Origin of the sequence: Arthrobacter sp. SDTb3-6, assembly GCF_013376095.1 — a bacterium.
GTDB lineage: Bacteria > Actinomycetota > Actinomycetes > Actinomycetales > Micrococcaceae > Specibacter.
Genome location: NZ_JAAMFN010000016.1, coordinates 1 through 91,643 on the forward strand (window position 1 = coordinate 1; position 91,643 = coordinate 91,643).

Annotated in this window: 70 protein-coding genes, 5 tRNA genes, 1 pseudogene and 1 riboswitch; of the genes and pseudogenes, 36 read left to right on the forward strand and 40 right to left on the reverse strand. The window is 68.7% G+C overall.

Features of this window, described 5'->3' with window-relative positions; genetic code table 11:
• Positions 1-194: 194 nt before the first annotated feature.
• Together glgB and G6035_RS09505 are read right to left on the reverse strand one after the other, a co-directional pair.
• The gene (glgB, locus tag G6035_RS09500; protein WP_176616849.1) at positions 195-3,845 is read right to left on the reverse strand and encodes a 1,4-alpha-glucan branching protein GlgB; all 3,651 of its coding nucleotides are present in this window, start codon (positions 3,843-3,845) and stop codon (positions 195-197) included.
• Between the two features lie 58 nt (positions 3,846-3,903).
• The gene (locus G6035_RS09505) at positions 3,904-5,964 is read right to left on the reverse strand and encodes an alpha-1,4-glucan--maltose-1-phosphate maltosyltransferase (protein WP_305144524.1); all 2,061 of its coding nucleotides are present in this window, start codon (positions 5,962-5,964) and stop codon (positions 3,904-3,906) included.
• A 183-nt stretch (positions 5,965-6,147) separates the two neighbouring features.
• On the opposite strand from G6035_RS09505, the gene glgP reads away from it, so the two are divergent.
• Entirely contained in the window at positions 6,148-8,763 is a 2,616-nt protein-coding gene (gene glgP / locus G6035_RS09510) for an alpha-glucan family phosphorylase (RefSeq protein ID WP_176616850.1), read from the forward strand.
• Positions 8,764-8,836: 73 nt separating this feature from the next.
• On the opposite strand, the gene glgX is transcribed toward glgP, so the two are convergent.
• The 6 genes from glgX to G6035_RS09540 all read right to left on the reverse strand — a co-directional run bounded on the left by glgX (position 8,837) and on the right by G6035_RS09540 (position 15,696).
• The gene (gene glgX, locus G6035_RS09515) at positions 8,837-10,984 is read right to left on the reverse strand and encodes a glycogen debranching protein GlgX (RefSeq protein WP_176616851.1); all 2,148 of its coding nucleotides are present in this window, start codon (positions 10,982-10,984) and stop codon (positions 8,837-8,839) included.
• 1 nt (position 10,985) lies between these two features.
• A complete protein-coding gene (gene rlmB / locus G6035_RS09520; protein WP_176616852.1) occupies positions 10,986-11,984 on the reverse strand; it encodes a 23S rRNA (guanosine(2251)-2'-O)-methyltransferase RlmB in 999 nt (332 codons plus the stop codon).
• A 355-nt stretch (positions 11,985-12,339) separates the two neighbouring features.
• Positions 12,340-13,758 carry a cysteine--tRNA ligase gene (cysS, locus tag G6035_RS09525; protein WP_176616853.1) on the reverse strand — a complete coding sequence of 473 codons (1,419 nt, stop codon included), beginning with the start codon at positions 13,756-13,758 and terminating at the stop codon, positions 12,340-12,342.
• Positions 13,755-14,321 carry a 2-C-methyl-D-erythritol 2,4-cyclodiphosphate synthase gene (ispF, locus tag G6035_RS09530; protein WP_176616854.1) on the reverse strand — a complete coding sequence of 189 codons (567 nt, stop codon included), beginning with the start codon at positions 14,319-14,321 and terminating at the stop codon, positions 13,755-13,757. The genes cysS and ispF overlap by 4 nt, the downstream gene beginning before the upstream one ends.
• 2 nt (positions 14,322-14,323) lie before the next feature.
• On the reverse strand, positions 14,324-15,106 hold the full coding sequence (ispD, locus tag G6035_RS09535) for a 2-C-methyl-D-erythritol 4-phosphate cytidylyltransferase (protein ID WP_176616855.1): 783 nt from the start codon (positions 15,104-15,106) through the stop codon (positions 14,324-14,326).
• A gap of 107 nt (positions 15,107-15,213) precedes the next feature.
• The gene (locus G6035_RS09540; protein ID WP_176616856.1) at positions 15,214-15,696 is read right to left on the reverse strand and encodes a CarD family transcriptional regulator; all 483 of its coding nucleotides are present in this window, start codon (positions 15,694-15,696) and stop codon (positions 15,214-15,216) included.
• A gap of 274 nt (positions 15,697-15,970) precedes the next feature.
• Between G6035_RS09540 and G6035_RS09545 the strand changes: the two genes are divergently transcribed.
• The gene (locus G6035_RS09545; RefSeq protein ID WP_176616857.1) at positions 15,971-16,483 is read left to right on the forward strand and encodes a hypothetical protein; all 513 of its coding nucleotides are present in this window, start codon (positions 15,971-15,973) and stop codon (positions 16,481-16,483) included.
• Between the two features lie 125 nt (positions 16,484-16,608).
• On the opposite strand, the gene G6035_RS09550 is transcribed toward G6035_RS09545, so the two are convergent.
• Both G6035_RS09550 and G6035_RS09555 read right to left on the reverse strand, forming a co-directional pair.
• Positions 16,609-17,289 carry a response regulator transcription factor gene (locus G6035_RS09550; RefSeq protein WP_176616858.1) on the reverse strand — a complete coding sequence of 227 codons (681 nt, stop codon included), beginning with the start codon at positions 17,287-17,289 and terminating at the stop codon, positions 16,609-16,611.
• Between the two features lie 52 nt (positions 17,290-17,341).
• Positions 17,342-18,586: a sensor histidine kinase gene (locus tag G6035_RS09555; RefSeq protein WP_371130943.1), complete on the reverse strand. Its 1,245-nt coding sequence runs from the start codon at positions 18,584-18,586 to the stop codon at positions 17,342-17,344.
• A gap of 169 nt (positions 18,587-18,755) precedes the next feature.
• Here G6035_RS09555 and phoU point away from each other — a divergent pair, with 169 nt between their 5' ends.
• A complete protein-coding gene (gene phoU, locus G6035_RS09560) occupies positions 18,756-19,418 on the forward strand; it encodes a phosphate signaling complex protein PhoU (RefSeq protein WP_176616859.1) in 663 nt (220 codons plus the stop codon).
• An 82-nt stretch (positions 19,419-19,500) separates the two neighbouring features.
• Here phoU and G6035_RS09565 read toward each other — a convergent pair whose 3' ends face one another.
• Positions 19,501-20,247: a phosphoglyceromutase gene (locus tag G6035_RS09565; protein ID WP_176616860.1), complete on the reverse strand. Its 747-nt coding sequence runs from the start codon at positions 20,245-20,247 to the stop codon at positions 19,501-19,503.
• 414 nt (positions 20,248-20,661) lie between these two features.
• Between G6035_RS09565 and G6035_RS09570 the strand changes: the two genes are divergently transcribed.
• The gene (locus tag G6035_RS09570; protein WP_176616861.1) at positions 20,662-21,471 is read left to right on the forward strand and encodes a class I SAM-dependent methyltransferase; all 810 of its coding nucleotides are present in this window, start codon (positions 20,662-20,664) and stop codon (positions 21,469-21,471) included.
• A gap of 19 nt (positions 21,472-21,490) precedes the next feature.
• On the opposite strand, the gene G6035_RS09575 is transcribed toward G6035_RS09570, so the two are convergent.
• Both G6035_RS09575 and G6035_RS09580 read right to left on the reverse strand, forming a co-directional pair.
• Positions 21,491-21,850: a DUF2516 family protein gene (locus G6035_RS09575; RefSeq protein WP_176616862.1), complete on the reverse strand. Its 360-nt coding sequence runs from the start codon at positions 21,848-21,850 to the stop codon at positions 21,491-21,493.
• Positions 21,851-21,927: 77 nt separating this feature from the next.
• Positions 21,928-23,100, reverse strand: coding sequence for a PLP-dependent aspartate aminotransferase family protein (locus G6035_RS09580; protein ID WP_176616863.1), 1,173 nt, complete (start codon positions 23,098-23,100; stop codon positions 21,928-21,930).
• Positions 23,101-23,220: 120 nt separating this feature from the next.
• Between G6035_RS09580 and tmk the strand changes: the two genes are divergently transcribed.
• The 4 genes from tmk to G6035_RS09600 all read left to right on the forward strand — a co-directional run bounded on the left by tmk (position 23,221) and on the right by G6035_RS09600 (position 26,811).
• Entirely contained in the window at positions 23,221-23,886 is a 666-nt protein-coding gene (tmk, locus tag G6035_RS09585; RefSeq protein ID WP_176616864.1) for a dTMP kinase, read from the forward strand.
• Positions 23,883-25,058: a DNA polymerase III subunit delta' gene (locus tag G6035_RS09590; protein ID WP_176616865.1), complete on the forward strand. Its 1,176-nt coding sequence runs from the start codon at positions 23,883-23,885 to the stop codon at positions 25,056-25,058. Before tmk ends, G6035_RS09590 begins: the two co-directional genes overlap by 4 nt.
• Before the next feature lie 17 nt (positions 25,059-25,075).
• Positions 25,076-26,638: an alpha/beta hydrolase gene (locus tag G6035_RS09595; protein ID WP_176616866.1), complete on the forward strand. Its 1,563-nt coding sequence runs from the start codon at positions 25,076-25,078 to the stop codon at positions 26,636-26,638.
• 97 nt (positions 26,639-26,735) lie between these two features.
• Positions 26,736-26,811, forward strand: a tRNA-Thr gene (locus G6035_RS09600).
• Positions 26,812-26,955: 144 nt separating this feature from the next.
• On the opposite strand, the gene G6035_RS09605 is transcribed toward G6035_RS09600, so the two are convergent.
• On the reverse strand, positions 26,956-28,965 hold the full coding sequence (locus G6035_RS09605) for an MDR family MFS transporter (protein WP_256127876.1): 2,010 nt from the start codon (positions 28,963-28,965) through the stop codon (positions 26,956-26,958).
• A gap of 190 nt (positions 28,966-29,155) precedes the next feature.
• Here G6035_RS09605 and G6035_RS09610 point away from each other — a divergent pair, with 190 nt between their 5' ends.
• Positions 29,156-30,334 (forward strand): low temperature requirement protein A, encoded by a 1,179-nt coding sequence (locus G6035_RS09610; RefSeq protein WP_176616867.1) that lies wholly within the window; start codon positions 29,156-29,158, stop codon positions 30,332-30,334.
• 4 nt (positions 30,335-30,338) lie between these two features.
• Here G6035_RS09610 and G6035_RS20590 read toward each other — a convergent pair whose 3' ends face one another.
• The 8 genes and pseudogenes from G6035_RS20590 to G6035_RS09645 form a co-directional block, all read right to left on the reverse strand.
• The gene (locus G6035_RS20590; protein WP_371130951.1) at positions 30,339-30,950 is read right to left on the reverse strand and encodes a TOBE domain-containing protein; all 612 of its coding nucleotides are present in this window, start codon (positions 30,948-30,950) and stop codon (positions 30,339-30,341) included.
• 39 nt (positions 30,951-30,989) lie between these two features.
• Positions 30,990-31,334: pseudogene (locus tag G6035_RS20595) on the reverse strand (ATP-binding cassette domain-containing protein); the annotation flags it as partial.
• Between the two features lie 152 nt (positions 31,335-31,486).
• Positions 31,487-33,085 carry an iron ABC transporter permease gene (locus G6035_RS09620; RefSeq protein ID WP_176616869.1) on the reverse strand — a complete coding sequence of 533 codons (1,599 nt, stop codon included), beginning with the start codon at positions 33,083-33,085 and terminating at the stop codon, positions 31,487-31,489.
• A gap of 5 nt (positions 33,086-33,090) precedes the next feature.
• A complete protein-coding gene (locus G6035_RS09625; RefSeq protein ID WP_176616870.1) occupies positions 33,091-34,155 on the reverse strand; it encodes an iron ABC transporter substrate-binding protein in 1,065 nt (354 codons plus the stop codon).
• A gap of 143 nt (positions 34,156-34,298) precedes the next feature.
• A complete protein-coding gene (locus G6035_RS09630; protein ID WP_176616906.1) occupies positions 34,299-34,784 on the reverse strand; it encodes a hypothetical protein in 486 nt (161 codons plus the stop codon).
• 34 nt (positions 34,785-34,818) lie between these two features.
• Entirely contained in the window at positions 34,819-35,478 is a 660-nt protein-coding gene (locus tag G6035_RS09635) for a bacterial proteasome activator family protein (protein WP_305144522.1), read from the reverse strand.
• Between the two features lie 254 nt (positions 35,479-35,732).
• Positions 35,733-35,933, reverse strand: a complete 201-nt coding sequence (locus G6035_RS09640; protein ID WP_371130945.1) for a YbdD/YjiX family protein — start codon at positions 35,931-35,933, stop codon at positions 35,733-35,735.
• Positions 35,934-36,418: 485 nt separating this feature from the next.
• Positions 36,419-37,402, reverse strand: coding sequence for an NAD(P)H-quinone oxidoreductase (locus G6035_RS09645; protein WP_176616871.1), 984 nt, complete (start codon positions 37,400-37,402; stop codon positions 36,419-36,421).
• 83 nt (positions 37,403-37,485) lie between these two features.
• Between G6035_RS09645 and G6035_RS09650 the strand changes: the two genes are divergently transcribed.
• A tRNA-Ser gene (locus G6035_RS09650) sits at positions 37,486-37,573 on the forward strand.
• 321 nt (positions 37,574-37,894) lie between these two features.
• Here G6035_RS09650 and G6035_RS09655 read toward each other — a convergent pair.
• On the reverse strand, positions 37,895-39,871 hold the full coding sequence (locus G6035_RS09655) for an FAD/NAD(P)-binding protein (RefSeq protein ID WP_256883805.1): 1,977 nt from the start codon (positions 39,869-39,871) through the stop codon (positions 37,895-37,897).
• Positions 39,872-39,932: 61 nt separating this feature from the next.
• Here G6035_RS09655 and G6035_RS09660 point away from each other — a divergent pair, with 61 nt between their 5' ends.
• Both G6035_RS09660 and G6035_RS09665 read left to right on the forward strand, forming a co-directional pair.
• The gene (locus G6035_RS09660; RefSeq protein ID WP_176616872.1) at positions 39,933-42,065 is read left to right on the forward strand and encodes a prolyl oligopeptidase family protein; all 2,133 of its coding nucleotides are present in this window, start codon (positions 39,933-39,935) and stop codon (positions 42,063-42,065) included.
• A gap of 112 nt (positions 42,066-42,177) precedes the next feature.
• Positions 42,178-42,265 (forward strand) — tRNA-Ser (locus G6035_RS09665).
• Between the two features lie 113 nt (positions 42,266-42,378).
• Here the strand turns inward: G6035_RS09665 and G6035_RS09670 are convergent.
• The gene (locus G6035_RS09670) at positions 42,379-44,529 is read right to left on the reverse strand and encodes an ATP-dependent DNA helicase RecQ (RefSeq protein WP_176616910.1); all 2,151 of its coding nucleotides are present in this window, start codon (positions 44,527-44,529) and stop codon (positions 42,379-42,381) included.
• A gap of 236 nt (positions 44,530-44,765) precedes the next feature.
• On the opposite strand from G6035_RS09670, the gene G6035_RS09675 reads away from it, so the two are divergent.
• From G6035_RS09675 to G6035_RS09690, 4 genes are all read left to right on the forward strand, one after another.
• Positions 44,766-46,178 (forward strand): phosphomannomutase/phosphoglucomutase, encoded by a 1,413-nt coding sequence (locus G6035_RS09675; RefSeq protein WP_176616873.1) that lies wholly within the window; start codon positions 44,766-44,768, stop codon positions 46,176-46,178.
• A gap of 34 nt (positions 46,179-46,212) precedes the next feature.
• Complete coding sequence (locus G6035_RS09680; RefSeq protein WP_176616874.1) at positions 46,213-46,653, forward strand: hypothetical protein; 441 nt, start codon at positions 46,213-46,215, stop codon at positions 46,651-46,653.
• A 3-nt stretch (positions 46,654-46,656) separates the two neighbouring features.
• Positions 46,657-47,100: an Rrf2 family transcriptional regulator gene (locus G6035_RS09685; RefSeq protein WP_176616875.1), complete on the forward strand. Its 444-nt coding sequence runs from the start codon at positions 46,657-46,659 to the stop codon at positions 47,098-47,100.
• A 121-nt stretch (positions 47,101-47,221) separates the two neighbouring features.
• Positions 47,222-48,394 carry a globin domain-containing protein gene (locus G6035_RS09690; RefSeq protein WP_176616876.1) on the forward strand — a complete coding sequence of 391 codons (1,173 nt, stop codon included), beginning with the start codon at positions 47,222-47,224 and terminating at the stop codon, positions 48,392-48,394.
• 58 nt (positions 48,395-48,452) lie between these two features.
• Here the strand turns inward: G6035_RS09690 and G6035_RS09695 are convergent, their stop codons facing one another.
• Positions 48,453-50,297, reverse strand: coding sequence for a phosphoenolpyruvate carboxykinase (GTP) (locus G6035_RS09695; RefSeq protein WP_256127877.1), 1,845 nt, complete (start codon positions 50,295-50,297; stop codon positions 48,453-48,455).
• Positions 50,298-50,558: 261 nt separating this feature from the next.
• Here G6035_RS09695 and G6035_RS09700 point away from each other — a divergent pair.
• Positions 50,559-50,634 (forward strand) — tRNA-Arg (locus G6035_RS09700).
• A gap of 133 nt (positions 50,635-50,767) precedes the next feature.
• On the opposite strand, the gene G6035_RS09705 is transcribed toward G6035_RS09700, so the two are convergent.
• The gene (locus G6035_RS09705) at positions 50,768-51,499 is read right to left on the reverse strand and encodes a FadR/GntR family transcriptional regulator (RefSeq protein ID WP_176616877.1); all 732 of its coding nucleotides are present in this window, start codon (positions 51,497-51,499) and stop codon (positions 50,768-50,770) included.
• Between the two features lie 381 nt (positions 51,500-51,880).
• Here G6035_RS09705 and G6035_RS09710 point away from each other — a divergent pair, with 381 nt between their 5' ends.
• The 8 genes from G6035_RS09710 to G6035_RS09745 all read left to right on the forward strand — a co-directional run bounded on the left by G6035_RS09710 (position 51,881) and on the right by G6035_RS09745 (position 61,150).
• A complete protein-coding gene (locus G6035_RS09710) occupies positions 51,881-53,515 on the forward strand; it encodes an ABC transporter substrate-binding protein (protein WP_176616878.1) in 1,635 nt (544 codons plus the stop codon).
• A gap of 80 nt (positions 53,516-53,595) precedes the next feature.
• Positions 53,596-54,549, forward strand: a complete 954-nt coding sequence (locus G6035_RS09715; RefSeq protein ID WP_176616879.1) for an ABC transporter permease — start codon at positions 53,596-53,598, stop codon at positions 54,547-54,549.
• Between the two features lie 3 nt (positions 54,550-54,552).
• Positions 54,553-56,583, forward strand: a complete 2,031-nt coding sequence (locus G6035_RS09720) for a dipeptide/oligopeptide/nickel ABC transporter permease/ATP-binding protein (RefSeq protein WP_176616880.1) — start codon at positions 54,553-54,555, stop codon at positions 56,581-56,583.
• Positions 56,580-57,392 (forward strand): ATP-binding cassette domain-containing protein, encoded by an 813-nt coding sequence (locus tag G6035_RS09725; RefSeq protein ID WP_176616881.1) that lies wholly within the window; start codon positions 56,580-56,582, stop codon positions 57,390-57,392. Before G6035_RS09720 ends, G6035_RS09725 begins: the two co-directional genes overlap by 4 nt.
• Before the next feature lie 58 nt (positions 57,393-57,450).
• A complete protein-coding gene (locus G6035_RS09730; RefSeq protein ID WP_176616882.1) occupies positions 57,451-58,380 on the forward strand; it encodes a dihydrodipicolinate synthase family protein in 930 nt (309 codons plus the stop codon).
• Positions 58,381-58,506: 126 nt separating this feature from the next.
• The gene (locus tag G6035_RS09735; protein WP_176616883.1) at positions 58,507-59,436 is read left to right on the forward strand and encodes an ROK family protein; all 930 of its coding nucleotides are present in this window, start codon (positions 58,507-58,509) and stop codon (positions 59,434-59,436) included.
• 43 nt (positions 59,437-59,479) lie between these two features.
• A complete protein-coding gene (locus G6035_RS09740) occupies positions 59,480-60,166 on the forward strand; it encodes an N-acetylmannosamine-6-phosphate 2-epimerase (protein WP_176616884.1) in 687 nt (228 codons plus the stop codon).
• 27 nt (positions 60,167-60,193) lie between these two features.
• A complete protein-coding gene (locus tag G6035_RS09745) occupies positions 60,194-61,150 on the forward strand; it encodes an alpha/beta hydrolase (protein ID WP_176616885.1) in 957 nt (318 codons plus the stop codon).
• A 3-nt stretch (positions 61,151-61,153) separates the two neighbouring features.
• On the opposite strand, the gene G6035_RS09750 is transcribed toward G6035_RS09745, so the two are convergent.
• The 4 genes from G6035_RS09750 to G6035_RS09765 all read right to left on the reverse strand — a co-directional run bounded on the left by G6035_RS09750 (position 61,154) and on the right by G6035_RS09765 (position 64,863).
• A complete protein-coding gene (locus G6035_RS09750) occupies positions 61,154-61,684 on the reverse strand; it encodes a histidine phosphatase family protein (RefSeq protein ID WP_176616886.1) in 531 nt (176 codons plus the stop codon).
• Between the two features lie 94 nt (positions 61,685-61,778).
• Entirely contained in the window at positions 61,779-62,615 is an 837-nt protein-coding gene (locus G6035_RS09755; protein ID WP_176616887.1) for a winged helix-turn-helix domain-containing protein, read from the reverse strand.
• Positions 62,616-63,139: 524 nt separating this feature from the next.
• Positions 63,140-64,396: an MFS transporter gene (locus G6035_RS09760; protein ID WP_176616912.1), complete on the reverse strand. Its 1,257-nt coding sequence runs from the start codon at positions 64,394-64,396 to the stop codon at positions 63,140-63,142.
• A gap of 5 nt (positions 64,397-64,401) precedes the next feature.
• Positions 64,402-64,863: a MarR family winged helix-turn-helix transcriptional regulator gene (locus tag G6035_RS09765; protein ID WP_176616888.1), complete on the reverse strand. Its 462-nt coding sequence runs from the start codon at positions 64,861-64,863 to the stop codon at positions 64,402-64,404.
• Positions 64,864-65,054: 191 nt separating this feature from the next.
• Positions 65,055-65,240: riboswitch (cyclic di-AMP (ydaO/yuaA leader) on the forward strand.
• A gap of 6 nt (positions 65,241-65,246) precedes the next feature.
• Between G6035_RS09765 and G6035_RS09770 the strand changes: the two genes are divergently transcribed.
• Positions 65,247-66,047, forward strand: coding sequence for a hypothetical protein (locus tag G6035_RS09770; protein ID WP_176616889.1), 801 nt, complete (start codon positions 65,247-65,249; stop codon positions 66,045-66,047).
• Between the two features lie 94 nt (positions 66,048-66,141).
• On the opposite strand, the gene upp is transcribed toward G6035_RS09770, so the two are convergent.
• Positions 66,142-66,780, reverse strand: a complete 639-nt coding sequence (gene upp / locus G6035_RS09775) for a uracil phosphoribosyltransferase (RefSeq protein WP_176616890.1) — start codon at positions 66,778-66,780, stop codon at positions 66,142-66,144.
• 22 nt (positions 66,781-66,802) lie between these two features.
• Here upp and tadA point away from each other — a divergent pair, with 22 nt between their 5' ends.
• Positions 66,803-67,297 (forward strand): tRNA adenosine(34) deaminase TadA, encoded by a 495-nt coding sequence (gene tadA, locus G6035_RS09780; protein ID WP_371130946.1) that lies wholly within the window; start codon positions 66,803-66,805, stop codon positions 67,295-67,297.
• A 9-nt stretch (positions 67,298-67,306) separates the two neighbouring features.
• Here tadA and G6035_RS09785 read toward each other — a convergent pair whose 3' ends face one another.
• Complete coding sequence (locus G6035_RS09785; RefSeq protein WP_176616891.1) at positions 67,307-68,491, reverse strand: DNA glycosylase AlkZ-like family protein; 1,185 nt, start codon at positions 68,489-68,491, stop codon at positions 67,307-67,309.
• Positions 68,492-68,574: 83 nt separating this feature from the next.
• Between G6035_RS09785 and G6035_RS09790 the strand changes: the two genes are divergently transcribed.
• Positions 68,575-68,664 (forward strand) — tRNA-Ser (locus tag G6035_RS09790).
• Positions 68,665-68,946: 282 nt separating this feature from the next.
• On the opposite strand, the gene G6035_RS09795 is transcribed toward G6035_RS09790, so the two are convergent.
• Positions 68,947-71,292, reverse strand: coding sequence for a chromosome segregation ATPase (locus tag G6035_RS09795; RefSeq protein ID WP_371130947.1), 2,346 nt, complete (start codon positions 71,290-71,292; stop codon positions 68,947-68,949).
• 239 nt (positions 71,293-71,531) lie between these two features.
• Between G6035_RS09795 and G6035_RS09800 the strand changes: the two genes are divergently transcribed.
• From G6035_RS09800 to G6035_RS09810, 3 genes are all read left to right on the forward strand, one after another.
• Complete coding sequence (locus G6035_RS09800) at positions 71,532-72,269, forward strand: response regulator transcription factor (RefSeq protein ID WP_305144523.1); 738 nt, start codon at positions 71,532-71,534, stop codon at positions 72,267-72,269.
• The gene (locus G6035_RS09805) at positions 72,260-73,927 is read left to right on the forward strand and encodes a cell wall metabolism sensor histidine kinase WalK (RefSeq protein WP_176616892.1); all 1,668 of its coding nucleotides are present in this window, start codon (positions 72,260-72,262) and stop codon (positions 73,925-73,927) included. The genes G6035_RS09800 and G6035_RS09805 overlap by 10 nt, the downstream gene beginning before the upstream one ends.
• Positions 73,928-74,128: 201 nt before the next feature.
• Positions 74,129-74,833: a DUF4232 domain-containing protein gene (locus G6035_RS09810; RefSeq protein ID WP_176616893.1), complete on the forward strand. Its 705-nt coding sequence runs from the start codon at positions 74,129-74,131 to the stop codon at positions 74,831-74,833.
• Here G6035_RS09810 and G6035_RS09815 read toward each other — a convergent pair.
• Complete coding sequence (locus tag G6035_RS09815) at positions 74,830-75,411, reverse strand: hypothetical protein (protein WP_176616894.1); 582 nt, start codon at positions 75,409-75,411, stop codon at positions 74,830-74,832. The genes G6035_RS09810 and G6035_RS09815 overlap by 4 nt on opposite strands.
• A 234-nt stretch (positions 75,412-75,645) precedes the next feature.
• Between G6035_RS09815 and G6035_RS09820 the strand changes: the two genes are divergently transcribed.
• Entirely contained in the window at positions 75,646-80,448 is a 4,803-nt protein-coding gene (locus G6035_RS09820) for an ATP-dependent helicase (RefSeq protein ID WP_176616916.1), read from the forward strand.
• Positions 80,441-81,295 (forward strand): Fpg/Nei family DNA glycosylase, encoded by an 855-nt coding sequence (locus G6035_RS09825; RefSeq protein WP_176616895.1) that lies wholly within the window; start codon positions 80,441-80,443, stop codon positions 81,293-81,295. Before G6035_RS09820 ends, G6035_RS09825 begins: the two co-directional genes overlap by 8 nt.
• A gap of 100 nt (positions 81,296-81,395) precedes the next feature.
• Here the strand turns inward: G6035_RS09825 and G6035_RS09830 are convergent, their stop codons facing one another.
• Positions 81,396-82,565, reverse strand: coding sequence for an MFS transporter (locus G6035_RS09830; RefSeq protein WP_218063080.1), 1,170 nt, complete (start codon positions 82,563-82,565; stop codon positions 81,396-81,398).
• 167 nt (positions 82,566-82,732) lie between these two features.
• On the opposite strand from G6035_RS09830, the gene G6035_RS09835 reads away from it, so the two are divergent.
• Complete coding sequence (locus tag G6035_RS09835) at positions 82,733-83,662, forward strand: pseudouridine synthase (protein WP_176616917.1); 930 nt, start codon at positions 82,733-82,735, stop codon at positions 83,660-83,662.
• Here G6035_RS09835 and G6035_RS09840 read toward each other — a convergent pair.
• The 3 genes from G6035_RS09840 to G6035_RS09850 form a co-directional block, all read right to left on the reverse strand.
• Positions 83,659-83,964 (reverse strand): hypothetical protein, encoded by a 306-nt coding sequence (locus tag G6035_RS09840; protein ID WP_176616897.1) that lies wholly within the window; start codon positions 83,962-83,964, stop codon positions 83,659-83,661. The genes G6035_RS09835 and G6035_RS09840 overlap by 4 nt on opposite strands.
• A gap of 52 nt (positions 83,965-84,016) precedes the next feature.
• Positions 84,017-86,824, reverse strand: a complete 2,808-nt coding sequence (ppc, locus tag G6035_RS09845; protein WP_256127878.1) for a phosphoenolpyruvate carboxylase — start codon at positions 86,822-86,824, stop codon at positions 84,017-84,019.
• A 106-nt stretch (positions 86,825-86,930) separates the two neighbouring features.
• On the reverse strand, positions 86,931-87,488 hold the full coding sequence (locus G6035_RS09850; protein ID WP_176616898.1) for an SRPBCC domain-containing protein: 558 nt from the start codon (positions 87,486-87,488) through the stop codon (positions 86,931-86,933).
• Between the two features lie 92 nt (positions 87,489-87,580).
• Between G6035_RS09850 and G6035_RS09855 the strand changes: the two genes are divergently transcribed.
• Positions 87,581-88,384, forward strand: a complete 804-nt coding sequence (locus tag G6035_RS09855; protein WP_176616899.1) for a DUF1684 domain-containing protein — start codon at positions 87,581-87,583, stop codon at positions 88,382-88,384.
• 43 nt (positions 88,385-88,427) lie between these two features.
• Here G6035_RS09855 and G6035_RS09860 read toward each other — a convergent pair whose 3' ends face one another.
• On the reverse strand, positions 88,428-89,612 hold the full coding sequence (locus G6035_RS09860) for an acyl-CoA dehydrogenase family protein (RefSeq protein WP_176616900.1): 1,185 nt from the start codon (positions 89,610-89,612) through the stop codon (positions 88,428-88,430).
• Complete coding sequence (locus G6035_RS09865) at positions 89,609-90,388, reverse strand: SDR family NAD(P)-dependent oxidoreductase (RefSeq protein ID WP_176616901.1); 780 nt, start codon at positions 90,386-90,388, stop codon at positions 89,609-89,611. Before G6035_RS09865 ends, G6035_RS09860 begins: the two co-directional genes overlap by 4 nt.
• Before the next feature lie 106 nt (positions 90,389-90,494).
• On the opposite strand from G6035_RS09865, the gene G6035_RS09870 reads away from it, so the two are divergent.
• Positions 90,495-91,595: a glycoside hydrolase family 76 protein gene (locus G6035_RS09870; RefSeq protein ID WP_176616902.1), complete on the forward strand. Its 1,101-nt coding sequence runs from the start codon at positions 90,495-90,497 to the stop codon at positions 91,593-91,595.
• Positions 91,596-91,643: the final 48 nt, after the last annotated feature.

A 91,643-nucleotide genomic window follows, 5' to 3' on the forward strand; every position in this document is an offset into this window, starting at 1 on the left:
TTGATTCTTTCCCATGTCCGCATTCAGACGATTCACATCGCTGAAATTGAACACATGCCATCGGGCCAATTTTCATGGCTTGATGAACGAGTCTGATCCAAGGCCGGACTGTATGTCCGGCGGGGTACTAACTCTAACACCATGCTGCCGGGTTCGCCAAACAGCAGGAAGATGTCCATCAGGACATGCGCGTGTCAGTCGCCGGACGGCCGCAGGTAGACGGCGCCGAGCGCTGGAAGCCGCAGGGCGACCGAGTGTGGCTGCCCGTCCCAGGCCTGCGTTCCGGCGGGAAGCGGGCCATCGTTGAGGACGTTCGATCCACCGTATTCGGCCCGGTCCGTATTCAGCAGTTCCCGCCACTGCCCGCCCTGGGGCAGCCCCACCCGGAAGCCCTCGTAGGCGACACCGGCAAAGTTGATGATGCACACCAGCGGGTTTCCGCCGTTGTCCCACCGGATGAAGGACACCACGTTGTGGGCCGTGTCCCCACCGTTGATCCACGTGAAGCCTTCAGGCTTGTTGTCCAGTTCAGAGAGCGCGGGAGTGCCGGCGTAGACCTGGTTCAGCTCCCGGACCAGGAGCTGGATCCCCTGGTGCGGCGGGTTTTCCGTCAGCCACCAGTCCAGTCCGTGTTGTTCGCTCCACTCCGCTTCCTGCCCAAACTCGGTGCCCATGAAAATCAGCTGCTTGCCCGGGTGAGCCCATTGGAAGGCGAGGTAGGCGCGAAGGTTGGCCAGCTGCTGCCACCGGTCCCCCGGCATTTTCCGCAACAGCGAGCCCTTGCCGTGGACCACCTCGTCGTGGCTGATGGGGAGCAGGAAGTTTTCCGTGAATGCGTAGACCAAGGAGAACGTGATCTGGTTGTGGTGCCAGCCTCGGTTCACCGGGTCCTCTGCCATGTAGGTCAGGGAGTCGTGCATCCAGCCCATGTTCCACTTGATGCCGAAGCCAAGGCCGTTCGCACCCGTCGGGGCCGTGACCCCGGGAAATGCCGTGGACTCCTCAGCGATCGTGACGATCCCCGGATTGCGGCGGTAGGCGGTGGCATTCATTTCCTGCAGGAAGCTGATGGCCTCCAGGTTTTCCCGCCCGCCAAAGCGGTTTGGGCTCCACTGGCCGTCTTCCCGGGAGTAGTCGAGGTAAAGCATGGACGCGACGGCGTCCACGCGCAGTCCGTCGATGTGGAATTCCTCAAGCCAGTACAGTGCGTTGGCCACCAGGAAGTTGCGCACCTCATTCCGGCCGAAGTCGAAAATGAGCGTGCCCCAGTCGGGGTGCTCGCCCAGCCGCGGATCGGAGTGCTCGTACTGTGCCCCGCCATTGAACCGGGCCAAGGCCCATTCGTCCTTGGGGAAGTGTGCCGGGACCCAGTCCATGATGACCCCGATCCCGGCCTGGTGCAGGGAGTCGACGAGGAAGCGGAACTCGTCCGGGTGGCCAAAGCGGGAGGTGGGCGCATAGTAGGAGGTGACCTGGTACCCCCAGGAACCGCCAAAGGGGTGTTCGGAGACAGGCATGAATTCGACGTGCGTGAAGCCGAGCCACTGGACGTACTCAACCAGTTCCGAAGCCAGCTCGCGATACGAAAGGCCTTGGCGCCACGAACCCAGGTGGACCTCGTAGACGCTCATCGGCGAGTTGTGCGGGTCCCGTGCCGCCCGGGCTGCCATCCATTCTGAATCCTGGAAGGAATACGCGGATTCCACCACGCGGGACGCGGTGAGCGGCGGTACCTCGGTGCCGTACGCCATGGGGTCGGCCTTTTCCAGCCAGCGCCCGTCCTCGGTCAGGATCTGGAATTTGTAGCGGTCGCCCGCCGCCGCGTCCGGAATGAAGAGTTCCCACACGCCGCTGGCGCCCAGGGTGCGCATGGCGTGGGACCGGCCGTCCCAGTTGTTGAATTCGCCGATGACACGCACGGCCCGCACGGCGGGAACCCAGACCGCAAAGCTGACGCCGTGGACGTCGCCGAGGCTTGAATGGTAGCGCTGCACGTGCGCGCCGAGGACGGTCCACAGGGCCTCGTGCCGCCCTTCAGCCATCAGGTGGAGGTCAAGTTCGCCCACGGTCGGCAGGTAGCGGTAGGGATCATCCACCTCGTGAACGCCGTCGCCATAACGGACTTCCAGGCGGTAGTCCGGCACGTGCCCGGCTTCCTCCACAGGCACCACCGCAACCCAGATTCCGCCGTATTCGTGCGTCATCGCGTGCGTGCGGCCACCGGTCAGGACCTTCACGGACTCCGCCAGGTGGCGCAAGGTGCGGATGGTTGCAAAACCCTCCGAATCCAGGTGCGCCCCGAGCACCGAGTGCGGCGCGTAGTAGGTCCCCTCGGAAACACTGGCCAAGACCCCGTCAGCAACAGCCAGCGGCAATGTCTTCTTCAGTCCCATGTCCACACTACTTTCCCTTGATTCAAACAAATCCCGAACAGCCTTCACCGGCACACCAACCCAATCAGGCCGGTTCTGCAATTCATAAACAACCTCGTACAACGCCTTGTCCAGCCACAATGCCATGAAAAGCGCCGATTCCGCCTCAATACTGCGGGGCAGGACTTCCTGGTAGCCGTCGATGAAGGCGGCGGCGGCCGCCTTGGCCCACGCCGCAGCGTCCCCGGCGGTGGCATGCGACCGGCCGGTGGCCTGCGCCCCCGCATAGTCGAAGGAGCGCAGCACGCCCACCACGTCGCGCAACGCCACGTCCGGCGCGCCCCGGCTGGAAAGCGGCCGGAGTGGTTCGCCCTCAAAGTCCAGGAAATACCACTGCGGCCCGCCGGGGTCCACCACGTGAAGGAGCTGGCCCAGGTGAAGGTCCCCGTGGATGCGCTGCAGCAGCGGAACCTGCCTTATTTGGCGCAGTTGTGCCAGGATATCGCCGAAGGCTTCATCGTAGGGTCCGACGGCGGCACCCGCCCGTTCCCAGGACCACGTGAGCCGGGCGGTGAGCGCCTCGACAAACGCCCCGGTCCCGCTGTCCGTCCCGGCCGTCCCGAGGGACGTAAGCAGGTCGGTGTGCAGCCGTGCCAGGGCGGCGCCGATGCCACGGGCCTGGCGGGAAAAATCGCTGCCGGAGGAAGCTGCGGCCAGGGCCGTGGTCCATCCGTCGACGCCGCCGGAAATAAAGTCATGGATGACAAAAAGCGTGGTGCCTGCCGTCCCGGCACCCGCCGGCGCGGCCCTGGGGCCGAGGCAGGCAGCGGCCTGCAGGACCGGGACGGTGGCGCATCCGGCCCGCGCGAGTGCCCTGCCGATCTCCACTTCCGGGTGCACCCCCGGCTGGAGAACGCGAAAGAACTTGGCCACCAGGGGCCGGCCCGCCAGCTCAAAGACCACCGAGCTGTTGGACTGTTCAGCCGCCACGGACCGCACGGCCGCCACGGCTGCGCCCGTAGCCGGGCCCGCGGCTGCGCCCGCCGTGCCGCCCGCGGCTGCCAGTGCGGTGGCACTGTGCCAGGTGCTGATGCCCTCCAGCGGGGTGGCGCCGGAGACCACGTCCAGCCAGGCGGCGATGAAGCCGGGATCTGCCAGGGCGTCATACACCCAGCCACCTGTTGGCAGCTTTCCCAGAATCGCGGATTGTGGCACACCGGGCGGACGGTGGCCGGAGACGCCCACGGGGACCTGCAGCGTAACGGAACGCCCGGCGTCGTCCGGGGACGGTGGCGGGCCGGCGGGGACGACGCCGACGAACAGTACGGTGAATTCCGTGCCGGCCACCGTGGACGGCAGCGCCAGGCTGCCGGCGCTGCGCAGGGAGGTGCCCTGTCCGGCGTCGCCCTTGAGGGGGTACCAGCGCTGGGCGGGCAGCCAGTCCGCGACCAGCCCAAGGATGCCACTGTCCATCAGGCCGCTGCCGATCCGGGGCTGGAGCCGCTGCGATAACGCCGGCAGGAGGACATGCCTACCGCCGCACGTGCAGGATGTGGGCCGGTTCCAGGTGGGCGTCGAGGCGGAAATAGTTTTGCTTGCCCCAGTTCCAGGTGGCGCCGGTGATGAGCTCGTCGACAATGAACGTCCCGTCCGGGGCGAGCCCGTCCAGCTCCAGGGCGTCCAGGTCCAGGGTGAGCCGGCCTTCGCGCACGCTGTGCGGGTCCACGTTGATGACGACGATGATGGTGTCCTTGCCGGCCGGCGCATCAGCCGTGGCGGCGACTGCCTTGTGCTTGCTGAAGACCAGGGTGGCGTCGTCCGAGCTTTCGTGCAGGGTCAGGTTTTCCAGGTCCAGCAGGGCCGGGTGGGTGCGGCGGATCGTGTTCAGCAAGGTGACGAAGGGTGCCAGCGACTTGCCGGCGGCCTCGGCGCCGGCAAAGTCGCGGTCCTTGTACTCGTACTTTTCGTTGTCGATGTTTTCTTCCGACCCCGGCCGGGCCACGTGTTCGTACAGCTCGTAGCCGGCGTACATGCCCCAGAGCGGACTGCCCATGGCGGCAAGTACGGCACGGATCTTGTAGGCCGCCGGGCCGCCGTACTGCAGGAATTCGGTGAGGATGTCCGGGGTGTTGACAAAGAAGTTGGGCCGGAAATACCCTGCCGATTCGCGGCTGACGTGGTGCAGGTACTCCTCCAGTTCCTCCTTCGTGTTGCGCCAGGTGAAGTAGCTGTAGGACTGCTGGAAACCGGCCCGGCCCAGGGCGGCCATCATGGCCGGGCGGGTGAACGCCTCCGCCAGGAACACCACTTCGGGGTGCTCGGCGTTGACCGTGCCGATCAGCCACTCCCAGAACCAGACGGGCTTGGTGTGCGGGTTGTCCACGCGGAAGATCTTCACGCCGTGGCTGATCCACAGGCGCACGATCCGCAGGATTTCCGCCGACAGCCCGGCCGGATCGTTGTCAAAGTTCAGCGGGTAGATGTCCTGGTACTTTTTCGGCGGGTTTTCCGCGTACGCAATGGTCCCGTCGACGCGGGTGGTGAACCACTCCGGGTGCTCCGTGGCCCACGGGTGGTCAGGGGCGCACTGCAGGGCCAGGTCCAGCGCCACCTCCAGCTCCAGCTCGTTGGCGGCGGCCACAAATGCGTCAAAGTCGGCAAAGGTGCCCAGGTCCGGGTGGATCGAGTCGTGGCCGCCGACCGCGGAGCCGATGGCCCACGGCGAGCCGGGATCCGCGGGGCCGGCCGTCAGCGTGTTGTTGGGGCCCTTGCGGTTGACGGTGCCAATGGGGTGGATGGGCGGCAGGTAGACCACGTCGAATCCCATGTCCGCGACGGCCGGCAGGCGGCGGGCGGCCGTCCTGAAGGTCCCGCTGGTCCACTCCCCCGTACCCGGGTTGCGGCGGGCACCCTCGGACCGCGGGAAGAATTCGTACCAGGCGCCGCGCCCGGCGGCGTCGCGTTCCACCTTCAGCGGATAGCTGCGGCTGCGCGTCACCAGGTCCCGGAGCGGGAAACGGGCGACGGCGGCACGCACCTGCGCGCCGGTGCCGGCGGCCAGGCGGTCGTTCGTGTTCAGTGTGATGTCCGCGAGCGCCTTGGCGGCGTGCTTGAACGTCTTGGCGTCCTGGGGGTGCGGGGTGTCCCTGGCCGCCTGGGACAGCAGCAGGTGTCCTTCCGCAAGCATGACCGCGACGTCCACTCCGGCGTTGATCTTGACCTGCGCGTTGTGGGTCCAGGTGGCGTAAAGATCGGTCCAGCCTTCAACGGCAAACTGCCAGTCGCCCTCCGCCGTCGGGGTGAGGGTGCCCGCCCACGCGTCGGTGCCCTTGCCCTGCGGGGCCATGCGCGTCCGCTGGACTTCCTTCCCGCTCGGGTCCAGCAGAACGGCGGTGGCGCCGACGGCGTCGTGCCCTTCCCGGAAGACGACGGCACGGACGTTGACTGCTCCCCCCCGCACGGCCTTGGCCGGGAACTTCCCGTCCTCGATGACGGGCTGGACGTTGGTGACGGGGATGCGCCCGAAGCGCAGTCCTGCCGCGGCAAGTGCATCTGCCTGGCCGACGCCGGGCGCTGTCGGAATGGTCTTCAAGGTAGTCACAATCTCGACGTTAGCGACTCCGCACCCAGAATGCGAAGGCCATCTTCGGATATGGGCCGTTTGCGTGCGGATATGAAGCGGTTCCCGGGGCCGGAGGCGTTCGTGACGTCATGAATCGTCGTTTGTGTCGGCGTCGGCGGACGGGCGTAACGTCCATGGGCTAGGGTGACCGGCATGAAGGCCATTCGCAGATTCACCGTCCGCACCGTTGTCCCCGCGCCCATCGGCGCACTGCCGCGCCTGGCCACCAACCTCCGCTGGTCCTGGCACCTGCCCACCCGCCAGCTGTTCGAGTCGCTGGACCCCGCCCTGTGGGACGAGGTGCGGCACGACCCGCTGGCCATGCTCGCCGCGGTGTCACGGGAGAAGCTGGAGGCGCTGGCCGCGGACCCGGACGTGGTGGCGCGCGTGGCCGACGCCGGGGAGAACCTCGACGCCTACCTGGGCGGGCCGCGCTGGTACCAGTCGCTGGGAGCAGACGCCCCGCAGGCCATCGCCTACTTCTCCCCGGAGTTCGGCATCAGCGAGGTGCTGCCACAGTATTCAGGCGGCCTGGGCATACTGGCCGGCGACCACCTCAAGGCCGCCTCCGACCTGGGCGTGCCGCTGATCGGCGTCGGGCTGCTGTACCAGGCCGGATATTTCAAGCAGTCGCTGTCCCGGGACGCCTGGCAGCAGGAAACGTACCCGCTGCTGGACCCGGATGCCCTGCCGCTGACCCTGCTGCGCGAGGACGACGGCACGCCGGCGCAGATTTCGCTGCCGCTGCCCGGGGGCCGCATGCTCCGCGCCAACATCTGGCGCGCCGATGCGGGCCGCGTGCCGCTGCTGCTGCTGGATTCCAATGTGGCTGAAAACGACGGGGCCGCCCGCGGGGTGACCGACAGGCTGTACGGGGGCGGCGGCGACCACCGCCTGGCCCAGGAGCTGCTGTTGGGCATGGGAGGGGTGAAGGCGCTGCGCGTCCACGCCCGCCTGACCGGCACACGGGAACCCGAGGTGTTCCACACGAACGAGGGCCACGCCGGATTCCTGGGGATCGAACGCATCCGCGAGCTCATGGACCCCGCCGTCACACCCAGCCCGCTGTCCTGGGACGAGGCCCTGGCCGCCGGCCGCGCGTCGACCGTGTTCACCACGCACACGCCCGTTGCGGCCGGGATCGACCGTTTTCCGCGCAGCATGATTGAGCACTTCTTTGCCGGCGAGCTGGCCCCCGGCGTTCCCGTGGACCGCATCCTCGCCCTGGGCGCGGAGAACTACGAAGGCGGCAACCCCGAGGTGTTCAACATGGCGGTCATGGGCCTGCGCCTGGCCCAGCGCGCCAACGGCGTGGCCAAGCTCCACGGCGTGGTGTCCCGCAAAATGTTCTCCGGACTGTGGCCGGGCTTTGACCACGAAGACGTCCCCATCACGTCCGTGACAAACGGCGTCCACGTGCCCACCTGGGTGGACCCCCAGCTGGCGCGCCTTGCCCGGGAGAAGTTTGGCGCCGACGTCCTGGACGGCCCGGACTGGTCCAAGGTGTACGACGTCAGCGACAGCGAAGTGTGGGAGCTGCGCCGGCGGCTGCGCGCGGCCCTGGTGGACGACGCACGGCACCGCCTGCGCGCGTCGTGGAAGAAGCGGGGGGCCGCGGACGCCCAGCTGGGCTGGACCGATTCGGCCCTCGACCCGGACGTGCTCACCATCGGATTTGCCCGCCGGGTACCCACCTACAAGCGCCTGACCTTGATGCTGCGCGACCCCGCCCGGCTCAAGGCGCTGCTGCTGCACCCCGAGCACCCCGTCCAGCTGGTCATTGCGGGCAAGTCCCACCCGGCCGACGACGCCGGCAAGAAGATGATCCAAGATCTCGTCCAGTTCACCGACGACCCGGAAGTCCGGCACCGGATCGTTTTCCTGCCCAACTACGACATCGCCATGGCCCGGACCCTGTTCCCGGGGTGCGACGTGTGGCTGAACAACCCGCTGCGGCCCCTGGAGGCCTGCGGGACCTCAGGCATGAAGGCCGCCATCAACGGTTCGCTGAACCTTTCCGTCATGGACGGCTGGTGGGACGAGCTGTACGACGGCGAAAACGGCTGGGCCATTCCCACCGCCAACGAAGGCACCAGCGCCGAGGAACGCGACAACATTGAGTCCGCGGCGTTGTACGAGCTGCTGGAGACCCAAGTGGCACCGCGGTTCTACGACGGCCCGGCAACCGCCGGCTCCGGCGCGCCCGGCCCATCACGCGGCGCCACCGGCGCCCCGCCCTCACACTGGATTTCCATGATCAGGCACACCCTGGCCAACCTCGGACCCAAGGTTTCCGCCGAGCGCATGGTCAAGGAATACGTGCAGCGCCTGTACCAGCCGGCTGCTGCGTCCGGCCGGGCCGCACGGGCCGGCGGCTACGCCGAGGCGAAGGACCTGGCCGCCTGGATCGGCACGATCCGCACGGAATGGGGCCTCATCCGCATTGAACACGTTGAATCCCGCGGGCTCACGGACGAACCCCTGATCGGGGAGTCGCTGCAGGTCCGCGCCGACGTCCATCTGGGCGTGCTTTCCCCGGGCGACGTCACCGTCTCCGTGGCGTACGGGCGCGTGGGCGAAAACGACGAACTCACCGACACCGGCACCCTGGATTTGGCGCCGGACGCGGACCTGGGCTCCGGCCGGCACCGGTTTGCAGCCGAGCTGGTCATCGACCGGTCCGGCAGTTTCGGCTACGGGGTGCAGGTCCTCCCCCGCCACCGCGGCCTGGCCGACCCGGCGGAACTGGGACTCATCGTCACGGCGTAAGGCAGGGCCACGGTCCCGACAAGCGGGGTCCCGACAAGCGGGGTCCCGACAAGCTCGACCGGCGGGGTCCCGATCAGGGGCTGGGGAGCAGGTTGCGGAAGATCAGTACCGTGTTGGCCTCGACCGGGACGGCTTCGCCCGCCTGGACGCCCGGGACGGTGCGGGGCAGGCGGAAGGTGGGTTCGCCGTCGTCCGTCGCAAAGGGCCCGGAGGTGGTCATGCGCAGCTGGTAGGGGTTCGCCGCCAGCGAGGGGTCCCCGGCGAAACGCGGATTGGCCGGCAAGGTCACGGATTCGTCGGTGATGCCGGTGTTGAAGATGACCAGGCCGTCCACTTTTCCGTTGGGCGAGCCCATGAGCATGGTGAGGATGCGTTCGTGTGGGTTGGTCCACCGCTCCGGCGCCATGGGCTCCCCGTCCGCGCCAAACCAATGGATGAAGGCCTCACCGCCGCGTGTCGGGTAGCTGCTGGGCTGCTCGCTGAGGAAGTGGCGGCGCAGCTGGACCAGGCGCCGGGTGGCTGCCAGCATGGTCTGCGCGTCGGGGTCCATGGACCAGTCCAGCCAGGCGATTTCGTTGTCCTGGCAGTAGGCATTGTTGTTTCCGCCCTGGCTGCGGCCCAGCTCGTCGCCGGCGGAAATCAGGGGCATGCCCTGGGCGAGCAGGAGCGTGGCCATCATGTTGCGGGCGGTGCGGCCGCGCTCGGACAGGATGGCGGGGTCGTTCGTGATGCCCTCGACCCCGTGGTTCCAGCTGCGGTTGTCCCCGTGCCCGTCCCGGTTGCCTTCCTGGTTGTCCTCATTGTGTTTTTCGTTGTACGCGGTCAGGTCCGCCAGTGTGAAGCCGTCGTGCGCCGTGACCAGGTTGACCGAGGCCAGGGGGCTGCGCCCGGACCGGGCAAACAGCGCGGCGGAGCCGCCCAGCGCGTCGCCGAACTTGGCCAGGTTGCCGCTGTGGTGCCCGTCAAGCGCCGCGGCACGGTCGGTCAGCCACACTTCACGGACGCTGTCACGGAAGGAATCGTTCCAGTCCGACCAGCCGGTGGGGAAGTTCCCGGTCTGCCAGCCGCCGTAGCCCACGTCCCAGGGCTCGGCAATCAGTTTCGTGGTGGACAGCACGCCGTCCGTGGCCGCGGCCAGCAGGAAGGGGTGCTGGTGGGTGAATTCATGGGCGCCGTCGCGGGCCAGCGATACGGCCAGGTCGAAGCGGAAGCCGTCGATGTGGAATTCCTCCACCCAGTAGCGCAACGAGTCCATCGCCATCCGGATCACGTACGGATTGCTGAAATTGAGCGTGTTGCCGCATCCGGTGGTGTCCACGTAGCCGCCGTCGCGCATGCGGTAGTACTGCTCCTCGCCCAGCCCGCGCCAGCTCAGTGCCGGCCCGCCCTGGCCGCCCTCGGCCGTGTGGTTGTACACCACGTCCAGGATGACCTCGATCCCGGCCAGGTGCAGCAGCTTCACCATGCCCTTGAGCTCGTCCTGCACGGCCGCCGGGCCCTGTGCGCGGGCCGCGGCGCTGGCGTACTGCACGTGCGGGGAGAAATAGCCCAGGGTGTTGTACCCCCAGTAGTTGCTCATGCCCGTCCCGCCCAGGTGCGGCTCGTCAATGTGGAAATGGATGGGCAGAAGTTCGACGGCGGTCACGCCCAGTTTCTGGAGGTGCTCGATCATGACGGGGTGCGCCATGCCGGCGTAGCTGCCGCGGATCTCCTCGGGGATGTCCGGGTGCAGCATGGTCTGGCCGCGCACATGGGCCTCGTACATGACGGTGTTGCGCTGCGGCGTACGCGGGCTCTTGGCCTCGCCCCAGTCAAAACCTGACTGCATCCGCACCGAAACGTACCGCGTGACACCGTCGGCGCACTTTGCCTGGTCGATGTAGCGGCCGTACGGGTCAAGCAGCAGCTGGACCTTTTCGGGGTCGAGGTTGCCTTCCGGGCCTTCCGGGGCGCCGGCGTAAAAACCGTAGCGGCTGCCCACGGGCATGCCCCAGACCAACCCGTGGTGCACGCCGTCGGTCAGGTCCGGCAGCAGGATCGCCTTCCAGGCACCTCCCGGCGGCTGGAAACACAGCACCAGCTGTTCCAGGGCAGGGGCGTACACGGCCACGTTCACCGTGTCGGCGCCCTCTTCGCGGGAATGCGGGGTGACACCCAGGGGGAAGCGCCGTGAGAGCGCCGTGCCGAGCGTGCTCACATCCTCCACGACAGTCTCGGGCATCTCAGGCCTGGGCCGCCCGCTGCTTGGAGACCTCGTACAGGCTGATTCCCACGGCCATCGACGCATTCAGCGACTCCATGGCAGAGTTGATCGGGATGGAGACAATCTGGTCGCAGTTTTCGCGCACGAGGCGCGAGAGGCCCTTGCCTTCGGAGCCGACCACCAGGCAGATGGGGTCCTGCGCGAGGCCGAGGTCGGGCAGCGAAACGTCGCCATCGCCGTCGAGCCCCAGGACGAAGTAGCCCATCTTTTGGAAGGAGCCAATGGCACGGTTCAGGTTGGGCGCCTTCGCGACGGGCACGCGCACGGCGGCGCCGGCGCTGGTCTTCCAGGCCGAGGCAGTCACGCCCGCGCTGCGGCGCTCGGGGATGATGACAGCCTGGCCGGAGAAGGCGGACACGCTGCGGATGATGGCCCCGAGGTTGCGGGGATCGGTGATGCCGTCCAGGGCCACGATCAGGGGTGCGTTGGCAATGTGGCCCTTTTTCCACTCGGACATGATTTCCCCGGCCGCGTCCACGGCGTCCTCATACTCGTAGGGCGGGATCTGCAGGACCAGCCCCTGGTGGACGGCCTCTTCGGTGAGGCGGTCCAGTTCCGGCTTGTGCGCCTCGAGCAGCGGGATGCCGCGTTCGGTGGCCAGCTTGATGGATTCGCGCACGCGCTCGTCCATGTCAACGCGGACCGCCACGTAAAGGGCTTTGGCCGGGATGCCGGCGCGCAGTGCCTCCACCACGGAGTTGCGGCCCGTGACGAGTTCTTCGGTCGCCTTGCCCTTGGGGCCGCTGCTGCGGCGGGGGGCGGTGGTGCCGCCCGTGCCGCGCTTGGCGGCGGAGCGCTCGGCCAGCTGCTTGTTCTTGTAGGCCTTGTGGTAGGTGCGTTCCTCGGCCTTCGGCGTGGGGCCCTTGCCTTCAAGCGCCTTGCGGCCCAGTCCGCCTGTGCCCTTGACGGGGCCCTTCTTGAGCTTGCGGACTGCGCCGGAGCGGGAGCTGTTGGCCATGGTGAAACCCTTACGATTGGTGCGGTGCCGGTCTTTGCCTGGCCCCGAAGTTCGTCAAAATTCGTGCCCGCGGACGTTTTTAGGCACACGGGAATACGGGAGAATTAAAACCCGTAGCTAACAGTTTACGGCCTGTTTTCTGCCATGTGGTGCCAAAAGTGCGGATTCTCACGCGCCCGCCCCCCACCAACGCTCGGTTGCAACCGGGGCGGAATCGGGCAACGCTTCCGCACTTCCCGCCGGAGCGTTGGCGGAAAACGCCCCGGTTGCGCGCGAGCGTTCACGAAAAACGCCCCGGTTGCGCGCGAGCGTTGGCGGAAAACGCCCCGGTTGCAACCGGGCGTTGGGTGGGTGGCTAGCGCTTGAGGGACCAGGTGGCGCCGTCGGCCGTGTCGGCGACCTCGACGCCGGCAGCCGCCAGGATGTCCCGGATCCTGTCGGATTCGGCCCAGTCCTTCGCCGCCCGCGCCTGCGCACGCGCTTCCAGCTGGGCCTTGACCAGCACGTCGAGGGCGTCGAGCTCGGCTCCGGACCCGCCGCCCTCCTGCCACCGGGGGTCGAGGGGGTTGATGCCCAGCGCGTCGGTCATGCCCATGACGGCCAGGAACGCCTCCTGCAAACTGTCGGCGTCGCCCGCGGCCAACGCCGTGTTCCCGGCACGCACGGTTTCATGCAAAACAGCGAGGCCCGCCGGGATGTTCAGGTCGTCATCCATCGCGGCACTGAACGCCTCCGGGCGGGTGCCGACGTACCTGACGCCGTTGCCGGGGAACAGCTTTGCCAGGGCGGCCCGGGCGAACGTTTCAATGCGTTCGACGGCGGCCGCTGCCTCCGCCAGCGAGCCCGGCCGGTAGTCCAGCACGGAGCGGTAGTGGGCCTGGCCGAGGTAGTAGCGGACCACCAGGGGCCGGGCGATTTCCAGCATTTCGCGCGGATTGATGGTGTTCCCGATGGACTTGGACATCTTTTCACCCTCGTAGGTGACCATGCCGTTGTGCATCCAGAAGTTGGCGAAGCCGTGGCCGGCGGCCTGAGACTGGGCCATCTCGTTTTCGTGGTGCGGGAAGCGCAGGTCCAGCCCGCCGCCGTGAATGTCGAACTCGGTGCCGAGGTACTTGGTGACCATGGCGGAGCACTCCAGGTGCCAGCCCGGGCGGCCGGCACCCCACGGGGACTCCCAGCGGGCCGTCTCGGGTTCGCCCTCCTTGTAGCCCTTCCACAGCGCAAAGTCGCGCGGATCGCGCTTGCCCCGGGGATCGGCGTCGGGCGCGGCCTGCATGTCGTCAATGTTCTGGTGGGTCAGGGACCCGTACTTGGCCCACGAGCGGACGTCGAAATAGACGTCGCCGGAGCCGTCCGGTGCCGGGTAGGCGTGGCCGCGGTCAATCAGCTGCGCGATGAGCGCGTGCATTTCCGGAATGTGGCCGGTGGCCCGGGGCTCGTAGGTGGGCTTGAGGATGCCGAGGGCGTCATAGGCGTCTTCGAAGGCCTGCTCGAACCGGTAGGCCAGGGCCCACCAGGGCTCGTTGTTTTCGGCCGCCTTGAGCAGGATCTTGTCATCAATGTCCGTCACGTTGCGCACCACCGTCACGTCGTGGCCGGTGACCTGCAGCCAGCGTGTCAGCTGGTCAAAGGCCAGCGCCGAGCGGACATGGCCGATGTGCGGCTCGCCCTGCACGGTGGCGCCGCAGTAGTACAGGGAGACGCGGCCTTCCTCGAGCGGGACAAAGTCGCGGACGGCGGCGGTGGCGGAATCATAAAAGCGCAGGGTCACTGCTCTAGGTTATCCTCTCCGGCGGCAGCGGGGCCCGGGGCCTGCCAGGATGCCCGGACGACCAGCGCCGTGGCAACGGCTGTGATGCCCTCGCCGCGGCCGGTAAACCCCAGTCCGTCCGAGGTGGTGGCGCTGACGGAGACCGGTGCGCCGGCCGCTGCGCTGAGCGCCGCCTCGGCCTCGGCCCGCCGGGGGCTGAACTTGGGTCGGTTGCCGATGAACTGCACGGCGACGTTGCCGATCTCAAATCCGGCGGCCCGGACGATGCGGGCGGCTTCGGCCAGCAGCGAAACACCGCTGGCCCCCTTCCATTCCGGCCGGTCGGTGCCGAAGTGGGTGCCGAGGTCGCCCACCCCCGCGGCGGAAAACAGGGCGTCCGCGGCGGCGTGGGCCACGGCGTCGCCGTCGGAATGGCCGGACAGGCCGCGCTCACCCTCCCACAGCAGGCCGGCCAGCCACAGTGGCACCCCCGCGCCGGCGCCGTCCGCCTCCGCGGCGAAGGCGTGGGTGTCCACGCCAATGCCTGTCCGGGGCAGCACAGGCCGGTTTTCTCCACCCGCCACGGCTACCCCTCCACCCAGCGCGGGCGCAACGGCCCCTGCAACATGGCATCGGCCAACAGCAGGTCCATGGGCGTGGTGATTTTCAGGCTGTGCGTGGACCCCTGGACCACAAACACGTCCCCGCCCATGGCTTCAACGAGCATGGCGTCGTCGGTGATTTGGGCGGCCTCGGCCGGGACCAGCGTTGCGGCGTAGGCGTGGGCGCGGCGCAGGGTTTCCAGCTCAAAGCCCTGCGGGGTCTGCACGGCGCGCAGGCGGCTGCGGGCCGGCGTGCCGGACACCTTTTCCACACCGGCGCCGGTGGCAGGGAATTCGGCGGGGACCACGGTCTTGATGGTGTCCACCACGGCAAGCGCGGGGATGACGGCCTTGGCGCCGTCGCGCAGGGCGGCCACGACGCGTTCGAAGACCCCTGTGGGCGTCAGCGGCCGGGCGGCGTCGTGCACCAGCACCGTGGAAATGTCCGGTCCCACCATGGCCAGTGCCGCCCGGACGGACGCGGTCCGGTCCGCGCCGCCGTCGACCACGTTCCACACCAGGTCCGGCTGCTCCGCATGCGCGGCGGCCAGCTCCCCGCACAGCTCCACCATCTCCTGGTCCCCCGCCGGGACCGCAATGCAAATTTGGCCGGCAATCCCCGCCTTCACCACGCCGTTGACGGCATGGGCCAGCATGGTGGAACCACCCAGGGGGACCCGCGCCTTGGGCATCCCGTGCCCCAGTCGTTCCCCGGAACCGGCGGCCACAATGATGACGGCGCAGCGCGCGCCCGCTTCCTCAGTCATGACTCCACAGTAGCCCCGGAACCGCGGCCTGGGACGCAAGGAACCCCGGCACCGTGGGGTGCCGGGGTTCCTTGCGGGTCCTGCCGCGGACCCGTTCGAAGTTGCCGCTACGAGGCCAGGACCTCATCAAGGACTTCTGCGGCCTTGTCCTCGTCCGTCTTTTCCGCCAGGGCAAGCTCGGAAATCAGGATCTGCCGCGCCTTGGCCAGCATCCGCTTCTCGCCGGCGGACAGCCCGCGGTCGTGGTCGCGGCGCCAGAGGTCGCGGACAACCTCGGCCACCTTGATGACGTCACCGGAAGCCAGCTTTTCCAGGTTGGCCTTGTAACGACGGGACCAGTTGGTGGGCTCTTCCGTGAATTCCGCGCGGAGCACGTCAAAAACGTGTTCCAGGCCTTCCTTGCCCACCACGTCGCGGACCCCGACGAGGTCTACGTTTTCCGCGGGCACTTCGATGGTTAGATCCCCCTGGGCAACCTTGAGCTTGAGATACATCTTCTCTTCACCCCGAACCGTGCGCATCTTGATCTCTTCGATCTTGGCCGCACCGTGGTGTGGGTAAACTACTGTCTCGCCGACCTCAAAAAGCATGTGGATTCTCCCTTTCCAATACTCCCAGTTTACCACGTCCAGCCGCCTACTTCCTTGAGTTTCCGCAGGTCAGGGGCTCCTGCGGAAACTTCCACGGCATAATTGCTCCAACAAGTGGAGATTTTTTGGGCCCTTGACTAAACGCTTCCGGGATGCAGTGGCGGCCGCACACAATACACGCCCCCGCCGGGAAACCGCCACAAAAGCATGCTTTCGCCCCGATTGCGGATAAGGTGGTGGCAGATATTTGTCTTTTCCATGAGGAGTTACTGACGTGAGAATCGCTGCCGGCATGCCCGGTGCCAAACGAGCCCGGCGCTTGAGCCTGATTGCCGCGATTGGCATTGGTGCCATCGCGTTCACCGGCTGCAGTGCCATCAATGAGCAAAGCACCACGAAGATCAAGGTTGTCTCCGACGGCGTTGATGCGAATGTGGGCAGCCTGGAACTGCGCAACGTGTTGGTCATCTCCCAAGGAAGTGACGCCCCCGGCCGCGTCCTGGGCACGTTCTACAACACCTCCGACTCCGACGCCACGCTGACCATCAGCGGCGACCAGGGATCACAGACCGAGGTCACCGTCAAGCCGGGCGTGCCGCTGGTCCTCAACGGCGCCTCCGACAAGGCGATCCTGAGCACCGTCACGGCAGCCCCGGGCGCCACCGAGGTGCTGCAGCTGCGCGGGTCCGGCGCCACGACCGACTCGACGTCGCTGACCGTCCCGGTCCTGGACGGCACCCTGGCCGAGTACAAGGACATGCTGCCCACCGCCAAGGCCACCCCGTAACCGCAGTCCTGCCAGGGCGCAGCTGACGTTGCGCCCACAGCAAAGGGACGGCCACCGTGAATCACGGTGGCCGTCCCTTTGCGTCCTGCGGCCTGCAACCTGCCCTGCGGCCTGCGGCTCGCGGCCTACGGCTCGAACTTGTACCCGAGCCCGCGCACCGTCACCAGGAACCGCGGCGCCGCCGGGTCCGGCTCGATCTTGCTCCGGATGCGCTTGACGTGCACGTCCAGCGTCTTGGTGTCGCCCACATAGTCCGATCCCCACACCCTGTCGATCAGCTGCCCGCGCGTGAGCACGCGCCCGGCATTGCGCAGCAGCATTTCCAGCAGTTCAAACTCCTTCAGCGGGAAGGACACGCCCTCGCCGTGCACGGTGACCACGTGCCGTTCCACATCCATCCGGACCGGGCCGGCCTGCACGGTGGAGCTGACCAGCTCCTCCGGTTCACCCTGCCGGCGCAGTACGGCCCGGACACGGGCCATGAGTTCACGGGACGAGTACGGCTTCGTGACATAGTCGTCGGCGCCCAGCTCCAGCCCCACCACCTTGTCGATCTCCGAATCCTTGGCCGTGAGCATGATGATGGGGACGGTGGAGCGCTGGCGCAGGTGCTTGCAGACCTCGGTGCCGCTCATGCCCGGCAGCTGCAGATCCAGCAGCACCAGGTCGGCGCCGCTGCGTTCAAACGCCACCAGGGCGTCCAGCCCATCGTCCGCCACCTCCACCTCGTACCCTTCCTTGGCCAAGAGGAAGGACAGGGGGTCGCTGATGGACTCTTCGTCTTCGACAATCAAGATGCGGCTCACGTGTACTTGCTCCTTGTGACTCAGCTGTGTCATAACCCAGCTGTGGTGTGGTTCAGCGTTGCTTCCGTCCGGTGCCAAGGCTCAGGGCGGCGTCGCTGGTGGACGGGGAAAGTTGGGGCAGGCGCACGGTGAACGTGGAGCCTGTCTTGGGCGCGGACCACAGGGTGACCTCGCCGCCGTGGTTGCCCACAATATGCTTGACGATGCTCAGGCCGAGTCCCGTGCCGCCCGTGTGGCGTGACCGGGCCGCATCCACCCGGTAAAAGCGCTCAAAGACACGCTCCTGGTCTTCCGGGCTCATGCCGTCGCCCTGGTCGGAGACACTGACGCTGACGACGCCGTCACGCACCTGGAGCCCGATCCCCACCTGGGTGTTTTCCGGGGAATAGCGCACGGCGTTGTCGATCAGGTTCCGCAGCGCAGTCACCAGCTGGGACGCGTCGCCGTGGACCAGGGCGGGGACGGGCGGGCCCACCGCAAGAACAATGTTCTTGGCCTGCGCCGGCAGCCGGGTCCGGTCCACGGCCTCGGCGATGACCGCGTTGATGTCCACGTCGGTGCCCGCCTGGACGATGTCCTTGCCCTGCAGCCGCGAAAGTTCAATGATGTCCTGGACCAAGGCGGCCAGACGGGCCGACTCGGTGATCATGCGGGACGCGAAGCGGCGGACGGTCGCCTCGTCATCCGGGGACGACTCCAGCGCCTCGGCCAGCAGTGAGATGGCGCCCACGGGCGTTTTCAGCTCGTGGGAGACGTTGGCGACGAAATCGTTGCGCACGGCCTCGGTGCGGGCAATTTCGGTGCGGTCGTCGGCCAACAGCAGGATGTATTCCTCACCCAGCGGCGCCACGCGCACCTGGATGACCAGCGTGCCTTGGCCGGGGGAACCGGGCGGGGGCTGCGCACCCGGGCCGGCGTCCGGCGTCGAACCTGGGGCAGTGCCTTGGCCTGGCAGGAGAACGCGGGGCAGGAGCAGCTCGCGCTCCTCAATGACCCCGTCGCGGCGGACCCGGTGGGCCAGGTCCAGCAATTCCTGGTGGACCACCGTGTGGCCGCGGACCAGGCCGAACGCGTAGGCGCCCGGGCTGGCGCGGACCACGCCGTCGACCACGTCAATGACGATGAAGGCCTTGCCCACCACGGAAAGGATCTCCGCGGAGCCCTCCGGCAGTGACGGTTCGCCGACGTCCACGGTGCGGCGGCGGGCCCGTTCGCTGGTGCTGAAGGCGAGCATGCCGAACATGCCCATGGCCAGGCCCACCAGCCCGGCAGCCACTCCAATCAGCAAAGGATTCACATCCCAAGACTATGCGCAGTTTCCACCCGGGCCGCCCCAAATGGGTCACCCGTGGCCGCCCGTTCAGCCAACGTTCACCTGATGGTGCGGCCGCGTTAACACTTGGATGGCAAGGTGGGAGATGATCAAGCCCACCTATGTAACGGGCTGCCCATGAAAGGAACCACGCGTGCGCAAAGTATTTCAGGCTGAACTTCACCAAATCGGGGAGGGCCTGGTGGAGATTTCCTCACTGGTGATTGATGCGATTGACAAGTCCTCAACGGCCTTTGCCGCAGCCGACCTGCAGGCAGCCCAGGAAGTCATCGCTGCCGACGCGCGGATCGACTTTCTCCAAAACGACCTCGACGAGCGCGCCATCGACGTACTCGCCCTGCAGGGGCCGGTGGCCAGCGACCTGCGCATGATCGTCGGCTCACTGCGCATGAGCGCCTCCCTTGAGCGCATGGGCGACCTGGCCCGCCACATTTCCCAGCTGACCCGGCTGCGGTACCCGAACAACGTCATCCCGGAGCCGCTCCGGGAAACCTTTGCCGAACTGGCCCGGCAGGACCTCGTCATTGCCCGCAAGGTCGCCGAACTGCTGGAGTCCAGGGACCTCGGGCTGGTGGGCGACATCGCCGCTGCCAAGTCCGAGATCAACAAGCTGCACAAGACGGTCTTTTCCGCCATGGGTGCCCCCGGGTGGGCCGAAACGCCCGCCACCACCGTGGACGTCACCCTGGCCAGCCGCTACTTTGAGCGCTTCGGCGACCATGGCGTCTCCGTGGCCCGCAAGGTCTCCTACCTGGTCACCGGCGAATGGCAGGCCGAGGACTTCCTGGCCGTTTAGGCAGCTGCCCGGGCGCCAAGCACGACGGCGGCCGGTGACCTTTCGAGCGAAAGGGCACCGGCCGCCGTCGTGCTTTATGGCCTTATTTCTTGCCCTGGTTCGCCACGGCCAGGATGGAGGCCGCTGCGGCATCCGGGTCCAGGTACGTGCCTCCGGGGGTGACGGGGGTGAAGTCCTCATCCAGCTCGTACACGAGCGGGATGCCGGTGGGGATGTTCAGGGAGGCGATGGCGTCGTCGGAGATGCCGTCCAGGTGCTTGACCAGGGCGCGCAGGGAATTGCCGTGGGCCGTGACCAGCACCGTCTTGCCGGCCTTGAGGTCTTCCTTGATGTCCGATTCCCAGTAGGGCAGCAGCCGGATGAGCACGTCCTTGAGGCACTCGGTGCGCGGCAGGGCGTTGCCCAGGCCTGCGTAGCGGGGGTCGTGCGCCTGCGAAAACTCGCTGTCATCGGAGAGCGGCGGCGGCGGGGTGTCGTAGCTGCGGCGCCACTGCATGAACTGATCCTCGCCAAACTCAGCCAGCGTCTGGGCCTTGTCCTTGCCCTGCAGCGCACCGTAGTGGCGTTCGTTCAGGCGCCAGTCGCGCTTGACGTCAATCCAGCCGCGGTCGGCGGTGTCGAGGGCGAGGTTGGCCGTGTTGATGGCCCGCTTGAGCCGCGAGGTGTACAGCACGTCCGGCAGGAGGTTGTTCTCCACCAGCAGCTCGCCGCCGCGCACTGCTTCCTGGCGGCCCTGGTCGTTGAGGTCAACGTCCACCCAGCCGGTGAACAGGTTCTTGGCGTTCCACTCACTGTGGCCGTGGCGGAGCAAAATCAGGGTATAGGTCATGGTGTCATCCTACCGGCACGGGCCCCGCGGGCCCGCTGCGGGACGCAATGCTACGTGCCGCTGCGCACCCGGCGGAAGCTCCCGGCCCGGCGTTCACGCCGCCGTCTTTTATGCGCCGGATTCACCGGCGGTTTTGCGCATATGGAGGCTGCGCTTCGCTTATGCGCCGGACCCGTGCGGGGTTTGGCGCAGCTGGTCCACTGGCGCCAAACCCACGCCGGGTCCGGCGCATAACGAAAGCGGCCCGCAGCTTATGCGCACCACCCACCGCCGGGTTTGGCGCATAAGCGCCGCCGGCCGTGAGCCCCGCCACGTTATTTCAGCCGGACGCCGCCGGGCCATTAGTGTAATCCAGTGGTTCAACGTGCCCAAAGGGTCAAAACAGCTTCCACCGGCCCTGCACAACGTGATTCCGTGCCGCGCGGCCGGTCCCGCAGCAAACCCTTCGGCAACCCCACCCGCGGCACCACCAACCCGAACCGCCTCCGCCGCGTGGACCGCTGGCTGGCCGGCCCGGAAGCGTGGCGGCTGCGCCGGGACAGCACTGCCGGCGCCCGCCCCCTGGTGGTGGACCTGGGCTACGGCAGCTCACCCACCACCGCCGTGGAACTGCACCACCGCATCAGCGCTGCCTGCCCGGGCGCCCATGTGACCGGCATTGAAATCGAGCCCGAGCGGGTCCGCACCGCCAAGCCGCTGGAGCACGACGGCCTGGATTTCCGGGTGGGCGGCTTTGAAATCCCGGTACCCGGCCACGCCACCATGGTCCGCGCCTTCAACGTCCTGCGCCAGTACGAGGAGGCGGACGTCCGCCTGATTTGGGGCACCGTCTGCTCCCGGCTGACCCCCAACGGAATCTTCGTTGACGGCACCTGCGACGAGATCGGCCGCCGCAGCACCTGGGTGGCACTGGATTCCGCGGGACCACGGACCCTGACGATCTCGATGCGCTTTGGGGCCTTCAACCTGCCCTCCGACGTGGCCGAGCGCCTGCCCAAGGCGCTGATCCACCACAATGTGCCCGGGGAAAAGGTCAATGACTTTCTTCAGGCCCTGGACCGGCACTGGCTCGCCGCGGCGCCGCTGGCCCCCTTCGGCCACCGCCAGCGCTGGCTGCGCATGTGCCAGAAGATGTACGACGACGGCTGGCCCGTCACGCGCGACCCCTCGCGGTGGCGTTTGGGCGAGCTGACCGTGGCGTGGGCCGCCGTCGACCCGAACTAGGCGCGGCTGCTGCCGGATGCTACCAGGAGGACCCGCGGTTTTGGTTGCCGCGGCCCCGCCCGCGGACCTCGGCCAGGGCGGGCCGGACGTCGGCCAGGTACACACCGGCAACCGTGGCGCCTGCAAGGTCGATGATCATGAGCATGCCCAGGCTGGGCGAGCTGAAGGTGGTGACGACCGGCAACAGGTACAGGAAGCCGAAGAACGCCGAGATTCCCGTCAGGGAACCCCAAAACTGCTTGGTGCGCTTGTAGACGCGCTGAAAATCCGCGGCGGGCGTGCGCAGGCAGTCGGTCAGGGCCCAGATTTGGACGCCGAACGCCACGGCACCCAGCACCACCAGGATGAAAAAGGTCGCAGCATAGAGGAAGAAGCTCACACCACCAGCCTAGCCGGTGCGGGCGACAAGAAACATGCCGCGGCCGGGAGCCTTCCCGCCCGGGCGCCGCGGCTCCCCTACCGTCCGGCGGCGTCCAGTGCCTGGGCCAGGTCCGTCCAGAGGTCTTCAACGTTTTCAATGCCCACGCTCAGGCGCAGCAGGTTCACGGGCACCGATTCGGGCTCGTTGGCGTGGCGGCGGCGGCGCTCAATGAGCGATTCGACCCCGCCCAGGGAGGTGGCGGGGGTCCACAGGCGCAGTGCTTCCACGAGGGTGTTGGCGGCCTCCTCGCCGCCGGCCACCTCGATGCAGAGGATGGAGCCAAAGCCCAGCATCTGCGCCTTGGCGCGTTCGTGCCCCGGATCGGAGTTGAGGCCGGGGAACAAAACCCTCTCGACGCCGTCGTGCACGTTCAGGCGCTTGGCCAGCTCGAAGGCATTGGCCTGGGCCCGCTCAACGCGCAGGGCCAGGGTGCGCACGCCGCGCAGGGCCAGCCAGGCCTCAAACGGGCCGGCAATGGCGCCGTGGATGGAACGGTGGTGGAGGAGCGTGTGGCGCAGGTCCTTGTCAGAGGTGATGAGGGCGCCCAGGATGACGTCGGAATGCCCGGCCAGGTACTTCGTAACCGAGTGGAGCACCACGTCGCTGCCCAGGTCCAGCGGCTTTTGGACCAGCGGCGTGCTGAAGGTGTTGTCCGTGACCACCACGGCACCCACGGCCTTGGCGGAACGGCACAGGACGCGCAGGTCTGCCACTTCAAGCATGGGGTTGGTGGGACTTTCCAGCCACAACATGTCGGCCGCCTTTTCGCCGGCCCCGGTGAGGGCGGCGATGACCTCGTCGTTGTTGGCAATGTCCACCGTGCGCAGGCTGAACAGGCCCTTGTCCGCAAGTTCCTGTGCCATGACCAGGGCGCCCTGGTAGGAGTGCCGCGGCATGACGAGCACGCCGCCCACCGGGATCAGCGAGAACGCCGCGGACACGGCGGCCAGCCCGGAGCTGAACACGAGCGCCGGCAGGGCGGCCCCTTCCAGCTCGGCCAGGGCGTCCTCCAGCGGGTCCCACGTCGGGTTGGAGTAACGGCCGTAGGCCCTGTCGCCGTCCACGACCTGTCCGGTGCCCACGTACGTGGAAGACAGCACGATGGGCGGGTTGACCGCGGCGTCGTGCTCGCGGGCGGGCCGGCCGGCGGCCACCGCCACCGTCTCCGGGCTGAGCTGGTCGGGGTGGGAGGAAGGTTCAAGGGTCATGCTTCCAAAGATAGTGCGCCCGGGCGCCCCGGACGAAAATTCGTGACACGGGCCGGGCCGGCGGCCGCAGCCTGTGGACAAGCCGGGAGGCCTGTCAGCGGCGGCCGGTAAGCTGGGACCGTGACTTTCCCACCCGCCGCCCAGCCCGGCCTGTTCATTGCCTTTGAAGGCGGTGACGGGGCCGGAAAATCGACCCAGGCCGCCCTGCTGGCCCGGGCCCTGTCCGACGCCGGGCGCACCGTTTTGCGGACCCGCGAACCGGGCGGGACCCCGGTGGGCGAAAAGCTGCGCTCGCTGGTGCTGGACCACGGGCAGGGCGAGATTGACGCCCGCTGCGAGGCGCTGATCTTTGCCGCCTCCCGCGCCGCCCACGCCGCCCAGGTGATCGCCCCCGCCGTGGCACGCGGGGAGGTGGTCATCACCGACCGCTACATCGACTCCTCCATCGCGTACCAGGGGGCCGGCCGGGGACTGGGGGCCGCCGAGGTCCGCCGGCTCAACGAATGGGCCACCGACGGGCTGTGGCCCGAGCTCACCGTGCTGCTGGATGTCTCCCCCGAGGACGGGCGCAGCCGACGCACCGCGGGGGATGCGGCGGAGGACCGGCTGGAATCCGAGCCCGACCACTTCCACGCGGCCATCCGCCAGGCATTCCTGGACCGGGCGGCCGCCCGCCCCGAACGCTACCTGGTGCTGCCTGCCGGCCGGCCGGTGGACGAGCTGGCCGCGGCGGTGCGCACCCGTGTCCTGGAGCTGCTGGCCGCCAGGGAAGCGGGCGCTGCATGAGCGTGTGGGTGGACCTGCAGGGGCAGGGGCCCGTGGTGGAGCAGCTGCGCCGCGCCGCCCAGTCAAGCAACCCCACGCACGCCTGGCTGCTGACCGGCCCGCCCGGGTCCGGGCGCTCCAACGCCGCGCTGGCCTTCGCCGCCGCGCTGGTCTGCGAACGCGAGCAGTTGGCCGAGCGCGGCTGCGGCGTGTGCAAGGCCTGCCACACCACGCTCGCCGGCACCAACGCGGACGTCACGTTCATCGCCACCGAAAAGACCACCATCACCATCGAGGAGGCCCGCGAGCTGGTCCGCAAGGCCCACGACAGCCCTTCCTCGTCCCGGTGGCGCGTGATGATCGTGGGCGACGCCGACCGCATGGCCGAACGCACCACCAACGTCCTGCTCAAGGCCATCGAGGAACCGCCGCCGCGCACCATCTGGATCCTGTGCGCGCCCAGCCCGGCCGACGTGCTGGTCACGATCCGCTCGCGCTGCCGCACGCTCACGCTCCGCCTGCCGCCGGTGGAGGACGTGGCGGCCCTGTTGGTGCGCCGCGACGGGATTGAACCCGCCTTGGCCCTGCACGCCGCCCGTGCCGCGCAGAGCCACATTGGCATTGCCCGCCGGCTGGCCTCCGACGCCGGCGCCCGGGAGCGGCGCGACACCATCGTCCGCCTGCCTTTTTCCCTGCGCGACGTTTCGGCGGCCGTGCGCGCCGCCGGGAACCTGCTGGAGCTGGCCCAGGCGGAGGCCGGATCCTCCAATGAGGAACGCGACATTGCCGAAAAGGCCAAGCTGCTGCGCGACCTCGGCGCCCCCGAAACCGGCACCCTGCCACCGCCCATGCGCGCGCAGGTCAGGGCCCTGGAGGAGGACCAGAAGCGCCGCTCCAAGCGCTCGGTGACGGACCAGCTGGACCGGGCCCTGACGGACCTCCTCTCCTTCTACCGGGACGTGCTGGTGCTCCAGCTGGCGGCGCAGGGAGGGCCCGGCGTCGTGCCCTGCGAAGGGTCCGTGGAACTGGTCAACGAGCCGCTCCGCGACCACCTGGCCGAGTTCGCCGCCCGGGGCCGCCCTGAAGCCACCTTGGCCCGGATGGACGCCATCAACGCCGTGCGCCGCCGCCTGACCACCACCAACGTCTCCCCGCTTTTGGCCCTTGAAGCCATGGCCGTCAGCCTGCTCTAGATCCGCAAAGGACCCCCATGCCCCACGCACCCGTACGACGGCGGCACCGCCTCCGCCTTTCCCTCACCATCGCCATGGCGGCCGTGGGCGCCCTCCTGCTGGGCTCCTGCTCGGCTCCGGCCCCCGCCCCCGCGACGGCACCGACGGTGGTTGCCAGTGCGCAGGCGTCCGTCATTGGCGACGTGCCGGCGGACCTGGCCCCCTACTACGGACAGGTGGTGACGTGGACGTCCTGCAACGGCGGCTTCCAGTGCGCGAAGGTGAAGGTGCCGCTGGACTACGCCAAGCCGGGCGGGGAGTCCATCAAGCTCGCCGTCACTCGGCTGCCTGCCACCGGAAAGCGGCTCGGGTCCCTGCTGGTCAATCCCGGCGGACCGGGCGGCTCCGGCGTGGACCTGGTGGTCAACAGCGGCCGGCAGTACTTCTCCGCGAAGCTGCGCGCCGCCTACGACATTGTGGGCTTTGACCCGCGGGGGGTCCAGCGCTCGGACCCCGTCAAGTGCCTTGATGACGCCCAGATGGACGCGTCACGGCAGAAGGACTACGACATGTCCACGACGGCCGGGTTTCAGGCCGCCGAGGCGGACTCGAAGGCGCAGACCGAGCTGTGCGTGAAGAACTCGGGGAATATCCTGGACCATGTGGACACGGTCAGCTCCGCCCGCGACATGGACATCCTGCGCGCCGTGGTGGGCGATGCGAAGCTGAACTACATGGGCTTTTCCTACGGCACCAAGCTCGGCGCCACCTATGCCGGCCTGTTCCCTTCCCGGGTGGGACGGTTCTCCCTGGACGGCGCCCTGGACCCGTCGCTGGGGATTGACCAGATTTCCATGGGGCAGGCGGTCGGCTTTGAAAATGCCCTGCACGCCTGGGCGAAGAACTGCCTGGGCACCAAGGACTGCCCGGTTTCCGGCACCGTGGACGGGGCGGTGGAGCAAATCCGCCAGCTGAATGCCGTGTACACGAAAACGCCGCAACAGACCTCCAGCGGCCGCGTGGTGACCGGCACCGAGTTCACCAACGCCGTGGCGTTCGCCATGTACTCCACCGACTTGTGGGAGCCCCTCGCCGCGGCACTGAAACAGGCCTTCGCCGGGGACGCCTCCGGCATGCTGATGCTGGCCGACTACTCAGCGGACCGCGGCTCGGATGGCAAGTACAACTCCAACACGGCGGCGGCGTTCACGGCCATCAACTGCCTGGACTACCCGATGGACTCGGACACCGCGCACATGCGCACCGACGCGGCGGCCCTGGAGAAGGCCTCCCCCACCTTCGGCGCACTGCTGGCCTACTCGGGGCTGACGTGCAAGTACTGGCCGTTCCCGGCCACCGGCAGGCCGGCCCCCATTGCCGCACCGGGCGCCGGCCCCATCCTGGTCATCGGCACCACGGGCGACCCCGCCACCCCGTACAAGTGGGCGCAGTCGCTGGCCAAGCAGCTGGATTCCGGCGTCCTGGTGACCTGGAAGGGCAACGGGCACACCGCCTACGGCCGGGCAAACCAATGCCTGACGTCCACCGTGGACGACTACTTTGTCAACGGAAAGGTCCCTGCCGCCGGCACCACCTGCTGACGGCGGCCGGGGCCGATTTTGTACATGGGGGCCGGACATATTAGAGTTGTTTCTTGTGTTCGGCGAATGCCCCCGCAAGGGGTTTTCACGGCCACAGGCCTCCATAGCTCAGTTGGTAGAGCGTTTCACTCGTAATGAAAAGGTCAACAGTTCGATTCTGTTTGGAGGCTCCACCAAAGCCCCTGGCATCCATTGATGCCAGGGGCTTTTTACGTGCCCGCGGCATGGCCCGCCGCCGGTGCGGAGACAGAAACGGACAGGTGCGGTTGAATTCTCAACCGCACCTGTCCGTTTCTGGGTCCTGGGGCCGGGAGGGACTAGCGGGAGCCGCCGCCGTCGCCGGAACTGCTGCTGCCTGCGTGGGTGTGGCTGCCCGGTTCGACGAGCGCCCCCATCCGTTCTGCCGTGTGCTGGAGCAACAGGTCCGCATCGTCGGCGCGTGCCGCCGCGTTGTCCGCGGCCTCCTGCAGGGCCGACTTCGCCCGCAACGGCGGAGTCTTGAAGAACAGGGCAAGCACGAACGCCAGCAGCACCACCATCAGGGCAACCCAGTAGATGACGATGGTTGAGGCGGTGAAGCCCGTCAGGAACGGCTTGCTCAGGGCCGGGTTGGCGCCCTTGAGGAATGAGGTGTCATTGAGCGCGCTGCTGCCCGCCGACGACGACCCCGTTGCCGATTTCAGCTTCTGCGCGATGGTGGGGGCCACCTGGTCGACCACCTGGCTGCGGACCGCCGGCTTGGAGAAGTCCAGCGGCTGGGCCGGCACCGTGCTTTCAGCCTGCGCCTGCGGCACGCCCTTGGCGACCAGCGCCTTCACGCCGGCAGCGTGGGCCGCCTGCTGCGCACCCTTCTCCACCGGCGTCACCATGTTGGTGTAGATCAAGGCCATGATGGCCTTGTTCTCGGGCGCCGTCGCCACGGACGGGGTCATGGCGGCATTGAGTGCACTTTTGAGCGTCGGTCCGTCGGACAGCGAGGTCTGGATGTTCAGCGGCATCACCGTGAACAGCAGGGACAGCATGACGGCGGTGCCCAGCGTTCCACCGATCTGGCGGAAGAACGTCGAGGCACTCGTGGCCACGCCCATGTCGCGCAGGCCCACGGAGTTCTGGCTGGCGATGGTCAGGGTCTGCATGAGCTGGCCCAGGCCAAGCCCGATCAGCAGCATGCCGCCGGCAACAAACCAGAAGCTGGAGTCGTACCTGAGGAAGGTGAAGTACAGGAAGCCCGCGGACATCAGGCCGGTGCCGAGGATGGGGAACATCCTGTACCTGCCGTTGCGTGCGATCAGCTGGCCGCTGGCAATCGAGGCGATCATCAGCCCCAGGATCATCGGCAGCATCTGGAAGCCGCTCTCCGTCGGCGTGGAACCAAGGACAATCTGCAGGTACAGCGGGATGGTCATCATGGCGCCGAACATGCCAAAGCCCACCAGGACGCCGATGACGGTGGCCATGGAGAAGGTGGCGGAGTGGAAGAGCGTGATGGGGATCAGGGCATCTTCCTTCATGCGCACCTCAATGAGGATGAAGGCAACCACGCCAATCACGCCGATGCCGTAGCAGGCGATGGAAGCAGGGCTGGACCATCCCCAGATCTGGCCTTCCTCCGCCACGAGCAGCAGCGGCACGAGGGCCACAATCACGGCGGCGGCGCCCCACCAGTCGATGCGCACCGAATGGCGGTCCACCTTGGGCAGGTGCAGGAAACGCAGCACCATGGCCAGGGCGGCCAGGCCGATCGGGACGTTGATCAGGAACACCCAGCGCCAGCCGGCGATCCACAGGATCTCATTGCTGCCGGCAAAGAGGCCGCCGATGAGCGGGCCGATGACGCTGGAAACACCGAAGACAGCCAGGAAGTAGCCCTGGTACTTGGCTCGTTCGCGCGGGGCAAGCATGTCGCCCATGATGGCCAGCGGCATGGACATCAGGCCGCCGGCGCCCAGGCCCTGCACGGCGCGGAAGACGGCGAGCTCGATCATGGAGGTCGAGAAGCTCGCCAGTACGGATCCGACGATGAAGACGACGATCGCGAAGAGGAACAGCGGGCGCCGTCCGAAGATGTCGGACAGCTTGCCGTAAATGGGTGTGCTGATCGTGGAAACAATCAGGTAGGCGGTGGTGACCCACGCCTGCAGGCTCAGGCCGTGGAGGTCGTCACCGATGGTGCGGATGGCCGTTCCGACCACCGTCTGGTCCAGGGCCGACAGGAACATTCCTGCCATGAGCCCGAAAATCACAAACAGGATTTGGCGGTGGTTCATCACCGCGCTGCCTGCGGGGCTGGCCCCGGATGCGTTGGCTGTTGGGTTGTCGCTAGACATGCGTCCTCAAAACGTGTGGAGGATGCCGCTGGCACCGGCATCACAACGGCGTGGGCGCAACGAAATTTGTTGCGCAGGGACGTACGCTACTCCCTTCATCCCGCGCGGGCAAACAGTTACTTGCGGCAACCGTCCAGTTTCGCGCACAGTGAACACCCCCCTTCACCCGGCACGGACCTATCATGGGCCCATGACCGAGAAAATGCCGCCCAGGGTCCGTTCCCGTGGGCCGGCGCGGGCGCCCGGCCGCGTCCATTGGATGGAGTTGTTTTTTGACCTGGTCTTCGTGGCGTTTGTGGGCCAGCTCGCCCACGGCATCCACGGCAATCCCGGCTGGGCCGAGTTCGGCACCTTCATCCTGCTGTTCTTTCCGGCGTGGTGGGCGTGGGTCAACATCGTCTCCGTTGTCAACCTCCTGCCCGGGCTGTCCTCCCGCAGCCTGGGCATGGCCATGCTGGCGGCGATGGCGGCCGCCGGTGTCATGGCCGCCGCCGCCCCGCACGCCCTGGGCGGGCGGGCATGGGCGTTCTCGCTGGCCAACGCGGCCATGCGGGCCATCCTGCTGGTGCTGTGGCTCTACCGGCGCCGGCACACGGGCGGTGCCGCGCCGTCGTGGCGGATCTGGACCTACAACGGCGGGACGGCAGCCCTCTGGCTCGTGGCCGCCGCATTGCCCCTGGAGGGCGCCGTGGCGTTGTGGGCCGCGGCCATTCTGGTGGAGGTGTCCATGGTGCTGGTGGGCGGGCGGCTGCAGCCCGACGCCGGCATTGCCGGCATCAACGTCGAGCACGCCGCCGAACGGCTGGGCCTGTTCGTCATCATCGTCCTGGGCGAATCCGTGTTCACCGTCGTCACCGTAGTGTCCACGGTGTGGAATCCCGCGGCGTGGCTGGCCGGTTCCCTGGGCTTTGTGGTGGTGGCCCTGCTCGGCTGGGCCTTCTTCCAGTACGGCACCGGCACCCTCAACGCCGGGCTGGAACGGCTGGCCGGCCGGCGCGACTTTGGCGGCATCCAGCTGACCATCCTGTTCATGCCGTTTCTGCTGGTGGCGGGCGTGACCGCCATCGCCGGGGCCATCGCGACCGCCATCCCGGCGCCGTTCGCCACGCTTCCCCTCGGCTCGGGCATCACGCTCGGCGGCGGGCTGGCGCTGTTCTACCTGACCAATGCCGTGGTTTCACTGCGCTTCGGCCAGTCCGCCGGCGCCGTGCTCCCCTGGTCCATTCCGGCCGTGGCACTGAGCCTCCTGCTCGTGCCGGCCAGCCGGGACGTGCCGGCCGCCGTCGTGCTTGGGCTGGCCGTGGTGCTCCTGCTGGCGCTCACCGCCTACGTGGAGCTGCACCATCGCGCCATGGCCCGGCAGGGTTGAGGGCCTATCCGTCCCAGGGGAAGACGACGCCCTCCCCCACCACCTTCAGCGACAGCTCCGTGCCGGGCCGCGCCAGCATCGCGTTCCAGTGCCGGATGTTGATGACCTCGCCGCCCACGGGCTGGTGCGGGTCGGCAGGGTGAAGGGGGTCCACCGCGATGGGCGCCAGCTGGATCCGCACGGTCGTTTCGGGGCCGAAGTAGTCGGTGTCCACGACGTGGCCGCGGATCTTTCCGCCTTCGCTGATGCGGATCTGCTCGGGCCGTAGCATCAGGTGCACGCGGCCCTGCACGGGCGGGCGCCGGACGGGGATGCCGCCGAGGGAGCACAGCGCCAGTGAGCCTTCCATCCACGCCTCAAGGATGACCGCGTCGCCGAGGAATTCCGCCGTCGCCCGGTCGGACGGGCGCGTGTAGACCACGAAGGGGCTGCCGATCTGGGCCAGCCTGCCGTCGCGCATGACGGCCACCTGGTCCGCGAAACTGAGCGCCTCGGCCTGGTCGTGCGTGACAAGGATGGTGGTGACACCGGCGTCGGACAACGTCTTGGACACGGCCCGGCGTGTGGCCACGCGCAGCCCGGCGTCGAGAGCGCTGAACGGCTCGTCGAGCAGCATGAGCTCCGGCTGGCGGGCCAGCGCTCGGGCCAGGGCCACGCGCTGCTGCTGCCCGCCGGAAAGCTCCGACGGCTTGCGCTTGGCGTAGGACGGCTCCATGGAGACCATCTCCAGCAGTTCGGCCACGCGGGAGGCCGCAGCCCGGCCGCGCAGCGGCAGCCCGAACGCGATGTTCTGCCCCACGCTCAGGTGCGGGAACAGGGCGCCGTCCTGCGCCACATAGCCCACGCTGCGCTTGTGGGCGGGCAGCCAGCCGGAGGGCCCGGCCACTTCCACCCCGTCAAGGGAAACGCTGCCGGCGTCGGGTGCCTCAAAGCCGGCAATGAGGCGCAGCAGGGTGGTCTTGCCGGAACCCGAGGCGCCCACAATGGCGGTGGTGCGCCCCTGGGCCACGGTCAGGTCCACGCCCTTGAGCACCTCCGTGCCGCCGAACGACTTCCGCGCACCGGTGATCTGCAGGTGGTCGGTGACGTGGTCGGCGTCCGGTTCAAAGGCGGGGAGGGTTGACGCGGCCGGGGCCGGCCTGCGCGATGCTGTCACTGTCCGGCTGCTTTCTTGGATTCGGCAAAGAGGAGGTAGGTCATGGGTGCCGAGAGCAGGATCATCAGCAGTGCGTAGGGGGCGGCGCCGGTGTAGTTGATCTCGCTGCTGAGCGACCAAAATTCGGTGGCCAGCGTTTGGGTGCCGTTCGGGGCCAGCAGCAGCGTTGCCGTCAGCTCGTTCATGATGCCCAGGAACACCAGCGCGGCCCCGCCCGCCGCGGCGGGGGCGGTCAGGCGCAGCGTGACACGCATGAACGCCAGCAGCGGGGGCTTGCCCAGCGCCTGGGCGGCCTCGTCCAGTTCCTTGGGCGCCTGCGCCAGCCCGGCGCGCAGGTTCACCAGTGCACGTGGCATGAACAGCATGGCGTAGGCCGCCACCAGCACGACGGCGGTCTGGTAGATGCCGGGCATGTTGTGGATGCTGATGGTCACCAGGGCCAGTGCCACCACAATGCCGGGCATGGAGCTGGAGATGTAGTTGGCACCCTCGAGCAGTTTGGTGACGGGGCCCGGATGCCGGACCGCCAAAAAAGCCAGCGGAAAGGCCAGGACGGTGGTGACCAGCGCCCCTACGAGGCCGTACACCAGCGTTTGCAGGACCGCGTTGGCCAGCGCGCTGCCGCTCCAGATCCCGGGCCCGCCCACCACCAGCCATCGGAACACATGGAACAAGGGCAGGCCCAATGCCAGGGCGGTGAGCACCGCCAGGCCCGCCTGCGCCGGAATCTCCAGCCGGCCCAACGCCAGCCGCGGCGGGTTGGCCTGCACGCCCGAGCCCACCCGCGCATAGCGGGCGTTGCCGCGCACCTTGGACTCGCCCAACAGCAGCAACAAGCAGAACAGCACCAGCACGCTGGCCAGCATGTTGGCAGCCGCCCCGTTGAACGTGGAACGGTATTGGTCGTAAATGGCGGTGGTGAAGGTGTCGAACTGGATCATGGCAAAGGCGCCGTATTCGGCGAGCAGGTGCAGGGAAACCAGCAGCGCACCGCCGGCCGAGGCGAGCCGCAGCTGCGGGAGCACCACGCGGAAGAACACCTTCCACGGACCCAGCCCCAGCGACGAGCCGGACTGTTCAAGGGCCGGGTCCATGCGGCTGAGCACGGCGGCCACGGGGATGTACACCAGCGGGAAGTACGAGAGCACGGAAATGAGCACGCCGCCAAACAGCCCGCCCAGGGAGGGGACCGCACTGACCCACGCGTAGCTGTTCACAAACGCTGGAATGGCCAGGGGTGCCGCCAGCAGCACGGCCCAAATCTTGTGTCCGCGCAGCCTGGTGCGTTCCACCAGCCACGCCCCGGCAATGCCGAGCACCACGCACACCGGCACGGTGATCACCACCAGGCCCAGCGTGTTCAGCAGCAGTTCCCCCACGCGCGGGCGGAAGACCAGCTTCTCAATGGTGCCCCACCCGGCATTGCCCGTCATGACCGCCACATAGCCCAGCGGCAGCAGGGAGAAGGCGGCGATGAGGATGGATAGGGCGACGACGGCCCAGGGGCCGGAGCGTGTGCCCCGGCCCCCGGCTGCGTTGCGTCGGTTGGCTGCGCGCGGCGCGCGTGCCGCCGTCGTACTGGGTGAAGAATACATTGGTATTAGAGTAGACCGGCCTCGGTCATGAGGTCGGTGACCTTCTGGGAGTTCAGCTTGGCCGCGTCAACCTTCGGCGCCTGCAGGTCCTGCAGCGGAACCAGCTTGGCGTTCGCGGCAACACCGCTCGCCACCGGGTACTCGAAAGAGGTTCCGGTCTGCAGGATCTCCTGGCCTGCCTTGCCGGTGATGAATTCCAGGAACTTCTCGGCATTGGCCTGATGCTTGCTGGAGGCCAGCACGCCGCCGCCGGAGACCGAGACAAACGCGCCCGGGTCCTGGTTCTTGAAGTAGTGCAGGGCCACATTGTTGGAGTTCTCGCCGGTCTTGGCCTGGTCGCCGAACCAGTAGTAGTGGTAGATGACGGCCCCGTCCACCTCACCGGCGTTGACTGCCTTCATGGCCGTGCTGTTGCCCTTGTAGGGCTTGGCGTTTTCCTTCATGGCCTTCAGCCAGGCCAGCGTGGCGTCCTGGCCCTTGAGCTCCAGCATGGCGGAGACGATGGCCTGGAAGTCGGCACCGGACGGCGACGCGGCCCACTTGCCCTTCCAGGCGGGGTCCGCCAGGTCCATGATCGACTTGGGCAGCTGGGCCGGGGTCAGCTTGGTCTTGTTGTAGGCAAAGACGGTGCTGCGGGCGGCAATGCCGGTCCACTTGTCGGTGGAGGGCCGGTAGGCCTCGGGGACCTGTTCCTGGATCTTCTTGCTGATGTCCGTCAACAGTCCCGCGTTTTCCACCTGCGTCATGGCGGGGGAGTTTTCGGTCAGGAAGACGTCCGCGGGCGACTTGGCACCCTCGGCGATGATTTGGTTGCTCATCTCGGAGTCGTCGCCGTTGCGCAGCGTGACCTTGATGCCGGTTTCCTTGGTGAATTCGTCCACCCAGGCCTGGGTGAGCTCCTCGTGCTGGGCGTTATAGACGGTGATGGCGTCCGTGGCCGAGCCCTGGGCGCCTTTCGACGCGGCCGGGGTGGTGCTGCCACCGCAGGCGGCGAGGGCGAGCACGGAGACTCCGGCGATCGCCGTCAGCGCGCTCCTGCGCAGGAAACGGGTGTTGAGCAAGGTCTTCATGGGGGCCTTTCGGCGTAGGTGAATTAGCGAAGCTTTATTGATCGTAATGCAACGATAGGCGAGGCTACCCTCACAACGCGAAATTGTGACACAGCTCTCCTGAATTTCGTCACATTTGCGTGACCAAAATGGACCGGGTCCAGCTAGGCCGGGTCTTGCCGGCTTTCACCAAGCAGTTCGCCGGCCCGGGTGACGTGCTCGTGGACGATCGCGGCCCTGCGGACGACGCCGGACACGTCCCCCGCCCCGAGCCTCACCATGGCGACCGCTTCCGCCGCTGCGGCGAGGGCGTTGCCTGCCCGGGAGAGCTCGCGGTGGACGTCGTTGAGGTAGCCGCCGGTGCCGGTGGGGATTTCCATGCCTTCACTGGGTGCGATGGACTGCGCCCGGGCCGCGATGCTGCGCACCTGGGGCAGGAGGTCCGCCAGGGCGTCGGCCACCGGGACGAGCGCGGAATAGTGTTGCCCCGGACCGCCTTCGGCGTGGCTGGCTTCCTCCTCGACGCCCTCAAGCATCTGGTGGAAGCGGTCCAAGCCGCGCCGGAACCTGTCGTGGGCGCGCCGCCAGACGCCCTTGCCAAGTTCGGCGTCGTCGCGCCTGGCTTGCCGGCCGGCGCCAAAAAATCCCAGGGGCATGCGTGCGTGCTCCGCTGTCAGGGAGCCGTCAGAGGTACTGGCCCGGGCGGCCGGCGTCGGCCTGGCCGGAACCTTCGGGACGGCCCTGCGCCCGGCCCGCGGGCGCGCGCTGGGGTTCGCCGTTCTCGCCCACCACCACGCCGGGCGCAATGACGGTGCCCGGCGGCAGCTGGTGCATCTGCAGCCGGGCCGCCACCTGCTGGTTTGCCATGGCCTGGGCGGCCATGGCGGTCTGGATGCCGTGGAACAGCCCCTCGAGCCAGCCGACCAGCTGCGCCTGGGCAATGCGCAGTTCTGCATCCGAGGGCACGCTGGCGTCCGTAAACGGCAGGCTGAGCCGGTGCAGTTCCTCCACGAGTTCCGGTGAGAGCCCGTCCTCGAGTTCAGCGATGGAGCGCCCGTGGATTTCGGCCAGGCGCGCGCGGGCGGCGTCGTCCAGCGGCGCGCTTTTCACCTCGTCCAGGAGTTGTTTGACCATGGTGCCAATGCGCATCACCTTGGCCGGCTGGTCCACCATGTCCGCGACGGTGGCGTGCTTCGCCTCCGTTCCGCCCCCTTGGGCGGCGGAGGGCTGTTGCGCCGCCCCGGCTCCGAAGCCGTCCACGTCCACGTCCATGTTGGCCGGATCGTCCACTACCTTGCCTTCGGCCGTGGTCCCGGCTTCCTGCACATGCGCCTTGTCAGTCATACGGCCAGTCTCTCACGACGTCCCCGCAATTGTCCGCGCCGGTTTTTCGGCGCGGGCCTTGGGCGCGGACTTTAGGTGCAGCCTTTAGGCGCGGACTTTAGGCGCAGCCTTTAGGCGCGGACTTTAGGCGCAGCCTTTAGGCGCGGACTTTAGGCGCAGCCTTTAGGTGCAGCCCCGCCGAGTGTGCAGGTGTGGCGGGTGCCGGGCCCGCCAACCCGCCACAACTGCACACTCGCGCAGCCATGCAGCCGGCGTCAGCAGCAGCGGCCCTCGGGATTGGCCTCCTGGCGGTCCATCCTGTCCCGCCAGAACTCCTTGACTGTCATGGCCGGGGTGGTGCAGCCGGTGCCGCGGTGGTGGTCCAGGTACTTTTCATAGGCGTCCTCACCCAGGACGCCCATGAGGTACATGCTGACTGAACCCAACACCCCGGCCGCACGGTGCAGCAGCTCCACTGTCAGTGCCCCGCCCGCACGGTTTCCCGGCCAGGACCACCCAGGCCACGCCGCCGAGCAGCGCGATGGCCGCCCAGAGGGCTATTTTCAGCGGCGTCCACTTCTGCGTGGCTGCTTCCGCCTCGAGGTCCACGGCCACGGGCGGCAGCTCCGGATCCTGAAGCAGAAGGCCCGCGTGGCGGGCTGTCCCCTTGGAAGGCTGGGTCATTGTTTTCCTTACTCAAGGCCGAATTCTGAACCCTTGACGGTAGCAGCGCGGCCCGGCCCGGCCCGCCGCTGTGGCTCGGGGCATACAAAGGAATACGGGGCATACAAAGGAATCGACCAACGGCCCCGTTTCTGCGTCGAATGGCCCGACACCCTCGGTTGCAACCGGGGCACTTTTCACGAACCTTCGGTTGCAACCGGGGCGGCGGAATGTCGTTTGTGCGGGAGCGTTGGGCGAAAAAGCCCCGGTTGCAACCGAGCGTTGGGTTTGGGGCGGGTTAGAGCGTCAGCAGGACCTTGCCCACGTGCGAGCCGGAGTCGAAGTATTCGTGCGCCGCGGCCGCCTGCGCCAGCGGGAACGTCTTGTCCACGATGGTCTTCACGGCGCCCGAGGCCACCAGCGGCCACACGTGCTCGCGCACGCCCTCCATGATGGTGGCCTTCTCGCCCGCCGGGCGGGCACGCAGCGTGGTGCCGATGACGGCCGCACGCTTGGCGAGGAGGGTGCCCAGGTTCAGCTCCGCCGTCGTCCCGCCCTGCAGGCCGATCACCACGAGGCGGCCGTAGAGCGCCAGTGCGGACACGTTTTGGGCCAGGTACTTGGCGCCGATGACGTCGAGGATCACGTTGGCGCCGGCACCTTTGGTGTGTTCCCTGACCAGTTCCACGAAGTCCTGGGTGCGGTAGTTCACGGCCACGTCCGCACCGAGGTAGCCGGTGAGCATGGCCACCTTCTCGTCACTGCCGGCCGTGGCGATCACGCGCGCACCGGCGGCCTTCGCGAGCTGGACGGCCATGACCCCGATGCCGCCCGTGCCGCCGTGCACCAGCACGGTCTCCCCCGCCTGCAGCTGGGCGGTCATGAACAGGTTGGAGTACACCGTGGCGGCAACCTCGGGCAGCGCGGCGGCCGTGACGACGTCGACGCCGCCTGGAAGCCGGAGCACCTGCCCGGCCGGGACCGCCACCTGCTGGGCGTACCCGCCGCCAGCCAGCAGGGCAACCACCTTGTCGCCGATGGAGAAGGGCCGGGTGACGTTGGGACCGAAGCCGGCGATCCGCCCGGACACTTCCAGCCCCAACACGTCCGTGGCCCCTGCCGGCGACGGATAAAAGCCTCGGCGCTGCTGGACATCGGCGCGGTTGATGCCTGCGGCGACGACGTCGATCAGGACCTCGCCGTCTCCGGGCACGGGTGCGGGGACGTCGGCCAAGGCCAAAACCTCCGGGCCGCCGGCAGCCCGTGCAACAATCGCCTTCATGAACTTCTCCTCCTACTGCGCAGTACTGGGCGGGGGCGCCGCTTTGGCGGCACCGCCCCGCCTATGAAACACTACTAGGGTAAGGAAGGTTGTCCGAGCGGCCGATGGAGCTGGTCTTGAAAACCAGTGTGCGGTGACCCCGTACCGCGAGTTCGAATCTCGCACCTTCCGCGCAATGAGGGAGGCATTCCACCAGGAATGCCTCCCTTTTCGCTGCCCTGCGCCCGCCTTCCCGATTGCGCCCCTGACGCCGGCACGACGGCGCTCATCCAGCCCGCCGCCGTGGCCCCGTACGGCTCTGCGCGGTACCCCGCCCAGGTGGCCGGCGTCATCGTGGCCCGACTTCGCCCGCCACGGCGCCGAGGTGGCGCGGCGCAGCCGCCCACACGCTGGGTCGCAGTAGTTGCAGAAATGGGCACCGTGCAAGCGGTTGCCATTGCAACTACTGCGACCCAGTTGGCTCATGGCGCACGGAGGCCGGCGCCCTGGGCGCTAGGCGAGGATGTCCGCCGCGATGGCGTCGGCGTCCAGGATGGTGCGGTAGCCGCTGCGGTACTCGGCGTTGGCCTGCGCGGCGATGGCCGTTCCCCACTGCACCGAGGAAAGCTGGAGCCCCAGCACGTACAGCCCCTCGGCCGGCCGGCCGGCGCCGTCGAGCGGGCGGTAGGGCGGTGCGGAAACGTCCAGGCCGCTGGTGACGACGGGCCCGCCGTCGGCCGCCAGCATGACGCGCGGCCGGACCAGCCCGTCGGCCTGCAGGTTGTTCAGCAGCCGGGACGCCGTGCCCTGGATGCGGTTGGCGGGTGCCAGCGCCTCGACCAGGTGCCGGGCCTGCCACGGCTCGTCGGCCACCCACGGCGAGCTGGCCGTGAACTGTCCGTCCTGGATGCGAAAAACAGGGTCCGGCCCGGCGAAGTGGACCACGCCGGCACGCACCAGCGCGGCCAGCTGTTCCACGCGCAGCGCCGGCGGCCCGCTGGCCAGCCCCTCCACGAACCCTTCAAACCAGCCCCGCAGCTCGCCCAGCCAGGATTCCTGGGTGATGCCGCGGTCGGCGACGAGCGACTTCACCACGGCCCGGCCGGCGTTCAGCGCGCCAATGGCCATCTTGACGGGGTCGTCCTCGCCGCGGGCCGACCCGGCGGCGTCGTCGGTGAGGTAGGAAAGGACGGCCGCATCCAGCCCGGCCTGTGAGCCGAAGCGGTGCTTGCCGCCGGGCCTGAGCGGGTGGCGGGAGAGCGGGCGGGCCAGGGCGGGCAGGTCCAGGGCCCGGCCCTCCGCCACGTGGCGGGCCTCGAGGGACTTCAGGCGGTCCGCCCAGCTGCCGGCCGCGCCGTCGGGCCCGGAGTGCAGCAGCGCATCCAGTTCGTCCAGGAAGCCCGGCGCCACGGCACCCGGGCTGGTCCGCGCCAGGGTGGTGTAATACGCCCAGAGCGTGTCGCGGTGCAGCAGGGGCCAGATGTCATGGTCAAAACCGGCGGTCGCGCCCATGTCGCGGATCCGGGTGACGGCCTCCTCACACAGGAACCGCAGCTCCACCCCGGCAGGATAATAGCTGGCCAGCTCGGCCTTGGCCCGGTACGGCGTGCCGCGGCGGGAGGCACCGACGATCACCGGCTCCCGGCCGCCGGCACGGTAGGCCAGGGCATCGCCGGGGCCACGGCCGGTCGCCTCAAAGCGGCCACCGCGGCCCTCCGTCAACTGCCCGAGCACGTCGAAAAAGTTCAGCCCCATGCCGCGCACCAGGACCGTTTCGCCGGCGGGAAGCTGGTCCCAGTCCACGTCATTGGGCACTGCCGGCGGCAGGTAGCTCAGCCCCTGTGCGCGGGCCTCGTCCCGGAGCGCCCGCTGCGCAGGCCCCAGCCGGGACTCCACATGGCCCAGCGCCAGGACCACCTTGTCCGCCGGCAGCGTCTCCCCGCTGACGAGTTCGACGCCGTATCCTCCCGTGGCATGGTCCCTCGCCACCCGCTTGGCCTCACCCCGGTGGATGGTGACCTGGACACCGTGCGGCACGTTTTCCAGCAGGCGGGCGAAGCACCAGGACAGGTAGCGGCCGTACAGCGCGCGACCGGGAAAACCGGTGGCGGCGAGCGCGGCGAGTTCGCTGCGGTCGCCCGTGCTGAGCTCCGGGTCCGGCGCGGCGCGCATGAGCTCGCGCCAGGCGTTGAAGCTGCAGCCGGCCAGCGGCGCGGCGGCCACGCCCTGGTCCGGAACCAGGGTGGGGAAGAACGACTGGGTGTTCATCAGGTACAGCCGGGACTGCTCCGTACGCCAGACGTGCCCCGGGCCGGGAGGGTAGGGATCCACGAGGTGGATGTGCAGCGGGGCCTGCGGCCCGGCCGCGTTCCGGGCATCGCGCGCGGTTTCCGCCTGCGCCGCATACCGGGCCAGCAGGCGTTCCATGACGGACGTGCCCCGGGGCCCCGCCCCCACAATGACCACTGTCCTGCCGCCCAAGGATTCCACCCCTTGAGCTTAACTGATGGCCTTGGGCGGACGGGGCGGCGGCCCTGCCTAGGATGGGACCATGACCCTCCCCCTGAGTCCCGATGCCACAACCGGGCCGGCCGTTGCCGAGCAGCCCTTCGATGAGAACCTGTGGCTGGAAGACATCCACGGCAGCGACGCCATGGCCTGGGTGCGGGAGCACAATGCGCGCACCGACGCCGCCCTGGTCAACCCGGCCTACACTGCGCTGGAGGCCGCCGTGCTGGAGGTGCTCGATTCCAAGGACCGCATCGCCATGGTGTCCAAGCACGGGGACTGGTACTACAACTTTTGGCGGGACGAGGCGAACCCGCGCGGGCTGTGGCGGCGCACGGACTGGGACAGCTACGTCTCCGGCAGCCCGGCGTGGCAGCTGATCCTGGACGTGGATGCCCTGGCGGCGGCGGAAGGAACGGAGTGGCTGTGGGCCGGCGCCTCGCTGCTGCGGCCCCCGGCCGGGGAGGAATACCGCCTGGCCATGGTGGCTCTCTCCCCCGACGGCGGCGACGCCGTCACGTACCGGGAGTTCGATCTGGCGGCCCGGGCCTTTGTGCCGGGCGGCTTTGAACTGCCGACGGCGAAGACGCGCCTGAGCTGGGTGGATGCGGACACGCTGTACGTGGGCACGGACACAGGCACCGGCTCCATGACGGCTTCCTCCTATCCCGCCGCGTCGCGCGTGCTGCACCGTGGCGAGTCCCTGGCGGAACTGGCGGCGAAGCAGCCGCTGTTTTCCGTGCCGCCGGACCACCTCAGCGGCGGGGTGTCCCATGACAGCACGCCCGGCTTTGAGCGCGACGTGGCCTACGACGTCCTGGACTTCTTCCGGTCCCGCAGCTACCTGCGGACGGGCGACGACTGGGTGCACCTTGACGTGCCCGATGACATGAACGTTTCCCTGCACAAGGAGTGGCTGCTGCTGCGCCCGCGCACGGACTGGGCCGTGGCCGGCTCCGTGCATGCGGCCGGGGCGCTGCTGGCCATTGAACTGGACGCGTTCCTGGCCGGCGGCCGTGATGTCCGGACCGTTTTTGCGCCGACGCCCGCCCAGTCCCTGCAGTCCTGGAGCTGGACCCGCGACTACCTGCTGCTCAACCTGCTCGAGGACGTCTCCTCCAAAATCCTGGTGCTGGACCCTGCCCGGGAATGGGCGGCCAGCGGGCTGGATGCGTGCCCGCCGCTGCACTCGGTGGATGCGTACGCCGTCGACGATGAGGACCCGGCTGCCGGCAATGACTACTGGCTGGTCGCCACCGGCTTTCTCACCCCGTCCACGGTGTACCGGGGGCAGCTGCCAACCGGCGGGCCGGCGGCGGTGGTCCGGCAGGCGCCGTCGTTCTTCAACGAAGCGGGCTACGCGGTGGAGCAGCACTTCGCCGTGTCCCGTGACGGGACGCGCATCCCCTACTTCCAGGTGGGGCCGAAGGACTTGGTGCTCGACGGCGGCAACCCCACCCTGCTGGGCGGCTACGGCGGCTTTGAGGTTTCCCGGACGCCTTCGTACAGCGGGGCCGTGGGGCGCAGCTGGCTGGAGCGCCGCGCCGTGGTGGACGGCGTGGAGCGCGGCGGCGTCTACGTGGTGGCGAACATCCGCGGCGGCGGCGAGTACGGCCCGGGCTGGCACACGGCCGCGCTGCAGGAAAACCGGCACCGCGCCTATGAAGACTTTGCCGCCGTGGCCCGCGACCTGGCGGCCCGCGGGGTGGCCCGGCCCAAACACCTGGGCTGCGCCGGCGGCAGCAACGGCGGCCTGCTGGTGGGCAACATGCTCACGCACTACCCGGAACTGTTCGGCGCCATTTCCTGCGGGGTGCCGCTGCTGGACATGCGCCGGTACACAAAGCTGTCCGCCGGCGCTTCCTGGATCGCCGAGTACGGCGACCCGGACGTGCCGGCACAGTGGGAGTTCATCAAGACCTTCTCCCCCTACCACCTGCTGCAGGCCGGGCTTGCGTATCCGCCCTTGTTCATCTGGACCGCGACGTCCGACGACCGGGTGGGGCCGGTGCAGGCGCGGAAGATGGCCGCCCGGATGGAATCGCTCGGGCTGCCCGTCTGGTTCCACGAGGCACTGGAGGGCGGCCACGCGGGGGCCGGAAACAACGCGCAGGCGGCCCGCCTGCATACGGCGTCGCACGAATTCCTCTGGCGGGCGCTGACCGGCGGGTTCTAAAAACGGGTGGGAAAACGTGCCGCGGGGCGCCGCGGCCCCCGTTTTGCTTTGTACCCCTGTCTCTAGGTAAAGTTTGGGATGCTGGTTGGGGGCTTCTACCCTTTCCAGTGCTGGAGACGTGCCAGAGCGGCCGAATGGGCTTCACTGCTAATGAAGTGTGGGGCACAACTCCACCGGGGGTTCAAATCCCCCCGTCTCCGCATCAAAAAAGCACCCCTGAGGAATTCAGGGGTGCTTTTTTATTCTCCGGATGGCGGGAGCGATCCGGAAAACACCCCCGATCGCGCGGGAGCGTTTTGGGTTCGAATCCGGCCTACCCCGCCTGGGCGAGCACCAGCGGGAGCACCTGGTCCACGCCGGCCTGGCGCAGGGTGCGGCCGGCAACGGTCAGCGTCCAGCGGCTGTCGACGAGGTCGTCGATGAGCAGCACGGGCCCGCCGGGATACGCGGCGATGGCGGCGGCCAGCCCTGGGCCCACACTGAACCGCTCCCAGACCCCCGCCAGCCGGTAGGCGCTGTTGCCGCCGCGCCCGCCCGTGGGCCCGCCGAACTCCAGCGACAGTTCGCCCAGGTACGGCAGCCGGCCGATCTGGCAGATCGCCTGCGCCAGCGAAGACACCAATTGCGGCTTCCCCCGCGACGGCAGGGACACCACCGCCACGGGACGGCCCTGCCCCGCCCAGCGGGCCTGGCCCCAGTCGCGCAACACGGCCACCACCGCCTGCGCCATGGCCGGGTCGATCGGCACATCCGGGGCCCCGGCGGCAAACACCGCCCGCAGCGCGTTGCCCCAGCCCAGGTCGGTCAGCCTGGCCAGCGCCCGTCCCGGCCCCACCTGATCGTCGGGCTTGAGGCGGCCCTTGACGGGCACGCCGAGCCGGTCCATTCCGGTGGGCCACTGGGTGCGCGGGTCCAGGGGCAGGCCCGCGTGGCTCAGCGACTCGCTGGCGGCCGCCACGGCACCGGAGCCGACGTCCATGGGGAACCAGCGCCCGGCGCACGAATCGCAGCGGCCGCACGGCGCCGCCGTCGAATCATCCAGGGCCGCGGCCAGGTACTCCATCCGGCACCCCGCGGCCTGTTCATACTCGACCATGGCGTGCTGCTCGTCGACGCGGGCCTGGGCAATGCGCCGGTAGCGCTCGGCGTCGTAAGCCCAGGGCTGCCCGGTGGATTCCCAGCCCCCGGCCACCCGGCGCACCGCCCCGTCCACGGCGAGCACCTTCAGCAGCAGTTCCAACGGCGTGCGGCGCAGGTCCACCCTGGCTTCCAGGGCCGGGGTGGACATGGGCTTCCCGGCCTCCCCCAGCGCACCCAGGACCGCCGTGGCCTTCTCGGCCGACGGCATGGACGCCGTGGCAAAGTAGCGCCAGATCTCCGCATCCTCGCTGCCGGGCAGCAGCAGGACGTCCGCGTTGGCGCTGCCACGGCCGGCGCGGCCCACCTGCTGGTAGTAGGCCACGGGCGAGGACGGAGCGCCCAGGTGGACCACGAACCCCAGGTCCGGCTTGTCGAAGCCCATGCCGAGCGCGCTCGTGGCGACGAGTGCCTTGACCTCGTTGTTTTTCAACGCCTCCTCCAGCGACTCCCGGTCCATGGGGTCCGTCCGCCCGGTGTAGGGGCGGACCACGTGCCCGGCTTCGGCCAGCAGCCGTGCCGTGTCCTCGGCCGCAGACACCGTCAGCGTGTAGATGATGCCGCTGCCAGGCATCTCCGCGAGGTGGGTCAGCAGCCAGCCGAGCCGGTCGCGGGAGTCGGCGAGCCGCAGCACGCCCAGGCGCAGGGACTTGCGGGCCAGCGGACCGCGGATGGTGAACACGCCGGCACCGAGCTGTTCCTCAATGTCTGCCACCACCCGGGAGTTGGCCGTGGCCGTCGTGGCCAGCACCGGCACCGAGGCGGGCAGCTGCGCAATGAGGTCCGCAATGCGGCGGTAGTCCGGGCGGAAGTCGTGGCCCCAGTCCGAAATGCAGTGTGCCTCGTCGATGACCAGCAGGCCGGTGCGGCGGATCAGCGCGGGCAGCTGGTTTTCCCGGAAGGAGGGGTTGGTCAGCCTTTCCGGGGACACCAGCAGCACGTCCACCTCGTCGGCCGCCAGCGCCGCGGAAATCTCCCCCCACTCGGTGGCGTTCGCGGAGTTGATGGCCATGGCCCGCACGCCGGCGCGTTCGGCGGCGGCCACCTGGTCGCGCATCAGGGCCAGCAGCGGCGAGACGATCAGCGTTGGCCCGGACCCGCGGGCCCGCAGCAGCAGAGAGGAGACAAAGTAGACAGCCGACTTTCCCCAGCCGGTTCGCTGGACCACCAAGGCGCGGCGCCCGGCGTCGACCAGGGCCTCGATCGCCTCAAACTGGCCGTCGTGGAAGTCGGCGTCGTCCCGCCCGACCAGCCGCCGCAGGATCTCCAACGCCTGCAACCGGGTGGGCGCAGGCCCGGCCGTGCCCACCGCTGTCCGGCCGCCCATGGCCTGGAAGTCGCTGCCCATGCTGCTGGCGTTGCCGTGGTCCATCCCCTGGGTGTGCTCGCTTGGTGTCATGCCACCCAGTATTCCAGTGCCCACCGACGCCCGTCCCCGCCGGCAGGCCAATCTGTGGACAACACGCGCCGGAGAACTCCCTGTGCAGGCCCCTTGCACGTGTCCCGCCGCATCCCCGTTGACAACGACTCCCCGGCGGGCGGGGCTGCCGGTAGCATGGAGACGTGACTACCGCAGAGAATGTACCCGTTGACCTGTCCGCGTCGTTCAAGGCCTACGACGTGCGCGGCATTGTGGGCGAGACCATTACGGCCGCGTCCGTGAAAGCCGTGGGTGCGGCGTTCACCGACGTGCTGGAACTGGCAGGTGAAACCGTGCTGGTGGGCGGGGACATGCGCCCCTCCTCCCCGGGCTTCTGCCAGGCCTTCGCCGAGGGTGCAGCGAGCCGCGGCGCCAATGTGCAGCTGCTCGGGCTGATCTCCACCGACGAGCTGTATTTTGCCTGCGGGGCGCTGAACGCGGCCGGTGCCGTCTTTACCGCCAGCCACAACCCGGCCGAATACAACGGCATGAAAATGGCCAAGGCCGGCGCCGTCCCCGTCTCCTCCGAGACCGGCCTGATGGACATCCGCGACCTCGCCCAAAAGTACCTGGCCGACGGCATCCCGGCCGGCACCAGGGGCACCATCGTAGACACCGACGTGCTGGCCAAGTACGCCGCCTACCTGCGCACCCTGGTGGACCTCTCCGGTTCCCGGCCGCTGAAGATCGTGGTGGACGCCGGCAACGGCATGGCCGGCATGACCACCCCCGCCGTACTGGGCGACACCCTCCTGCCCGGCCTGCCCTTTGAGATCGTGCCCCTGTACTTCGAGCTGGACGGCACCTTCCCAAACCACCCGGCCAACCCGCTGGAGCCGGCCAACCTGGCCGACCTGCAGGCCGCCGTCGTGGCCCACGGCGCAGACATCGGCCTGGCGTTCGACGGCGACGCGGACCGCTGCTTCGTCATCGACGAACAAGGCGCCCCGGTCTCCCCGTCGGCCGTCACCGCCCTGGTCGCACGCAGGGAGATCGCCCGGGCCAAGGCCGGCGGCGAGGAACGCCCCGCCGTCATCCACAACCTCATCACCTCCCGCGCCGTGCCCGAACTCATCGCGCACGACGGCGGGCGCCCCGTCCGCACCCGGGTGGGCCACTCCTTCATCAAGGCCACCATGGCCGCCGAAGGCGCCGTGTTTGGCGGGGAGCACTCCGCGCACTACTACTTCCGCGACTTCTTCAACGCCGACACCGGCATGCTGGCCGCCATGCACGTCCTGGCCGCCCTGGGCGAGCAGGAGGGGCCGCTCTCGGACCTGGGCCGCGAATACGAACCCTATGTCTCCAGCGGCGAGATCAACTCCCAGCTCGCCGACGTCCCGGCCGCCGTGGCCCGGGTTCGCGCCGCATACACGCGCGACGACGTCACCATCGACGAGCTCGACGGCCTCACCTTCACCGCCAAGGACGGCCGCTGGTGGTTCAACCTGCGCGCCTCCAACACCGAACCGTTCCTGCGCCTGAACGCCGAGGCCGAGGACGCCGTCACCATGGCCGACATCCGCGACGACGTCCTGGCCCTGGTCCGCCAATAACCGACAACCCGATCGATTCCTCCAGGAGCGCTGTATGGACGAGAACGCGGCCGACAAGCAGGTCCAGGACGACCTCAACAAGCTGATCGGCACCGCCCTGGGGGTTGCCGGGGACCAGATCGAGGCGCACGGTGCGTTCATGCCTGTCGGCCTGGTCGTCAACAACGACGGCGACATCAGCCTCGTGGCCGTGGCCCCCAATGCCGTGGAAGGCGGGACGGAGAGCGAACTCGACGCCGATGCGATGATCGCGGACCTGTTCGAGGCGCTGGGACAGCAAAAGGACCAAAACCGGGCAGCCGCCGTCGTTTGTGACATCCACCTGCCCGACGATGCCACGGACGCCATCCACGTCATGGCCGAACACAGCGGCGGCGTCAGCGTCTCCGCCGTCCGGCCATACCGGCAGTCACCCGGCGGGTGGGAGTTCGGCAACCCGTTCCTGGAGTCCGGCGAGAACCAGATCTGGGCGTAGCCGTTGCGGATCAACGCGTTTTCCGACGTCAGCCTCCGGGTGCTCATGCTGTTGTCCACGAAGCCGGAACTGCTCACCACACGGGAGCTGGCGGAGCTCGTGGACACCCCGTACAACCATGTCAGCAAGGCCGTGTTGAAGTTGCGGCAGATGGGGATGGTGGTTTCCGTGCGCGGCCGCAGCGGGGGCGTGCGCATCTCCGAACAGGGCCTGCAGGCGACGGTGGGCGGGGTACTGCGCGTCCTGGACAGCCACCCGGACGTCGCCGCGTGCCAGACGGAAATGGGCGACTGCCCGCTGTTGCACGCCTGCGGGCTGCGCGGCGCGCTCAGCCGTGCGCGTGAGGCGTTTTACGCGTCCCTGGACACCGTGACGATTTCCAGCCTGGCCATCCCGGTGCACGCCGGGCCGGTTCCCGTGACGTTGCACACACACCGGGACGCTTGAGCCGCGCCAATCCGGCAATTTTTCTACATCTCGTAGAAGTTGCCGCATTTCACTGGCTTTAATGTCGTATTTCAAATGCTACTTTGGGGTTGTCACCACGGATTCCACCCAAGGAGTACAGATGCTTTCGGAAAAGTCCCGCCCCCTGATTGAAGCCACGCTGCCGCTGGTCGGCTCCCGCCTGGGCGCCATCACGCCGAACTTCTATGCACGCATGTTTGCCGCCCACCCGGAGCTCCTGGACGGCCTGTTCAGCCGGGCCAACCAAAACAACGGCGAACAACAAAAGGCCCTGGCCGGCTCCATCGCGGGATTCGCCTCCGCGCTCGTGGCCAACCCGGACATCATTCCCGAGCAGATGCTCAGCCGCATCGCCCACAAGCACACCTCGCTGGGGATCACCGAGGACCAGTACCAGATTGTCTACAAGTACCTTTTCGAGGCCATCGCCGAAGAGCTCGCCGACGTCATCACGGCGGAGATCGCCGAAGCATGGACCGAGGTTTACTGGCTCATGGCCAATGCCCTCGTCAAGATCGAAAAGGGCCTCTACGCCATCCAGGCCAATGACAGGATGTGGATGCCCTGGACAGTGGTGGAGAAGAACCCGGCCGGCACCGACTGCATGACGTTTGTCCTGGAGCCCGCCGACGACACCCCCGTCACGACGGCCCGCCCCGGCCAGTTCGTCTCGGTCAGGGTCGCGCTGCCCGACGGCCTGCGCCAGTGCCGCCAGTACTCACTCTCAGCCGACGTGGAATCCACCACCCGCCGGGTGTTCACCACCAAGCGGGACGACGGCGGAGAGGTTTCCCCCGTGCTGCACAGGAACATCGAGGTGGGCGACGTCGTCGAACTGTCCAACCCCTATGGTGACGTCACCCTGGACGACGGCGACGGTCCGGTCGTGTTTGCCACCGCCGGAATCGGCTGCACCCCCTCGGCGTCGGCCCTGCGCTCGCTCGCCAGCAACGGCGTCGACCGAGAGGTCCTGGTGCTCCACGCCGAGAAGAACCTCGAGGCGTGGGCGCTGCGTGAGCAGATGACCGCCGATGTGGCCGCCATCGACGGCGCGAACCTGACGTTGTGGCTGGAGGAGCCCACCGACGGCTTCAACAAGGGCTTCATGACCCTCGAGGGCCTGGACATTCCGGCCGACGCGTCCATGTACGTCTGCGGCCCGCTGCCGTTCATGAAGGCCATCCGCAACCAGGCCATCGACGCCGGCATCCCCGCCACGAAGATCCACTACGAGGTCTTCGGGCCGGACCTCTGGCTGGCGGGGGCGAACTAGCGCACGGGGGTCCCGACAGGCTCGACGACGGTGGTCGAGCCTGTCGGGACCCGTTTAATCAGGCTGCGAAGCGGGCCTTCAGGCCGGCCAGCTCGGCGGCCATTTCCGCCGGGAGGGACTCGCCAAACCGGGCGTACCACTCCTCGATCCCGGCCAGTTCCTCGCCCCACTCGCCGGCGTCGACCTTGAGCGCGTCCGCCAGGTCCGACGGCGCCACCTCCAGGCCTTCCAGGTCCAGGGAGTCGGGAGTGGGGACGAAGCCGATCGGCGTCTCGACGGCGTCGGCGGTGCCTTCGATGCGCTCAATGGCCCACTTGAGCACGCGGCTGTTTTCGCCGAAGCCCGGCCAGGCAAAGCCGCCGGTGGAGGTGCGGCGGAACCAGTTGACCAGGAAGATCTTGGGCAGCCGCGCCTGGTTGGCGTTGGCGGACAGCTCAATCCAGTGCTTGAGGTAGTCGCCGGCGTCGTAGCCGATGAAGGGCAGCATGGCCATGGGGTCACGGCGCACCACGCCGACGGCGCCGGCGGCGGCGGCCGTGGTCTCCGAGGACAGCGTGGAACCCATGAAGATGCCGTTGCTCCAGTCGCGGGCCTGCGTCACCAGGGGGATGGTGGTCTTGCGGCGGCCGCCGAACAGGATCGCGTTGATCTCCACGCCCTCCGGGGAGAAGTATTCCTTGGAGAGCATGTCCACCTGGTCGATGGGCGTGCAGAAACGGGAGTTGGGGTGCGCGGCCGGGCGCCCCGCGTCGGGCGTCCAGCTGTTGCCCTGCCAGTCGGTCAGGTGTGCGGGCACGTCGTCGGTCATGCCCTCCCACCACACGCCGCCGTCGTCGGTGAGGGCCACGTTGGTGAAGATGGAGTTGCCCTTGGCAATGGCTGCCATGGCGTTGGGGTTCGTGGACCAGCCGGTGCCGGGGGCCACGCCAAACAGGCCGGCCTCGGGGTTGACGGCACGCAGCTCGCCTTCCTTGCCGAAGCGCATCCAGTTGATGTCGTCGCCCAGGGTCTCGGCCTTCCAGCCGGGCACCGTGGGATCCAGCAGGGCCAGGTTCGTCTTGCCACAGGCCGACGGGAACGCCGCGGCCACGTGGTAGCTCTTGTTCTCCGGGCTGGTGAGCTTGAGGATGAGCATGTGCTCGGCGAGCCACCCCTCGTCGCGGGCCATGACCGAGGCGATGCGCAGGGCGAAGCACTTCTTGCCCAGCAACGCGTTGCCGCCGTAGCCGGAGCCGTAGGAGAAGATGGAGCGCTCCTCGGGGAAGTGCACAATCCACTTTTCATCGCTTGAGGGCCAGGGCACGTCCTTCTCGCCGGCTTCCAGCGGTGCTCCCACGGAATGGAGGGCGGGGACGAAGAAGGCGTTGGTCGTCTCCATCTTCCTCAACACATCGGTGCCGATGCGGGCCATGATGCGCATGGAGGCCACCACGTAGGCGGAGTCGGTGATTTCCACGCCAAACTTGGGGTCCTCGGCGTCGAGCGGGCCCATGACGAACGGAATGACGTACATGGTGCGTCCGCGCATGCTGCCGGAGAAGCGCTCCTTCAGGATCGCCTTCATCTCCGCCGGGTCCATCCAGTTGTTGGTGAAGCCGGCGTCGCGCTCCTTTTCGGAGCAGATGAAGGTCCGGCCCTCAACGCGGGCAACGTCCTTCGGATCCGAGAATGCCGCGAAGGAGTTGGGGAACAATTCCGGGTTCAGGGGGGTCAGGGTTCCGGCTTCCACCAGTTCGCCCGTGAGCTTCGCGTACTCCCCGGCGGACCCGTCGACCCAGTGGATGTCCCGCGGCTGCGTGAGCCCGGCAACCTCGGCAACCCAGGCGGCGAGGCCTTCGTGGGTGGTCGTTGCCTGCTCAACAGAATCCTGCACTGGCGCGTGGCCCATCGTGTATCCCTTCATTGGGTCAGTGGTGTGTCTAAATGCTATGGCCCGGAAATCCGCATTTCGGCGCATTGGACATGGGACGTAGTGCCGTGCATTCTCCACAAAGTGCCTAGAATCCGCGGTTTAGTGAGTTGACCATCGCCTTCAGATGTGAGACAGATCACCTAGACCGGTATAGTGTGCGGGAACACGGGTCGTCCGATTTGTACACACAGCCCCGGACGGGTTAGAGTTGTTCACGGCCCGAGGGTCGAAAGCAAAAAAGAAACAAAATATGCGTGCGTAGCTCAACGGATAGAGCATCTGACTACGGATCAGAAGGTTGGGGGTTCGAATCCCTTCGCGCGCACCACAGAAAAATGAATGGGTCCCAGGCTTCGGCCTGGGGCCCATTTGTTTAATCCGTTGGGGACGGCCGGCCCCGGGCCTTGTGGGCGCGGGGCCGGCGGGCGGCCAGGCCGCGCGGCCGACGCCGGGGCCCGGCCTTAGTTCGCGTCCACAAACTCCCTGATGCTGCGCCGGATGCCGTCGAAGTGCCGGCTGAGCAGCGTGGAGGCGGTGGCGGCGTCCTTGGCGACCACGGCGTCATAGATCGCACGGTGCTGCGCGGCAGTGTCCACCAGGCCCGTGGTGGTGATCCCGATTTCCAGGTGGATTTTCCGGTAGACCTTCCAGAACACGCTCATCAGGTTCATCAGCAACTCATTTCCAAGGGGCTCAAAGAGGAGCCGGTGGAATTCGGCGTCAGCCTCGGAGAAGGTCTCACCCCGGGCCGCGAGCGTCTCCATCTTGACCACGGCCTCCTCGATGCGGGCCAGGTGGCCGGGAGTCGTCTGGTCAAGGCAGCCGCCAATCAGGCCCGACTCGAGGGCCTGGCGGATGTCCACCAGCTGCAGGGCCTCCAGGCCTTCGTGGCGCAGGGAGAGGCGGCCGCGGAATGACAGCCCGTCCGCCAGCGCGTCAAAGTTGCTGGGCGCCACGAACATGCCGAAGCCGTGGCGGATTTCAATGACACCCAGGGCCTGCAGCACCTTCAGGGACTCACGCAAGGTGTTGCGGCCAACGCCCAGCACCTCGGAAAGCTCACTTTCGGTGGGCATGGGGTCGCCCGCGTCAAGGTCCCGGTCCAGGATCAAATCCATGATGTCTGCCTGAAGGGCGCGAAGGCGCACTTGGGCGCTGAATCGTGCACGTGGGACTGCAGTCGATGTAGCCAAAGTGACTCCTTATAAAGTGCCGGGTCAAGGGGCCGGCTTCCCCCACGACGGTATACGCCGAATTCTAGGGGACAACCGGCCCGGGAGGTGAAGATGGGGCCTGTTGCATGCGTTCCCAAACCGTGATCTAGTACATATGATATCGGACGTCCAACCTTCGAGGAAGATGCCACCATGGGACTCCCTCCGGCCACCGCAGAGGGGCCGCCGGCACGCAGCACGGCCGAGTTCCCGGGAGGGCGCGCCACGCCGGGACGGGCAGCCCGTTATCAGAACGCCACTTGACCAATCGACGTGACCGCTCTTACAGTTCTTTTACAAGCATCGGACGTCCTACATCTAGCAACTCCACTACTAAATCTGAATTGGTGAGGCCCCATAATGAGCAACACTCTTGAGAACATGCCGTTCGTGAAGGACTCGTCCCGCCGCAGTTTCATTAAGATGGCGGGAGCCATGGGCGCGGCTGCCGCGTTCACCGCATCCCTGGCTGCCTGCAGTGGACCGGCCTCCACGACCAGCCAAAAAACCGGAAGTGCCAATGGCGGCAAGATCGACAAGAACGCGACCATCCAGGCGGGCACGGCATTTGTCCTTTCCGGCGGTTTTGACCCCATGAACGCCAGCAGTGCCGTCGCCACCGCAGCGAACTACCACATCTTCGAAGGCCTCGTGGAGCTGGATCCGGTGGACCGGACCCCGTATCCCGCCCTGGCCAGCGAAGCGCCCAAGCAGGTCGACGACCTTACCTGGCGTGCCACCCTGCGCAAGGGCGCCACGTTCCACAACGGATCCAAGGTGACCACGGACGACGTCGTCTACAGCTTCACCCGCGTGCTGGACCCGGCCAACACGGCCCTCCTGGCCCAGTTCATTCCGTTCATCGCCTCGGTCAAGGCCGTGGATGCCAGCACGGTGGAATTCAAGCTCAACAAGCCGTTCCCGCTGTTCGGCACCCGCATCTCCGTCGTCAAGGTGGTGCCCAAGGCCATCGCCTCGGCCGACCAGAAGGGCTTCGACGCCAAGCCGGTCGGCACCGGCCCGTACGCCTTTGTCTCGGTCACCCCGAACGACAACGTCGCGTTCAAGCGTTTCGACGCCTACAACGGCCCGCGCCCGGCACTGGCCGCGGCCATGACCTGGTACATGCTGGCGGACAACTCGGCCCGCACCACGGCCATCCAGTCCGGCCGCGTCCAGGCCGTCGAGGCCGTGCCGTACCTGGACATCGACGCGGTGAAGGCCAAGGCCGAAGTCAAGTCCGTGCCGTCCTTCAACTCCATGTTCCTGATGTTCAACTGCGCCAAGGCGCCGTTCAACGACGTCCGCGTGCGCCAGGCCCTGTTCTACGCGCTCGATGTTGAAAAGATCGTCAAGACCGCACTGCTGGGCAACGGCACCCCCGCCACCAACTACGTCCAGGACACCCACCCGGACTACAAGCGGGCCGGCACCGTCTACACCTACAACCCCGACAAGGCCAAGGCGCTGCTGAAGGAAGCCGGCCAGTCGAACCTGTCCGTGGAACTGCTGACCACCACCACCGCGTTCATCACGGACTCGGTCCCGCTGGTCAAGCAGTTCTGGGACGCAATCGGGGTGAAGACCACGCTGAACAGCCAGGCCTCGGCCAACGTCTACGGCAACAACTTCGTCGGCACCGGCAACTTCCAGGTCCTGGCAGCCTCCGGCGACCCGTCCATCTACGGCAACGACATGGACCTGCTGCTGAGCTGGTTCTATGCCGGCACCACGTGGCCGAAGAACCGCTACCACTGGGACAACACCCCGGAATTCGCCCAGGTGACCAAGCTGCTGGCCCAGGCCGCCGCCGAGAAGGATGCGACCAAGCAGAAGGCTGCGTGGAACCAGGTCGTCGACATCGTCGCCGAGAACGTCCCGCTCTACCCGCTGTACCACGTCAGCCTGCCCACCGCGTGGAACAGCAGCCAGCTCTCAGGCTTCCGCGCCCTGCCCACCACCGGCCTTTCCTTCGAGAACGTCGGGCGTGTCTGACATTCCCTGCAGTACCCGGCTGGCGGGGCCGCGACCCGGCACCCGCCAGCCGGCTTCCCATACGCAATGGAGATAGAACCTTGAGCGCATTCCTGCGACTGCTGGGACGGCGAATAATCGTCCTCCCGTTCATGCTGCTGGGCGTCACCTTGCTGGTGTTCGTCGTCATGCAGTTCCTTCCCACCGACCCCGCAATCGTCGCCCTCGGCGAAGGCGCCAGCCCGCAGGCAATCGCGGCGTACCGGGCTGCCAACGGCCTGAACGACCCGTTGTTCGTCCAGTACATCCACTTCCTGGGAAACCTGGTCACGGGAAACCTGGGCAACACGGCACCGCCGGCCCAACCCGTGTCCAGCCTGATCGCCACGGCCTTCCCCCTCACCCTCCAACTGACCTTCCTGGGCGTCATCATGGCGGTGGTGCTCGCGCTGGTGCTCGGCGTCACCGCAGCGCTGTACCGCGACAAGTGGCCCGACCAGCTCATCCGCATCGTCTCCGTTGCCGGCATCGCCACGCCGTCGTTTTGGATCGGCATCCTGCTGATCCAGCAGTTCGCCCTGAACTGGCCCCTGTTCCCCACCGGCGGCTACGTCAACCCCACCGATTCGTTCCCCGGCTGGCTGCAGTCCCTGTTCCTCCCCGCCATCGCACTGGCCATCCCCGTGGCCGCATCGCTGATCCGCGTGGTCCGCACCTCCATGGTCGAGGAGCTGGACAAGGATTATGTGCGCACCGCCATCGGCAACGGCGTCCCCCGCGGCGAGGTGGTCCGCCGCAACGTGCTGCGCAACGCCATGGTGACCCCGGTGACCGTCCTGGGCCTTCGCATCGGCTACATGCTCGGCGGCGCAATCGTCATCGAGACCATCTTCTCGCTGCCCGGCATGGGCCAGTTGATTGTCAACGGCATCACCGCCGGCGACACCAACATCGTCCAGGGCGTGGTGATCATCATCGCCGTCACCTTTGTGCTCGTCAACCTGGTCGTTGACCTGCTCTACCTGATCCTCAACCCCAGAATTCGGACGGTGTAACCCATGCGTACTGGACTCGCAGAGCGCCTGAGTGCTCCCGGGCTGCGTATCAAGGCCCTGCCGCTAGGCTCCAAGTTTGCCCTGGCCTTCCTGGTCTTGATTGCGCTGGCGGCCATCTTCGCCCCGCTCATCACCATCCACAACCCGCTCACCGGCGACATCCCGGCCCAGGCGCCCAGCCTGGACCACTGGTTCGGCACCGACCGCGTAGGCAGGGACATCTTCTCCCGCATCATGTACGGTGCCCGCTACTCCCTGGTGATCGGCATCGGCGCCACCATCCTGGCCGTGTTGCTCGGCGCGCTCTTCGGCTCGCTGGCGGCCACCACCCGCAAGGTGTTTGACGAAACCATCATGCGCGTGCTGGACGTGTTCATGGCGTTCCCGGCCATCGCCCTGGCCGCCGTGTTCCTGGCCGTGTTTGGCCGTTCCGTCCCGGTCATCATGGTCACCATCGCCATCCTGTACACCCCGCAGCTGGCCCGCGTGATCCGCGCCAACGTCCTCTCCGCCTACGGCGAGGACTACGTGCGCGCCGAGAAGGTCATGGGCGCCGCACGCTCCTACATCCTCGTCAAGCACGTGGTCCGCAACACCGCGGCCCCCGTGCTGGTCTTCGCCACGGTCCTGGTGGCCGATGCCATCGTCTTCGAGGCCAGCCTGTCCTTCCTCGGCGCCGGTGTGCAGGATCCCGCACCATCCTGGGGCAATGTGATCTCCTACGGCCGCACGCTGCTTCTCAACGGCGGCTGGTGGGGCACCACCTTCCCAGGCCTCGCCATCCTGCTGACCGTGCTGAGCCTGAACATCCTGGCCGAGGGCCTCACCGATGCCATGGTGAACCCGCGCCTGCGCAAGGCCGCGCCGGTGAAGGACGACGACGGTTCGGCCGCGGCCGCCGTCGAGCTCGCCAAGGCCGACGCCGCCGCACGTGCCGCCATCGAGGACCCCTTCGCGGCCCTGGACAAGGAACTCCTGCTCCTGCGGGCCGTCGAGCAGCAGCGCACCGACCGCCTCCCGCAGGTGGCCGCCGACGCCCGTGTGGTCCTGGAAGTGAAGGACCTCTCCATCCGCTTCCCGGGCCGTTACGGCGACACCGCCATCGTGGACAGGGTCTCCTTCACCGTCCGCGAGGGCGAGACCATGGGCCTGGTGGGCGAATCGGGCTGCGGCAAGTCCATCACCTCCCTGGCCGTCATGGGCCTGCTGCCGCCGACGGCGGAGGTCACCGGCTCCATCAGGTTCAATGGCCGGGAACTGCTGGATCCGGCCACGAAGCAGAGCTCGGCCAAGGCCTACGAAGGCGTCCGCGGCGAGCAGATCTCCATGGTGTACCAGGACGCGCTCAGCTCCCTGAACCCGTCCATGCTGGTCAAGGACCAGATGCACCAGCTGACCCGCCGCAACGGCCGCAAGACGCCGGCCGAGCTGCTGGAACTGGTGGGCCTGGACGCGCAGCGCACGCTGCGCAGCTACCCGCACGAGCTGTCCGGCGGACAGCGCCAGCGCGTGCTGATCGCCATGGCGCTGTCGCGCTCGCCCCAGATCGTGGTGGCGGACGAGCCGACCACGGCACTGGACGTCACGGTGCAAAAGCAGGTCGTGGACCTGCTGAATGAACTGCGCGAGCAGCTCGGCTTCGCCATGATCTTTGTCAGCCACGACCTGGCCCTGGTCGCTTCGCTGGCGCACAAGATCACCGTGATGTACGCCGGCCAGGTGGTTGAATCCGCCCAGGCCTCGGAGCTGCTGGCCCACCCCACCCACGAGTACACGCGCGGGCTGCTCGGGGCCGTCCTTTCCATCGAGTCCGACGCCGTCCGGCTCCACCAGATCCCCGGAACCGTGCCGTCACCGCGCGAATTTGCCCCCGGCGACAGGTTCGCGGGCCGCTCGCAGCGTCCCGACGCCGACCCGGAGCAGAAGCTGGCGTTCGTCCCGGTGGTCCGCGACGGTGTCGCAACGGACCACTACTGGGCCAGCCACGAACGCCAGCCGGAACTGAGCGGAAAAGAAAAGGAAGGTGCACGATGAGCACGCACAGCACGGCCACCACCCCTGTCATCGAGCTCAAGGACCTGCACGTCCACCACCGGACCCGCTCGGGCGGGCTGTTCAAGCCGAGCTACGTCAAGGCCGTCAACGGTGTGGACTTCAGCATCCGCCGCGGCGAAACCGTGGGCATCGTGGGCGAGTCCGGCTGCGGGAAGTCCACGCTGGCCTCCGTCCTGGTGGGCCTGCAGGCCCCCACCTCGGGCCAGGTGCTCTTCCACGGCAAGCCGGCCATCAAGCGCAGCGCAGCGATGCGCAAGGAATTCGGCCGCTCCGTATCCGTGGTGTTCCAGGACCCGTCGACGGCGCTGAACCCGCGCATGACCATCCAGGACATCCTGGTGGACCCGCTCGCCGTCCACGGCATTGGCACGGCGGCCTCCCGCCTGGCCAAGGTCCGCGAACTGCTGGCGCTGGTGGGCCTGCCGCAGTCCGCAGCCGAGGTCACGCCGTCGAACGTTTCCGGCGGCCAGCGCCAGCGCGTGGCCATTGCCCGGGCCCTGGCCCTGGACCCCGACATCGTCGTGGCGGACGAGCCCACCTCCGCACTGGACGTCTCCGTCCGCGCCCAGGTGCTCAACCTGCTCTCGGACCTGAAGAAGGAACTGAACCTGGGCATGGTTTTCATCAGCCATGACATCCAGACCGTCCGCTACGTCTCCGACCGGATCTGCGTCATGTACTACGGCCAGATCGTGGAGGAAGGCAACGCCGAGCAGGTCTTCGACAACCCGTCCAACGACTACACCAAGAAGCTGCTGGGCGCGGCGCCGTCGCTGCTGCACCTCTGAGCCCCACGCACTCCCCCGATTTTCCCCATCAATCAACCGCAATTTTGGAGTTATTACCGTGACAACCGTCGCTTCCCGTTTTCAGGGCGTCATCCCGCCCGTCGTCACCCCCCGCACCGCCGACGGCGCCATTGACGTCCCCTCCCTGGAAAATGTCACCCGCCACCTGCTCGACGGCGGTGTCACCGGCCTGTTCGTCAACGGCTCCTCCGGCGAGGTCACCCACCTGACCAACGACGAGCGCGACACCGTGCTGCGCACCATTGTGGGCGTCAACGCCGGCCAGGTGCCCGTGCTGGCCGGCGCCGTGGAGCAGACCACCAACCGCGTCATCGAGGAGGCCGCCCGTGCGGTGTCCCTCGGCGCCGACGGCATCGTGGCCACGAGCCAGTACTACGCCATCAGCAACGCCGAGGAGAACGGCCGCCACTTCCGCGCCGTCGCCGCCTCCGTGGACGTCCCGGTGTTCGCCTACGACGTCCCCGTCCGCACCCACTTCAAGCTGCCCACCGACCTGCTCGTCGAGCTGGGCCGCGAGGGCGTCATCGCCGGCGTCAAGGACTCCTCGGGCGACGACGTCTCCTTCCGCCAGCTGGTCATTGCGGCCAGGGACATCCCGAACTTTGACATTTTCACCGGCCACGAGGTCGTGGTGGACGGCGCCCTCCTGGGCGGCGCACAGGGCGTGGTCCCGGGCCTGGGCAACGTGGACCCGGCCGGCTACCGCCGCCTGTACGACGCGGCCGTGGCCGGCGACTGGGCCAAGGCTGCCGCCGAGCAAGACCGCCTCGCCGACGTCTTCAACATCGTCTACACGCCCAAGGCGGGCCGCGTGTCCGGCAACGCCGCCGGCCTGGGCGCGTTCAAGACGGCCATGATGCTCATGGGCATCATCAAGACCAATGTCATGAGCACCCCCATGCTCGCCCTGGACGAGGACGAGACCGCGGCCGTCAAGGCGATCCTGGTGCGTACCGGCCTGATCTGATCGCAGTCCCCCCGGGTTCTCGACAGTCGGCGTCTCGAGAGTCGGGGTCTCGAGAGTCGGGGTCTCGACAGGCCCGGCCGGCGGCAGGAGTGCGGGTCCAGACGTTTTTACTGTGAAGGAATTGACATGCGGTACGTAGTGGGCGTTGACCTGGGCGGGACCAAGACGGCGGCCGGCGTGGTGGCGGCGGACGGTTCCGTGCTGGTCCAGGGGCAGGTCGCCACGAAGAACCGCGACGGCGGGGCCGCCATCCTGGACGCCACCGCGGAACTGGTGCGCTCCCTCGTGAAGGACGCGGCCGGCGCCGGCGCCACGGTGGACGCCGTGGGCGTGGGCTCCGCCGGGGTCATCGACGCCGCGGAGGGCACCGTCATTTCGGCGACCGACGCGATCCTCGGCTGGACCGGTACACACATCATCGCGGGCCTCCAGGAGCGGTTGGGACTGCCGGCCGCCGTCATCAATGACGTGCACGCCCACGCCCTGGGCGAGGCCTGGCTTGGCGCGGCCGCCGGCACGTCAACCTCGCTCATGATGGCGTTTGGCACCGGCGTGGGAGGCAGCTTCGTGGTCAACGGCCGTCCCCTGCTGGGCCACCACTTTGTGGGCGGGCACGTGGGGCACTTCGCCTCGCCGCTCGCCGTCCACCGCGGCACTCCCCTGCCCTGTTCCTGCGGCCATGCAGGCCATGTGGAGGCCGTCGCCTCCGGGCCCGCCATCCGCGCAGCCTACGTGCGCGACGGCGGCAGTGCGGCGCTGGAGGACACCCGGGCCGTCTTTGCTGCGGCCGGCCTCGGCGACGAACTGGCCGCGTCGGTCATTGCCACGGCCGCGCGGGCCGCCGGCCAGGCCGTGGGCGGGCTGGCCAACATCCTCGACCCGCAGGTGGTGGTCATTTCCGGCGGCCTGGCCGACGCCGGCGGGCCCTGGTGGCACCCCATGGAGCGTGCGCTGCGCGCCGAACTGCTCGCTCCGCTGGCGGACGTGCCCGTGGTCCGGGCCGCGCTGGGCAACACGGCCGCCGTCGTGGGCGCAGCCTCACTGGTCCTTTCCTAATCCGTTCCCATTCCCATTCCCATTCCCATTCCCAGGAGTCACCATGACCTTAAAACTGACCAACCTCGACGCCCTGGCCGGCCAGCTGGTTGTTTCCGCCCAGGCCTACCCCGGCGAGCCCATGCGCGATCCCCGCACCACGGCGCAGGTGGCGGCGTCGGCCGTCATCGGCGGTGCCGCGGCCATCCGGGTCCAGGGCCTTGCGGACATCCAGTTCACCCGTGCCGCCGTGGAGGTGCCGGTGATCGGGCTGTGGAAGGACGGCCACGACGGCGTCTTCATCACCCCCACCCTGCAGCACGCCCTCTCCTGTGCCGGCGCCGGCGCGCACATTGTGGCCATTGACGGCACCCGCCGCCCCCGCCCGGACGGGCTGACCCTGGCCGAAACGGTTGCGGGCATCCACGCCGGCTCCAACGCCCTCGTGATGGCGGACTGCGGCTCCCTGGGCGACGCCGTTGCCGCCGCCGCTGCCGGCGCCGACCTCATCGGCACCACGCTGGCCGGATACTCGGGCGAGCGGCCGAAGACGGACGGGCCGGACCTGGACCTCATTGCCGCCATTGCCGCCGCCGGGCTGGGGAAGCCGCTCATTGCCGAGGGCCGCATCCACTCCCCCGCCCAGGCACGCCAGGCGCTGGACGCCGGAGCCTTCGCCGTGGTGGTCGGCACCGCCATCACCCACCCGGCCTCCATCACCGGCTGGTTCAGGGACGCCCTCACCGCCTGAGCCGCGTCCATCCCGAAAGGACCAGCCGTGAACTTTTTTGACCGCACCGATCCCCAGCTCCACCCCGGCCTGGACTTCCTGACGGGCCGGACCCCGCCCACGACCCTTGCCGAACTGGTGGCCATGCGCCGCGCCGATGCGGCCCGGCGCCCCGCCTTGCCGGCCGGCCTGGCGGACCAGGCCACCATGGCCGACCACGTGGCCCCAGGCGGCGGCCAGGGGGTGGATGTGGCCCTGCGCAGCTACCGGCCCGCGCATGCCACCGGGACGCTGCCGTGCCTGTACTGGATCCACGGCGGCGGCATGGTGGCCGGCACCATGGCCGGGGACGACCTGCATTGTCTACAGCTCGCGCTGTCGACCGGCTTGGCGGTCGTGTCCGTGGAGTACCGCCTGGCCCCCGAGCACCCCTTCCCGGCAGCCGTTGACGACGCCTACCAGGGACTGCTGTGGACCGTGGACAATGCCGGGCTGCTCGGCGTCGACCCCGCCCGGCTGGCCATTGGGGGCGCCAGTGCCGGCGGCGGGATCGCGGCGGGACTGGCCTTGCGCGCACGGGACCAGGACGGGCCGGCCTTGCGCTTCCAGTACCTGGCGTACCCGATGCTTGACGACCGGGACCAGACCCCGTCCAACCGCGAGTTCCCGGCCATCCCCTCCTGGAACCGCAAACGCAACACGCAGGCCTGGTCCTGGCTGCTCGGCCCGGCGCACGGCACCGACCAGGTGAGCGAGTACGCGGCGCCGGCCCGGGCCGGGAACCTGTCCGGGCTGCCGCCCGCGCTCATCCAGGTGGGCGAGCTGGACCTGTTCCGGGATGAGGACATCGAGTATGCGGCGCGCCTGCTGCAGGCCGGCGTGCCAACCGCGCTTCAGGTCTACCCGGGTTTCTACCACGGCGCCGATGCGCTGGTGCCGGAGGCGGACGTCTCCGTGCGCCTGCTCCGCGACCGGGACGAGGCGCTGGTCCGCGCCCTGGCGTAGGCGCTACCGTCCCGGGCGCGGCACCACAAAGTGGGTGACCCGGGCATCCTGGCCGTCCAGCGTGGCCCAGTCGCCGGCATGTTCGAGCACCGTGAACGCACTGGTGGGGTAGGCGCTGGCCATGTTCATGTAGGCGTCCTGGTCTGAATCGCGCGAGGCCAGCGTGAGCGCCAGCTCCTGGACACCGGGCATGTGGCTGATCACCATCAGCGTGGTCACTGTTTCGGGCACGTGGTTGACCACGGCCAGCATGCGCCGCGGGCCGGCCGCATACAGCGCCTCCTCGAGCTTGGGCGTGGGTGCCTTCTCGCCGAGCTGCTCACACACCCAGGTGCAGGTCTGCCGCGTGCGCAGCGCCGAGGAGCACAGGATGAAGTCGGGCACAATCCCGTTCTCCAGCAGCCACTTCCCCGCCAGCGGCGCCTCGTGGTGCCCCCGCTGGGCCAGCGGCCGCTCGTGGTCCCCAACGCCGAGGGGGAAGGCCGCCTTGGCGTGGCGCATCAGGACCAGCCGCTTGATGTGGTGTTCGCTCATGCTGACAGTTTAGTAAGGGAACCCCACGGCACGACGACGGCCGGGGCACCCAGGTGCCCCGGCCGTCGTCGTGCCTGAAGAATATGGCCTTGCGTTAGATCGAGTACTCGGGGGCCGCCCAGACGACGACCTCGGGGTGCTCGTAGAAACGGTAGCCTTCGCCGCGGACGGTGCGCACGGTGTTGGCGAGGCGGCCCAGCTTGGAGCGGAGGCGGCGGACGTGGACGTCGATGGTGCGCTCGTTGGGGACCTCGTCGGCGTTGCCCCAGAGGCCGTCGAGGAGTTCGTCGCGGCCCACGGTGCGGGTGCCGTTTTCGACGAGGTAGTTCAGCAGCTCGAATTCCTTGAACGTCAGGTTCAGCGTCTCGCCGTCGAGGTGGACTTCGCGGCGTGCCAGGTCGATCAGGACGCCGGTGGGGCGCTGCTCGGCGGCAACGGGGGGACGGACGGGCTCCGGGCGCTGGCGGGTGGCCACGGTGGGGTCGCCGAAGGTGGAGCGGACCACGTCGAGGGGGCTGCCCACGGCGTCGGACGGCGCAATGGCCACGGCAGCATAGCTCTGTGCCTGCGGCACCAGTGATTGGGCGTAGGCGCGGATGTCCTGGGCCAGCTTGGCCAGGGAGGTCCCGGCGGCGGCCGCCGTGTCCTCGTCCACGCCCACGTACAGCACAAAGCCGCGGGCGACGTTGTCCGGGTTGACGCCGCGGAGGGTGTCGCTGCCGGCAATGACGGGGGTGGGTGCGGTCATGGGCGCTGCCTCGGGCACGGCGCGCAGCCGGACCGCGGCGGAATCCGCATCGCGGCGGTACGCTGCGGGATTGCCGTAGCTCGGGTGGTCCTGCCCGGCGGGGCGGGGCTGGGCCGCACTGCGGGCAACGGCCTTGGCGGCGTTGCGGACTGAGATGTGGACGTATCCGGATGCAACTGACATTGAACTACCTCGGTGTTTGGCCGTTAGCTACGGCGCGAATGCTTTTCTCATGCCCTGGAGGCCTGGACTGAATGCCCGTTGGGGCTGGCCACGCTGGCCACGAATGCCTAGATATGGGGTGCTGACTAGGACTGCATTCGACAACAGCAGAAATGGCGCCCGCCGGCTTGATGGGTGGCGGTGGCTGCGGCTGCAGAATTCACTGGGTGGGTGTTCACAATGCAAGTGTCCTACGTAATAAATGAAACCCGCAAGTAACAAACTGTCCATTTGTCCACATAATGAGATTTATGGGTATATTGTGACCAATCTTACATAACTGCTTGGTCACCATTTTATTCACGTAATGCGGTTGACGTTGAACTTATTTGATTCGAATAGTCTCTGATGGATTAATAATTTCGCGGATCTTCAATATTGCATCAATTCGTTCATGATTGGCACTTGGCGGCTTTCAGGCGGCTGGATATCCATCCAGGGACGCGCAGATTTTGTGCGGAAAATGATGTTATGGGAGGGAGGGACTAGCGGTCCGCGGCCTGGGCCGCCGAGAAGGGCCGCAGGCTGCGCACCTGGTCGCGCAGCCTGACGTGGTTGCGCCGGTTCATCATGATCAGGGCCGCGAGGCCGGAGACGATTGCCACCACGGCACCAATCCCCAGCGACCAGCGGGCACCGAAGGCGGTGGCGATCCAACCGACCAAGGGGGCGCCGATCGGGGTCCCACCCTGCAGCACCACCATGTAGACCGCCAGGACGCGCCCGCGCATGGCCGAGTCGGTGGTCAGCTGGACGGTGGTGTTGCACGCGTTCATGAAGGTCAGCGCCGCCAGGCCCACCGGAACCAGCGCCAGGGCATACAGGGCATAGCTTGGCATGGCGGCGGCGATGGCCACCATCACGCCGAAGGCCAGGGCCCCGCCCACGATGTACATGGTCCGCATCGTCTTGCGCCGCGCCGCCAGCAGGGCGGCCGCGAGCGTGCCGATGGCCATGACGGATCCCAGCAGCCCGTACTCGCCCGGGCCCAGGTGGAAGATGGTGGTGGCCATGAGGGCGTTGGTGATCTGGAAGTTCATGCCGAAGGTGCCCACCATGAACACCAGCCCCATGATCATCATCAGGTCCGGGCGCTGGCGGATGTAACGGAACCCTTCACGGATCTGGCCCTTGCCCCGCGGCACGCGGACCACGGGCTGCAGTTCGGACACACGCATGCGCCAAAGCGAGAAGATCACGGCCACAAAGCTGGCCGCGTTAATCAGGAAGGCCGGGCCCGTGCCGAACAGGGCGATGACCAGGCCGGCCACGCCCGGGCCCGCCAGGCGGGCGAGGTTAAAGGATGCGCTGTTGAGGGCGACGGCGTTGGGCACGTCCTCCTTGCTGACGACTTCGGAGACAAACGCCTGGCGCGACGGGGCATCGAAGGCGCTGGCAACGCCCAGCAGGAATGCCAGGACGTAGACATGCCACAGCTGCACGGTGTTGGTGACCACCAGCAGCCCCAGCAGCAGTGCGCACAGTCCCATGGCCGTCTGGGTGCACAGCAGCAGCTTGCGCTTGTTGACGCGGTCGCCCAGGAGGCCGGCGAAGGGGCCCAGGAAGACGATGGGCAGGAACTGCAGGCCGGTGGTGATGCCGGCGGCGGTTCCGGAGTTGTGGATCAGGATGGTCAGCACCAGCCAGTCCTGGGCCACCCGCTGCATCCAGGTGCCGATGTTGGACACCAGCGCCCCGGTCACCCAGAGCCGGTAGTTGAAGACCTTCAGGGCGCGGAACATGGAATTCACCTGGCGCTCATCTCCTGCAGGATCCGGGCGGCTTCGTGGAGCGTGGCGCGCTCTTCCGGGGACAGGCCCGCGATGCCCTTGGCCAGCCACTGCGTCCTCCGGGACCTGGCCTTCTGCAGTATGGCGGTGCCGGCTTCGGTCACGTGGACCAGGACCTGGCGCCGGTCGTGCGGGTTGTCCCCGCGCGTGACGTATCCGGCGGCCTCAAGGCCGTTGACAATCCGCGTCATGGACGGCGCCTGGATCTGTTCGCGTTCTGCCAGCTCCCCCACGGTCAGGGGCCCGTTGAGGATGCCGGCCAGGACGGAATACTGGCCGGGGCTGATATCCCGCGAGGCTGCTTCGGCGCGCAGCCGCCGGGAGGTGCGCATGACGGCCACCCTCAGCTCGGCGGCAAGGGGGCCTGGGCCGGCGGGGCGTTTGGCCGGCAGGGTTTTGGTGGTGGGTGCTTGAGTCATCGTCAGTATCAACCTGGTGCTAAAAGTTGCGTATCTTCTCTTAGTTAGCATAGGTCATTAGCATTGCTAAGTAAATGTCACCCTGGCCACACCGTTATCAAAATGTGACAATGCGCTCCTGGTTCGGTAACGTTGGCAGGGTGCCCGCCGAGCCACCCACGGTTCCTTGGCACAAATGGACGGTTCGCCGAGCTCTGCCGCCGCCCATTTCCCGTTCACACAGATGGCAGAGACGGGGGACCCAATCTTTGCGGGCCTCCTACCCATGGAAGCCCTTGGGGTTAAGCCGAAAGTCCGGGCAGCTGCTGCTGCCCGCCGCCCGGCCGGATGCTCCCATCCGTTCCCGACAGCTCACCTCGCAGGCGTGGAGAGGCCCTACTTTTATGTCTGCAGCACCCCAGCACGGCCGGCGCCGCGCCGAGCCCGTACGCAAGATTTCCCGCCGCGAGGCCCGCAGGCAGGAGGCCGAGGCAACAAATACCCGTGGCCCGGCCCGGCGCATGGCCGTTGTGGCCGTCTCCGCAGCCCTCCTGGCCGGGGGCGGGCTGGCACAGGCAGCCACCAACAACGTCCCCGGCGGGCTCGCCGCGGCGAGCCTGGTTTCCGGTGCCGCCACCGGCGCCACGGCGGGCGCCACTTCCGGCGCAACGACGGGCGCAACGACGGGCGCAACGCCGTCGGCCGTTACAGCGCCGAAGGGCATTGCGGTCAGCTTTTCCCGCATCGACGTCGGCTCCGCGGCCCAGGCCAAGGCCCAGGCCAAGGAATCAGCCAAGGCGAAGGCCCCCACCGTCGAGAGCCAGTCCGACGGCGTCACCCGCCTCGCCCCCGCCAAGGCCGCAGCCCCGGCCAAGGCCGCAGCCCCCGTGCTCGTCGACGACCCCGCCGGCGCGCAGGCGTATGCGGCGGGCCAGCTGGCAGCCAAGGGGTGGGGTGCGGACCAGATGGGCTGCCTGCGGCTGTTGTGGACCCAGGAATCCAGCTGGCTGACCTCGGCGGAAAACGCCTCCAGCGGTGCGTACGGCATTGCCCAGTCGCTGCCGGCCGAGAAGATGGCGAGCGTGGGCGCGGACTACCGCACCAACTACAGGACGCAGATCCGCTGGGGCCTGCAATACATTGAGGCGCGCTACGGCACCCCGTGCGGCGCCTGGGGACAGGAAGTGGCGGCAGGCTGGTACTGACCGGCACCCCTCCTGACGCGAGAAAGGGGCCAACCCGCGAGAACGGTGATGCTTGACACCGTTCTCGCGGGTTGGCCCCTTTCTCGTTGCTTCCTTAGTCCACGACCCCGTACAGGCGGTCGCCGGCGTCGCCCAGGCCCGGCACAATGTAGGACTTTTCGTTCAGGCCCTCGTCGATCGAGGCCAGGACCACGTGGACGTTGTCGCGGTCGCCATGGGCGGCTTCCAGCTTGGCCAGGCCCTCCGGCGCGGCCAGCAGGCAGATGCAGGTGATGTCCGCGGCGCCACGGTCAAAGAGGAACTTGAACGCCTCGATCAGGGTGCCGCCGGTGGCCAGCATGGGGTCCAGCACGTACACCTGGCGGCCCGTGAGGTCCTCGGGCAGGCGTTCGGCATAGGTGATGGCCTCGAGAGTCTCCTCGTTGCGGGCCATGCCGAGGAAGCCGACCTCGGCCGTGGGCAGCAGGCGCGTCATGCCCTCGAGCATGCCCAGCCCGGCGCGCAGGATCGGCACCACCAGCGGGGTGGGCTTGACCAGGCCCGTGCCGATCGTGGATGTCACAGGCGTTTCAATGTTGACCGGCTCCACGCGCACCTCGCGGGTTGCCTCGTAGGCCAGCAGGGTGACGAGTTCTTCGGTCAGCAGCCGAAAAACCGGCGAGGGGGTGTTCTTGTCCCGCAGGACAGTCAATTTGTGGGCAATCAGCGGATGATCCGCAACCAGTACGCGCATAGATAAAAGCTACCATTGAGCCGTGTCCCCCCTATCGAATTCCCGCCAAACCGAGACGCCCGCCACGGCCCGGCATGCTGCGTGGATGGGCCTTGCCCTGGAGCAGGCACGCCGCGCCCTGGACACGGGGGACGTACCCATCGGCGCCGTCGTGCTGGGGCCCGACGGCGGGGTGCTCGGCGTGGGGCGCAACGAACGGGAGGCGCACGGGGACCCTACGGCGCACGCCGAGATGGTGGCCATCCGGGAGGCTGCCCGGAGGATTGGCGGGTGGCGGCTGGAGGGCTGCACGCTGGTGGTCACGCTGGAGCCGTGCACCATGTGCGCCGGGGCGATCGTGCTGGCGCGGGTGCAGAAGGTGGTTTTCGGCGCGTGGGACGAGAAGGCCGGGGCCGCCGGTTCCGTGTTTGACGTGCTTCGCGAGCGCCGCCTCAACCACTGGGTCGAGGTGTTTCCCGGGGTGCGGGAGGACGAATGCGCGGCACTGCTGAAGGACTTCTTCGGCGCGCACCGCTGACATTCGGGGTCAGCCTGCCGCGTCCAGCGCGTCGATCCGCTTTTGCCGGCTCGACGGCGAATCCAGGCTGAAGCTGCGGAAGTCGCCCAGATCCTCCCGGATGAACGCCTCGACCTCCTTGATCCGGTGCTTCACGGCCTTCGTGGGGGTGTTAAAGAGCCAGTGGGCCATGCGCCCCTCGCCGGGGTCATACTGCCAGAGGCCGATGATCCGGCCGCGGTCCACGATCGGGTGGTCCGGCAGGTCTGCCTGCAGGGCCAGCCGGGTGCTGCCAAGCCGGCGCCCCTGGTCCTCCGGTGCAAAGTGGTCGGCCGCATTGCGCCGCAGCAGGAACAGGGAGTCGCTGCCGGCCAGAAGCCGGACCTGCTCCTCTTTCGGGGCCGTGAAGTTTTCCCGCTCATCGACGTCGGCCGGCAGGATCCAGAGCCCGTCCACGTCCACCGCTCCGGCGCCGGCGAGCGCCGCCTTGGTCTGGGCCACGGTGAAGCCGGTGAACCACTGGGTCTGCTTCAGCCCGGCTCCCCCGGTCCAGCCCAGGTAACATTCCATCAGCCGTGCCCGGGTTTGCTCCGGTGTGAGCGTGGACGCCGCCAGCCCCCACGCCGTGTAGGCGTAACGCTGCTGGTCCAGCCTTCCGTTGACGGGCACGCGCCGGATGCGGCCGTCCGCCTGCAGCAGCCCGAGAACCGCGGGCAGCGTGGTGGACGCGCCCTTCTTCTTCCCGGCCTCGCCAAGGCTCCGCACGGCATCGCCGAGCGCAGCCTTGAGCTGCTGGGGGTCCATGGCGCCCCGCCCGTCCGCCTGGCGGTCGACGCCGGCGCCCAGGGCCTCAAGCACGGCGCCTTCCAGCGCGGCCAGTTCCGAACGGGGCACGTCCAGCTTGTCCAGCACCTTGGCCTGTGCCTCTGCGGCGCCCTGCCCCAGGGACAGCGCCCACGCGAAGTCGCCGGCGCCGAGCACATAGGTGCAGCCGCGCGCCGTCGGCAGTTCATGGATGCGCAGGGCCGCGACGTCGGCGTCGGCCTGGTCGCGTCGGATGCCGGCCCGGGCGAACAGGGTGAGGTAGGGGTTGGCGCCGCCCACGGACCGCGCCCAGCCGGCCGCACCGAGCACCTGTGCGGCTGATTGTCCCGCCAGGGAGCCGTCCAGGCCTTGTTTATGCCAGCTCCAGGCACGCTGCGTCTCATTGTCCATGCCCCTAATACTGCACCAGTCCCCGGGTGCCGGCGCCGTTCATTTTTGAACTGGACGCTCCAGCCGGTAGTATCTTGCGAGTTGGTGACGTGTCCGAGCGGCCGAAGGTGCAACACTCGAAATGTTGTTCAGGTGAGAGCCTGACGTGGGTTCAAATCCCACCGTCACCGCCACTGCAGAAGGCGTCCACATCGTTGCATTGACAGCGAAGTGGGCGCCTTTCGTCGTTCTGTAACCAGTCCTGTGGGCGCACTTGTCTGCGGTGTGCCTTCAGGCATTCGGCCGCACGGGGCCGGGGAGGTTCTCGCGCGCCACCGTGGCGTCAGGAATCCAGCGTCCCACCCGTTGCCAGGCGCCTGCACCTCGTGTAAGTGCGCCCGTTCCCCGTTTTCGCGCCCCGTGGTACGGGCGCGAAAACGGGGAACGGGCGCGGCGGCGCACGACGTGCCCTCGCATCAGGCCACGCAGCCGCCCAGGGCAATTTGGCCGTCAATGGCCTTGATCTGGTTTTGCACCGAACCGAGCTGGTCCTGCAGGCCAATCACAACGGCCTGCTGCGTCTTGACTGCATCCTGGTTGGCCTTCTTCTGGGCCTGGAGGCTGCGCAACGTTGCCTGCGCCGCGGTCACCTGCGTATCCAGCGCGGACAGCTGCCCCTGCAGGTTGGCCAGCTGTGCATCGGCAGCGCTGGCCTGGCCGTTGAGGGTGTTCAGCTGGTCCAGCAACGGCTTCACCTGCCCCTGCAGTGCCAGGATGTCCCCTTCCTTGGCAGTGATCTGGGCGTTGATTCCGGCCAGGCTGGCCACCAGGTTGTCCAGCTCGGTGTTCAGTGCGGCAAGGTCCGCCTGCTTGGCCGCAACCGCCGCGCTGGTCGCGTCCACTGTCGCCTGCAGACCAGGCAGTTCGGCGGTCAGTGCGGCCAGTTCGGCCGTCTTCGCCTCCACGGCGGCCTTGGCCGCCGCCGCGGCATTCTGCGCGTCGGCCAGCTTGCCCTCCAGGCTCTGCAACACGGACTGCTGCGCGTCGATGGCCGCCTGGGCCTCGGCAACGCCTTCCGTCAGGGCGGGCAGGGCGGCTTCAAGCCCGGACACCACCTGTTCCTGGGCTGTCACGGCGGCTTGGGCGGCCGTGACAGCGTCCTGGAGCCCGGGCAGCTGGCCCTGGAGGGTGCTCAGTTCCTGGGCCTTGTCCGTGGCCGCGGCGTTGGCGGCGTCCACGGCGGCCTGGAGTGCGGGCAGCTGGGCCTGCAGCGCCGCAATGTCGCCCTGCTTGGCGGCCGCGGCCGCGTTCGCCGCGTCCAGGGCCGCCTGGAGCGGGGCGGCCTGCTGCTGCAGGGCGCTGCTGTCCAGCTGCCTGGCTTGCAGCTGGGCGTTCAAGGAGTCGACCGCGGACTGGAGCGCCGTCAGGTCCCCCTGGTAGCCGGAGATTTCCGCGTTTTTCAACGTGATGGCGGAGTTGACGTCGACGAGTTGGCCTTGCAAGGTGTCCCGCTCGGTAATCAGCGCCCGCTTTTTGCTCGAATTCCCGTTGATGGCGGCGATTTGGGCATTGAGGTCATTAATCTGGGCCTGCAGCGTCGCGGCGCTGGCCTGCAGGGTGGTCAGTTCCCCCTGGGCCGTTTCCAGCTGTGACTGCTTGGCGGCAATCGCAGCGTTCCCGGTGGCAATCTGGGCCTGGAGCGAGGTGATGTCCGTAGCGGCCGCGGCCATCTTTGCTGCGTTGTCCGCCAAGGCGGCGGCCGCGGCATCTGCCGTGGACTGCAGCCCCGCAAGGTCGTTTTGGGCCTGGGCCATGGCCGCGTTCTGTGCCGTGACGGCGTCCGCCGCCGCAGTGGCGGCCGCCTGCAGCGCGGCGAGCTCGCCCTGTGCCGTGGCAATCGCGGCGTTTTTGGCTGTGACCGCGTCCGCCGCACTGGCGGCAGAGGCCTGGAGCGTGGCCAGCGTGGCCTTCGCGTCCGCCACCTTGGCGGTCTGGGCGTCAAGTGCGTCCTGGGCCGCCGTGCCGCTGTCCTGCAGGCGCTGGAGCTCGGCTTCGGCGTCCGTGACGGCTTGCCCGGCCGTCACGACGGCGGCGTCGGCAGCCTGGGATTCCGCAGTCAGGGTGGCCAGCGCGGCCTGGGCGTCGGCAATCTGTGCATTCTTTGCCGCGAGCGCGTCGGCGGCCTGGGTGGCCGTGGACTGCAGCGTGGCCAGTTCTCCCTGGGCGGTGCTGATCTGGGCCTGCTTGGCCGCAACCTGGTCCGCTGCGTCCTGGGCCTGGGCCTTCAGTTGGGCAGTGGCCGACTGGGCCGCCTCAAGCTGGGACTGCAGCGGCGCCAGCTGGTCCTGGACGGCCTGCTTGTCCGCGGCCAGCTTGGACAGGGTGTCTTGCGCTGCAGCGATGGCCTGCTGCGTGGCGGCCTGCTGGGACTGCAGGGTGGCCAGCTGGTCCCCCGCCGCCGTGAGCTGCGCATCAAGCTGGGCCCCTTGCGTCTCGAGGTCGGTGATGGCCTTGTTCGCGGAAGCCACCTGCGCCGTCAACGAATCGGCGCTGTTTTGCAGCTGGGCGCGCTCGGCCTGAAGCTGGCTGATGACCGCGGCGTTCTTGTTGGCGGCCGCCTTGAGCAGGTTTTCCTGGACGGTGCCGCGGTGGGCCAGCTGGTTGGTGACGCCGTTGCAGATGCCCCCTGACTGGCTGGGCGCGGCGGTGGCTGGCGGGGCAAAGACCAGCAGGCTGGTCACAACGCCCGACATGACGGCGGCGCCGGCAAGCCGTCGGGCGGTAAGTCGGGTGGGAATGGGTGCAGTTTTCTTGTGGTTCACGGTAACCCCCGGTTGCGGTGTGATGATACGGATGCGGTTGACGGCAGGGTGCCGGCGCATAGCGACCAAGCTATGCGGCCGGTGCGGGGAATGCTCGAGTGGCCACCACTCGACTTTTCCGGCCGCTACTTGGTTTTGCGCAGGTGCCGTGCGGCGGGCGGCGACCAGTGCTGAACGGACACAGAAAACTCCCAGCAGTCTTCCAGCCATATGCGGGACGGAAGCCGGAGAATTGAGGCATGTCCCTTCCATTCCACGGCAACGGCCCCCCGAAGCTGACCCGGCCGGGCGGCGAGCCCATCCGCGCGCTGGTGGTGGACGACGAGCCGTCGCTTGCCGATTTGATGCGCATGGGGCTGGAGCTGGCCGGCTGGGACGTGGCCGTGGCCCATGACGGGCAACAGGCCCTGAAAACGGCCAGGTCCTTCCACCCTGACGTCCTGGTGCTGGATGTCATGATGCCGGGCATGGACGGCGTTGAACTGCTGGGGCGCATGCGCACCATCCACCCGGACATTCCGGCCCTGTTCCTGACCGCGAAGGACGCCGTGGCGGACAGGCTCACGGGCCTGCATGCCGGCGGCGACGACTACGTGACCAAGCCGTTCAGCATGGAAGAGGTCATGCTGCGCCTGCACAGGATTGTCCAGCGCGCCGGCGTCACCGCCGCCAGCACGGCGGAGCTGACCGTTGGCGACCTGGTCCTGAACCGCGACACCCGCACGGTCACGCGTGCCGGCACGGACATTTCACTCACCAGCACCGAATTTGAGCTCCTGCAGTTCCTGATGGAAAACCCCCGCCACGTCCTCAGCAAGTCCCGCATCCTGGACCGTGTGTGGGACTACGATTTCGGCGGGCAAAGCAACATCGTTGAGCTGTACATCTCCTATCTGCGCAAGAAAATCGACGCGGACCGTGAACCGATGATCCACACCGTCCGCGGCGCGGGATACGTGGTCAAGCCATGCCCCTGACCACCAGCGCCCGCGCACTCCGCTCCGCCGCCGCCCGCCTGGCCCGGCCGGGCCGCTGGCACCTGCGCACCCGCCTGGTGGCGGTCCTGCTGGCCCTGCTCACCGTCATCTGCGTGCTGGTGGGCATGATCAGCTACAGCGCCATGAGCGTGTCGCTGAACAGCCAGCTCGACTCCCAGCTGGCCCAGGCCTCCGCACGCTCCCACGACTTCAACCTCAGCACGCCGTCCGGCCCGCCCGGCACCCGCCCGGACCCCCTCAACGCCCGCGGCACCGGCGCCGGCCAGCTCAACGCCATCATCAGCGGCGGTTACCTGGTCACGGGCGGCATCCTGTCCCCCACCGGCACCCGCCAACAGCTCACCAACAACGACGCGCAACTGCTGGCCGCCCTGCCCACCAGCGGCACCATGGCCGACGCCTCCCTGTCCATCGGCAACTACCGCCTCCAGGCCGTCCCTCTGTCCAACGGCGGCGTCCTGATCACCGGACTGCCCCTGGGCGCCGTCGAACGCACCCTGGCCAAACTGGTGCTGACCATCATCCTCGTTTCCCTGACGGGCCTGATTGTGCTGGGCCTGGCCGGCACCATGATCGTCCGGCGCAGCATGGCGCCGCTGGAAAAGCTCTCGGCGCTGGCCACCAGGGTGTCCCGCCTGCCGCTCGACGCCGGTGAGGTCGCCTTGAGCGTCCGGGTCCCGGACGGCGCCTCCCGCCCCGGCACGGAAGTGGGCAATGTGGGGCACGCGTTCAACGCCATGCTGGACAATGTTGCCCACGCCCTGCAGGCCCGCCAGCGCAGTGAAACGAAGGTCCGCCGTTTTGTGGCCGATGCCAGCCATGAACTGCGCACGCCGCTGACCGCGATCCGCGGCTACACCGAACTGCTGCAGATGACTGAGACGCTGACCCCTGACGGGAAGACGTCGCTGGGCCGCGTCAACGCCCAGTCGCTGCGCATGGGCCGGCTGGTGGAGGACCTGCTCACGCTCGCCCGGCTGGATGAGGGCCGGCCCCTGTCCCTGCGCACGGCCGACGTCACCCCGATCGCGATGGACGCCGTCAGCGACGTCCGGGTCGGGGCCCCCGGCCACCACTGGGCCATTGATGTCCCGGACACCCCGGTCCGGGCAAAGTGCGACGACGGCCAGCTCAAGCAGGTGATGCTGAACCTGCTCTCCAACGCGGCCAAGCACACGCCCGCCGGGACCACGGTGTCCACGCGGGTCAGCCAGGACGCCGACGGCTCCCCGGTGGTCACCGTCACCGACGACGGGCCCGGCATTCCCCCCGAATTCCAGGACGTCATCTTCGACCGCTTCTCCCGTGCCGACACGGCCCGGACCGGCACGCAGGGCAGCACCGGCCTGGGCCTGAGCATCGTGGCGGCCATCATGGAAGCCCACCACGGCAGCGTGGAGCTGGCCAGCCGGCCCGGCGCCACCACCTTCACCGTGCGCCTGCCGGCCATCCCCGCCGGCCAGGCCACCGGCCCGCTCGCCACCGTGCCCGGACGCACAATGCCCGGACGCACAATGCCCGGACGCACAGTGCCCGGACGGACAATGCCCGGACGCACCGGGCCTGAAAACACTGCGGATGGACACACTGCGGATGGACACGCTGCAGCGCCGTCGGCGAAGGCCTTCCCGGGATAAACCGCTTCCTCGGACAAACCGGCCGGGCCGTCGTTCCTGCGTTCCAGGCTGGTCGTGCGCCCCCGTTGATCCCGTGCCGGAGGACGCCGGGGGCCGCCAAAGGCCGGAACCCGTCCGCCAGGAGGCCTGTCCCGGCGACTATCCGCCACCCCGGCGGCGGGGCCTGTTGACTCGGGAGGGCAAGGGCGCAAAAGTTGAGAAATGACGTCCGCACAGAATGACTTGCCCGGGACAGCCTCCCCCCGCCACGCCAAGCCTGCCAAGCCGGCCTTCCGTCACCGCAGCGCGGCCCTGCTGGGGCTCGTCGCCGTGCTGGGACTGGCCGTGGCCGGTTGCGCCCCGACGGGAGGCAGCGGAACCGCCACCACGGCGGCCGGGCCGGCGACGGCGTCGTCCGCAACGGCCGGGAACACGCCGTCGTCCATGGCAAGTACGGCGCCCACCCCGGCGGCGCCCTCCTCCGCGGCACCAGCCACCACCATGGCGCCGGCGTTGTGCAAGGCGGCCGACCTCAAAGGTTCGCTGGACGATACCGGCGGCGGCGCGGCCGGGCACATCTACATGAAGCTGATCCTGACCAACAAGTCCTCCAGCGCTTGCATCCTGGACGGCTACCCGGGCGTTTCCCTCGTCAAGGCCGGCACCACCCAACCCATCGGCGCCCCGGCGGACCGCGACACCTCAAGGCCGTCCAGCGGCCCCATCCACCTGGCACCGGGCCAGGGCGCTTCGGCCGTGCTGCGCTACACGCAGGCGGACAACTACCAGGACTGCCAGCGCGTCCAGGCCGACGACGTCATGGTCTACCCGCCCAGCGCCTACGACGAGCTGGTGATTGCGCACCCGCTGACCGCCTGCAGCAATGCCAACGACAACCTGCTGCTGATCGGTGCCTTCCAGCCCTAGCGGCGTTCCCAAAAGTTCGGCGGGGCGTCGACGTCGAACTCCTCGAAACGGCCAATGAAGCCGGGGTCGCTGTCCTGGACTTCGCGGCGCCGCCCATGGCGCAGCACGAAGAGCCGGTTGGCGGCGAAGGCCAGGGCCGCCGCGGCCAGCAGCTGCAGTCCCCCGCCCCAGACGTCGGCATGGATGGCCAGGGCCAAAAAGCCCGTCAACACCACGCCGCCACCGGTGGTCACCAGCAGCCGGAGCCGTTCAAAGTAGCCATATGTCCCCACGGCGCCACCCAGCACCAGCCACGGTCCACAGCCGTGGAGGAACGGAACCAGCGCCAACAGCAGCACCCCGGCCAGGGTCCCGCCGGCCAGGTAGAGATAGTGCTTTCGGGGGGCAATCCACCACGACGGGTGCCGCCACAGCCAGGGGGCGGCGACACAGCCGGCCGGCACGATGCCCACGGCAAACACGCCCGGCACGGCCCCGTTGCCACTGAGGGCCACCATGCTCGCTGCCGCGCCGGCGAGAAACAGGATCGACAGGCAAAGAAGGGGAACCCAGTTGTTTCCCACATGTCGTGTCTGCACCGCGCCTTGCCTTCCCCACCCGGACCAAAACATTTTTATGGATGCTGGTCCGAGCGCCCGTGCGCGCCGTGGAACAGCAAGGGCAACCGTTGCCACTCCCACCGCTAGATTACAGCTCCGGAAGGACATTATTTGCCGCCAGGAGGGCGCCTGCGGGAATCGTTACCGTCTCGCGTCAATGTCACTGCCGTGGGGCATGATGGAGCCGTGAATGTATTTACCGACGGCGGCCCCATGGGCCGGTTCGCGGCGCCCACCCGCGAATGGTTTTTGGGTGCCTTCGGCGCCCCGACGCCCGCGCAATCCGGCGCCTGGGAGGCCATTGCCGGGGGGGCCCATTCGCTCGTCGTGGCCCCGACCGGTTCCGGCAAAACCCTCGCCGCATTTCTGTGGGCCCTGGACGGACTGGCTGCACGGGACGGCTCCACGACGGAAGGCACGGGGGTCTTGTACATCTCCCCGCTGAAGGCCCTGGGCGTGGACGTGGAACGCAACCTGCGCGCCCCGCTGATCGGCATTACCCAGACCGCCCGGCGCCTCGGCGTGGAGGCCCCGCACGCCACCGTCGGCGTGCGCTCCGGCGACACCCCCGCCAATGAACGGCGGCGCCTGCTCAGCCACCCGCCGGACATCCTGATCACCACCCCCGAATCGCTGTTTTTGATGCTCACGTCCAAGGCCCGGGAAACCCTGGCCGGCGTGCACACCGTCATCATCGACGAGGTCCACGCCGTGGCCGGCACCAAGCGCGGCGCCCACCTGGCCGTTTCCCTCGAGCGGCTCGACAACCTCCTGGACAGGCCGGCCCAGCGGATCGGCCTCTCGGCCACCGTCGAGCCGCGCGAGACCGTGGCCCGCTTCCTCGGCGGCAGCGCACCGGTGACCATTGTGGCCCCGCACGCCTCGAAGAACTGGAACCTGACCGTCACGGTGCCCGTGGAGGACATGACGGAGCTGCCCGCCCTGGCCGGCGCCCACGACCTCGGACCCGCCTCAGGCCTGCAGCCCAACGCGTCGATCTGGCCGCATGTGGAGGAAAAGATCGTCGACCATGTGCTGGCAAACAAGTCCACCATCGTCTTCGCCAACTCCCGCCGCCTCGCCGAACGGCTCACGGGGCGGCTGAACGAGATTTACATGGAACGGCTGGAAAATACGCCGGACGGGCCGGAGGCCGGGCCTGACGGGACCTTCGCGCCGGTCGGGACCTTCGAGCCGGACATGCCGCAGGATTTCAACGAGCCCACTCAGCGGCCGGGCAAGCCCGTCTACCGGCTGCCGGCCGAAATGATGGCACAGGCCGGCGCCACGGGCGGGGCGCCGAACGTGCTCGCCAAGGCCCACCACGGCTCGGTGTCCAAGGAGCAGCGGGCCCTGATCGAGGACGCCCTCAAGTCCGGCCGGCTGCGCTGCGTCGTGGCGACGTCCAGCCTGGAGCTGGGCATCGACATGGGCGCCGTGGACCTGGTGATCCAGGTGGAGTCGCCGCCGTCGGTGGCCAGCGGGCTGCAGCGGGTGGGCCGCGCCGGGCACCAGGTGGGCGAGATCTCCCAGGGGGTCCTGTTCCCCAAGCACCGCGCGGACCTGCTGCATTCGGCCGTCACGGTGGAGCGCATGCTGGCCGGCCACATTGAACCGCTCTTCGTGCCGGCGAACCCGCTGGACATCCTGGCCCAGCAGACCGTGGCCGCCGCGGCCCTGGGCTCCATCGACGTGGACGACTGGTTCAGCACCGTCCGGCGCAGCGCCCCGTTTGCCGCACTTCCCCGCTCCGCCTACGACGCCACCCTGGACCTGCTGGCCGGGCGCTACCCGTCCGACGAATTTGCCGAACTTCGCCCCCGCATCGTCTGGGACCGCACGGCCGGCACCATCACCGGCCGGCCCGGCGCGCAGCGGCTGGCCGTCACGTCCGGCGGGACCATCCCGGACCGGGGGCTCTTCGGCGTGTTCATCGTAGGCTCGGACGAGGTCTCGACCAGCTCGACCACCGGGGGCCCAAGCCCAAGCGCGGCCAAGGGCGGGCGGCGCGTGGGCGAGCTCGACGAGGAAATGGTCTACGAATCCCGCGTGGGCGACGTCTTTGCCCTGGGCGCCACGAGCTGGAAGATCGAGGACATCACCTTTGACCGCGTGCTGGTCTCCCCCGCGTTCGGCCAGCCGGGCAAGCTGCCGTTCTGGAAGGGGGATTCGCTGGGCCGGCCGGTGGAGCTGGGGCGGGCGCTCGGAGCCTTCATCCGAGAACTCAGCGCCGCGCCCAAGGACAAGGCGCTGGAGCGGTGCCGGGCCACGGGTCTGGACGCCTGGGCCGCCAACAACCTGCTTGGCTACCTGGACGAGCAAAAGGCCGCCACCGCCGTCGTCCCCGACGACAAGACCCTCATGGTGGAGCGTTTCCATGACGAGCTCGGCGACTGGCGCGTGGTCCTCCACAGCCCCTTCGGCATGCCCGTCCACGCCCCGTGGGCCCTGGCGGTGGCCGCCCGGCTGCATGAACGCTACGGGCTGGACGGCTCGGCCATGGCCTCCGACGACGGCATTGTGCTGCGCGTGCCCCTCATGGAGGACGAACCGCCCGGCGCCGAGCTGTTCCTCTTTGAACCCGATGAGCTGGACGGCATTGTCACCGCAGAGGTGGGCGGCTCGGCCCTCTTTGCCAGCCGCTTCCGCGAGTGCGCGGCCCGTGCCTTGCTGCTGCCCCGGCAGACCCCGGGCAAGCGTTCGCCCCTGTGGCAGCAGCGCCAGCGCTCCGCCCAGCTGCTGGATGTGGCCCGGAAGTACCCGCAGTTTCCCATCGTGCTCGAAACCGTCCGTGAATGCCTCCAGGACGTCTACGACCTCCCCGCCTTGAAGGAAATCGCCGCCTCCATCGGGCGGCGCGAGCTGCGGATCGTGGAAACCACCACCCAGCAGCCGTCACCCTTTGCCCGGTCGCTGCTGTTCGGCTACGTGGCGTCGTTTTTGTACGAGGGCGATTCACCGCTGGCCGAGCGCCGTGCCGCCGCCCTGTCCCTGGATCCGGCCCTGCTGGACGAATTGCTGGGCCGGGCGGAGCTGCGCGAGCTCCTCGATCCGCAGGCCATCGCCGACACCGAGGCCGAGCTCCAGCGGCTCGCCCCGGACCGCCGCGCACGCGGCCTGGAGGGCGTGGCCGACCTGCTGCGCCTGCTCGGCCCGCTGTCCGTTGCGGAGGTGGCCGCCCGGCTGCTCCCCCAGCCCGGCCCACCGGCCGCCGGGGCCGGCACCGGGCCGGACGAAGCCGGGGCCGGGCACGTGGCCGCGGCGGCCGGGCACCTCGCGGAGCTGGTCAGGGCCAACCGGGCGCTGCGCGTCAATGTGGCGGGCGACGAACGCTTCGCCGCGATCGAGGACGCCGCCCGGCTGCGCGATGCCCTCGGCACCCCGCTGCCCATGGGTGTGCCGCTGGCCTTCATCGAACCCGTCGCCGATCCACTCGGCGACCTCCTGGGCCGCCATGCCCGCACGCACGGGCCCTTCACCGCCGCCGAGGTGGCGGCCCGGCTGGGACTGGGCATCGCCGTCGTGCATTCAGGCCTGGCCCGGCTGGCCGCTGACAAAAGGATCACCGAGGGCGAGTTTTTGCCCAACCGGGCTGAGGGCGGCGTTGCCGAGTGGTGCGACGTCGAAGTCCTGCGGCGCCTGCGCCGGCGCTCCCTTGCCGCCTTGCGCGCCGAGGTGGAACCGGTGGACGCCGCCACGTTCGGCCGGTTCCTGCCGGCGTGGCAGCACGTGTCCGCGGCCTCCGGACCGCCGGCGCTGCGCGGCCTGGACGGGCTGCTGACGGTGGTGGACCAGCTGGCCGGCGTGCCCATTCCGGCGTCGGCGTGGGAGCCGCTGGTGCTGGCGCAGCGTGTGGCGGACTACCGCCCGGCCATGCTCGACGAGCTCACGGCCACGGGCGAGGTGGTGGTGTCCGGGGCCGGTGCGCTGGGCGGCAGCGACGGCTGGCTCAGCCTCCACGTGGCGGAGTCGGCCGAGCTCACGCTCAACCCCGTGGCCGACTTTGCCGAGTCCCCGCTGGCCGGCCGCCTCCTGTCCGGGCTGTCCGGCGGCGGCGCCTATTTCTTCCACCAGCTGCGCGAAATGTCGGCCGACGGCCCGGACGGTGTTCCCGCCGACGACGAGCTGACGGCTGCCCTGTGGGAACTGTTTTGGGCCGGCCGGATCAGCAACGACACCTTCGCCCCCGTCCGCGCGCTGCTGGCGGGCGGCCACTCGGCGCACCGGCAGCGTCCGGCGCCGTCGCGGCTCCGCCCGGCCCGGTCCGGGCGCTACGGCCGGCTGCCGGGCCGGGCGGCGTCCGGGCAGCGCGGTGCGCCACCGCTGGGCGCCGGGCGGTGGAGCCTGCTGCCGGGGCCGTGGCAGGCCGGGCCCGATGCCCGGACGGGCGCTGCACAGACCACCCTGCGCAGCCATGCCCTGGCGGAGCTGTTCCTGGACCGCTACGGGGTGGTGACGCGCGGGTCCGTCATGGCGGCCGGGGTGCCCGGCGGATTCGGGCTGATGTACAAGGTGCTGGCCCGTTTGGAGGAAACCGGCACATGCCGGCGCGGCTATTTCATCGAACACCTTGGCGCGGCGCAGTTCGCGGTGCCCGCCACGGTGGATCGGCTGCGCGCGTTCAGCCAGGATGCCGCCGTCAATCCGCGCCCGCCCCAGGCCCTTGCGCTGGCCGCCACGGACCCCGCCAACCCCTACGGTGCGGCGCTGGCCTGGCCGCCGCTGGAATCGGGCCACCGGCCGGGCCGGAAGGCAGGGGCGCTGGTGGTGATGGTCGACGGCGCCCTGGTCCTGTACGTGGAGCGCGGCGGCAGGACGCTGCTGTGCTTCAGCGACGACGACGCCCGGGTGGCCCTGGCTGCCGGGGCCCTGGTGCAGGTGGTCAAGGGCGGCGGGGTGGACAGGCTGGCCATGGAAAAGGTCAACGGCGCCGGCATCCTGGACACGCCGCTGGCGGCAGCCCTGCTGGGGGCCGGGGCCTACAGCTCACCATCGGGGGTGCGGATCCGTGCCTGAGGGCGACACCGTCTGGCGGCAGGCCCGGGACCTCCATGCCGCCCTCGCCGGGCAGGTCCTTACAGGATGCGATTTCCGCGTGCCACAGCTTGCCACCGCGGATTTCTCCGGCCGCATGGTGCAGGACGTCCGCTCCCGCGGCAAGCATTTGCTGATGCGGCTGGCCGCAGGCGGCCCGGACCGCCCGGCCGCCGTGATCCATTCCCACCTGGCCCTGGAGGGCCACTGGGACATATACCCCGCAGGGAATGCTGCGGGCCAGCCGGCAGGCGGGCGGGCCGCCCGGTGGCGGCGCCCGGCCCATACCGCGCGGGCCGTCCTCACCACGGGGCGGGCAGTCGCCGTGGGTTTCTCCCTGGCCACCTTGGAAGTCCTCTCGGAGGAGGGGGCACGGGCCGCCGTCGGGCATTTGGGGCCCGACCTCCTGGGTCCGGACTGGGATGCGGAGGAAGCGCTGCGCAGGCTGCGGCAGGCTGGGGAGCTGCCCGTCGGGCTGGCGCTGCTGGACCAAAGGAACCTGGCCGGGATTGGCAACATCTACCGGAACGAGCTGTGCTTTCTGGGCGGCGTGCACCCGGAAACCCCCGTGTCCCTCGTGCCGGGGCTGCCGCGGATCGTGGAGCTGGCCCGGCGGCTGCTCGAGGCCAACAAGGACCGGCCCGTCCGCAGCACCACGGGCGGGCCGGCCCGGGGAGACGCCGCGCTGTGGGTCTACGGGCAGGCAGGAAGGCCCTGCAAGAGGTGCGGCTCCCTGGTCCGCCACGCAAAGATGGGCGACCCCGCCTTTCCCACACATGCCGCGCGGGACATTTACTGGTGCCCGCGGTGTCAGGCCGGCCTGGGCTGAGCTTCGCTTTAAGGCGGGGGTGGTCGTTGCCATCCGTCCGTGATGGACCGGCAACGCCCGGCTGCCCTGCATCACCGGGAAGGGCGCCGCCTCAAGGCGTTCAACGGTCCGGCTGGGCTGCAGGATTGGTCAGCTGCGTGCTGGCCCTTTTTGCCGTGCGGGGGTCATGGAGGAACGCTGCCAACACCAGCGCGAGCGCGGGGAGGCCGATCAGCACGATGAGCACAAAGTGCAGGCTCGTCGCATCGGCCAAGGTGCCCAGGACCGGGTTGAACAGGCCGCCGACGGTGACCGCCAGGCCCACGGTGACGCCGCTGGCCGTGCCCACCCGGTTCGGCAGGTAGTTTTGCCCCAGGATGACAAAGACGCTGAACGGCACGAACACGCCAACACCCGTCAACACCACAAAAATGAGTGCGACCTGCCAGTTGGGGGCCAGGACCAGGCCGGCCATGGCCGGGAGGCAGAAGGCGAAGCCGTAGCGGATGGAGACCAGGGGGCCGAAGCGGTCTGCCAGCCAGCCGCCCAGCAGCGTCCCGACTGCCCCCGAGGCCAGGAACACGGTCAGTGCCGCGCCGCCAACCACTTCGGAGGTGCCCAGTCCGTTGATGAAGTACAGGGCCAGGAATGAACTCAGCCCAAAAAAGATGATGGAGCGCACCACCACGACGGAGGTGAGCTTGAGGAATTCCGGCCAGTTGTCGCGGCCCTTGGGCATGGTGGAGGGGTGGCGGGCGCCCACCGGGCCGTCGAGCACCGGGGCCAGCCATTTCACCAGGACGGCGGCCATGGCGAGGGCCGGCAGGATCAGCAGCGCGGTGCCGCGCAGGCCCAGCCACAGCAGCACCGGCGTCGCCATGAGTGTGCCCAGCGCAAAACCGACGTTGCCGCCCAGGGCAAAAAGGCTCATGGCGCGGTTGCTGTCACCGGCGGCCCTGCGGGCCGCGCTGGCCGCGGAGGGGTGGAAGGCCGCGATGCCGATGCCGGAGATGGCAACCATCACCCAGGTCACGGCATAGCCGGGGAACAGGCCCGCGGCACCCACGCCCAGTGCCGCCGTCGTCATGCCCGCGGGAATGAGCCAGCGGCGCGGCTTGCGGTCGGTCCACACGCCAAAGGCGGGCTGGACCACGGAGGACAGCATGGTTGCCGCCAGCGTCAGCCCGGCCACCGCTGCGTAACTGTAGTGCCGCTCAGAGACGAAGAAGGGCAGCATGGCCGGCACCACGCCCTGGTAAAGGTCGTCGACCAGGTGGGCCGAAGCCATCATGCCAATGCCCCGCCGATTCACCAAACAATCCCATCCACGCATACCGGCCGCAAAATCGGCGCCACAGGGTGCGCCGGCCGTCAATGTCGACCTTACCCCCGGGACGGCAGTGGCCGGGGACAGTTGTGGTCCGGGCGTTCAGGAACGCTCGGTACCCTTGAAGGGTGATGAAATCCCCCCTTCCCGTGCGCAACGGCGTCAATGCCACCCGCATGCGCATGCCGGAGGAGGGCCCGTGGGCCACCGCCATGGAATACGTGCTGGACAAGTTCAACCACGTTGACCCGGCGGGAATCGTGGACCGATTTGTCCGCGGCGAGGTGAAGGCGCTTGGCGGCGAGGTGGTCACGCCCTCCACCCCCCTGAACGAGCACGTGTTCATCTGGTACTACCGCGAGCTGCCCGTGGAAAAGCGGCTGCCCGTGGAGCTGTCCATCCTGCACCAGGACGAAAACCTGGTGGTGGTGGACAAGCCGCACTTCCTGCCGACGACGCCCGGCGGCATGTACGTGCAGGAATCGGCGCTGGTCCGCCTGCGCGTGCTGCTGGACCTGCCCGAACTGGTGCCGATCCACCGCCTGGACCGCATGACGGCGGGTGTGCTGCTGTTCTCCGCCAACCCGGAGACCCGCGGCAAATACCAGCTGTTGTTTGAAAAACGGCGCATCCAAAAGACCTACCGGGCCGCGGCACCCGTCCGCCCGGAACTGGAATTTCCCCTCGTGGTGCGCAGCCGGATGATGAAGTCGCGCACCTATCTGCTGGCCCAGGAAGTGCCCGGGGAGCCCAACGCGGAAACCCGGATCGAGCTGTTGGACACCCGCCAGGATCCCGCCACCGGCACGCTGCTGGGCCTCTACAACCTGGCGCCGCACACGGGCAAGACCCACCAGCTGCGCGTCCACCTGGCCTCGCAGGGCATCGGCATCCTCAACGACCCTTTCTACCCCGTCCTGCACGAGCAGGCGCCCGACGACTACGCAAGGCCGCTGCAGCTGCTGGCCCACAGCATTTCCTTCACCGACCCGCTCACGGGAGAGCCGACGTCGTACGCCTCCCGGCTGCGCCTCTCCACCTTCCCCGATGGGGTGGGCTAGATCGGGAGCCACTTTCCGGCGGAGCGGCGGAAGGCACGCAGGGCACCCGTGGTGGCCACGGTGTTGACCCCGTGCCCCAGCGAGGCCACGGCGTCTCGCGCCAGGCGGTTCTCGGCGTCGTACTCGCTGGCCTCCACCATGAAACGCACCGTGATGCGCGGGACCCCGGCGACGACGTCGAGCTGGTTGGCCTCCACGACATGGCGGGAGGCCACGACCGCCACGGCCGTGTCCATGACCTCCTCCGGGGCATGGCCGGGGCGCAGGCCGGTGATCTGGACGGTGGCGCGGAAGGATGGCATGGATCCAGCCTATGTGGGCCGGGCTGCGAGCAAAAATGCCGGCGGGCGGGGCCTACCCCGTGTTCCGCAGGCCGGCGGCGACCCCGTTGATGGTGATGAGCATGGCCCGCTGCAGGCGCTCATCCACCTCCGTTTTGCTGATGGCCGCTTCCCGGACCCTGCGCAGCAGCTCCACCTGGAGGTAGGAAATGGGGTCCAGGTACTGGTCGCGCACGCTGAGTGAGCGCTGGAGCAGCGGCTGCCGCTCCAGCAGTTCGCCCTCGCCCGTGAGCCGCCGGATTTCCGCCACGGTCAGCTCATATTCGGCCCGGATGGTGGTAAACAGGTGCGCCAGCGGCTCGGGGACCAGAGTGCGCACGTAATGCGCGGCGATCTCCATGTCAGTCTTCGCGAGGGTCATTTCCACGTTGGAGATGGTGGAGGAGAAGAAGTGCCAGTGCTCCAGCATCTCGACCAGTTCCGATTCATGGCCGGCCTCGCGGGCGGCCTTGAGGCCCGAGCCCACGCCAAACCAGCCGGGCACGATCTGCCGCGACTGCGTCCAGCCAAACACCCACGGGATGGCGCGCAGCCCGCCCAGACCTGACCCTGAGTCGGGCCGCTTGGACGGGCGGGAGCCGATGTTCAGGCTGCCCAGCTGCTCCACCGGGGTGGAGGCCAGGAAGTAGGCGGGGAGGTCGTCGTCGTCAATCAGGGTTCGGTAGCTGGCGAAGGCGGCGTCGGAGACAATCTCCATGACCGCCCCGAAGCGGACCAGGTCGTCCTCGGTGTGGCGCGGCGCCTGGTGCAGGGCGGAGGCCTGCATGACGGCGGCCAGGGACAGCTCCAGGTTTTCACGCGCCAGCTCGGGCAGCGAGTACTTGTCGGAGATGACCTCGCCCTGCTCGGTGAACTTGATGGCGCCTTCAAGCACGCCGTTGGGCTGGGCCAGGATGGCGTCATAGGTGGGCCCGCCGCCGCGTCCCACGGAGCCGCCGCGCCCGTGGAACATGCGCACGTTCACACCGTGCTTGACCGCGACGTCGCGCAGCTTCCGCTGGGTCTTGTGGATCTCCCACTGGCTGGTCATGACGCCGGATTCCTTGTTGGAGTCGGAGTAGCCGAGCATGATTTCCTGCACGTCCCCGCGCAGCCGGACCAGTTCGCGGTAGGAGGGGTCGGAGAGGAGTTCGTCCACGATTTCGGCGGAGGCGCGCAATTCCTCCACGGTCTCCAGCAGCGGGGCGAAGCCGATCTTTGCGTAGCGGGTGTCGCCGGTGAGCTGGACCAGCCCGGCCTCGCGGGCCAGCACGGCCGGGGCCAGGACGTCGTCCGCACCGCGGGTCATGGAAATGATGTAGCTTTCGATCACGTCGGGCCCGTAGGTGCGCAGGGCGCGGCGCACCACCCGGAAGACGTCGTACGTGCCGTCCGCGGCGCCGTCGAGCCTGATCGGGTGGCCGGAGAGCGGGCGGTGGCTGGCAAGTTCTGCGCCAAGCACAGCCATACGCCCGGCCCGGTCCAGCTCCGCGTACGGCACGGCCAGTTCGCCCACGCGGTCCATGAGCTGGCCGACGGCGTCATGGTGGTGGTCCGCGTGCTCCCGGATGTCCAGCGTGGCCAGGTGCAGGCCGAAGGAGGCGACGGCGCGGCGCACCGTGGCCAGGGCGCCGTCAGCCACCAGGGTGGCCGAGTTGTTGCGCAGCGACGTGTCCAGCAGGGCCAGGTCCGCCAGCAGGCCCGCGGTGTCCGCGTAGTCGCGGCCGGGCTCGTGGTAGGCGTCCGCGGCGGCCCGCTTGCGGGTGTTGAGCAGCTTGGCCTTGATGCAGGTGAGCTTGAGGCGGTACGGTTCCTCGGCGTTGAGCTCGAGCACGCGCGGGTCGAGCCCGGGCAGCTTCGCGAGGTCTTCGGCGATGGAGTCGGTCAGCTCGGGGGAAGCGCCGTAAAGCGAGCTGGAGTTGGAGAGGATGGAGAGCAGCCCGTCGACCATGGCGATGCTGATCTTTACGGCGTTGGCGTTTTGCAGGACCAGCACCTCGCGGGTGACGTCCGGGGTGACGTTGGGGTTGCCGTCCCGGTCGCCGCCGATCCAGGAGCCGAACCGCAGCGGCGCGGCGTCCTCGGGCAGCCGCACGCCGTGCCTGCCAAGCAGCCCGCTGAGCTCGGCCAGGACCTCGGGCATGGCGTCCGTGAGGATGTTGCGCAGGTAGTAGATGGCGTTGCGGGCCTCGTCCATCGGCGTGGGGCGGACCCTGCGGAGCTCGTCCGTCTGCCACATCTGGTCGATGATCTCCGCCAGCTTGCGGTCCTGGCGGCTGCGGGCGCTGCTGCCTTCCTCGGACGGCGTGGCCAGGATGTCGGAGAGCTTGCGCACCTTGTCCAGCACGGAGCGCCGGGACGCCTCGGTGGGGTGGGCGGTGAAAACGGGGCGGACGTCGAGTTCGTCGACCACCCTTTGCAGCGCCCCGGCACCTGCCTTCCCGGCGATCTCGGTGACGGTCCGGGCCAGCCAGCCGTCGTCCTCGGCGCGGGTGCGCAGGCTGCGGACCCGGTGGACCTGCTCCGCGGCGTTGGCCAGGTGGAAGTAAAACGCAAAGGCACGCACCAGCTCGGTTGCCTGCTCAAGGGGCAGGGAGGCGAGGACCTCGCGGACCTGCTCGGCGACGTCGTTCGCACTCCACGGGCCGGTGCCCGTTTCCCCGCGCGCGGCCTCCTTGGACTCCTTGGTCAGCAGCCGCACCTGCTCCACCATGGCCAGCAGTTCCGGGCCGTGCTGGCGCACCAGCGACTCGCCCAGCAGCGTGCTGACGCGGCGGACGTCGCGGCGAAGGTCGGTGTCCTCGGCCGGGTCGGCAGGCATGTTCGGCAGTTCAGGGCTCATGGGTCAACGTCCTTACGGTTTGTGGTTCCGGGGTGCCCGCATGCAACGTTGGATACATGGGCCTGATGGATACTACGTTGCGGCCGCGCGCAGCCGCCAGTTGGCCTCAACCCCTGGACGCCGTGTAGGCGGCGTGGACATCCTCCCAGCACGGGAAGAAGTCGTCCCACCAGTGCTGCCAGTCCACGGCCCTGCCGTCCAGCGCCTCGGCCAGGTGGTCCAGGTGGACGTGCCAGCCGGCCAGCGACATCAGGATCACTTCCTCCGGCACGGAAATGACGTTGGTGAAAACCAGCCGTGTGCCGGTGCCGGTTGCCGTGAGGTCGGCACGGATGGTCCCGTGCATGGCGTTGCTGATCTCCAGGGCCTCCGGCTCCCGGGCCTCCACCACGCGCCCGTTCCACCAGTCCGTCTCGATGCCGTGGCCCTCGTCCTTGACGTTGAGCCACTTGAGGTCGAAGGAGGAGCCGGTCCGGGCCCGGCCGCGCACCCGGCACCACCACATTTCCGTTTTGGCCGGGTCCGTCAGCATCGCCCAGACCTCCTCCGGCGCGGCCGCGTAGTCGCGGGTGAGCGTCAGTTTGACGTGGTCCCCGTCCAGGGTTTCCACTGTCCCCGGGGCAAAGCGGGCCATGTCCTTGTTCAGGTGGTTGTTCGATCCCATGCCCCCATTGTTCCACCGCGGCGGCCCGGAATAGCGGCCACCCCGCCCCCGTTGTGCCTACTGTGAAATTGTCCATGCCCGACAGGAGCACCATGACCACGCAAGCCCCGGAACTGACCCGCCTGACCGAGCGCTGGGACCGCTTCCGTGCCGGCCGCAACACCGCGCTGGCCGCCGAACACGGCTGGCTGACGCTCACCTCCTTCCAGTGGCTGCCCGCGGAGCCCGCCGCCCTGGAGGGCATCCCCGGCCTGTGGGGCTCCGACGGCACGACGGCGTCCCTCACCGCCGCCGCCGGCGACGGCCTCACGCTGGTGGAAGGCGGCGCCGCCGTGGCCGGAACCATCACGGCCGCCCTGGCCGACGAGGAATCCCTCCTGTGGGTCCGGTTCGGCTCAGTGGTGGTGGAACTGGGCATGCGCGCCAACCGCTACATGGTCCGCACCCGCGACGCCCGCTCCCCCGTCCTGACGCAGTTCACGGGCGTGCCGGTCTTTGGCTACAACCCCGGCCTGGTGGTCACGGGCACTTTTGAACCGTATGCGGAGCCCCGCTCCGTTGACATTGCGACGGCGAACCCGGAGGTGCCGGGCGTGGCCGTGCTGGTGGGCGAGGTGGTGTTTGCTCTCAATGGGACAAGCCACCGGCTCGCCGCGGAGCAGGGCCGGCTCGGCTCGCTGCTGGTCACCTTCCTTGATGACACCAACAACGTCACCAGCTCCCACTGGCGCAAGCTGGAAGTGGCCCGCCCGCGCCCGGACGGCACCGTGGTGGTGGACTTCAACCGCGCCATCAACTACCCCAGCGCGTTCACCGACTACGGCACCTGCCCCGCGCCCGTTGCAGGCAACCGCATCAACGCCCCCATCGAGGCCGGCGAGCGCAGCCCGCGGTAGGGGCGCCCGGGGCTCCCGCGGGCGGGGCGGCCCGCACCACGGCTCACACGATGGCGGAGATGCCCGTGACGGCCCGGCCGGCGATCAGGGTGTTGACCTCCTGCGAGCCCTCGTAGGTGTAGATGGCCTCGGCGTCGGCAAAGATCTTCGCCATGCGGTAATCGGTGACAATGCCGTTGCCGCCCAGGATGGCACGGCCCATTGCCACGGTTTCGCGCATGGCCGCCGTGGTGTGTGCCTTGGCCAGCGCCACCTGCGCCATCGTGGCATCCGCGTCCCCGCCTGCGTCCTGCAGCGCGGCGATGCGCACCATCATGGCCAGCGACGATGTGGCGTTGCCCAGCATTTTCACCAGCTGCCCCTGGATCAGCTGGAAGGATGCCAGCGGCTTTCCGAACTGCCGGCGTTCGACGGCGTAGGCCCGGGCCACGTCGAACGCGGCCAGCTGCTGTCCCACCGCCTGCCACGCCACGGAGATCCGTGAGCTGCGCAGCAGCTTGTTCGTGTCGGCGAAGGAGCCGATGCCGCTGAAGCGGTCACGCTCCTCCACCCTCACGTCATCAAGCAGGATGTGCGCGTTCTGCACGGTCCGCAGCGCGATCTTGTTTTCAATCTTGGTGCGCGTGACGCCCGCCAGCGACGCGTCAAGGATGAAGGCGCGCACCGCCCCCGTGTCAGCATCCTTGGCCCAAAGCATCATGTGGTTGCAAAAGGTGCCGTTGCCGATCCACCGCTTGGCGCCGTTGAGCACCCAGTGGGTGGCGCCGGCACCGTCCTCCACCCTGCGCGCGGTGGTGGCCATGCCGCCGGCCACGTCGCTGCCGTGCTCCGGCTCCGTCAGCGCGAAGGCGCCCGTGGTGCGCAGCGCGATGGCGTCCGGGAGCAGGCGCTCATTCTGGTCTTGGGAGCCGAAGTCAATGAGGGCCTGGACGAAGAGATCGTGGTGGACCAGGAAGAACGTGGCCAGGGAGGTGTCGGTCCGCGTCATCTCGGCGACCACCAGGCCCGTGAACAGGTGGCTGAAGTGGCGCCGGTCCGGGACCGCGAGCCCCAGCGCGGCGAGCCCGGGCAGGATGTGGGCCGGGAACTCGGCGTCGTTCCACCAGCCGGTGGCGTGCGGGGCCACCTCACCGGCCAGGAACCCGCGCAGCTGCGCCAGCTTGGCGGCCTCGGTGGCGGTCAACAGGGATTCGAAGCCGTAAAAGTCTGCCTCGGGGAGCCCTGTCACTTGGGTGCCATCCGGATCGCGCCGTCAAGCCGGATGGTCTCGCCGTTGAGCATGGCGTTGGCGACGATGTGCTCCACCAGCGCGGCGTATTCGGCCGGCTTGCCCAGGCGCGACGGGTGCGGCACCTGCTGCCCCAGCGAATCCTGCGCGGCCTGCGGCAGCCCCGCCAGCATGGGCGTCTCGAAGATGCCGGGCGCTATGGTCACCACGCGGACCAGCGAGCGGGCCAGTTCACGCGCCAGCGGCAGTGTCATGGCGGCCACGGCGCCCTTGGACGCGGCGTAGGCGGGCTGGCCGATCTGCCCGTCAAAGGCAGCCACGGACGCGGTGTTGACGACGACGCCGCGCTCGGGGCCGAATTCGCCGGCGAGCGGTTCGGCCGCCGCCATGGCCTCGGCGCACAGGCGCACCACGTTGAAGGTGCCCACCAGGTTGATCTGGACCACGCGGTTGAACTGCTCCAGCGGCAGCACCCCGTCGCGCCCCAGCACCTTGCCGGGCGTGGCGACGCCGGCGCAGTTGACCACGATCCGCAGCGTGCCCAGCCCGGCCGCCGCCGCAACTGCGGCGCGCACCTGGTCCTCGTCGGTGACGTCCGCAGGGGCAAACACTGCCCGGTCCCCGAGTTCGGCGGCGAGCTCCGCGCCCTTGGACGAGGGCAGGTCCACCAGCACGACGCCGGCCCCCGCCGCATGCAGGCGCCTCGCCGTGGCGGCCCCGAGTCCGGATGCGCCGCCGGTGATGAGCGCAACGGTGCCGTTGCCTGAAATTTCCATGTTTCCTCCTCGTTGAGGTCCGCGGGCCCGTAGCAGGGCCGTGGCTTTGCGTTAATGCATACTAACTGAAAACGGCGGCCCCCACGGCAAACAGTACGCTGTGTACATGACGCGGAACAGCACGGGGCACGGTGCCGGGCAGGCGGGCGGGCAGCCGGACACGGACTGGGCAGCGCCCGCCGCCGCAGCCGCGCGTGCCGTCCATGCCCGCTTTGGCCACCGGCTCATGGGGCTGCCGGGCACCTGGATCGGCGCCGTCGCCTGGCCCGCCCCCGTCCAGGCACCGTGGTCGGAGTGGCATTACTGGTGGCAGGCCCACTACCTCGACGCCGTGGTCGACTCCGGCTGGCGCAGCCTCCGCCACGGCAACCGGGCGGCCGCCACGCGGGACGTGGCGCGGGGCAAGGCGCTGCTGCGCGGCATCCTGCTGCGCAACTTTGGCCGCTTCCCCAACTATTATTACGACGACATGGCCTGGCTGGCGCTGGCCGCGGACCGGCTCGGCGGGCTTGCGAGGGCGGCTGGCAGCACGCAGGCCGCACTGGCAGGCTTCGCGTCCGCCACGCTGGCGGGCCAGCTGCGCTCCGCATACGACACCGTCCTGGGCGGCGGCATCTACTGGTCCCGCAAGCGCGACTACAAGAACACGCCCGCCAACGGACCGGCCGCCCTGCACTTTGCCCGCAGCGGCGAGCCGGACCATGCACGGGCCCTGGCGGACTGGCTGCGCGTTGAACTCTTCGACGCCGGGACCGGGCTGAAGGCCGGGACCGGGCTGTACCTGGACGGCGTCCACCCCACCGCCTCGGGGCCGGAGGTGGAGCGCACCATCTTCACCTACAACCAGGGGCCCATCCTGGCGGCCCTGCTTGAACTGGACCACCCGCAATACGCGGGCCAGGCCGCGGAGCTGGTGGCCGCCGTCGAGCGCCGGCTGGCCACTGCGGACGGCGGGCTGCGACTGGAGCCCGGCGCCGATGGCAGCCTGTTCACCGGCATCCTTTGCCGCTACCTGGCCCTGGCCGCGCAGGAGCCGCGGCTGCCCGGGGAATCGCGGGCGGCGGCCGCCCGCCTGGTCACCGGCACGGCCCGGGCGCTTGCCGCCGTGCCGGAACCGGCCATCCTGTCCGCCGCAGTGCAGCGCTGGACAGTCCTCGAAGCCGCCGCCACCCTCCCCCAGCTCCCAACTGATACGAAAATAGGGTGAGTTAGGCTGCCTGGGTGAGGGTGACCTGGTATCCGAGTTGGTGCAGCT

Coding starts and splice junctions, on each gene's coding strand:
- G6035_RS09670 (WP_176616910.1), bottom strand. CDS start 44,529: ATGGGCGGCCGGACAGCGGTGGGCACGGCCGGGCCTGCGCCCACCCGG.
- G6035_RS09750 (WP_176616886.1), bottom strand. CDS start 61,684: ATGAGCGAACACCACATCAAGCGGCTGGTCCTGATGCGCCACGCCAAG.
- G6035_RS09810 (WP_176616893.1), top strand. CDS start 74,129: ATGACGTCCGCACAGAATGACTTGCCCGGGACAGCCTCCCCCCGCCAC.
- G6035_RS09695 (WP_256127877.1), bottom strand. CDS start 50,297: ATGAAGGGATACACGATGGGCCACGCGCCAGTGCAGGATTCTGTTGAG.
- ppc (WP_256127878.1), bottom strand. CDS start 86,824: ATGAGCCCTGAACTGCCGAACATGCCTGCCGACCCGGCCGAGGACACC.
- G6035_RS09735 (WP_176616883.1), top strand. CDS start 58,507: ATGCGGTACGTAGTGGGCGTTGACCTGGGCGGGACCAAGACGGCGGCC.
- G6035_RS09830 (WP_218063080.1), bottom strand. CDS start 82,565: ATGATGGCTTCGGCCCACCTGGTCGACGACCTTTACCAGGGCGTGGTG.
- G6035_RS09820 (WP_176616916.1), top strand. CDS start 75,646: ATGGGCCGGTTCGCGGCGCCCACCCGCGAATGGTTTTTGGGTGCCTTC.
- G6035_RS09740 (WP_176616884.1), top strand. CDS start 59,480: ATGACCTTAAAACTGACCAACCTCGACGCCCTGGCCGGCCAGCTGGTT.
- G6035_RS09660 (WP_176616872.1), top strand. CDS start 39,933: ATGACCCTCCCCCTGAGTCCCGATGCCACAACCGGGCCGGCCGTTGCC.
- G6035_RS09800 (WP_305144523.1), top strand. CDS start 71,532: ATGTCCCTTCCATTCCACGGCAACGGCCCCCCGAAGCTGACCCGGCCG.
- glgP (WP_176616850.1), top strand. CDS start 6,148: ATGAAGGCCATTCGCAGATTCACCGTCCGCACCGTTGTCCCCGCGCCC.
- G6035_RS09870 (WP_176616902.1), top strand. CDS start 90,495: ATGACGCGGAACAGCACGGGGCACGGTGCCGGGCAGGCGGGCGGGCAG.
- G6035_RS09850 (WP_176616898.1), bottom strand. CDS start 87,488: ATGGGATCGAACAACCACCTGAACAAGGACATGGCCCGCTTTGCCCCG.
- G6035_RS09645 (WP_176616871.1), bottom strand. CDS start 37,402: ATGAAGGCGATTGTTGCACGGGCTGCCGGCGGCCCGGAGGTTTTGGCC.
- glgX (WP_176616851.1), bottom strand. CDS start 10,984: ATGCCCGAGACTGTCGTGGAGGATGTGAGCACGCTCGGCACGGCGCTC.
- G6035_RS09595 (WP_176616866.1), top strand. CDS start 25,076: ATGCCCCACGCACCCGTACGACGGCGGCACCGCCTCCGCCTTTCCCTC.
- G6035_RS09770 (WP_176616889.1), top strand. CDS start 65,247: ATGTCTGCAGCACCCCAGCACGGCCGGCGCCGCGCCGAGCCCGTACGC.
- upp (WP_176616890.1), bottom strand. CDS start 66,780: ATGCGCGTACTGGTTGCGGATCATCCGCTGATTGCCCACAAATTGACT.
- G6035_RS09725 (WP_176616881.1), top strand. CDS start 56,580: ATGAGCACGCACAGCACGGCCACCACCCCTGTCATCGAGCTCAAGGAC.
- G6035_RS09865 (WP_176616901.1), bottom strand. CDS start 90,388: ATGGAAATTTCAGGCAACGGCACCGTTGCGCTCATCACCGGCGGCGCA.
- G6035_RS20590 (WP_371130951.1), bottom strand. CDS start 30,950: ATGCTGCTCGACGAGCCGTTCAGCGCTCTCGACGCCGGGCTGCGCGTG.
- G6035_RS09855 (WP_176616899.1), top strand. CDS start 87,581: ATGACCACGCAAGCCCCGGAACTGACCCGCCTGACCGAGCGCTGGGAC.
- G6035_RS09805 (WP_176616892.1), top strand. CDS start 72,260: ATGCCCCTGACCACCAGCGCCCGCGCACTCCGCTCCGCCGCCGCCCGC.
- G6035_RS09590 (WP_176616865.1), top strand. CDS start 23,883: ATGAGCGTGTGGGTGGACCTGCAGGGGCAGGGGCCCGTGGTGGAGCAG.
- G6035_RS09840 (WP_176616897.1), bottom strand. CDS start 83,964: ATGCCATCCTTCCGCGCCACCGTCCAGATCACCGGCCTGCGCCCCGGC.
- G6035_RS09620 (WP_176616869.1), bottom strand. CDS start 33,085: ATGTATTCTTCACCCAGTACGACGGCGGCACGCGCGCCGCGCGCAGCC.
- G6035_RS09565 (WP_176616860.1), bottom strand. CDS start 20,247: ATGACCTATACCCTGATTTTGCTCCGCCACGGCCACAGTGAGTGGAAC.
- G6035_RS09610 (WP_176616867.1), top strand. CDS start 29,156: ATGACCGAGAAAATGCCGCCCAGGGTCCGTTCCCGTGGGCCGGCGCGG.
- G6035_RS09835 (WP_176616917.1), top strand. CDS start 82,733: ATGAAATCCCCCCTTCCCGTGCGCAACGGCGTCAATGCCACCCGCATG.
- G6035_RS09540 (WP_176616856.1), bottom strand. CDS start 15,696: ATGCTTTTTGAGGTCGGCGAGACAGTAGTTTACCCACACCACGGTGCG.
- G6035_RS09605 (WP_256127876.1), bottom strand. CDS start 28,965: ATGTCTAGCGACAACCCAACAGCCAACGCATCCGGGGCCAGCCCCGCA.
- G6035_RS09760 (WP_176616912.1), bottom strand. CDS start 64,396: ATGTTCCGCGCCCTGAAGGTCTTCAACTACCGGCTCTGGGTGACCGGG.
- G6035_RS09710 (WP_176616878.1), top strand. CDS start 51,881: ATGAGCAACACTCTTGAGAACATGCCGTTCGTGAAGGACTCGTCCCGC.
- ispD (WP_176616855.1), bottom strand. CDS start 15,106: ATGACTGAGGAAGCGGGCGCGCGCTGCGCCGTCATCATTGTGGCCGCC.
- G6035_RS09580 (WP_176616863.1), bottom strand. CDS start 23,100: ATGACCCTTGAACCTTCCTCCCACCCCGACCAGCTCAGCCCGGAGACG.
- G6035_RS09625 (WP_176616870.1), bottom strand. CDS start 34,155: ATGAAGACCTTGCTCAACACCCGTTTCCTGCGCAGGAGCGCGCTGACG.
- G6035_RS09755 (WP_176616887.1), bottom strand. CDS start 62,615: ATGTCAGTTGCATCCGGATACGTCCACATCTCAGTCCGCAACGCCGCC.
- rlmB (WP_176616852.1), bottom strand. CDS start 11,984: ATGGCCAACAGCTCCCGCTCCGGCGCAGTCCGCAAGCTCAAGAAGGGC.
- G6035_RS09785 (WP_176616891.1), bottom strand. CDS start 68,491: ATGGACAATGAGACGCAGCGTGCCTGGAGCTGGCATAAACAAGGCCTG.
- glgB (WP_176616849.1), bottom strand. CDS start 3,845: ATGGACAGTGGCATCCTTGGGCTGGTCGCGGACTGGCTGCCCGCCCAG.
- G6035_RS09765 (WP_176616888.1), bottom strand. CDS start 64,863: ATGACTCAAGCACCCACCACCAAAACCCTGCCGGCCAAACGCCCCGCC.
- G6035_RS09635 (WP_305144522.1), bottom strand. CDS start 35,478: ATGACTGACAAGGCGCATGTGCAGGAAGCCGGGACCACGGCCGAAGGC.
- G6035_RS09720 (WP_176616880.1), top strand. CDS start 54,553: ATGCGTACTGGACTCGCAGAGCGCCTGAGTGCTCCCGGGCTGCGTATC.
- G6035_RS09690 (WP_176616876.1), top strand. CDS start 47,222: ATGCTTTCGGAAAAGTCCCGCCCCCTGATTGAAGCCACGCTGCCGCTG.
- G6035_RS09680 (WP_176616874.1), top strand. CDS start 46,213: ATGGACGAGAACGCGGCCGACAAGCAGGTCCAGGACGACCTCAACAAG.